Annotated in this window: 107 protein-coding genes, 1 tRNA gene and 1 riboswitch (2 of these 109 only partly in view); of the genes, 63 read left to right on the top strand and 45 right to left on the bottom strand. The window is 66.4% G+C overall.

Translation table 11 applies throughout. The features are described from left to right. Positions 1-676: the 3' portion of an AbrB family protein gene (locus tag IFT67_RS06930; protein WP_192145779.1), read on the top strand. The gene continues 383 nt to the left of window position 1, outside the view; 676 of the gene's 1,059 nt are visible here — the last part of the coding sequence; the start codon falls outside the window, past its left edge; it ends in the stop codon at positions 674-676. A 165-nt stretch (positions 677-841) separates the two neighbouring features. On the opposite strand, the gene IFT67_RS06925 is transcribed toward IFT67_RS06930, so the two are convergent. Together IFT67_RS06925 and IFT67_RS06920 are read right to left on the bottom strand one after the other, a co-directional pair. Continuing rightward, positions 842-2,167 (bottom strand): sigma-54-dependent transcriptional regulator, encoded by a 1,326-nt coding sequence (locus IFT67_RS06925; RefSeq protein WP_192145777.1) that lies wholly within the window; start codon positions 2,165-2,167, stop codon positions 842-844. Continuing rightward, the gene (locus tag IFT67_RS06920; protein ID WP_197982913.1) at positions 2,164-3,948 is read right to left on the bottom strand and encodes a sensor histidine kinase; all 1,785 of its coding nucleotides are present in this window, start codon (positions 3,946-3,948) and stop codon (positions 2,164-2,166) included. The genes IFT67_RS06925 and IFT67_RS06920 overlap by 4 nt, the downstream gene beginning before the upstream one ends. Positions 3,949-4,155: 207 nt before the next feature. On the opposite strand from IFT67_RS06920, the gene IFT67_RS06915 reads away from it, so the two are divergent. From IFT67_RS06915 to IFT67_RS06900, 4 genes are all read left to right on the top strand, one after another. Beyond that, positions 4,156-5,499 (top strand): dicarboxylate/amino acid:cation symporter, encoded by a 1,344-nt coding sequence (locus IFT67_RS06915; RefSeq protein ID WP_274602659.1) that lies wholly within the window; start codon positions 4,156-4,158, stop codon positions 5,497-5,499. Between the two features lie 52 nt (positions 5,500-5,551). After that, entirely contained in the window at positions 5,552-7,090 is a 1,539-nt protein-coding gene (locus IFT67_RS06910; protein ID WP_244647189.1) for an alginate export family protein, read from the top strand. A 267-nt stretch (positions 7,091-7,357) separates the two neighbouring features. Continuing rightward, a complete protein-coding gene (locus IFT67_RS06905) occupies positions 7,358-8,554 on the top strand; it encodes an acyl-CoA dehydrogenase family protein (RefSeq protein WP_192146559.1) in 1,197 nt (398 codons plus the stop codon). A gap of 4 nt (positions 8,555-8,558) precedes the next feature. Further along, positions 8,559-9,641 carry an acyl-CoA dehydrogenase family protein gene (locus IFT67_RS06900; RefSeq protein ID WP_192145773.1) on the top strand — a complete coding sequence of 361 codons (1,083 nt, stop codon included), beginning with the start codon at positions 8,559-8,561 and terminating at the stop codon, positions 9,639-9,641. A gap of 139 nt (positions 9,642-9,780) precedes the next feature. Here the strand turns inward: IFT67_RS06900 and IFT67_RS06895 are convergent, their stop codons facing one another. Together IFT67_RS06895 and IFT67_RS06890 are read right to left on the bottom strand one after the other, a co-directional pair. Continuing rightward, the gene (locus IFT67_RS06895) at positions 9,781-10,098 is read right to left on the bottom strand and encodes a hypothetical protein (protein ID WP_192145771.1); all 318 of its coding nucleotides are present in this window, start codon (positions 10,096-10,098) and stop codon (positions 9,781-9,783) included. 54 nt (positions 10,099-10,152) lie between these two features. Then, positions 10,153-11,058: a LysR family transcriptional regulator gene (locus IFT67_RS06890; RefSeq protein WP_192145769.1), complete on the bottom strand. Its 906-nt coding sequence runs from the start codon at positions 11,056-11,058 to the stop codon at positions 10,153-10,155. A 107-nt stretch (positions 11,059-11,165) separates the two neighbouring features. Between IFT67_RS06890 and IFT67_RS06885 the strand changes: the two genes are divergently transcribed. The 6 genes from IFT67_RS06885 to mmsB all read left to right on the top strand — a co-directional run bounded on the left by IFT67_RS06885 (position 11,166) and on the right by mmsB (position 17,288). Then, positions 11,166-12,692: a CoA-acylating methylmalonate-semialdehyde dehydrogenase gene (locus IFT67_RS06885; protein ID WP_192145767.1), complete on the top strand. Its 1,527-nt coding sequence runs from the start codon at positions 11,166-11,168 to the stop codon at positions 12,690-12,692. A 5-nt stretch (positions 12,693-12,697) separates the two neighbouring features. After that, positions 12,698-13,108, top strand: coding sequence for a VOC family protein (locus IFT67_RS06880; protein ID WP_342450575.1), 411 nt, complete (start codon positions 12,698-12,700; stop codon positions 13,106-13,108). Then, a complete protein-coding gene (locus IFT67_RS06875; RefSeq protein WP_342450574.1) occupies positions 13,105-14,250 on the top strand; it encodes an acyl-CoA dehydrogenase family protein in 1,146 nt (381 codons plus the stop codon). Before IFT67_RS06880 ends, IFT67_RS06875 begins: the two co-directional genes overlap by 4 nt. Positions 14,251-14,365: 115 nt before the next feature. Beyond that, on the top strand, positions 14,366-15,409 hold the full coding sequence (locus IFT67_RS06870) for a 3-hydroxyisobutyryl-CoA hydrolase (protein ID WP_192145761.1): 1,044 nt from the start codon (positions 14,366-14,368) through the stop codon (positions 15,407-15,409). Positions 15,410-15,502: 93 nt separating this feature from the next. Further along, a complete protein-coding gene (locus IFT67_RS06865) occupies positions 15,503-16,279 on the top strand; it encodes an enoyl-CoA hydratase (RefSeq protein WP_192145759.1) in 777 nt (258 codons plus the stop codon). 133 nt (positions 16,280-16,412) lie between these two features. Beyond that, positions 16,413-17,288: a 3-hydroxyisobutyrate dehydrogenase gene (gene mmsB / locus IFT67_RS06860; RefSeq protein ID WP_192145757.1), complete on the top strand. Its 876-nt coding sequence runs from the start codon at positions 16,413-16,415 to the stop codon at positions 17,286-17,288. Between the two features lie 3 nt (positions 17,289-17,291). Here mmsB and IFT67_RS06855 read toward each other — a convergent pair whose 3' ends face one another. From IFT67_RS06855 to IFT67_RS06810, 10 genes are all read right to left on the bottom strand, one after another. Next, positions 17,292-17,687: an MAPEG family protein gene (locus IFT67_RS06855; protein WP_192145755.1), complete on the bottom strand. Its 396-nt coding sequence runs from the start codon at positions 17,685-17,687 to the stop codon at positions 17,292-17,294. A 36-nt stretch (positions 17,688-17,723) separates the two neighbouring features. Continuing rightward, the gene (locus tag IFT67_RS06850) at positions 17,724-17,942 is read right to left on the bottom strand and encodes a hypothetical protein (RefSeq protein ID WP_107954376.1); all 219 of its coding nucleotides are present in this window, start codon (positions 17,940-17,942) and stop codon (positions 17,724-17,726) included. 85 nt (positions 17,943-18,027) lie between these two features. Continuing rightward, on the bottom strand, positions 18,028-19,401 hold the full coding sequence (locus IFT67_RS06845) for an MATE family efflux transporter (RefSeq protein WP_192145753.1): 1,374 nt from the start codon (positions 19,399-19,401) through the stop codon (positions 18,028-18,030). A 340-nt stretch (positions 19,402-19,741) separates the two neighbouring features. Continuing rightward, positions 19,742-20,860, bottom strand: a complete 1,119-nt coding sequence (locus tag IFT67_RS06840; protein ID WP_192145751.1) for an extracellular catalytic domain type 1 short-chain-length polyhydroxyalkanoate depolymerase — start codon at positions 20,858-20,860, stop codon at positions 19,742-19,744. Between the two features lie 98 nt (positions 20,861-20,958). Continuing rightward, on the bottom strand, positions 20,959-22,212 hold the full coding sequence (gene bioA / locus IFT67_RS06835) for an adenosylmethionine--8-amino-7-oxononanoate transaminase (RefSeq protein WP_192145749.1): 1,254 nt from the start codon (positions 22,210-22,212) through the stop codon (positions 20,959-20,961). Next, a complete protein-coding gene (gene bioD / locus IFT67_RS06830) occupies positions 22,209-22,826 on the bottom strand; it encodes a dethiobiotin synthase (protein ID WP_192145747.1) in 618 nt (205 codons plus the stop codon). Before bioD ends, bioA begins: the two co-directional genes overlap by 4 nt. Further along, entirely contained in the window at positions 22,823-23,944 is a 1,122-nt protein-coding gene (locus IFT67_RS06825) for an 8-amino-7-oxononanoate synthase (RefSeq protein WP_192145745.1), read from the bottom strand. Before IFT67_RS06825 ends, bioD begins: the two co-directional genes overlap by 4 nt. A 54-nt stretch (positions 23,945-23,998) precedes the next feature. Further along, a complete protein-coding gene (locus tag IFT67_RS06820) occupies positions 23,999-24,649 on the bottom strand; it encodes a 2-dehydro-3-deoxy-6-phosphogalactonate aldolase (protein WP_192145743.1) in 651 nt (216 codons plus the stop codon). Further along, positions 24,646-25,509, bottom strand: coding sequence for a 2-dehydro-3-deoxygalactonokinase (locus IFT67_RS06815; protein ID WP_244647188.1), 864 nt, complete (start codon positions 25,507-25,509; stop codon positions 24,646-24,648). Before IFT67_RS06815 ends, IFT67_RS06820 begins: the two co-directional genes overlap by 4 nt. A 2-nt stretch (positions 25,510-25,511) precedes the next feature. Next, on the bottom strand, positions 25,512-27,116 hold the full coding sequence (locus tag IFT67_RS06810) for a sodium/sugar symporter (protein WP_192145739.1): 1,605 nt from the start codon (positions 27,114-27,116) through the stop codon (positions 25,512-25,514). Between the two features lie 131 nt (positions 27,117-27,247). On the opposite strand from IFT67_RS06810, the gene IFT67_RS06805 reads away from it, so the two are divergent. After that, positions 27,248-27,973 (top strand): FadR/GntR family transcriptional regulator, encoded by a 726-nt coding sequence (locus IFT67_RS06805; protein ID WP_192145737.1) that lies wholly within the window; start codon positions 27,248-27,250, stop codon positions 27,971-27,973. Between the two features lie 71 nt (positions 27,974-28,044). On the opposite strand, the gene IFT67_RS06800 is transcribed toward IFT67_RS06805, so the two are convergent. After that, the gene (locus IFT67_RS06800; protein WP_274602658.1) at positions 28,045-29,859 is read right to left on the bottom strand and encodes an IlvD/Edd family dehydratase; all 1,815 of its coding nucleotides are present in this window, start codon (positions 29,857-29,859) and stop codon (positions 28,045-28,047) included. A 128-nt stretch (positions 29,860-29,987) separates the two neighbouring features. Here IFT67_RS06800 and IFT67_RS06795 point away from each other — a divergent pair, with 128 nt between their 5' ends. Then, entirely contained in the window at positions 29,988-30,929 is a 942-nt protein-coding gene (locus tag IFT67_RS06795) for a Gfo/Idh/MocA family protein (protein WP_192145735.1), read from the top strand. An 85-nt stretch (positions 30,930-31,014) separates the two neighbouring features. Next, a complete protein-coding gene (locus IFT67_RS06790; protein ID WP_342450573.1) occupies positions 31,015-34,182 on the top strand; it encodes a TRCF domain-containing protein in 3,168 nt (1,055 codons plus the stop codon). A 21-nt stretch (positions 34,183-34,203) separates the two neighbouring features. Here IFT67_RS06790 and IFT67_RS06785 read toward each other — a convergent pair whose 3' ends face one another. After that, on the bottom strand, positions 34,204-35,049 hold the full coding sequence (locus tag IFT67_RS06785) for an N-formylglutamate amidohydrolase (protein ID WP_192145733.1): 846 nt from the start codon (positions 35,047-35,049) through the stop codon (positions 34,204-34,206). 111 nt (positions 35,050-35,160) lie between these two features. Here IFT67_RS06785 and cpdR point away from each other — a divergent pair, with 111 nt between their 5' ends. After that, positions 35,161-35,538 (top strand): cell cycle two-component system response regulator CpdR, encoded by a 378-nt coding sequence (gene cpdR, locus IFT67_RS06780; RefSeq protein ID WP_056065257.1) that lies wholly within the window; start codon positions 35,161-35,163, stop codon positions 35,536-35,538. A gap of 44 nt (positions 35,539-35,582) precedes the next feature. Continuing rightward, positions 35,583-35,657 (top strand) — tRNA-Val (locus IFT67_RS06775). Positions 35,658-35,738: 81 nt separating this feature from the next. On the opposite strand, the gene IFT67_RS06770 is transcribed toward IFT67_RS06775, so the two are convergent. Both IFT67_RS06770 and IFT67_RS06765 read right to left on the bottom strand, forming a co-directional pair. Beyond that, complete coding sequence (locus IFT67_RS06770) at positions 35,739-36,821, bottom strand: catalase family protein (RefSeq protein ID WP_192145725.1); 1,083 nt, start codon at positions 36,819-36,821, stop codon at positions 35,739-35,741. Positions 36,822-36,829: 8 nt separating this feature from the next. Continuing rightward, entirely contained in the window at positions 36,830-38,869 is a 2,040-nt protein-coding gene (locus IFT67_RS06765) for an L-dopachrome tautomerase-related protein (protein WP_192145723.1), read from the bottom strand. Between the two features lie 210 nt (positions 38,870-39,079). Between IFT67_RS06765 and IFT67_RS06760 the strand changes: the two genes are divergently transcribed. Further along, entirely contained in the window at positions 39,080-39,541 is a 462-nt protein-coding gene (locus tag IFT67_RS06760) for a hypothetical protein (protein WP_192145721.1), read from the top strand. A gap of 59 nt (positions 39,542-39,600) precedes the next feature. Here IFT67_RS06760 and msrB read toward each other — a convergent pair whose 3' ends face one another. Beyond that, entirely contained in the window at positions 39,601-40,050 is a 450-nt protein-coding gene (msrB, locus tag IFT67_RS06755) for a peptide-methionine (R)-S-oxide reductase MsrB (protein ID WP_107961427.1), read from the bottom strand. Positions 40,051-40,066: 16 nt separating this feature from the next. Further along, entirely contained in the window at positions 40,067-40,828 is a 762-nt protein-coding gene (gene budC / locus IFT67_RS06750) for a meso-2,3-butanediol dehydrogenase (RefSeq protein WP_192145719.1), read from the bottom strand. 159 nt (positions 40,829-40,987) lie between these two features. On the opposite strand from budC, the gene IFT67_RS06745 reads away from it, so the two are divergent. The 7 genes from IFT67_RS06745 to alr all read left to right on the top strand — a co-directional run bounded on the left by IFT67_RS06745 (position 40,988) and on the right by alr (position 49,864). After that, positions 40,988-41,452 (top strand): DUF4126 domain-containing protein, encoded by a 465-nt coding sequence (locus IFT67_RS06745; RefSeq protein ID WP_244647187.1) that lies wholly within the window; start codon positions 40,988-40,990, stop codon positions 41,450-41,452. 48 nt (positions 41,453-41,500) lie between these two features. Then, complete coding sequence (locus IFT67_RS06740) at positions 41,501-43,561, top strand: TonB-dependent receptor (protein WP_192145717.1); 2,061 nt, start codon at positions 41,501-41,503, stop codon at positions 43,559-43,561. Between the two features lie 317 nt (positions 43,562-43,878). After that, a riboswitch (cobalamin riboswitch) is annotated at positions 43,879-44,078 on the top strand. 116 nt (positions 44,079-44,194) lie between these two features. Then, positions 44,195-46,093 carry a TonB-dependent receptor plug domain-containing protein gene (locus IFT67_RS06735; protein WP_192145715.1) on the top strand — a complete coding sequence of 633 codons (1,899 nt, stop codon included), beginning with the start codon at positions 44,195-44,197 and terminating at the stop codon, positions 46,091-46,093. Positions 46,094-46,146: 53 nt separating this feature from the next. Continuing rightward, positions 46,147-46,887 (top strand): ABC transporter substrate-binding protein, encoded by a 741-nt coding sequence (locus IFT67_RS06730; RefSeq protein ID WP_192145713.1) that lies wholly within the window; start codon positions 46,147-46,149, stop codon positions 46,885-46,887. A gap of 163 nt (positions 46,888-47,050) precedes the next feature. After that, positions 47,051-48,019 (top strand): FecCD family ABC transporter permease, encoded by a 969-nt coding sequence (locus IFT67_RS06725; protein WP_192146551.1) that lies wholly within the window; start codon positions 47,051-47,053, stop codon positions 48,017-48,019. Then, positions 48,010-48,789: an ABC transporter ATP-binding protein gene (locus IFT67_RS06720; RefSeq protein WP_192145711.1), complete on the top strand. Its 780-nt coding sequence runs from the start codon at positions 48,010-48,012 to the stop codon at positions 48,787-48,789. Before IFT67_RS06725 ends, IFT67_RS06720 begins: the two co-directional genes overlap by 10 nt. A 49-nt stretch (positions 48,790-48,838) precedes the next feature. Next, the gene (gene alr, locus IFT67_RS06715; RefSeq protein WP_192146550.1) at positions 48,839-49,864 is read left to right on the top strand and encodes an alanine racemase; all 1,026 of its coding nucleotides are present in this window, start codon (positions 48,839-48,841) and stop codon (positions 49,862-49,864) included. Positions 49,865-49,967: 103 nt separating this feature from the next. On the opposite strand, the gene IFT67_RS06710 is transcribed toward alr, so the two are convergent. From IFT67_RS06710 to IFT67_RS06700, 3 genes are all read right to left on the bottom strand, one after another. Beyond that, positions 49,968-53,039: a TonB-dependent receptor domain-containing protein gene (locus IFT67_RS06710; RefSeq protein WP_342450572.1), complete on the bottom strand. Its 3,072-nt coding sequence runs from the start codon at positions 53,037-53,039 to the stop codon at positions 49,968-49,970. Between the two features lie 256 nt (positions 53,040-53,295). Further along, positions 53,296-54,483: an acetyl-CoA C-acetyltransferase gene (locus tag IFT67_RS06705; protein ID WP_192145707.1), complete on the bottom strand. Its 1,188-nt coding sequence runs from the start codon at positions 54,481-54,483 to the stop codon at positions 53,296-53,298. 33 nt (positions 54,484-54,516) lie between these two features. Then, a complete protein-coding gene (locus IFT67_RS06700; protein WP_244647186.1) occupies positions 54,517-55,464 on the bottom strand; it encodes an alpha/beta fold hydrolase in 948 nt (315 codons plus the stop codon). Positions 55,465-55,601: 137 nt separating this feature from the next. Between IFT67_RS06700 and phaR the strand changes: the two genes are divergently transcribed. Continuing rightward, complete coding sequence (phaR, locus tag IFT67_RS06695) at positions 55,602-56,144, top strand: polyhydroxyalkanoate synthesis repressor PhaR (protein WP_107961437.1); 543 nt, start codon at positions 55,602-55,604, stop codon at positions 56,142-56,144. Positions 56,145-56,156: 12 nt separating this feature from the next. Next, complete coding sequence (locus tag IFT67_RS06690) at positions 56,157-56,345, top strand: hypothetical protein (RefSeq protein ID WP_056065195.1); 189 nt, start codon at positions 56,157-56,159, stop codon at positions 56,343-56,345. A gap of 15 nt (positions 56,346-56,360) precedes the next feature. Here IFT67_RS06690 and IFT67_RS06685 read toward each other — a convergent pair whose 3' ends face one another. The 3 genes from IFT67_RS06685 to IFT67_RS06675 all read right to left on the bottom strand — a co-directional run bounded on the left by IFT67_RS06685 (position 56,361) and on the right by IFT67_RS06675 (position 60,759). Continuing rightward, positions 56,361-57,803: an ArnT family glycosyltransferase gene (locus tag IFT67_RS06685; protein ID WP_192145703.1), complete on the bottom strand. Its 1,443-nt coding sequence runs from the start codon at positions 57,801-57,803 to the stop codon at positions 56,361-56,363. A gap of 8 nt (positions 57,804-57,811) precedes the next feature. Next, on the bottom strand, positions 57,812-59,032 hold the full coding sequence (locus IFT67_RS06680) for a S41 family peptidase (protein WP_197982911.1): 1,221 nt from the start codon (positions 59,030-59,032) through the stop codon (positions 57,812-57,814). A 191-nt stretch (positions 59,033-59,223) separates the two neighbouring features. Beyond that, positions 59,224-60,759, bottom strand: a complete 1,536-nt coding sequence (locus tag IFT67_RS06675; RefSeq protein ID WP_107961440.1) for a TadA family conjugal transfer-associated ATPase — start codon at positions 60,757-60,759, stop codon at positions 59,224-59,226. 135 nt (positions 60,760-60,894) lie between these two features. Here IFT67_RS06675 and IFT67_RS06670 point away from each other — a divergent pair, with 135 nt between their 5' ends. Further along, entirely contained in the window at positions 60,895-62,412 is a 1,518-nt protein-coding gene (locus tag IFT67_RS06670; protein ID WP_192145701.1) for a S1C family serine protease, read from the top strand. Between the two features lie 78 nt (positions 62,413-62,490). Continuing rightward, entirely contained in the window at positions 62,491-64,053 is a 1,563-nt protein-coding gene (locus tag IFT67_RS06665) for a hypothetical protein (protein ID WP_192145699.1), read from the top strand. Positions 64,054-64,056: 3 nt separating this feature from the next. On the opposite strand, the gene ada is transcribed toward IFT67_RS06665, so the two are convergent. Then, complete coding sequence (gene ada, locus IFT67_RS06660; protein WP_192145697.1) at positions 64,057-65,085, bottom strand: bifunctional DNA-binding transcriptional regulator/O6-methylguanine-DNA methyltransferase Ada; 1,029 nt, start codon at positions 65,083-65,085, stop codon at positions 64,057-64,059. A 113-nt stretch (positions 65,086-65,198) separates the two neighbouring features. On the opposite strand from ada, the gene IFT67_RS06655 reads away from it, so the two are divergent. Further along, on the top strand, positions 65,199-66,044 hold the full coding sequence (locus IFT67_RS06655) for an oxidoreductase (protein ID WP_192145695.1): 846 nt from the start codon (positions 65,199-65,201) through the stop codon (positions 66,042-66,044). Positions 66,045-66,306: 262 nt separating this feature from the next. Here the strand turns inward: IFT67_RS06655 and IFT67_RS06650 are convergent, their stop codons facing one another. Then, on the bottom strand, positions 66,307-66,984 hold the full coding sequence (locus tag IFT67_RS06650) for a dienelactone hydrolase family protein (protein ID WP_192145693.1): 678 nt from the start codon (positions 66,982-66,984) through the stop codon (positions 66,307-66,309). 328 nt (positions 66,985-67,312) lie between these two features. On the opposite strand from IFT67_RS06650, the gene IFT67_RS06645 reads away from it, so the two are divergent. The 5 genes from IFT67_RS06645 (at position 67,313) to IFT67_RS06625 (ending at position 72,344) form a co-directional block, all read left to right on the top strand. Further along, entirely contained in the window at positions 67,313-67,867 is a 555-nt protein-coding gene (locus IFT67_RS06645) for a F0F1 ATP synthase subunit delta (RefSeq protein ID WP_121905252.1), read from the top strand. A 4-nt stretch (positions 67,868-67,871) separates the two neighbouring features. After that, positions 67,872-69,401, top strand: a complete 1,530-nt coding sequence (atpA, locus tag IFT67_RS06640; RefSeq protein WP_192145691.1) for a F0F1 ATP synthase subunit alpha — start codon at positions 67,872-67,874, stop codon at positions 69,399-69,401. A gap of 162 nt (positions 69,402-69,563) precedes the next feature. Then, on the top strand, positions 69,564-70,457 hold the full coding sequence (locus tag IFT67_RS06635; RefSeq protein WP_056065178.1) for a F0F1 ATP synthase subunit gamma: 894 nt from the start codon (positions 69,564-69,566) through the stop codon (positions 70,455-70,457). Positions 70,458-70,474: 17 nt separating this feature from the next. Next, complete coding sequence (gene atpD, locus IFT67_RS06630; RefSeq protein WP_056065176.1) at positions 70,475-71,956, top strand: F0F1 ATP synthase subunit beta; 1,482 nt, start codon at positions 70,475-70,477, stop codon at positions 71,954-71,956. 133 nt (positions 71,957-72,089) lie between these two features. Continuing rightward, positions 72,090-72,344, top strand: a complete 255-nt coding sequence (locus IFT67_RS06625; RefSeq protein WP_056488477.1) for an ATP synthase F1 subunit epsilon — start codon at positions 72,090-72,092, stop codon at positions 72,342-72,344. Between the two features lie 228 nt (positions 72,345-72,572). Here the strand turns inward: IFT67_RS06625 and IFT67_RS06620 are convergent, their stop codons facing one another. Together IFT67_RS06620 and IFT67_RS06615 are read right to left on the bottom strand one after the other, a co-directional pair. Then, positions 72,573-74,744, bottom strand: a complete 2,172-nt coding sequence (locus IFT67_RS06620) for a primosomal protein N' (RefSeq protein ID WP_192145689.1) — start codon at positions 74,742-74,744, stop codon at positions 72,573-72,575. A gap of 42 nt (positions 74,745-74,786) precedes the next feature. After that, the gene (locus tag IFT67_RS06615) at positions 74,787-76,247 is read right to left on the bottom strand and encodes a diguanylate cyclase domain-containing protein (protein WP_192145687.1); all 1,461 of its coding nucleotides are present in this window, start codon (positions 76,245-76,247) and stop codon (positions 74,787-74,789) included. Between the two features lie 62 nt (positions 76,248-76,309). Here IFT67_RS06615 and IFT67_RS06610 point away from each other — a divergent pair, with 62 nt between their 5' ends. After that, on the top strand, positions 76,310-77,215 hold the full coding sequence (locus IFT67_RS06610) for a tyrosine recombinase XerC (protein WP_244647184.1): 906 nt from the start codon (positions 76,310-76,312) through the stop codon (positions 77,213-77,215). On the opposite strand, the gene IFT67_RS06605 is transcribed toward IFT67_RS06610, so the two are convergent. The 4 genes from IFT67_RS06605 to rsmI form a co-directional block, all read right to left on the bottom strand. Further along, a complete protein-coding gene (locus IFT67_RS06605) occupies positions 77,212-77,811 on the bottom strand; it encodes a DedA family protein (RefSeq protein ID WP_192145681.1) in 600 nt (199 codons plus the stop codon). The genes IFT67_RS06610 and IFT67_RS06605 overlap by 4 nt on opposite strands. 162 nt (positions 77,812-77,973) lie before the next feature. Then, positions 77,974-78,927 carry a glutathione synthase gene (gene gshB, locus IFT67_RS06600; protein ID WP_192145679.1) on the bottom strand — a complete coding sequence of 318 codons (954 nt, stop codon included), beginning with the start codon at positions 78,925-78,927 and terminating at the stop codon, positions 77,974-77,976. 51 nt (positions 78,928-78,978) lie between these two features. Continuing rightward, on the bottom strand, positions 78,979-79,383 hold the full coding sequence (locus tag IFT67_RS06595) for a YraN family protein (protein WP_192145677.1): 405 nt from the start codon (positions 79,381-79,383) through the stop codon (positions 78,979-78,981). A 42-nt stretch (positions 79,384-79,425) separates the two neighbouring features. Then, positions 79,426-80,271, bottom strand: coding sequence for a 16S rRNA (cytidine(1402)-2'-O)-methyltransferase (rsmI, locus tag IFT67_RS06590; protein WP_192146544.1), 846 nt, complete (start codon positions 80,269-80,271; stop codon positions 79,426-79,428). 10 nt (positions 80,272-80,281) lie between these two features. Between rsmI and IFT67_RS06585 the strand changes: the two genes are divergently transcribed. Beyond that, complete coding sequence (locus tag IFT67_RS06585; protein WP_192145675.1) at positions 80,282-81,496, top strand: penicillin-binding protein activator; 1,215 nt, start codon at positions 80,282-80,284, stop codon at positions 81,494-81,496. Positions 81,497-81,531: 35 nt separating this feature from the next. On the opposite strand, the gene hemW is transcribed toward IFT67_RS06585, so the two are convergent. Further along, positions 81,532-82,704 (bottom strand): radical SAM family heme chaperone HemW, encoded by a 1,173-nt coding sequence (hemW, locus tag IFT67_RS06580; RefSeq protein WP_192145673.1) that lies wholly within the window; start codon positions 82,702-82,704, stop codon positions 81,532-81,534. 43 nt (positions 82,705-82,747) lie between these two features. Here hemW and IFT67_RS06575 point away from each other — a divergent pair, with 43 nt between their 5' ends. Both IFT67_RS06575 and IFT67_RS06570 read left to right on the top strand, forming a co-directional pair. Further along, a complete protein-coding gene (locus IFT67_RS06575) occupies positions 82,748-83,305 on the top strand; it encodes a CAP domain-containing protein (RefSeq protein ID WP_192145671.1) in 558 nt (185 codons plus the stop codon). A gap of 67 nt (positions 83,306-83,372) precedes the next feature. Beyond that, positions 83,373-84,170 carry an EAL domain-containing protein gene (locus tag IFT67_RS06570; protein ID WP_446740796.1) on the top strand — a complete coding sequence of 266 codons (798 nt, stop codon included), beginning with the start codon at positions 83,373-83,375 and terminating at the stop codon, positions 84,168-84,170. A 129-nt stretch (positions 84,171-84,299) separates the two neighbouring features. Here IFT67_RS06570 and rdgB read toward each other — a convergent pair whose 3' ends face one another. Both rdgB and rph read right to left on the bottom strand, forming a co-directional pair. Further along, positions 84,300-84,935 carry an RdgB/HAM1 family non-canonical purine NTP pyrophosphatase gene (gene rdgB / locus IFT67_RS06565; RefSeq protein ID WP_192145669.1) on the bottom strand — a complete coding sequence of 212 codons (636 nt, stop codon included), beginning with the start codon at positions 84,933-84,935 and terminating at the stop codon, positions 84,300-84,302. Then, positions 84,932-85,648: a ribonuclease PH gene (gene rph / locus IFT67_RS06560; protein WP_192145667.1), complete on the bottom strand. Its 717-nt coding sequence runs from the start codon at positions 85,646-85,648 to the stop codon at positions 84,932-84,934. Before rph ends, rdgB begins: the two co-directional genes overlap by 4 nt. 188 nt (positions 85,649-85,836) lie before the next feature. On the opposite strand from rph, the gene hrcA reads away from it, so the two are divergent. The 4 genes from hrcA (at position 85,837) to IFT67_RS06540 (ending at position 89,194) form a co-directional block, all read left to right on the top strand. Next, positions 85,837-86,880, top strand: a complete 1,044-nt coding sequence (gene hrcA, locus IFT67_RS06555) for a heat-inducible transcriptional repressor HrcA (RefSeq protein WP_093399755.1) — start codon at positions 85,837-85,839, stop codon at positions 86,878-86,880. A 25-nt stretch (positions 86,881-86,905) separates the two neighbouring features. After that, entirely contained in the window at positions 86,906-87,445 is a 540-nt protein-coding gene (grpE, locus tag IFT67_RS06550; protein WP_056488509.1) for a nucleotide exchange factor GrpE, read from the top strand. 178 nt (positions 87,446-87,623) lie between these two features. Beyond that, positions 87,624-88,847, top strand: coding sequence for a threonine synthase (locus tag IFT67_RS06545; RefSeq protein ID WP_192145665.1), 1,224 nt, complete (start codon positions 87,624-87,626; stop codon positions 88,845-88,847). 107 nt (positions 88,848-88,954) lie between these two features. Next, positions 88,955-89,194: a hypothetical protein gene (locus IFT67_RS06540; RefSeq protein WP_107961456.1), complete on the top strand. Its 240-nt coding sequence runs from the start codon at positions 88,955-88,957 to the stop codon at positions 89,192-89,194. 113 nt (positions 89,195-89,307) lie between these two features. On the opposite strand, the gene IFT67_RS06535 is transcribed toward IFT67_RS06540, so the two are convergent. Both IFT67_RS06535 and IFT67_RS06530 read right to left on the bottom strand, forming a co-directional pair. Further along, entirely contained in the window at positions 89,308-89,772 is a 465-nt protein-coding gene (locus IFT67_RS06535) for a vgr related protein (protein WP_192145663.1), read from the bottom strand. Continuing rightward, positions 89,769-90,206 carry a copper chaperone PCu(A)C gene (locus tag IFT67_RS06530; RefSeq protein ID WP_192145661.1) on the bottom strand — a complete coding sequence of 146 codons (438 nt, stop codon included), beginning with the start codon at positions 90,204-90,206 and terminating at the stop codon, positions 89,769-89,771. Before IFT67_RS06530 ends, IFT67_RS06535 begins: the two co-directional genes overlap by 4 nt. A 168-nt stretch (positions 90,207-90,374) precedes the next feature. Here IFT67_RS06530 and dnaK point away from each other — a divergent pair, with 168 nt between their 5' ends. The 4 genes from dnaK to IFT67_RS06510 all read left to right on the top strand — a co-directional run bounded on the left by dnaK (position 90,375) and on the right by IFT67_RS06510 (position 94,557). After that, complete coding sequence (gene dnaK / locus IFT67_RS06525; RefSeq protein ID WP_192145659.1) at positions 90,375-92,276, top strand: molecular chaperone DnaK; 1,902 nt, start codon at positions 90,375-90,377, stop codon at positions 92,274-92,276. Between the two features lie 116 nt (positions 92,277-92,392). Further along, positions 92,393-93,526, top strand: coding sequence for a molecular chaperone DnaJ (gene dnaJ, locus IFT67_RS06520; RefSeq protein ID WP_192145653.1), 1,134 nt, complete (start codon positions 92,393-92,395; stop codon positions 93,524-93,526). Positions 93,527-93,558: 32 nt separating this feature from the next. Beyond that, entirely contained in the window at positions 93,559-94,029 is a 471-nt protein-coding gene (locus IFT67_RS06515) for a hypothetical protein (RefSeq protein ID WP_192145651.1), read from the top strand. Positions 94,030-94,104: 75 nt separating this feature from the next. Continuing rightward, positions 94,105-94,557 carry a TM2 domain-containing protein gene (locus IFT67_RS06510; RefSeq protein ID WP_107961461.1) on the top strand — a complete coding sequence of 151 codons (453 nt, stop codon included), beginning with the start codon at positions 94,105-94,107 and terminating at the stop codon, positions 94,555-94,557. 87 nt (positions 94,558-94,644) lie between these two features. On the opposite strand, the gene IFT67_RS06505 is transcribed toward IFT67_RS06510, so the two are convergent. The 3 genes from IFT67_RS06505 to purB all read right to left on the bottom strand — a co-directional run bounded on the left by IFT67_RS06505 (position 94,645) and on the right by purB (position 96,755). After that, complete coding sequence (locus IFT67_RS06505; protein WP_192145649.1) at positions 94,645-94,908, bottom strand: hypothetical protein; 264 nt, start codon at positions 94,906-94,908, stop codon at positions 94,645-94,647. A gap of 228 nt (positions 94,909-95,136) precedes the next feature. Further along, positions 95,137-95,364, bottom strand: coding sequence for a hypothetical protein (locus tag IFT67_RS06500; RefSeq protein WP_192145647.1), 228 nt, complete (start codon positions 95,362-95,364; stop codon positions 95,137-95,139). Positions 95,365-95,456: 92 nt separating this feature from the next. Then, positions 95,457-96,755 carry an adenylosuccinate lyase gene (gene purB, locus IFT67_RS06495; RefSeq protein ID WP_192145645.1) on the bottom strand — a complete coding sequence of 433 codons (1,299 nt, stop codon included), beginning with the start codon at positions 96,753-96,755 and terminating at the stop codon, positions 95,457-95,459. Positions 96,756-96,986: 231 nt separating this feature from the next. Here purB and IFT67_RS06490 point away from each other — a divergent pair, with 231 nt between their 5' ends. Continuing rightward, complete coding sequence (locus IFT67_RS06490; protein WP_192145643.1) at positions 96,987-97,439, top strand: EF-hand domain-containing protein; 453 nt, start codon at positions 96,987-96,989, stop codon at positions 97,437-97,439. Between the two features lie 94 nt (positions 97,440-97,533). Here the strand turns inward: IFT67_RS06490 and IFT67_RS06485 are convergent, their stop codons facing one another. The 3 genes from IFT67_RS06485 to radC all read right to left on the bottom strand — a co-directional run bounded on the left by IFT67_RS06485 (position 97,534) and on the right by radC (position 99,005). Next, on the bottom strand, positions 97,534-97,935 hold the full coding sequence (locus IFT67_RS06485; protein ID WP_192145641.1) for a BLUF domain-containing protein: 402 nt from the start codon (positions 97,933-97,935) through the stop codon (positions 97,534-97,536). Positions 97,936-98,001: 66 nt separating this feature from the next. Beyond that, complete coding sequence (locus IFT67_RS06480) at positions 98,002-98,214, bottom strand: hypothetical protein (RefSeq protein ID WP_192146643.1); 213 nt, start codon at positions 98,212-98,214, stop codon at positions 98,002-98,004. A gap of 86 nt (positions 98,215-98,300) precedes the next feature. Next, positions 98,301-99,005, bottom strand: a complete 705-nt coding sequence (radC, locus tag IFT67_RS06475) for a RadC family protein (RefSeq protein WP_192145639.1) — start codon at positions 99,003-99,005, stop codon at positions 98,301-98,303. Between the two features lie 86 nt (positions 99,006-99,091). On the opposite strand from radC, the gene IFT67_RS06470 reads away from it, so the two are divergent. The 16 genes from IFT67_RS06470 to apaG all read left to right on the top strand — a co-directional run. After that, positions 99,092-102,262 (top strand): intermembrane phospholipid transport YdbH family protein, encoded by a 3,171-nt coding sequence (locus IFT67_RS06470; RefSeq protein ID WP_342450571.1) that lies wholly within the window; start codon positions 99,092-99,094, stop codon positions 102,260-102,262. Next, the gene (locus IFT67_RS06465; protein WP_431358313.1) at positions 102,259-102,486 is read left to right on the top strand and encodes a YnbE family lipoprotein; all 228 of its coding nucleotides are present in this window, start codon (positions 102,259-102,261) and stop codon (positions 102,484-102,486) included. Before IFT67_RS06470 ends, IFT67_RS06465 begins: the two co-directional genes overlap by 4 nt. A 1-nt stretch (position 102,487) precedes the next feature. Beyond that, complete coding sequence (locus IFT67_RS06460) at positions 102,488-102,868, top strand: YdbL family probable chaperone protein (RefSeq protein ID WP_093399745.1); 381 nt, start codon at positions 102,488-102,490, stop codon at positions 102,866-102,868. Between the two features lie 269 nt (positions 102,869-103,137). Further along, complete coding sequence (locus IFT67_RS06455) at positions 103,138-103,458, top strand: AtpZ/AtpI family protein (RefSeq protein WP_192145637.1); 321 nt, start codon at positions 103,138-103,140, stop codon at positions 103,456-103,458. Positions 103,459-103,528: 70 nt separating this feature from the next. Beyond that, positions 103,529-104,287, top strand: a complete 759-nt coding sequence (locus IFT67_RS06450) for a F0F1 ATP synthase subunit A (RefSeq protein WP_056056028.1) — start codon at positions 103,529-103,531, stop codon at positions 104,285-104,287. A gap of 39 nt (positions 104,288-104,326) precedes the next feature. After that, positions 104,327-104,554 (top strand): F0F1 ATP synthase subunit C, encoded by a 228-nt coding sequence (locus tag IFT67_RS06445; protein ID WP_031394300.1) that lies wholly within the window; start codon positions 104,327-104,329, stop codon positions 104,552-104,554. A gap of 57 nt (positions 104,555-104,611) precedes the next feature. After that, complete coding sequence (locus IFT67_RS06440) at positions 104,612-105,106, top strand: F0F1 ATP synthase subunit B family protein (protein ID WP_107961470.1); 495 nt, start codon at positions 104,612-104,614, stop codon at positions 105,104-105,106. Between the two features lie 37 nt (positions 105,107-105,143). Further along, entirely contained in the window at positions 105,144-105,716 is a 573-nt protein-coding gene (locus IFT67_RS06435) for a F0F1 ATP synthase subunit B family protein (protein ID WP_181321102.1), read from the top strand. A gap of 155 nt (positions 105,717-105,871) precedes the next feature. Next, positions 105,872-106,192, top strand: coding sequence for a DMT family transporter (locus IFT67_RS06430; protein ID WP_056488555.1), 321 nt, complete (start codon positions 105,872-105,874; stop codon positions 106,190-106,192). 312 nt (positions 106,193-106,504) lie between these two features. Then, complete coding sequence (gene uvrC, locus IFT67_RS06425) at positions 106,505-108,430, top strand: excinuclease ABC subunit UvrC (protein WP_056055419.1); 1,926 nt, start codon at positions 106,505-106,507, stop codon at positions 108,428-108,430. A 96-nt stretch (positions 108,431-108,526) separates the two neighbouring features. After that, positions 108,527-109,504, top strand: a complete 978-nt coding sequence (locus tag IFT67_RS06420; RefSeq protein WP_192145635.1) for a polysaccharide deacetylase family protein — start codon at positions 108,527-108,529, stop codon at positions 109,502-109,504. A 58-nt stretch (positions 109,505-109,562) separates the two neighbouring features. After that, the gene (recO, locus tag IFT67_RS06415) at positions 109,563-110,294 is read left to right on the top strand and encodes a DNA repair protein RecO (RefSeq protein ID WP_192145633.1); all 732 of its coding nucleotides are present in this window, start codon (positions 109,563-109,565) and stop codon (positions 110,292-110,294) included. Positions 110,295-110,334: 40 nt separating this feature from the next. Next, a complete protein-coding gene (gene leuB / locus IFT67_RS06410; protein ID WP_192145631.1) occupies positions 110,335-111,381 on the top strand; it encodes a 3-isopropylmalate dehydrogenase in 1,047 nt (348 codons plus the stop codon). A gap of 7 nt (positions 111,382-111,388) precedes the next feature. Further along, positions 111,389-112,486 (top strand): glycosyltransferase, encoded by a 1,098-nt coding sequence (locus IFT67_RS06405; protein WP_192146538.1) that lies wholly within the window; start codon positions 111,389-111,391, stop codon positions 112,484-112,486. Between the two features lie 72 nt (positions 112,487-112,558). Further along, entirely contained in the window at positions 112,559-113,764 is a 1,206-nt protein-coding gene (locus IFT67_RS06400) for a trans-sulfuration enzyme family protein (protein WP_192145628.1), read from the top strand. Further along, positions 113,761-113,859 carry the start of a Co2+/Mg2+ efflux facilitator ApaG/CorD gene (apaG, locus tag IFT67_RS06395; RefSeq protein ID WP_056488567.1) on the top strand. It continues 300 nt past the right edge of the window, so only the first 99 of its 399 coding nucleotides appear in the window; the start codon lies at positions 113,761-113,763; its stop codon lies beyond the right edge, outside the window. The genes IFT67_RS06400 and apaG overlap by 4 nt, the downstream gene beginning before the upstream one ends.

The raw sequence follows: 113,859 nt of genomic DNA, 5'->3' as shown, positions 1-113,859 counted from the left end.
GCAGGCGTACGGCGCGGATTCGCGGCTGGTCGCGGTGATGACCTATACTCGGGTTGTGAGCGTGGCGGTGGTTGCTTCGGTGCTGGCGGCGGTAATGGTCGGCGGCGGGAGCGGGCATCATGTTGCGGGCACGTGGTTCGCGTCCGTAGACCCGCTGGTCGTGCTGCGGACGATCGCGATCGCCGGCGTCGGCGCGGGTGTCGGCGTCGTGCTGAAGCTTCCCGCCGGGGCCTTGCTCGGGTCGCTGGTGGCGGGGGCGGCGCTCAATGTCACCGGCGTCGCGCAGCCGGTGTTGCCGCAGTGGCTGCTGGCGATCAGCTATGCGGTGGTCGGGTGGCGGATCGGGCTGTCGTTCACGCGCGACACGCTGCGGGTCGCGGGGAAGGCGATGCCGCGGATCCTGTTGTCGGTGGCGCTGCTGATCGCGTTCTGCGGCGGGATCGCGGCGGCGTTGACGCGGTGGTGGGGGATCGATCCGGTTACCGCGTATCTGGCGACTAGTCCGGGCGGGATGGACTCGGTCGCAATTATTGCGGCGTCCAGTCCGGTCGATGTACCGTTCGTGATGGCATTGCAGGTTTTGCGGTTCCTGGGGGTGCTGTTGATTGGGCCACCGCTGGCGAAGTTCGTGGCTACGCGGCAGGGCGGTGTGCCGCCGCCGGTCATTCCGACTTAGAACCAATCGAGACAACCCGACCTCCGTTCGCCCTGAGCGAAGTCGAAGGGTGGGTATCGTGCGCAGGTGCTTCGACTTCGCTCAGCACGAACGGTTGTGGGGGTGCGACCTCGTTTGGAGCGAACGGGTGGGGCATCGAACCCTGGTTCCATCAGCAGCGGGGCGTCAGCCCTTGGTCGGGCGATACGCCTCGACGTCGATCTCGTGGCGCTTCAGCTTATCGTAGAACGTCTTGCGCGGGATGCCGAGCGCGGCCAGCGCGGAGCGGACGTCGCCACTTACCTGTTGCAGCACGGCGCGGATCGTCGCTTCCTCGAACTTGTCGACGCGGGCGGGGAGAGGGATGTCGCTGTCTTCGTCGACGGGGTCCTCGGCTTCGACGCGCAGCACCAGACGTTTCGCCAGATTGTCGAGTTCGCGGACGTTGCCGGGCCAGTCGTGTTGGCCGAGATACGCTAGCGTCGCGGTGTCGATCGTCGGGACCTCGCGGCCGAACCGCTCTGCCGCCTGATGGAGCAGGTGGCCGAACAACAGCGGAATGTCGTCTCGGCGTTCTCGCAAAGGAGGGATGCGCAGGCGTACCGCGTCGAGGCGGAAGAGGAGGTCGGCGCGGAACCTCCCTCCCTCGACAGCCTGTTCAAGGCCGGGTTTGGCGGCGGCGATCACGCGCAGGTCTAGCGCACGGGGGAGATCTCCGCCGACCGGCATCACCTCGCGCTCCTCCAGGACGCGGAGCAGTTTCGCTTGGAACGCAGGGAGGGTGCTCTCGATCTCGTCGAGGAACAGCGTGCCGCGGTTCGAGGCTTCGATCCGGCCGGTACGCGGCAGGCGGGAGTCGCCGTCATGGCCGAACAGCTCGATCTCCGCGACCGCCTCGGGCAGCGCGGCGCAGTTGACCGCGACGAACGGGCGGGAGCGGCGGTTGCTCCAGCGGTGGAGTAGTACAGCGACAAGTTCCTTGCCGGTGCCGGTCTCGCCTTCGACCAACACGTCGATATCGGCTTGCGCGATCTGCCGCATCGTTTCGCGGAGGCGGACCATCACCGGGGTCTCGCCGATTAGCGGTTCGGCGCCGATCGTTTCCTCCGCCGCGGCGCGGAGACGGCGGTTGTCGAGGACGAGGCGGCGCATTTCGAGCGCACGGCGCGCGCCCGCGATCAGGTGATCGGTGGCGAAGGGTTTCGGGATGAAGTCGAACGCGCCGTTCTTGAGTGCGGCGACCGCCATCGCGACGTCGCCGTGGCCGGTCATCAGCAGCACCGGGATCTCGTGGTCGATCGCGGCGATCCGGCGGAAGAGTTCGAGGCCGTCCATCTTCGGCATGCGGATGTCGGACACCACCGCGCCGTCGAACCCGGCGGTAACGCGGGCGAGCGCGACGGTCGGGTCGCGCTCCGCGATCACCGCGATCCCGGCGAGCTCGAACGATTGCTCCAACGCCCCGCGCAACACGTCGTCGTCGTCGACGAGCAAGACGGCTTGCTCGCTCATGCCTTCACCAGGATCATACGGAAGATGGCGCCTTCTGGAGCGGGGACGAGGTCGAGCGTGCCGCCGAACTCGGTCATGATGTCGCGTGCGATGCCGAGGCCGAGCCCGAGGCCGTCCTTCTTGCTCGTCGCGAACGGGGTGAAGAGGTGGTCGGCGATGTCGGCCTCGATGCCGGGACCGTTGTCGGCGACGGTCAGCACGACATCACGGCCTTTACGCCCGACGGTGACGCTGACGCGGGCATCGCGGCGGTCGGCAACCGCGTCGAGCGCGTTCTGGAGGAGGTTGACCAGCACTTGTTCCAGGCGGACGCGGCCGGCGATTACCGTCAAGCGCGCCTCGGGACCGTTCGGCAGGTCGAGCGTCACGCCCTTGGCGCGGAAGCGGTCGCCGATCAGCAGGCGGACGCCGTCGATCGCCTCGTCGAGCGCGACGGGGCCGATCGATCCTGCGCCACGCCGTGCATAGCGCCTGAGCCCAGCGGTGATCGTGCCGATCCGGCTGGTGAGGTCGACGATCGACTGGAGATTGGTTGCCGCGCGCGCAGGTTCGCCGCGGTCGAGGAAGGCCGCGGCGTTGTCGGCGAAAGTGCGGATTGCGGCGACCGGCTGGTTGATCTCGTGCGCGACGCTGGCGGTGATCGTGCCGATCGAGCCGACGCGGTTGGCGTGCGCCAGCTCCTCGCGGGCCTGGCGGAACCTCTGGTCGGACGCCTCGCGCTGCTCGACCTCGATCTGAAGGCGGTCGGCGGTAGCGCGGAGCTCGGCGGTGCGGCGGGCGACCTCCGCCTCCAGTTCCGCGCGCGCGCCGACGTTGCGCTTGCGCCGCTCATACAGCCACCACGTGCCGAGTATCGCCGCGATCGTCAGCATCGCGGCGATCGCGGTGGCCCAACGCGTGCGTGCCGCGGCGGTCCGCAGGGCAGCGTCGAGCGGCTCCATATGCACCAGCCGCCAGCCCGAGATCGGTACCGGCAACGACACCGTGATCGCAGGCGATCCGTCGGGCAGTCGTGAAACCCCCTCGGCAAGCCTCAGTGGGGCGGGAGCCAGTGGCGACGTCCCGAACTGGCGCGTCTCAACCAGTTCGGCGCGACGCGGAGGCGAGAGCGGGCGGGTGGTCCGAAATTCGAGCTTCGGATCGCTGGAGATCAGGATGACGCCGTCGGGATCGGTGACGAAGGTCGCCATCCGGTCCTGGATCCACGCGCGTGCGATCTTTTCGAACTCGACCTTGACCACGACCACGCCGAGCGGTCGCCCGGCGCGGTCGATCCGTCGCGACAGGTACAGGCCCGGCCGCCCGCTGACGCTGCCGAGCGCGAAGAACTCGGTTGCGCCCGACGCCATCGCCTTGGTGAAATAGTCGCGGAACCGGTAGTCGTGGCCGAGGAAGCTGTCCGGGCGCCCGGCGTTCGAGGCGGCGATCGTCATGCCCTGCGTATCGAGTGCGTAGATGACCGGTGCGCCGGTGCGCTCGGCCAGCAGCGCGAGCTTGGTGTTGAGCGCTTGGTCGACCTTGCCCGACGCCAGCGCCGCGCGGACATCGGGGTATTCGCCGAGCATGATCGGCAACAGGCGATAGGTCTGCAACTCGGCTTCGAGCAGGCGAAGGTTGCTGCGCGTCTGCTGGACCGCGCGCATCCAAACGCCTGCGCGCGCGTCTTCGGCGGCGCGCTGGCCGTAGATCGAGGCGACTCCCGCGACGATCGTGCCAAGCGCCGCGAACGCCATCAGCACCGCCATCGCAGTAACGAACAGGGAGGATCGGAGTCGCGTCATTTTGTGCGGATTATCACACACGCACCGCCCGTACCATTGATGAAATGCGGCGATTTCCACACGTCCGAACAATGGGTATGCTGATAAATGGCTAAAAACCAACGTTCTAAGCGCTGAAGGGACTGGTCTTGTAGTCCTGGGTTCGGCCCGGCATTACCGTCGTACATAACGTCCCGCGTGAGTGGACGAGGATAGCAGGAGGCGATGTTGACCCTACCCACCCAGACATATGGCGTCGCGGAAACGCCCGCGCGGAAGCGCTGGAGCGGCCAGCTCTATATCCAGGTCCTGATCGCGATCGCGCTCGGCGCGGCGCTCGGGCATTTCTATCCGACGTACGGCGCGGCGCTGAAGCCGCTCGGCGATGCGTTCATCAAGCTGGTGAAGATGATCATCGCTCCGGTGATCTTCCTGACGCTCGTCACCGGTATCGCGGGCATGAAGGAGCTCGGCTCGGTCGGCCGCGTCGCGGGCAAGGCGTTCGCCTACTTCCTGTTCTTCTCGACGCTGGCGCTGATCGTCGGGCTCATCGTGGCCAACGTCGTCCAGCCGGGCGCGGGGATGAACATCGACGCCGCTACGCTCGATACCAAGGGCATCGCCGACTACACCGTGAAGGCGCACGAGACGACGATCACCGGGTTCCTGATGAGCATCATCCCGGACACGATGGTCAGCGCGTTCACAGAAGGCAACATCCTCCAGATCCTGCTCGTCGCGATCCTGTTCGGCATCTCGCTGAGCCTGGTCGGCGAGCCTGCCAAGCCCGTGCTGAACTTCCTCGAGCGCCTCAGCCTGATCGTCTTCAAGCTGGTCGGCATCCTGATGCGCGCAGCCCCGCTCGGCGCGTTCGGCGCGATCGCGTTCACGATCGGGAAGTACGGGATCGGCAGCCTTGCCAATCTCGGTGCGCTGGTCGCAACCTTTTATCTCACCGCGGCGCTGTTCGTGATCGTCGTGCTTGGCACGGTCGCACGCCTGACTGGCTTCTCGATCTTCAAGCTGATCAAGTATCTGAAGGCAGAACTGCTGCTGGTGCTCGGAACGTCGTCGTCGGAAGCCGCACTGCCGAACCTGATTCAGAAGATGGAGGCGGCAGGCTGCGAGAAGTCGGTGGTCGGGCTGGTCGTGCCGACCGGCTATTCGTTCAATCTCGACGGCACCAACATCTACATGACGCTGGCGGCGCTGTTCATTGCGCAGGCGACCAACACGCATCTGACGCTTGGCCAGGAACTGTTGCTGCTGGTCGTCGCGATGATCTCTTCGAAGGGTGCGGCGGGCGTTACCGGCGCGGGCTTCATCACGCTCGCTGCGACGTTGTCGATCGTGCCGACGGTGCCGATCGCCGGCATGGCGCTGATCCTCGGCGTCGATCGCTTCATGAGCGAGTGCCGCAGCCTGACCAACTTCATCGGCAACGCGGTCGCGACGATCGTCGTCGCCCGCTGGGAAGGCGCACTCGACCGCGACAAGCTCGATGCTGCGCTGTCGGGCAAGCTTCCCGAGTTCGTGCCGGCGGCAATCCCTGCCGCTGCTACCGCCCATTGATGCCGGCGGGGACGGCCAGTCCGTCCCCGTTCGCCAGTACCGGAACTTGCTTATGACCTCGATGACGATGCGCCGCTTGCGGCACGCGGCTGGCCTTGCCACGTCCGCGCTCTCGATCTTCGCGTTCGCGAATGTCGCCACCGCGCAGGCCGAGGCGCCGCCGTCACGGCAGGCCAATATCGGCGCCAAGGACGTGTCGAGCACTGCCGAAGCCTCGCCGATCGCCGAGAGCTATCCCAATGCCGCGATCGGCGACGGCGTGACGGCGGGTGGTTACAACCAGTCGCGCTGGGCGGAGGACTGGTCGAAGCTGCGCGACCCGAAGAAGCGCAAGGACATCGTCGACCAGCTGAAGTTCATCTCGATCGCGGGTGATGGCGACGTCTATTTGACGCTGTCGGGCGAGGCGCGGTTGCGCGTCAACCAGACGACCAACCCCAATCTGCGCGATGCCGAAGCGCAGCGGCAGGACATCCTTCGCCTGTTCGGTGGCGCTGACCTGCATGTCGGCGAGCATCTTCGCTTCTACGGCGAACTCGCGCATGGCACGCTGGAGGGACAGAATCTCGGGACGGCGCTGCCGAACCTGCGCAACAAGTTGGCGGTGCAGCAGGCGTTCGTCGACCTGACCGGGACGGTCGCCGATGTCGATGTCGGCGTGCGCTATGGCCGCCAGACGTTTGCGGACGGTCCCAACCTGCTGGTCGTGCCGCGCGACAACAACACGTTGTTCTTTGGCTTCAACGGCTTCCGCGCCTGGGCGCGCACCGCCGGCGTCCGTGCCGACGTGTTCGACTTCAAGCCGACCGCCTATGGCAATGGCGGTACTCAGGACGACAATGCGGAGAGCGCGCGGCGCTTCTCGGGTATCTCGACCGGGATCGTCGTGCCGGAAACGCTGTTCGGGGGCTCGAAGCTGTACGTCGATCCGTTCCTCTGGCGGTTGCGCAACCGGGCAGCAGTGTGGGGCACGGACAACGCGCGCGAAGTCCGCAATTTCTACGGGCTCCACGTCTGGGGCGATGCAGGGCCGGTCAATCTCGACTGGACGATCAATTACCAGGGCGGTTCGTACGACAATCGCTCGATCAAGGCGTGGCTGATCCTGTTGGCGCAGACCTATAAGCTCGGCGAGGGCAAGTCCGCACCGCGCGTCGGCTTCCACGCCGACTATGCGAGCGGCGGCGGCGCGTACGGTAACGGCACGCTGCGCAACTCGCTGGCGCCGTTCGGTAATAACATCTATTACAGCTATCAGCTGTTCGCGACGCCGACCAACCTGCTCGCGCTGGCGCCCAACGTGACCTTTACGCCGTTCGGCAAGCTGCGCATGACCGCGGAGTATCAGCGCTCGTGGCGCGATACGACGAGCGATGCGGTGTACCGCGCGAACGGCACCGCGTTTGCCGGCACGCAGAATTTCGGGGGCAAGAAGATCGCCGATACGCTGCGGTTCCAGGCGGTGTACCCGTTCACCTCGCGGCTGTCGTTCACCGGGCGGTACGAGCATCTGATCGCGGGGCCTGCGCTGACGAATGCGGGGTACAAGAACTCCGACTTCCTGGCCGGCTGGATCAGCTATCGGTTCTGACGCTTTACTGATCCTCTCCTGCAAGGGGAAGGTGGCTGGCGCTTGCCAGTCGGAGGGGGAGGAAATGGCAACCGCTGTTCTGTGTCCTCCCCCTCCGTCACCTTCGGTGCCACCCCCCCCTGGCGGGGGAGGATTAGGAGGGCGGCGATACCGTTCGGATTAACCTGGGTCGCACTGCCAACAAATTCCAAGGCATCGACCATACCGGTCCTTCAATTCCCTGATCGACTGTGGCACAGAGGCTCCAACATCAGGAGTCACATGGCCATGGATCTCAGCTTCACGCCCGAGGAAGAAGCGTTCCGCGAGGAAGTCCGCGCGTTCTTCCGCGACAAACTCCCCGCACGCCTCTCGACGCTGGTTCGCGAGGGCAAGCGGCTGCGCAAGTCGGACATGGAGGAATGGCACGCGATCCTCAACGAACGCGGCTGGCTGGCGAACCATTGGCCCGAGGAGTGGGGCGGTCCGGGCTGGAGCGTGATCCAGCGCTTCATCTTCGATAATGAATCCGCGCTCGCCCACGCGCCTCGCGTCGTACCGTTCGGGGTGAACATGCTCGGCCCGGTGCTGATCAAATACGGCTCCGAAGAGCAGAAGAAGCAGTGGCTGCCGCGGATCCTCGATGGCTCCGACTGGTGGTGCCAGGGGTATTCGGAGCCGGGCGCCGGCTCCGATCTGGCCGGTCTCAAGACCACAGCAGTTCGTAACGGCGACGTCTATGTCGTCAACGGCCAGAAGACCTGGACGACACTCGGCCAGCATGCCGACATGATCTTCTGCCTCGTCCGCACCGACGCGACCGCGAAGAAGCAGGAAGGCATCTCGTTCCTGCTGATCGACATGAAGTCGCCCGGCATCGAGGTACGCCCGATCACGCTAATCGACGGCGAGCAGGAGGTGAACGAGGTGTTCTTCACCGATGTCGAGGTGCCGGTGGCGAACCTCGTCGGCGAGGAGAATCTAGGCTGGACCTACGCAAAGTATCTGCTGACCTATGAGCGCACCAACATCGCCGGCGTCGGCTTCTCGATCGCGTCGTTCGAGCGGCTGAAGGAAGTCGCGCAGACGCAGAAGAAGGGCGGGCGCTCGCTGGCGGATGACCCGCTGTTCGCGGCGCGGATGGCACGGGTCGAGATCGACTTGGCCAACATGCAGACGACCAATCTGCGCGTGCTTGCGGCGGTCGCGGGTGGCGGTGCGCCTGGCGCGGAGAGTTCGATGCTCAAGATCAAGGGCACCGAGATTCGCCAGGAGATCACGTCGCTGACCCGTCGTGCGTACGGCTCCTACGCGGCGCCCTACATACCCGAAGCTCTGGAGGCCGGGTGGAACGGCGAGGATGTCGGCCCGGAGGACGCGGCGATGGCGGCGCCGAGCTATTTCAACAACCGCAAACTGTCGATCTTCGGCGGGTCGAACGAGATCCAGAAGAACATCATCTCCAAAGCCATCCTGGGTCTGTGATACCATGAACTTCGAACACACCGACGACCGCCGCATGCTCGCCGACACGCTCGTGCGGGCGTTGCGCGACGGCTATCCGATCGAGACGCGCAACGCGGGTGCGTATGGCGAGACGGGGTATGACGCGGGCGTCTGGCAGCAGTTGACCGAGCTCGGCATTGTCTCGGCGCTGTTCGACGAGGCGGCGGGCGGTTTCGGCGGCAGCGGGTTCGACATCATGGTGGTGTTTGAGGCGCTCGGCCGCGCGCTGGTGGTCGAGCCTTTCCTCGGTGCGCTGATGGCGGGGCGCGCGCTGGCCAAGGCTGGCGGGCATGACGAGACGCTCGCCGGGATCGTCTCGGGCGAGACGATCGCCGCGTTCGCGCACGATGATGGCGCGACGCCGGTGACTGCGACGGAGAGCGGCGATGGTTGGACGCTCAATGGGACGAAGGCTGTCGTTTCGCAGGCCGGTGCGGCATCGGTGTTCGTCGTGACGGCCGAGCAGGATGGCGACCCACTCGTGCTGCTCGTGCCAGCGGGTACGGCGGGCGTATCGGTTCGCAGCTTCAACGTCGTCGAGGGTGGCGCAGCCGGTGACGTGACGTTCGACAACGCCACTTTCGGCGCCGATGCGCGCGTCGGTGGCGAAGGGCAGGGGCAGGCGATCGTCGATGCGGCGGTTGGGGCAGGGCTACTCGCGCTGTCGGCCGAAGCGGTTGGCGCGATGGAGTTCGTCAAGGAAGCGACGCTCGGCTACCTCCGCGACCGGAAGCAGTTCGGCGTGCCGATCGGCAAGTTCCAGGCGCTCCAGCACCGCATGGCGACGGTGTTGCTCGAGATCGAACAGGCGCATTCCGCGGTGATCAACGCGGCGTCGGCGTTCGACGGCGATGATGCGAAGGCGCGTGAGCGGGCTTTGGCGGCGGCGAAATACACGATCGGGCGAACTGGTGCGCTGGTCGCCGAGGAAACGATCCAGCTCCACGGCGGCATAGGCATGACGTGGGAATACGCGGTGTCGCACTACGCCAAGCGGCTGGTGATGATCGACCACCAGCTCGGCGACGAAGACCATCACCTCCAACGCTACATCGCGCTGGGCTGAGACCCGCTTGCTCTACGTCATCCTGACGAAAGTCAGGACCCAGGGTTACAAGCGTTGTCCTCCATGGCTCTGGATCCTGACTTTCGTCAGGATGACGAGGTAGGGGACGGCGGGGTCGAAGGATGGGAGCTGCTGTGACCTACCGCGTGCGCTTCCCGATCATCGGTCGGAGCCGCACGCCGAGGCAGATCACGGTCGGCCACAACAATGTGTTGAGGATATCCAGCGAGGTATCCTCCCAGCGCCACGACCCAAAGCTCAGCCGGTCCATGATCTCGTTGAAGGCTTCACCCGCGACGACGACCCACCACGGGATGAACGTCCCGAACGAACGCCGTGTCACCAGTCGCGCTATCATCAACAACGCCATGCCGGCGTGGATGTGGAGGATGGCATCGGGCAGTCCCGTCCCGTCGCCGATCCAGATGATGGCATCATGGTACAATTTGGGGATCACGCTTCACTCCGGGCGAAAACAGCAGGGCCGTGGCAGTGCGAGCCTATACGAGCCTCAACCGGAAGCGCCAATCGTACCGAGCATCAACGGTTTGAGCTCGCCGATCGTCGCGTCGAGCCAGGCGATGAACCGATCGATCCGCGCGATCCGCCGGACATCGCGGTGGACGACGAGCCAGAACGAGCGCTGGATATCCACCGCTTCGGGCAGCACGCGCACCAGTCCAGGCATTTGGTCGCCGATGAAGCACGGCAGGATCCCACAGCCCGCTCCCGCCGCGATCAGCTCGGCCTGCGCGACGATGCTCGAACTGCGGATCGACGCATCGAGGCGGTTGTCGATCTCCGCCAGATAACGGAGTTCGGGCGCGTAGATCATGTCGGGGACATAGCCGATCAGGCGGTATCGCATCAGATCCGTGGTGGTCGCGATCGGCCCTGTCCGCGCGAGGTGATCCGGATGCGCGTAGAGGCCGAGGTGATAGTCGGTCAGCTTGCGCGCGACCAGCGGCCCGCTTTTCGGCCGCGCGAGCATCACCGCGATATCCGCCTCTCGCCGCGACGGGTTGAGGAAGCCGGTCGACGCGATCAGGTCAACCGCAATCCGCGGATGCTGGTTGGTGAACGACGCGAGGCGTGGCGCGAGGATGCGGCTGCCGAAGCCTTCCGACACGCTCAACCGGATCGGCCCCGCGAGCACGCCCGCGTCGGTGCCGACGACTTCCTGGATGCCGAGCGCGGACGCCTCCATCGTCTCGGCATGATCGAGCAGCGCCGCGCCGCGTTCGGTCAGCGCGTAGCCCGCCACGGTCTGCTCGAACAACGTCGTCTGGAGTCGGCGTTCAAGTCTTTGCAGCCGCCGCGAGACTGTCGTCGCGTCTTGTCCGAGCAGTTTGGCGGCTGGCCCGAGCCTGTGCGTGCGCGCCAAAGCGAGGAAATACCGGACGTCGTCCCAATCCATGAACGCCTCACCCTATGCTGCATATCTGCAGAGCGTATCTGCAAACAGCCCCACTTGGCTGCGAAACGCTTATGGCGGACGATGCGGGCAACAAGAAGAGGATGCCCATGCGGACGATCGAGAATTTCGTGAGCGGTGCGGCCAGCACGGCCGAGCGCTTCGGCGACGTGTTCGACCCGAATTCCGGCGACGTGCAGGCGCGCGTGCGGCTGTCGGGTGCGACCGATCTGGATGCGGCCGTTGCGGCGGCGCAGAAGGCGCAGCCGGGCTGGGCCGCGACTAACCCTCAACGGCGTGCTCGCGTGATGTTCGAGTTCAAGCGGCTCGTCGAGGCGAACATGGACGAACTCGCGCGGCTGCTGTCGTCCGAGCACGGCAAGGTGATCGCGGATTCGAAGGGCGATATCCAGCGCGGGCTCGAGGTCATCGAGTTCTGTTGCGGCATCCCGCACATCCTCAAGGGCGAATACACGCAGGGTGCCGGGCCGGGGATCGACGTCTATTCGATGCGCCAGCCGCTCGGCATCGGTGCCGGCATCACGCCGTTCAATTTCCCGGCGATGATCCCGTTGTGGATGTCGGGCGTTGCGATCGCCACGGGTAATGCGTTCATCCTCAAGCCCAGCGAGCGCGACCCTTCGGTGCCGGTGCGGCTCGGCGAACTGTTCGTCGAGGCGGGGCTGCCCGAGGGCATCTTCCAGGTCGTCCACGGCGACAAGGAGATGGTCGACGCGATCCTCGATCATCCCGCGATCTCGGCGGTGAGCTTCGTCGGGTCGTCCGACATCGCGCATTACGTGTACCGCCGCGGCGTCGAGGCGGGCAAGCGCGTCCAGGCGATGGGCGGCGCGAAGAACCACGGCATCGTCATGCCCGACGCGGACCTCGACCAGGTCGTGGCGGACTTGTCGGGCGCGGCGTTCGGGAGCGCCGGCGAGCGCTGCATGGCGTTGCCGGTGGTGGTGCCCGTCGGCGAGAAGACCGCGATTGCGCTGCGCGAGAAGCTGATCCCGGCGATCGCTGCTTTGCGGGTTGGCGTGTCGACGGACAACGACGCGCATTACGGGCCGGTGGTGAACGCGGCGCATCGCACCCGGATCGAGAACTGGATCCAGACCGGCGTCGACGAGGGCGCGGAACTGGTCGTCGATGGGCGCGGGTTTGCGTTGCAGGGGCATGAGAAGGGCTTCTTCATCGGGCCGTCGCTGTTCGATCACGTGACGACGGAGATGTCTGCGTACAAGGAAGAAATTTTCGGGCCCGTCCTCCAGATCGTCCGCGCGGCCGATTTCGAGGAGGCGGTGCGGCTGCCGAGCGAGCATCAATACGGCAACGGCGTCGCGATCTTCACGCGCAACGGGCACGCGGCGCGCGAGTTCGCGGCGCGGGTGAATGTGGGCATGGTGGGCATCAACGTGCCGATCCCGGTGCCGGTGGCGTATCACACGTTCGGTGGGTGGAAGCGCTCGGCGTTCGGCGACACCAACCAGCACGGCATGGAGGGCGTGAAGTTCTGGACCAAGGTCAAGACGATCACGCAGCGTTGGCCGGACGGGTCTGCGCTGCATGCGATGGCCGAGGATGGCGGTCCGGCGCGCAATAACGACGCGTTCGTTATTCCGACGATGGGGTGAGTGGGGTGCGCCTGGCAACCGTCGCCCTCGTCGTTCGCGATTATGACGAAGCGATTGCGTATTTCGTCGGTACGCTGGGCTTCGTACTGGTCGAGGATAGCGATCTGGGCGGCGGCAAGCGCTGGGTGCGTGTCGCAGCCCCGGGCGGCGGTTCGGCGCTGCTGCTCGCCAAGGCGGTTGGCGATGAGCAGATCGCGGCGATCGGCAAGGCTGGCGGCGGGCGCGTTTCTTATTTCCTGAACACCGACGATTTCTGGGTATCTTACGCGGCGCTGAAAGCCAACGGCGTTGATTTCGTCGAAGCGCCGCGCGACGAGCCCTATGGATGGGTCGTCGTGTTCGCCGACCTGTACGGCAACCAATGGGATCTGGTCGGATTGACCGCAGACGCAAAAGCCAATGGAGCTTCCTCGTGACCAACCAGTTCGACCTCACCGACGACCAGCGCGAAATCCAGGAGCTGGCACGCCGGTTCACCGCCGACCGGATCACGCCGCATGCGGCCGAGTGGGACGAGAAGCACATCTTCCCGCGCGAGACGATCAAGGCGGCGGCCGAGCTCGGGTTTGCGGCGATCTATGTCAGTGAGGACAGCGGCGGGATCGCGCTCGGGCGGCTCGAGGCGGCGCTGATCATGGAGGCGATGTCTTACGGGTGCCCTTCGACGTCCGCTTTCATCAGCATTCATAACATGGCGGCGTGGATGATCGATCGGTTCGGGTCGACCGCGGTGAAGGACAAGTATCTGCCCGATCTAGTGACGATGGACCGGCTGGCGAGCTACTGCCTGACCGAACCGGGGTCGGGTTCCGACGCGGCGGCGCTGAAGACGCGGGCGGTACGGGATGGCGACGACTGGATCGTGACCGGCTCGAAGCAGTTCATCTCGGGCGCAGGCGAGAACGAGGTGTATGTCACCATGGTCCGTACCGGTGAGGATGGGCCGAAGGGCATCTCGTGCCTCGTGATCGAGAAAGACATGCCGGGCGTGTCGTTCGGCGCGAACGAGAAGAAGCTTGGCTGGCATTCGCAGCCGACGCGGCAGGTGATCTTCGACGGCGTCCGGGTGCCAACGGCGAACATGGTCGGGGGTGAGGGCGAGGGTTTTCGGATCGCGATGATGGGGCTCGATGGCGGGCGTCTGAACATCGGTGCGTGCTCGCTTGGCGGGGCGCAGCGGTGTCTCGACGAGGCGATCGCGTATACGAAGGATCGGAAACAGTTCGGGAAGGCGATCGCGGATTTCCAGAACACGCAGTTCATGCTGGCGGACATGGCGACCGAATTGGAGGCGGCGCGGGCGCTGCTGTATATGGCGGCGGCGAAGGTAACGGCGAACGCGCCCGACAAGACCAAGTTCGCGGCGATGGCGAAGCGGCTGGCGACGGATACCGGCTCGTCGGTGGTCGACCGTGCGTTGCAGCTGCATGGTGGCTACGGGTATCTGCAGGACTACCCGATCGAACGTTTCTGGCGTGATCTGCGCGTGCATTCGATCCTCGAAGGCACGAACCAGGTCATGCGCATGATCGTCGGTCGCGAACTGACGCGGCAGTGAGTCCGCGCAGCTTTGCTCTTTTCTTCTGCTCCGCGCCTCCGCGTCTCCGCGTGAACCAAGATTTTTTTCACGCGGAGACGCGGAGGCGCGGAGAGGGTGTTTTGGAGGTGAACGCGTGACCGATGATCTGATCGTCGAGAGTGAAGGGCCTGTCGGCCGTATTCGGTTGAACCGACCGAAGGCATTGCATGCGTTGAACCTGGCGATGTGCGATGGCGTGCTCGAGGCGCTGGAGGCGTGGCGTGGCGATGCGGCGGTCGAGGCGATCGTGGTCGATCATGCTGAGGGACGTGGGTTCTGCGCTGGCGGGGATATCCGCTTGCTTGCAGCCTCGGGCGCGACCGATGGCGTCGAGGCGCGCGCGTTCTTTCATGCCGAGTACCGCATGAACCATCGGCTGTTCACCTATGCCAAGCCGATCGTCGCGTTCATGGACGGGATCACGATGGGTGGCGGCGTCGGCCTTGCACTGCCGTGCCGGTTCCGAGTGGCGACTGAGAACACCAAGTTCGCGATGCCGGAGACGGGGATCGGGCTGTTCCCGGATGTCGGCGGCGGCTGGTATCTGTCGCGGTTGCCGGGGCGGATCGGTCAGTATCTCGCGCTGACCGGGCACCGGCTCGATGGCGCGGAGTGTCTCGCGCTCGGGCTGGCGACGCATTTTCTTGCGAGCGATACGTTCGATACGGCCAAGGCGCGGATCGCGGAGACGCCGCAGGATATTGCGGGCGTGTTGGACGCATTGGCCACGTCGGCACCCGACGCGAAGATCTTGGCTCGCAAGGGCGAGATCGACCGGCTTTTCGCGTCGGACGTGCTGGAGGAGATCTATGCTGCGCTCGACGCCGATGGCGGCGAGTGGGCAACGCAGACGCTCGCGACGCTGAGGACGAAGTCGCCGCAGACCATGAAGGTGTCGCTCCGGTTGCTCCACGAGGGCGCGGGGATGGCGAGTTTTGCGGACGAGATGCGGCAGGAGTACGCCGTTGGTGCGCATGTCGTGCAGCGGCATGACTTTATCGAGGGCGTGCGCGCGGTGATTGTCGACAAGGACAATGCGCCGCGCTGGGATCCGGCGACGCCCGAGGATGTGACCGATCACGTGATCGACCAGATCTTCGCGCCGTTGCCGGAGCATGAGGCGTGGACGCCGGGCTAAAAGAACAGCACGTCACCCCAGCGGAAGCTGGGGTCTCCCGATAATGATGAGACCCCAGCTTCCGCTGGGGTGACGAAATTAGAAGGGTTTGGAATGGCCGAATACGAAACGATCCTGGTCGAGCAGCGCGGTGGCGTCACGCTCGTCACGCTGAACCGGCCGCAGGCGCTGAACGCGCTCAATTCGCAGGTGCTCGCTGACTTGATCGCCGCATTCGCCGCGTTCGATGCGGATGCGTCGCAGGGCTGCGCGGTGCTGACCGGTTCGGCCAAGGCGTTCGCGGCGGGGGCGGACATCAAGGAGATGCAGTCGCAGGGCTTCGCCGAGATGTACGCGAGCAACTTTTTCGCGGGCTGGGAGAATTTCACGCGGACGCGTAAGCCGGTCATCGCGGCGGTGGCGGGCTATGCGCTCGGCGGCGGGTGCGAGCTGGCGATGATGTGCGACTTCATCCTTGCTGCCGATACCGCGAAGTTCGGGCAGCCGGAGATCAAGCTCGCCGTGTCGCCGGGGATGGGCGGGTCGCAGCGCCTCACGCGCGCGGTCGGCAAGGCCAAGGCGATGGAGATGTGCCTGACCGGGCGGATGATGGACGCCACCGAAGCCGAGCGCGCCGGGCTGGTGTCGCGGATCGTGCCGGCGGACGATCTGGTCGAGGAGGCGGTGAAGACGGCGACCACGATCGCGGCGATGGCGCCGCTGGCGGTGCTGGCGAACAAGGAAATGGTCAACGCAGCGTTCGAGACCGGGCTCGCGATGGGCGTGCAGTTCGAGCGGCGACTGTTCCACGGGCTGTTCGGGACTGAGGACCAGAGCGAAGGCATGGCCGCATTTGTCGAGAAGCGCGCCGGGACCTGGACGGGGAAATGATCGTAGTCCCCCTCCCGCTTGCGGGAGGGGCTAGGGGAGGGCGCGACGTACGTACCGGCGTCCGGTTTGTGAGGCACGCCCCTCCCCCATCCCCTCCCGTGAACGGGAGGGGAGCAAGATTAGGAGAGAGAACATGGCACGGATCGGTTTCATCGGGCTCGGCAACATGGGCGGCGGGATGGCGGCGAACCTCGCGAAGAAGGGCCACGACGTTCGCGCGTTCGATCTGAGCGTCGACGCGCTGGACAAGGCGAGGACCGCCGGATGCCTGCCGGTCGCGTCCGCTGCCGAAGCCGCCGACGGTGCCGAGGCGATTGTGACCATGCTCCCCGCTGGCAAGCATGTCGCCGAGGTCTATGACGCGGTGTTCGGCGTCGCGTCGCCGTCCGCGATCCTGATCGACTGTTCGACGATCGACGTCGCCACCGCGAAGCAGGTCGCTGCCGCCGCGCAGGCCAAGGGGCTCGTCGCGGTCGACGCGCCCGTCTCTGGCGGGATCGGCGCGGCGAATGCGGGGACGCTGACCTTCATGGTCGGTGGCTCGGCGGAGGCGTTCGACCGGGCGCAGGTGATCCTCGCCGACATGGGCAAGGCGGTAATCCATGCCGGCGCGAACGGTGCGGGGCAGGCGGCGAAGATCTGCAACAACATGATCCTCGGCGCGACGATGATCGCGACTTGCGAGGCGTTCGTGCTGGCGGAGAAGCTCGGGCTCGATGCGCAGGCGTTCTACGACATCGCCAGCGTGGCGTCGGGGCAGAGCTGGTCGATGACGACGTACGCGCCGCTCCCCGGTATCGGCCCGGATACACCGGCCGATCACGACTATCAGGGCGGTTTCGCGGCGGCGCTGATGCTGAAGGATCTGCGGCTTGCGATGGCGGCCGCGAAGGACACCGGGGCGGATACGCCGATGGGCGCGAAGGCGGCCGAGCGTTACGAAGCGTTTACCGAGGCCGGGCAGGGTGGCCTGGATTTTTCGGCGATCATCCGTACGCTGCGCGGTTAGGCCTTAGAGGAAGCGGATCAGCATCAGCAGCAGGCCGAGGATCGACACCGTCCAGCACAGGCTGCGGACATACTTGATCCCGAACAGATAGAGCGGGATGTAGGCGATCCGGGCGCCGAACCAGAGCAATGCACCGATCGCACCGATACCGCCGGTGCGATCGGTGACTGCCAGCCCCAGCGCGAGCGCGATGAAGACCGGGTAGGTTTCCTGGAAATTCTTGAGCGCGCGTTCGGCGCGACCGGCCATCTCGCCGAGCGGCTTTTGCTCGCCATCGCGGGGCCCTGCGTTCCAGTCGAGTCCGCGGTCGCGTGTCGCGGTCTGTCCCTGGATCATGACGTACGCGAACAGCAGCACCGTCGACCAGCCCAGCAGCAGCATTTCGGTAGGCAGCGTCATGATCGATCTCCGCGGGGCAGCGGGTCTCGAACGCCGCTATGCGAGCGTGGTTGCGCTGCGCTGGATTGGAATGGCGAGCCGCTGGGCATCGCGGGCGCGGTGGAACGCACGGTCGGCGTCGTCGATCGCGCCGAGCAGCGCGCCGAAGCACGGCATCTCATCGATCGGATAGACGCGCGACAGGTCATGGCCGAGCGCGAAAACGTCGCGCTGCGTGAGCAGTCCGATCGCGACGATGCGGTCTTGATCCGGCATATGTCAGGCTCCGTTTGTATAACACATGTTAACACAACGGGACGACTATGTATCAGAAATGTCGGACGAAGAGACCAAGCGAGCCTTAGCCGAGCCCAAGTCGCTCGCGCGCCTGCCATCGGGCGATCATCAGCACCGAGACTACCGCCAACCCGGTCGCGAGCCCGGTCCAGATGCCGACTCCGCCCCAGCCGCGCCCGAACGCTAGGCATGCACCGACGCCGATTCCTATGCCCCAATAGCCGATCGCCGCGAACAGCATCGGTACCTTGGTATCGCCCAGTCCGCGCAACATGCCTGCGCCGATCACCTGCGCGCCGTCGACCACCTGGAACACCGCGGCGACCGCGAGCAGCGAGATCGCCAGCGTGACGACGGGTGCGTTGGCGGGCGCTTCGACGTCGAGGATAATGCCGATCAGCATTTGCGGGGCTAGGATCAGGAGCGTTGCGGTCAGCACCATGAAGCCTTCACCGATCGCGAACGCCGCCCAGCCGGCACGCCCGATCCCGGCGCGGTCGCCGCGACCCGAGGCGAGACCGACGCGGACGGTGGCGGCTTGCGCGATGCCGAGCGGGACCATGAAGGTGACGCTGGCGATCTGGATCGCGATCGCGTGCGCGGCGAGCGGTACGGTGCCCAGCAGCCCCATCAGGAACACCGCGGCTATGAACACGGTCGACTCGAACCCGAGCGTGATCGCGATCGGCAGGCCGAGCTTCCAGACCGCGCGGTATCGCGGCCAGTCGCTGCGCCAGAAGCGGCCGAGCAGGCGATAGCGGCGGAACGGCTTGGCATAGACGATGACCGCCGCCATCGCGACGAAGCTGAGGCCGTTGGCGATGCTGCTCGCCATGCCCGAGCCGAGCAGGCCGAGCGCGGGGAGACCCGCATGGCCGAAGATCAGCAGCCAGTTGAGCCCGGCGTTGACGACCAGCAGCCCGACCATCACGACCAGCGACCAAGCGGGTTTTTCGAGCGCGGCGACGAACGCGCGGAGTACGAGGAAGCAGAGGCTGGGTAGCATTCCCCACATCACTGCGCGGACGAAGCGTGCCGCCTCGTGCGCTAGCAGTGGATCCTGATCAAGCAGGTGGACGAGGATCGTCTCGGCATTCCACAGGATGATCCATGACGGAATGCAGAGCGTCGCGGCGACCCAGATCGTCTGGCGCACGGTCCGCCGGATATCACGCACCGCGTGCGGGCGTGCGCCGCGCTCGCGTGCGATCATCGGGACGGCGGCGGTGGTGAGGCCCATCCCGAAGATCAGGAAGACGAGGTAGAGGTTCAGGCCGAGCGTCGCCGCCGCCAGCGTGTCCGACCCGAGCCGCCCGAGCATCGCGACGTCGGTCGCGCCGACCAGTGCCTGCGCGAGATTCGTCGCTACCAGGGGCCAGGCGAGTTTCAGTGTGGCGGCGAACTCGGTGCGCCAGGGGCGGGGCGGGGTGGACGTCATCCGCTGGCTTTAGCCGGGTTAGGCGGCTTGTCGATTACTCGCGTCGATCCTCCTCCTGGTAGGGAAGGCGACGCATGGGAGGACATGCAACGGATGTCGTCTAATCCTCCCTTCCGTCAGGCTGATGCCTGCCACCTCCCCCTGGCGGGGGAGGATCAGGGCGCGATGCGGTGTGAACGGGTCCTGGTCGCGCGACCCTTCCCAACCACTCCGTCATCCTGACGAAAGTCAGGATCCAGGGTAACGGATGGTAGCCCTTATGGCTCTGGATCCTGACTTTCGTCAGGATGACGGGTGGGGTTTGGCGCGCGTTGACGTCCGACCCCACCCTGGCTCCATTCTACCGCATCAACCCAGCAGCGCGGAGGGCGTTCTCGATCGTCGCCTGGAGACCGGCGGGGGCTTCGGCGCGTGGCTTCGACGCAGGTTTTGGCGGCACGGGGATCGCGATCTTGGCAACGCGTTCGACTGGTGCCGGCTTGACCACAGTCTCCGCCTTCGCCGACGCAACCAGACCCCAGGACTTCGCGATCACCGCGGTACTCGATATCCCGACGTCGAGCATGAACGGTCCCGCGGCCCCCAGTCGCTCGCCGCGTAACGGATCGATCGGCGTGCCGTGGCCCATGCCCGGCACGGTCCAGTCCTCGACGACGTGACGCCCCTCCACATCCGACCAGATCCGGTGGACGGCGGTGCCTATCTGCTCCGTGCGCATCGATTTGACGTCGACGCCATGGACGCCGCGCCACTGCCGCGCGATCGTGTCCGCGTTCGCCACGCTCACCGTCGCGTCCGCGCCGCCGTGCCAGATCGCGAGCGTCGGCCAGCGTCCGTCGTGGCCACGAGCGCCGCTGCGGACCGCGTCGACCAGTGCGGTATCGCTGGTGTCGCCATGCCCGCGCATCCGGTCGAGCGCCTGCGACACGCCGGTCGCGGTGCCGTAGGCTAGCCCGCCGATCACAGCACCACCGGCGAACAGATCCGGCCGTGTGGCGAGCATCGCCATCGTCATCGCGCCGCCCGCCGACAGTCCGGTAACGTACACGCGGCTGCGGTCGAGGTTGTGGCGTGCGATCATCGTCTCGGTCATCTGCGCGATCGATTCGGCCTCGCCGCCGGCTTGTGCGGTGTCCTCCGAGGCGAACCAGTTGAAGCAGCGGTTCGGGTTGTTCGCGCGCGTCTGCTCGGGGAATACTAGCGCGAAGCCCGCGCGATCGGCGAGCTTCGACCAGCCTGAACCGTGATCATAGCCCGCCGCGGTCTGCGTGCAGCCGTGAAGGACAACGACCAGCGGCGCGTTTGCTGGCAGGTCGGCGGGAACATAGCTGAAGCCGAGCAGCGCGCCCGGATTGGTCCCGAACTCAGACAGCGGCGTCAGGCGGCTGGGCGCGGTGTCGCGCGGGATCGGCGCTCCGGCGCGCGCCATGCGGGCGAGGGTATCGGCGATGTTTCTCACGGTAATCGAGCCTTTCGTCGCCAGCGTACTCGGCCGCGATCTTATCTCAACGTCGCACGTACATCATTTGTTGCTGCAGTGCAGCAAGAACGTCAGGATCAATGCCGGATTGCATCGCATGCTTCGGCGATCGCCGCATAGATGTGGTCCAGATCGGCGTCTTCGATGCAATAGGGCGGCATGACGTAGACGGTGTTGCCGAGCGGGCGGAGCAGCAGGTCGCGCTCGGCGAAGAACGCGAGTAGGCGCGGGCCTATCTGCGACAGATAGCCGTCCTCGCCGCGGAGCTCGACAGCGGTGATCGTGCCGATCTGCCGCGCGTTGGCGATGCGGGGGTGCTCGGCAAGCGCGGCCAGCCGCGAGGCTTGGCGTGTGGCGAGGTTGGCGATCCGCTCGCGAACGGGCTCGTCGCGCCAGATCGCGAGGTTCGCATTGGCGGCGGCGCAGGCGATCGGGTTTGCGGTGTAGCTCGACGAGTGGAAGAACATCCGCGCCCGATTGGTGCCGTAATGCGCCTGATAGATCGCCTCGGTCGCCATCGTCACTGCGAGCGGGATCGCGCCGCCGGTCAGGCCCTTCGACAGGCAGAGGATGTCGGGCACGACGCCGGCCTGTTCGCAGGCGAGCAAGGTGCCGGTGCGGCCCCAGCCGGTCATCACCTCGTCGGCGATGAACAGGACGTCGTGGCGCGTGCAGATCCGCCGCATCTCGGCAAGGATGTGCGCGGAATAGATGTGCATCCCGCCGGCGCCGAGCAGCAACGGCTCGACGATGAACGCGGCGGGATGCTCGGCGCAGGCGGCCTCCAGCGCGTCGAGTGTCGCCTGTTCGTGCCCGGCGGCGGGGAAGGGGATCGTGCCGACGTCGAACAGCAACGGCGCGTAGGCGCGGTTGTAGACGCCGCGCGCGCCGACCGACATCGCGCCGATCGTGTCGCCGTGATAGCCGTGCTCCAGCACGAGGATGCGGTGGCGATCTTCGCCGCGATCGAGCCAATAGCCGAGCGCCATCTTCAGCGCGCACTCGACGCTGGTCGAGCCTGAGTCCGAGAAGAACACACGGGTCAGTTCCGGCGGCATGATCGCGGTCAGGCCGCGCGCGAGGTCTTCGGCTGGCTGGTGCGTCCAGCCGGCGAAGATGATCTGGTCGAGCTTACCCACCTGCTCGGCGATCGCCGCCATGATCTTCGGGTTGGCGTGGCCATGTGTGGTCACCCACCAGGACGAGATCGCATCGACGATCCGCCGGCCGTCGGCGGTGTAAAGCGCGGCGCCCTCGGCATGCGTGACCAGCGGGATCGGCTCGCGCAGGCCGTGCTGCGTGAAGGGGTGCCAGACGGGAGAGTCGCTCATCGGAACGCCGCCAGGTCAAAGTTCGCGCTGAATGCTTGCGCCAGTGTTGCGGCGTTGAGCGGATCGAGGCGGGGCAGGCGGCCGAGCCGGCGGACTTTACCGAGCGTGGCGATCGTCGCTTCACTATCCTCGACCGCATCGCCGACGAAGGCGATGCCGAGGATCGGTACGCCGCGGCTGCGCAGCGCTTCGATCGAGAGCAGGCTGTGGTTGATCGTGCCGAGCCCGGTGCGCGCGACGAGTACGACCGGCTTGTTCCATCGCGCGAACAGGTCTGCGAAGATCAGGTCGCGCGTGACGGGGACCATCACGCCGCCCGCGCCCTCGACGACCAGTGGTCCGTCGATTTGAGGTAGCGCGAGGCGGTCAGGGTCGATCGTGACGCTGTCGATCTCGGCTGCGAGATGCGGCGAACATGGGGTCGTCAGCCGGTATGCTTCCGGCAGGACCCGGTCCGCGGGGACGCCGAGCGCTACGACCGAGGCTGCATCGCTGCCATCGGCGAGCCCGGCCTGCACGGGCTTCCAGTAGCGTGCGCCGAGTGCGGCGGTGAGCCCGGCGGCGAACACGGTCTTGCCGATATCGGTGTCCGTTCCGGTAACGACGATCGTCATCGCAATGCCTCTCCCATGACTTCAGCCAAAGCCTCGATATCCGCGATCGTTGCGTTGAGCGTCAGTGATATCCGCAGCCGCGACCCGCCCTCGGGCACGGTCGGCGGCCGTATCCCGCGCACGTCGAACCCCGCCGCCTGGATCGCGCCCGCCACATGCATCGTCCGCGCGGCGTCCCCCAGCACCAGCGGCAGGATCTGCGACCCCGTTGCCGCGACGCCGTAGGGTGCAAGCACGCGCTCCGCCGTCGCGATCAGCTCCCAGAGTCGCTCCCGCCGCGCCGGTTCGTCCGCCACGATCCGCAACGCTTCGCCGACAGCCAGCGCCATCAGCGGTGACGGCGCGGTCGAGAAGATGAACCCGCGCCCGCGATTGACGATGAATTCGCGCATCGTCGTGGGGCCGCACAACAGCGCGCCTTCGCACCCCAGCGCCTTGCCGCAGGTGCGCAAGCTGATGACGTTCTCGCGCCCGTCGAATCCCTCGGCCAGTCCGCGGCCACGGGTGCCGAACACGCCCGTGGCATGTGCTTCGTCGATCAGCAGGATTGCATCGTGTCGATCGGCAATCTCGGCCAAGGCCACCAGCGGCGCGCGGTCGCCGTCCATGCTGTAGAGGCTCTCGACCGCGATCCAGGCGCGGCCGGTACCACCCGATCGGCGCCAATCGACGATCGCATCCTCGAATGCGTTGGCATCGTTATGCGCAGCGGCCACGAAGGTCGCTCGCGTGAGACGCATGCCCTCATGCGCGCTCGCGTGGATCAGCGCGTCGTGGACGATCAGGTCGCCGCGTTGCGGCAGCGTCGCGAACAAGATCGTGTTCGCGACGTAACCGCTGGCGAAGAACAACGCCGTCGCGGTACCGAAGAAGGTGGCCGCGTCCGCTTCGAGCGCCTCGTGCTCGGGTGCATTGCCACGGAGCAACCGCGACCCCCCGGAGCCGACCGGCACGCCGCGTCGCAGGGCATCGACCATGGCGCCGCGCAGTCGGTCCGACCCGGCCAGCCCGAGATAGTCGTTCGATGCGAAGTCGACGCCCTGTCGCGGGCGAAGCGATCGGTACCGGTCCGCTGCGGTCAGCGCGGCGAGGTCTCGTTCCTGAGCGGCGAACATCATCGCGACGCCCTAACCGCAACGCGCGGCGAAGACGATCCCCGCTAGGTGATCGGGCTATTCTGCCTTCAACGCCGCGATGAAACCACGCGCCCGAGCGCCCACGTCGTCTGCGGTCATGCCCGACGCATACAGCGCCGAGCCCAGACCGAAGCCTGCGGCGCCGGCGGTGCGCCATTCCGCCATGCGTTCGGGTGTGATCCCGCCGACCGGCAACACGCGCGTATCCTTGGGGAGAACCGCGCGCATCGCCTTGAGCACAGCAGGACTGGCGGCTTCGGCGGGGAACAGCTTCAGCGCGGCGGCGCCGGCGTCGAGCGCGGCGAACGCCTCGGTCGGCGTGGCGATGCCGGGGAGCGCGACGTAGCCGCGCTCCGCCGCCGCCGCGATCACGCGCACATTGGCGTTGGGGGCGATGATCAACGTGCCGCCAGCCGCGCCGACGGCCTCGACGTCCTCGACCCGCAAGACCGTGCCTGCACCGACGACCGCACGTCCCTCGAGCCGGCGCGCCAATCGGGCGATGCTGTCGAGCGGATCGGGCGAGTTCATCGGGACTTCGAGGATCGTGAAGCCGGCCTCGACCAGCGCCTCGCCGATCGCTTCGACTTCGTTGGGCTTCACGCCGCGCAGGATCGCGATCAGCGGGCATTTCGCGAAGGCGTCGTCGAAGGCTTGGCGGTGAGGGGACAAGCGGGGCGTGGTCATGCGGCGAGATCCTGGATGCGGGTGATGCCGGCCACGAACGCGGCCTGACTGTCTATATGGTGCGAGTGGCCGCCGAGCGCATCGATCGCGCTGACATAGAGTGCGCCGAGTGACGGGTCGGCGAGGATGTGGACGGTCGCGCCGGGTTCGATCCGCGCGGCGGTATCCGCGCCGATCAGCAGGCCGCTGGCGAACGAGGCGGCGTGGGCGTCGTCGGCGATCCCGAGTACACCGCGCGCGCGGATCGCGAACAGGCTGGCGGCGAGATCGCGCCGAGCCCCCTCCACGACGCCTTCGAGGAAAGCGGCGCCCGGCTCGACCGAATGGCCGAGCTGGCGCGAGAGCACGCCGTGTGCACGGAGCAGCGCGAAGAGTTCGCCGGTCATCGCGGTGGTGAACCGGGCGATCCTGCCGCCCTCGACGGACGCCCATTTGCAATGCGTGCCGGGCTGGCAGAGCAGCGCGTCCATTGGCACGAGTTCCGCCGCAACCGCGCCGAGCAACTGGACCTCCTCGCCGCGCATCACGTCGGCGTGGAGCCCGTCGCGGTAGGAAAGCCCCGGCACGATCGCAGTCCGGTCGTCGATCCGGTCGAGCGCAGCCGCGACTTCGGCAAGTCCTGCGGGCGCGGCGACATAGGGAACGCTTCGCCAGCCGATGTTCGACCCGACCATCCCCGCGAGCAGCATCGGCAGATCGCCGAGCCGATCGCGGATGCCTGCAACCTCCGCCTCATACTCGCCCGCTGCGACATTGGCCGCGCCGCGATCGTCGCGTTCGGTCGCGACGACCTCGCCGTCCTCGATCCGGAACGCGCGGCGGTTGGTCGTGCCCCAGTCGACGGCGATAAACGAACCCATACTCACCACCATGTTGCATACAGCGCGACGAGGATCATCACCACGCCGACCGCCGCGATATTGAACCCCCGCGTCGTCGTATAGTCGACGTCGCGCGTGACGATCCGGTTGGCCTCGCTCGATTGCGGGCGGACCAGCGAGGCGACCACCGCCAGTATCAGCGCGATCACGAACGCGATCAGCATCCGGTTCATGAACGGAATTTCGGGCGCGGCGTATTTCAGCAGCAGCGAGATCGCGAACGATGCGACCGCGGCGATCAACGCGCCTGCCTCGGTCGCGCGCTTCCAGAACAGTCCGAGCATGAAGATGACGACGATGCCGGGCGTGAAGAAACCGGTATATTCCTGGATATACTGGAACGCCTGGTCCGACTTGCCGAGCAACGGCCGCGCGGTGATCATCGCCAGCAGAATCGCGACCGCGGCGGCGATCCGCCCGACCTTGACGAGATTGCGCTCGACCGCGGGATCCGAGACCTTGGTCGAACCATCCTCGGCGATCGACGTCGCACCGCGGCGCTTGGCGTAGAGATCGAGCGTGAAGATCGTCGCGATCGAATTGATCTTCGATGCGGTCGACGCGACGATCGCGGCGATCAAGGCGGCGAACACCAGCCCGAGCAGGCCGGGGGGCAGCAGCCGCATCATCGTCGGATACGCCTGATCCGGCTTGGCGAGATCGGGCGCGAGGATCACCGCGGCGATCCCCGGCAGGACGATCACAAGCGGCATCAGCAGCTTCAGGAAGGCCGCGAACACGATGCCCTTCTGCGCCTCGCCGAGCGACTTGGCGGCGAGCGCGCGCTGGATGATGTACTGGTTGAAGCCCCAGTAGCTGAGATTCGCGATCCACATGCCGCCGACCAGCACCGAGATGCCCGGCAGGTCCTTGTAGAACGCATTGTCCTTCGACAGGATCATGTGGAAATGCTCGGGCGCCTGGCTGGTCAGGCGATAGAAGCCGCCGATCATGCCGGTGTCGCCGCCGAGTTCGCGCAGCGCCAGCGCGGAGACGATCAGCCCGCCGACGACCAGCAGAGTCACCTGGACGATGTCGGTGAGCGCGACCGCCTTAAGCCCGCCCTTCAACTGATACAGGAGCGCGAACAGGCCGAGCCCGATCAGCGCGACGTCCTGGTTGATCCCGGCGACTTGGTTGACCGCGATCGAGCCGAGCCAGATGATCGAGGTGAGGTTCACGAACACGTACAGGCCGAGCCAGAACACCGCCATCAGCGTGCGGATCGACGGGCCGTAGCGCTGTTCGAGGAACTGCGGCATCGTGTAGATCTCGTTGCGCAGGAAGATCGGCAGGAAGAACTTGCCGACGATCAGCAACGTCAGCGCCGCCATCCATTCGTACGAGGCGATCGCGAGGCCGATCGCATAACCCGAGCCGGCCATGCCGACGATCTGCTCGGCGGAGATGTTGGCCGCGATCAGCGACGCACCGATCGCCCACCACGGCAGCGATTTCGAGGCGAGGAAATAGTCCGAACTGTCCTTGGCCTTGCCGCCCTTGTCGCGCGACACCCATTGCGCGAGGCCGAATATGCCGATCGCGTAGACGATGACGACGACCAGATCGATGCCGGACAGGCTCATGCGCGTTCCTCTTCCACCCGGTTCGCGTGCGGTTCGCCCGGTGCGAGGATATTTATACGACAATTGTGCATTGTCTAGCGTAACGCTTGGATACGTGACAGCAAGGCGATGTTGCGCCAGAACTCGTGCAGATGGCTACCGAAATCACAGATACCGAAATCAATCCGGTCGGCGCGGTTGCAGGACGCAACCTGACGCACGGCATGCTCGATACGCTGGGTCGTGCGATCGTGACGGGGCGGTATGAAAGCCGGCCGTTCCCGACCGAGGCGGAGATCGCCAAGACGCATGGCGTGAGCAGGTCGGTGACGCGCGAGGCGGTCAAGATGCTGACCGCGAAGGGCCTCGTCAGCGCGCGGCCGCGGCAGGGGACGGTGGTGCAGCCCGCGAGCGCCTGGAACCTGTTCGACACCGACGTGCTGCGCTGGACGCTGGAGCGGAAATTCTCGGTCGAACTGTTGCGGCATTTCAACCAGTTGCGCGTGGCGATCGAGCCCGAGGCGGCGGCGTTGGCGGCGCGCTACGGCGATGCGGCCGATATCCAGGCGATCCGCAGCGGGCTGGAGCAGATGGAGGCGGGCGAGTCGGGGCTGACCGATCCGCTGGAGGCCGATATCGCGTTCCATGTCGCGATCATGCGCGCGTCGAAGAACCCGTTCTACGCGCAGTTCCAGTCGGTGGTGTCGACGGCGCTGCGGACCTCGATCCGCTTCACCAACCGGATCAAGGGACGCTCGGCCAACATCGCCGATCACGCCGCGGTGGCGGACGCGATCATCGCGCGCGATCCCGCGGCCGCGAAGGTGGCGATGACGCGGATCATCGGCGACGTGCTGACGATGATCGGGGAGGAATAAGGGGCGGCAGCGTTTGAACCTCCCCCTTGCGGGGGAGGATTGAGAGCCCGTGGACCGCGCACGAGGTGCCATCAATGGCTATCGCGTGGCAGGCCCTTCTCGGCGATGCGCTGATACTTCACCGCGCTCTCGATCACTGCGCCGCCGTCGAACTGGCCGACGATGTTGCGGTGGATCTCCTGCCACGGGGTCTGCGACACCGGGAAGAAATAGCCGTCCGCGTCCACTGCCGCGCGGCGTCGCGCGAGTTCGGCGTCGTCGACCAGCATGTCGGCGCGGTTGGCGCGCAGGTCGATGCGGATGCGGTCGCCCGTCTGGAGCAGCGCGAGGTTGCCGCCCGCCGCCGCCTCGGGCGAGGCGTTGAGGATCGACGGACTGCCACTCGTCCCCGACTGACGCCCGTCGCCAAGGCACGGCAGCGCGTGGATGCCCGCGCGGATCAGCGCCGCGGGTGGGCGCATGTTGACCACTTCCGCGCCGCCCGGATAGCCGATCGGCCCGGTGCCGCGCATCACCAGGATGCAGCTCTCGTCGATGCCCAGCGCGGGGTCGTCGATCCGCTTGTGATAATCCTCCGGCCCGTCGAACACGACCGCGGTCGCCTCGAACGCCTCGGGATCGTCGGGATTGCTGAGGTACATCTCGCGGAACTGGTCCGAGACGACGCTGAGCTTCATCACCGCCGCGTCGAACATGTTGCCGCGCAACACGGTCAGCCCCGCATTGGCGAGCAGCGGCGCATCGAGCAGGCGGATGACGTCGACGTCGCGGGTCGTCTGGCCGCCGATATTCTCCTCGACGGTCTTGCCGTTCACGGTCAGCGCGGAGCCGTCGATCATGCCCTTCGCGAGCAACTGCCCCATCACCGCGGGGACGCCGCCGGCACGGTAGAAATCCTCGCCGAGATACTCGCCGGCCGGCTGGAGATTGACGATGAACGGCACGTCGGCGCCGTGGTTCTCCCAATCCTCCAGCGTCAGCTCGACGCCGACATGGCGCGCTATCGCGTTCAGGTGGATCGGCGCGTTGGTCGATCCGCCGATCGCCGAATTGACGCGGATCGCGTTGAGGAACGCCTGGCGCGTGAGCACGTCGGAGGGGCGGCGGTTGGCAGCGACCATCTCGACGATCCGGCGGCCCGTTTCCCACGAACATTCCTGGCGATCGCGGTGCGGCGCGGGAATCGCGGCCGAGCCCGGCAACGACATGCCGAGCGCCTCGCATAGCGAGTTCATCGTCGTCGCGGTGCCCATCGTGTTGCAGAAACCGGTCGACGGCGCGGACGACGCGACCAGCGCGATGAAGCCCTTATAGTCGATCTCGCCCGCCGCGAGCAGCTCGCGCGCCTTCCAGACGATCGTGCCCGATCCGGTGCGCTGGCCGTTGTAGTTGCCGTTGAGCATCGGGCCGACGGAGAGCGCGATCGCCGGGATGTTGACCGTCGCCGCGGCCATCAGGCAGGCCGGCGTCGTCTTGTCGCAGCCGATCGTCAGCACGACGCCGTCGATCGGATAGCCGTGCAGCACCTCGACCAGGCTCAGATAGGCGAGGTTGCGGTCGAGCCCCGCGGTCGGGCGCTTGCCGGTTTCCTGAATCGGGTGGATCGGGAACTCGATCGGGATGCCGCCCGCGTCGCGGATGCCGTCACGAACGCGCTGCGCGAGGACGAGGTGATGGCGGTTGCACGGCGCAAGGTCGCTGCCGGTCTGCGCGATGCCGATGATCGGCCGGTCCGACTGGAGTTCCTCAAGGCTGAGCCCGTAGTTCAGATAGCGCTCGATATAGAGCGCGGTCATGTCGGGGTTGCTCGGATCGTCGAACCACGCGCGCGACCGCAATCTGCCCTGAGCAGGGTTGGCCGGTCCGTTGTCGATCATATCCGTCATGTCATGCACTCCGATGCAAACCATTGACGCAGCAAGATTTAAAGACTCGCGCGACATGGTCGTCGCCCTGTTGATAGCGTAGCTGCGAAACGTTACAACGAATAAGTAAGATAAATCTAGGATTCCGAATGGTCGATAAGACAGCGTCTGCGCAGCCGATCCGATTGGCGATCATCGGCGTCGGCAAGATCGCGCGCGACCAGCATCTGCCGGCGATCGCGGCCGATCCGCGGTTCGAGCTGGTTGCGGCGGCCAGCCGGAACGCGGTCGTCGACGGCGTGCCCAATTATCACGATATCAATGCGTTGCTTGCTGCGGGCCATGCGCTGGATGCGGTATCGATCTGCACGCCCCCGGTCGGCCGTGCAGCCATTGCGATGGCGGCGATCGATGCCGGGCTCAACGTGATGCTGGAGAAGCCGCCCGCCGCGACGCTGTCGGAAATCGCCCGGATCGAGGCACATGCCGCCGCCGCCGGACGGACACTGTTCGCGACCTGGCATTCGCGCGAAGCCGCGGGCGTTGCGGCGGCGCGCGCGTGGCTCGCGGATCGCACCGTCGAGCGCGTGACGATCGACTGGCGCGAGGACATTCGCCGTTGGCATCCAGGGCAGGACTGGATCCTCGAAGCGGGCGGCTTCGGCGTGTTCGATCCGGGCATCAACGCGCTGTCGATCGCGACCGAGATTTTGCCGGGCGCATGGAGCGTCCAGAGCGCCGACATGCGCGTGCCGGAAGGGCGAATGTCGCCGCTTGCCGCCGACATTCTCCTGTCCTGCGACGACGTCCCCGTCACCGCGGCGTTCGACTTCCTGCACGAGGGACTCCAGCAGTGGGATATCGTCGTCGACACCGACGGAGGCCAATTGACGTTGCGGATGGGGGGCTCCGTGCTCGAGATCGACGGGAGGGTCACCGAGGCACCCGACGCGGAATATCCGCGCCTGTATGCCAAATTCGAGCGGTTGGTGCGCACGCGGGCGAGCGATGTAGACGTGACGCCGCTGCGATTGGTGGCCGATGCGTTCCTGGTCGGGCGGCGCGAAACCGTGACGGCGTTCGCGTGGTGATCCGGCGAACTAGCTGATCGAGGATAGGATCGCCGGAACGGGCGCACCGAGACCACGTTCATCCTAAAAATAAGGATGCGTATCGGTGCTTCAGGTAGGTCGACAGATAGAGAGTGACAGCACGACGCCGGTCGCGGCGACGGCACCGATCGCGGTTGCGATCGCCGAGGCGACGTCCCGAGGCAGTCTGATCTACGTCGCCGCCGACGACCAGCGCGCGACCGAAATTGCGGCGATCGTAACCGCGCTGGCACCCGATGCGCTGGTGGTTCATCTGCCGTCGAGCGATGCGCTGCCGGGGGACGATGCGCCGGCATCGCCGGCCAATGTCGGGCGCAGGGTCGCGGCGTTGCGCCGGTTGCGCGCGGGGTCCGAGGACAAGACCAGTCCGATCCTGCTGGTGACCACGGCCGAGGCGACGGCGGTACGCTATCCGCCACCGGCGATGTTCGACGCCGCGCCGCCGCGATTGGCGGTCGGCGATACGATCGACGTCGACGCGTTTGCGGTCGTCGCCACGGATATCGGGTATCAGAACGACGACCGTGTCGACGAGCCGGGCGAGATCGCGGTTCGGGGCGGCGTCATCGACGTATTTCCCGCCGATCGCGAAAACCCCGTCCGGATCGAGTTCGCCGAAGACCGTATCACCGCCCTGCGCGAATACGATCCGGTCTCGCAACTCGGCTGCGACGATGTCGACGTGATCGAGATCGGCCGCGCGACCGAGCCGCTCGTCGAGAAGGGCGTGTCGATCCTGGCGCATCTGCCCGAAGCCGCGATCGCCTTCGATCGCGATGCCGAGAAGCGGCGCAATCGTTTCCTCGCCATCGCCGCGGATGGCCTGCCGCGTCGCAAGGCTGCTGCCGATCTGGTCGAGGAGAAGGCCTGGAACGGCGAAACGGCGAAACGGGAAACGCTTGCGTTCGCGGTCGCCGACGACATGCCGCCGCGGTTTGTCGAGCGCCGCGATCCCGCCCGCGCCTTTGCTCGCTTCGCCAAGGATGCTCTGGCCGACGGACGCCTGCTGATCGTCGGATCGCCGCGCGACCTGCGGTTCCTGCAACCGCGGCTGGAGCACGCTGCCAAGATCGCGTTCACGGTCGTCGATCGCTGGGCGGCGGTGATCGCGGCGAAACCGGGCACGGCGCTGCTTCTCGCCGCGCCTGTCGATCGCGGGTTCGTCGCGAGCGGTACGACCGTCGTCGCGGGGGCGGACCTGCTCGGCGGCCGTGCACGAGGCGACGAAATCGCCGGCAGCGGGGCGAATGCCCTGTCGGGTCTGGCGAGCGAACTGCAATGCGGCGACGTGATCGTCCATGAAGAGTTCGGGATCGGCGTGGTTCGCGGGCTGGAGGCGTTGCCCAATGCGGGCGGCGATGCGATCGTCCTCGAATATGCCAAGGACGGTCGTCGCCTCGTCCCGGTCCTCGAAGCCGATCGTATCTGGCGCTATGGGGCGGACGCCGACGCGGTGACCCTCGATGCGCTCGATGGCTCCTCGTGGCAGAAACGTCGCGGTGCGATCGATGCCGCGATTGCCGAGAGCGCGCGGGACCTTGCCGCGATCGCGGCCGAACGCGACGCACGCAAAACCGACCCGATCGAACCGGACCGCGCGCGCTACGAGCGCTTTGCCGCCGGTTTCGCCTTCACCGAGACGCCCGATCAGGCGCGGGCGATCGCGACGACGCTGGCGGATCTTGCCAGTGGCAAGCCGATGGACCGGCTCGTGATCGGCGACGTCGGATACGGGAAGACCGAGGTCGCCTTGCGCGCCGCCGCTGCCGTGGCACTGGCTGGCCGGCAGGTGGCGATCGCCGCACCGACCACGGTGCTCGTCCGCCAGCATATCGAGACGTTCGCCAAGCGGTTCGAAGGCACCGGGATCGTCGTTGCCGGGCTCTCGCGCCTGTCGAGCGCGGCTGAGAAGACGCGCGTCAAGGCGGGCCTTGCGGATGGCTCGATCGGGGTCGTGATCGGCACCGGCGCGATCGCCGGGAAGGGCGTCGCGTACAAGGACCTCGCGCTGGTCGTGATCGACGAGGAGCAACGCTTCGGTGCGGCCGACAAGGCGAAGCTGCATGCGCTCGGCGTGGGACACGTGCTGACGCTGAGCGCGACGCCCATTCCGCGCACGCTGCAATCCGCGATGATCGGGTTGCAGGGGCTGTCGGTGATCGCGACACCACCGGCCCGGCGGCAGCCGATACGGACGTCGGTGGCGCTGTTCGACGACGCGACCGTGCGTGCGGCGTTGCGGCGTGAGCGGGCGCGTGGTGGGCAGAGCTTCGTGGTGGTGCCGCGGATCGACGACATGGCGCCGCTCGCCGCCAAGCTTGCCAAGCTGGTGCCCGAACTCGGCTTGGTCCAGGCGCACGGCAAGATGCCCGCGGCCGATATCGACGAGGCGATGGTCGCGTTTGCCGCAGGTGACGGCGACCTGTTGCTCGCCACCAACATCATCGAAGCGGGGCTCGACGTGCCGCGCGCGAACACGATGATCGTCCACCACGCGGATCGATTCGGCCTGTCGCAGCTCCACCAGTTGCGCGGCCGCGTGGGGCGCAGCGGGCGGCGCGGGCAGGTGATGCTGCTGACAGACGGTGAGGCGACGATCGCCGAGGCCACGCTGAAGCGGCTGCGGACGCTCCAGGCGTTCGACCGACTGGGAGCGGGGTTTGCGATCAGTGCGCGCGATCTCGACCTGCGCGGGGCGGGCGATCTGGTCGGCGAGGCGCAGGCCGGGCACATGAAGCTGATCGGCATCGACCTGTACCAGCATCTGTTCGGTCGCGCGCTGCGCCTCGCGCGCGTTGAACGCGACGGCGGCGCAATCGTCGACGATTGGGTGCCCGAACTGCATCTCGAAATGGGCGGGATATTGCCCGAGGCGTGGATTCCCGAAATGGAGATGCGGCTGTCGCTCTACGGACGGCTCGCCCGGCTGGAGGATGTCGCGGCGCTCGATCTGTTCGAGGCCGAGCTCGACGATCGGTTCGGCAGGACCCCCGACGCGGCACGCAACCTGTTGCAGGTCGCGCGGATACGCATGCTGGCGCGCTCGGCGGGCATCCGGCGGATCGATGCCGGCCCTGCGGCGATCGCCTTCACGCCACAGGTTCGCGGGGCGGCGAAACCGATCGATGACTTGGTCGAGAAGAACGGTCGATGGATCGCGGCGGAGGGCATCGCCGACCCGATCGAACGCGCGAGCCGGATCGAGGAACTGCTGGATGCGGTGATCGGGTAGGCGGCGGCTAGTCCGCTCTGACTACTCGGCCGCTGCCGCGAGTGGGATCGAAAGCGCCTCGTCGGCTAGCGCGGCGAGGATCGAGCGCACGAGATCGACGACCCGCGGAAAGCCTGCGCCGGGCGCATGCAGCTTGCGGTCGAGGTAGAGCGTACGATCGAGTTCGAGCTGGATCGCGTGGATACCCGCAGCAGGGCGCGCATGGCGTTCGAGGATATGGCCGCCTGCATAGGGCGCGTTGATCGCGGTCGAAAAGCCTCGCGCGACGCATTCGTCCTCGACCCGCGAGACGAACCGCGCGGCGGCGGCATGGCCGAACCGGTCGCCGAGCACGATTCGGGTGCCGCCGGGGCCGAGTTGCGGCATCGAATGGACGTCGAGCAGTACCGCCACGCCGAATCGCGCCTGCGCCGCCGCCAGCGCCGCGGCGAGGGCGGCGTGATAGGGGCGATGATCGTTGGCGATCCGTGCGGTGACCTCGGCATCGGTGAACCGCCGCGCCCAGAGATCGCCTGCACCGGAGGCTCGCCGCGGCACGAGCCCGAGACCGCTCCGCAGCTTGGCGGATTGTTGCATGGGCGGAAGCGACCGCGCGCCCTCGTCGAGCAGAGGGTCACGCTCGTCCTCACTGCGGTTGAGATCGATCCAGGCCCGTGCGCGCGTCTGCACGATCGTCGTCTGGTCGGTACGCGCGGCGCGCGCGACGGCATCGACCAGCCGATCCTCGAGCGGCAGCAACCCCGACAGCGGCACGCGCAACGCGGTCTTCAGCGCGAGCGGATAGTCTCGCCCCGCATGCGGCACGGACATCACCACCGGGCTCACGGGCGGCATTGCGCCCAGGCGCTCGAACGGGGATGCATGCATGGCAATACGCTAGAGCGCTCACACGGTGCGGGCAATCGACCTGGAAATGTTAACCACTTTGTGGCTAGGAACGGGACCAGCATATGCGTGGAAAAACGGGACTTTAGATCGATGTTGCGAATTCTGCTGGCCGAGGACGATCAGGTCATGCGCGAGTATCTGACTCGGGCGCTCGAACGCTCGGGCTATGCCGTGACCGCGGTCGACCGCGGGACGGCGGCGATTCCGTTGCTCGAAACCGAGACGTTCGATCTGCTGCTGACCGATATCGTCATGCCCGAGATGGACGGCATCGAGCTGGCGCAGAAGGCCGGCGAGATGTGTGCGGACCTGCGCGTGATGTTCATCACCGGCTTTGCGGCGGTCACGTTGAAGGCCGGGCGGGCGATGCCGCAGGCCCGCGTGCTGTCCAAGCCGTTCCACCTGCGCGACCTGGTCGCCGAGGTCGACCGGCTGTTCGAGATGGATAATGTGACGGGCATGCATTGAGGGCTTGCACGCCGCGAAGAGCGCGGCTAGTGGAGCCCTCCGGCGGGCGTGTAGCTCAGTGGTAGAGCACTGTGTTGACATCGCAGGGGTCGCAAGTTCAATCCTTGCCACGCCCACCATTGAAAACCCCGCTAGTCCCATGGACTAGCGGGGTTTTTATTTGCCTGGATCGCAAACGGGTCCCCGAAGGGATCCTCGTCTCAGGCGGGTATCTGGTCGATTTTCGCGGTGTTTTCGGCCTTGATGCCGTTCTCGCCGTGCCGCAGCTTCGACAGCGCCTGATATACCTGCAAGCGGGCGCGCATCACCGAACCCAGTGGGCGATGCGCCACGAGTGCGTGCGCGGGACGGAACGTCATCACATTGTCGAAATACCGGACGCGGGCGGCGCTATAGGCTTCCTGCCGGGGGATGCGGATCGTTCCGACGGTCAGGTAGCGGCTGTCCTCCTCGGGCCAGTCGACCGAGGTGTCCTCGATCGGCTGCGTCTCGGCGTTCGCCCAGAGCTGTACGCGCAGTTCGAAGACCGCGTCGTGTTCGCCGAAATAGCGGACGGCGGCGTGGCGGAAACCGTTTTCGTCCTGCTTTGCGTCGAGTTCCCAGTCCTTCAGTGCGGCCTGTTCGGGAGAGGCGGGGAAGGCGCCGAGCTTGGCGACGTAATCGCCGTAACGGATCGGACATTGGCTGAAATACGGTTCGGCGAGCGGATGGCTGAACGGGTGGCCGAAAAAGTCCGCCTTGGGGCTTTCGGTGCCAACCGCGTGCAGCGCCTTGTTCACGTTGCGCGCGAGGCTCGAGACGGCGCTCTTGAAGCCCTCCGGCAAGGGCACGGCAGCACCGATCTTCTTGGCGTCGCTCAGGAAGCCCTGCGCGGTGCCGGACGGAAAGGTCGTGCCCGTCGCGAACACGAAGTCCTGCGTGTCGGCATCATGGCCCGACAGCTTGTTGCCGGGAACGTCGAAGATCTTCATCGCCATGCCGCGGTGCGTCGAGACGCGGTCGCCGAGCGTCTCGCCCGGCCCTTGCGCGAAGCGGATCGCGACGGGGTGCGTGCCGGGCGTCGCGAACACGCCCTGCGCGAGTTCGGGTGGCAGGCCGGGCGCGATCGTGAGTTCGCCGATCACGCACGCCGAACTCTTCGCGTGGCTCGCGCGGACCGCATGGCCCTCGCGCTTTCCGACGGTTTGCGTCTGCTGCGACATGCCCTGGATGATGCCGTCGATCGACTCCTGCTCGTCGGGCTGGATCGTCTCGATGTCGTCGCTGTAGCGGAGATAGGTCATGTCGGGCCTCAATTTGCGGGTGCGAACGAGAACAGCTCGGTCTTGAGCGACGCGGGCGCACCGGGCTTGAACCAGTTGGTGTCCTGGATGTGGCTGGCTGTGACGTAGATGCGGCCGTCCGGACCTTCCGAGAACGTGTCGGGCCAGCGCAGGCGGGCGTCGGTCAGCACCGGCTCGACATGATCGCCGACCAGACGCGTGATGCCGTTGTTCACCGGCGACGTCAGGTAGAGCGTGCCCGCCTTGCTCATCCACAGGCCGTCGGCGACGTGCGTCTGCGCGACGGTCTTCACGCCCGCGGCCCGCGTCGCCTCGCTGACGCCGTCACGCAGCAGCGTGGTGTCGATCGAGTAGAGCGTCTTGCCGGTGAGCGCCTGGTAATAGAGCGTCTTGCCGTCGTTGGAGATTGCGATGCCATCCGCGGCGAAGGCGGGCTGGCGACCGTCGGGGCGGACGAGCGGCTTGCCGTCGGTCATCACCTTCACGGTCTTGTCGATCTGCGTCGAGCCGTGGCCGTCGAGCGCGCGGAAGCCCTTGCCGGTTTCGAGATCGATGACGATGATCGCGCCACGCGTCCCGGAATCGGTGATGTAGCCGGTCTTGCCGTCGGGCGAAAAGCGGATGTCGTTGAGGTAGGTGCCCTGCAACGCGACGTCGAGCGGCACCTTGATGACCTTGGTCACGCGGTTGGTGGCGAGGTCGATCTTGACCAGCTTGGGTGCGCCCTCGAGGATCTTCTCGTTACCCGGCGCGCCGGGATCGAGCACCCACAGGTTGCCGTGGCCGTCGGGCACGATCGACTGCACACAGACGAAGTAATCGCCGACCGGCATTTCCGCCGACTTCGCGTTGCGCCAGCTGTTCCACTTGGCGTCCGGATAGGCCTTGAGCGAGCCGTCCTTCATCACTTCGGCGACCGAGATCGGCGCGTCGTCGGTCCAGCGGGGGAAGTTGACGAAGCGACGGCCGTCGGCGGTGACGGCGACGCCGGTCGCTTGGTGATCGAACTGCGCGACCTGGGTGAGCGGGCGACCGCTGGTCTGCGATGCGGTCTGCGCGCTGGCGACGCCGATCGCCGCGGCGGCGACGACGGCGATCGCGGCAGCGCCCGCGAGAAAGGGCTTGGTCTTGGACATGATAAGGCTCCGGTCGGTGGTGTCGGACAGGTCGGCGGGATTGCCGGTGAAAAGCTGGATGAGATGGCGCGCGACCGCGTCGGGGGCTTCGCGCTGGATGAAATGGCCAACGCCGTTGAGCGTCACGAACGCGAACGGGCCGGTGAACTTGGCCGGTACCGTTGTGCTCGCCGATGGCGGGTTCACGCCGTCGACCGCGCCCTGGAAATACATTGTCGGCAGCGGGAGCGTCTTGGTCGCCTTCACCTTGTCCTCGAGCCACTGGCTGCGTGGATCGGGTTCGGCTTCGTTCCAGCGCGCGCGGTAGCTGTGCAGCGTGACGTCGGCCCAGTCGGGGTTCTCGAACGATTGTGCAACGCGGGCGAAGGTCGCCTCATCGAACCAGTCGGGGGGCGACCAGTTGACCCAGTGGATGTGCGCGAAGCCCTTGTGATCGTCGCGAACGGCCTGCGCACCGCGCGCGGTGGCCATGAACCAGTGATACCATTGGCGCTGCGCCTGCTCGAACGGCGGCGTCGGCATGCCGCCGAGACGGGGCGGGGTCGCGAGCATCGCCATCCGCTCGACGCGGTCGGGCCAGCCGACTGCTAGCGCCTCCGCGGTGTTCGAGCCCCAGTCGTGCCCGGCGACCATGAACGTCTCGATCCCGAGCGCGTCCATCAACGCGATCATGTCCATCGCCAGGATCGCGCTGTTGCCCGTGCGCGGTGCATCGCGCACGAACCGCGTTTCGCCGAAGCCGCGCAAGGTTGGCACGATGGTCCGCAATCCGGCCACATTGAGCGCGGGGGCGACCTCGTCCCAGGTCGATGCGTCGTCGGGCCAGCCGTGGATCAGCAGGACTGGCTGGCCATCGCGCGGCCCGGTATCGGCATAGGTGATTGCGAGATCGTCGGTGGTCTGGATCGGCATGATGGTCCTTGTCGGATCGGGGCGTCGGGCTCGTGGTGGAAGCTCACGGTGGAGCGGGCCGACGCGAAGGGTCCTGGTATCGAAACAGTCTCGAGAGGCTGCTGTTCCAGCGGCTAACCCAATGATTCGCAAAGATGATCGGGCGGCGCGACGTGGTGGGCCGATTTGCCATCCGCGCGTTGTGGATCGCAGAACTTCAGGAGCGAAACGATGGATTCACGACGTATGGCCGGTGCGGTCGCAGGTGGCCTGGTGGCCGGGCTGGGCATTACTGCGCTGCTTATGGCGGGCGAGCGCAAGAGCGGCGAACCGTCCGAGATCGTGACGCTGGAACGCAAGACCGCGGAGAAGATGGGCATCGACATGCCCGCCGCGGATGCCCTGCCGTCGTCGCGCGAGCAGGCGATCACGCAGGGCGGTCACCTGTTGCTGTCTGCGGCGGCGGGTGCGGTCTATGCCGCGACCGTCGACGAGGAAGCGTCGGTCGTCGGCTCGGGCTTGGTGTTCGGCGCGGCGTTCTATGCGGCGATGCACTGGATCACGGGGCCGTTGCTCGGCGTGAAGCCGCCGGAGTGGCAGGCCGATGCGAAGACGATCGGCATGCACAGCGTGAACCATGCGGTGTTCGGGCTGGTCACGGCGCTGGGCGCGAAGCTCGCGACCCGGCGCTGAAATCGAGTATCAGTAAAACGTGATGGTGTGCCCGTGCGGCACACCATCGCGTGCTATCGTCAGCCTGCCGCGTCGACCTGCGGCAGATAGGCGGCATACCCATTGGCCTCCATCTCGGCGCGCGGGACGAACCGCAGCGACGCCGAGTTGATGCAGTAGCGCAGGCCGCCCTTGTCCTGCGGGCCATCCTCGAACACGTGGCCGAGATGGCTGTCGGCACCCGCCGAACGGATCTCGGTGCGGACCATGCCGTGGCTGCGATCGTGGAGTTCGGCAACGTGCTCGGGCGTGATCGGCTTGGTGAAGCTCGGCCAACCGCAATGCGAATCGAACTTGTCTGCGGACGCGAACAGCGGCTCTCCCGAGACGATGTCGACGTAGAGACCGGGCTCGCGCGTGTTGAGATACTCGCCAGTGCCCGGCCGCTCGGTGCCGCTCTGCTGCGTGACGTGGAACTGCTCGGGGGTGAGCTTGGCGATCGCCTCGTCGGTCTTCTTATAGTCGGTCATGGTGATCCTCTCGCGCTCAGGAGAGCGCCGGTTGGCCGTTCGAGGCGGACAGGCCGCCGTCGACCGGCAGGTTGACCCCGGTTATATAGTGCGCGTCGGCGCTAGCCAAAAACGCGATGGCGCCGGCGATGTCTTCGGGCTGTGCGCCGCGTGCTATCGGGATGCGCTCCTCGAACTTCGCGATCAGGTCGGGCTGGTCCTTCATGCCCGCGGTCAGCGCGGTGTAGGTCAGCGACGGGTTGACCGCGTTGACACGGACGCCGTGCTTCGCCTCGTCCATCGCGAGCGCGCGGGTGAAGTTGGTCACCGCGCCCTTGGCGGCGCAGTAGAAGCTGTGGTTCCAGTCGCCGCCGAGGCCGGACACCGACGAGACGTTGACGATGCAGCCCTTGTTCGCGCGCAACGTGGCGATCGCGGCGCGGCTCATGTGGACGACGCCGTAGAGGTCGGTTTCGATGACCTTGGTGAATTCGGAGAGGTCGCCCTCGTCGAGCTTGCCGAGATGGTCGACGCCGGCATCGTTGACGAGCACGTCGATGCGGCCGAACTTGTCGATCGCGTGTGCCACCAGCGCCTCGCAGGCGGTCATGTCGGAGACGTCGGTTTCGAGCGTTCCGACGGTCGTGCCGTCGAGGCTGGCGGCGACCTTCGCGAGGCCGTCCGTGTCCTTGTCGCCGAGTACGAGCGTCGCGCCTTCCGCGGCGAAACGACGCGCGGCGCCTTCGCCGATGCCGGAGGCGGCGCCGGTGATCACTATGACCTTACCATCGAATCTCATCGATCTGTGTCCTGAAGCTTTGGGGAGATACCGCGATGAACGACCGACATGCGTCCAGGTTTCCGTGCTGAATCAAAGGGATCGCTCGTCGGTCCTAACGGCGGACCCCGGTTGAGCTTGCACGCGTTGATGCGCTCGAACCTGTTTTCGGAGATCATCATGCTCGCATCCTTCCTGATGGGCCTCGTCGGTGGCCAGCGCGCGATGACGCCGCTCGCCGCGGTCGCCATCGCCGCCGCTCGCGACGAACTGCCTGCCGACAATGGTGCGCCGAAGCTGCTGTCGCATCCCATCGTCGCGGCGGGTGCGCTGGCGCTCGCGATCGGCGAGATGGCGGGGGACAAGCAGAAGACCGCGCCCGACCGGATCGTCGCGATCGGGCTGGCCGCGCGGTTCGTCACGTCGGCGATCGCGGGGGCTTCGCTCGTCCCGCGGCGGCAACGGTGGATCGGTGCAGCGGTTGGCGGGCTCACCGCGGTCGCGGCGTCCTATCCCGGCTGGCGCGCGCGGATGGCGGCAATGTCGCAGTACGGCCAGACGCCGACGGGGTTCGTCGAGGATGCAGCGGTTCTGGCGGGTGCGGCGGCGATTGCGCGCAACGCGGCGAAGCTTCGCGCGGCCTGACGTCGGAGGTGTATTCCGGGCGGGCGGAAAAGCTGCCATGCGGTGGTAATGATCCGTATCTCATTCTCTACGCTCGCCTTCGTGTTGATCTCGTCCGGGAGCGCGGTTGCGCAGACAAGTGTCGCGACTGACCAGCCGGCCGAGATCGTCGTTACCGGGCGCGGGCTTGGGGATGCGCCCGGCGATCGCGCCTATTCGGTCGTCACGATCGATCGCGCCCGGATCCAGGCGAATGCGAGCAATCGGCTGGAGAGCGTGCTGGCCGATGTCGCCGGGCTCCAGCAGTTCCGCCGGTCGGACTCGCGCAGCGCCAACCCGACGAGCCAGGGCATTTCGCTGCGCGGGATCGGCGGCAATGCCTCCAGTCGCGCGCTGCTGATCTTCGACGGCGTGCCGCAGGCGGATCCGTTCGGCGGCTGGGTCGCATTTCCGGCCTATGCGACGGGACGGCTCGGGCGCATCCGCGTGACGCGCGGCGGCGGTAGCGGGTATCAGGGGCCGGGCGCGCTGGCCGGGACGGTCGAGCTCGAAAGCGCGACGCCGGACCAAGCGGCGCCTTTCCAGGGCAACGTTGCGTATGGCAGCCGGGATTCGGTCGATGCCCAGGGGTCTGCGGCACTGGTGCGCGGGTCTGGGTTTGCGACCTTGTCCGGAGCTTACGCGCGGGGGGACGGCTTCACGCCGACCGTCGAGGAGAGCCGGGGAATCGTCGATCGCGCCGCGCCGTACGAGCAGGCGTCGGGCTCGCTGCGGACCGTCATCGGGATCGGTGCGAAGACCGAATTGCAGATGAACGCGAGCGCGTTCACCGATCGGCGCGACCGGGGGAGCAACTTTACCGACAACAAGAGCGAAGGCGCGGATGCGAGTGTCCGGCTGGTCGGGCGCGGTCGCTGGGGGTATTCGGCGCTGGTGTATCTGCAGACGCGGGCGTTCGCGAGCAGCTTCAACAGCATCAATGCCGCGCGGACGACCGCGATCCAGTCGCTGAACCAGTATAATACGCCGGCGACGGGGCTTGGCGGACGGATCGAGATCGCGCCGCCGCTGGGCGAGAGCATCACGCTGCGGCTGGGCGCGGACGTTCGCGACGTCAGCGGGAAGACTCAGGAGCTCTATACGTTCGTCAATACCGTGCCGACGCGGCGGCGCGAGGCCGGCGGGAGCACGACGACGACGGGCGTGTTCGCGGATGGGAGCCTTGTCGCGGGCGACTTCACGTTCAGCCTGGGTGGCCGGGTCGACTGGTGGTCGATCGACGGTGGCTATCTGTCCGAACGGCCGCTGGCAGGCGGCGCGGCATTGACCAACCTGCGCTATGCGGATCGCGATGGCAGCGAGACGACCGGCCGGGCGGGCGTAGCGTATCAGCCGGTCGAGGCGATCACGTTGCGGGCGGCCGGGTATCGCGGGTGGCGATTGCCGACGCTCAACGAACTGTATCGACCATTCCGCGTCGGGAACGATGCCACTGCGGCGAACGCGCTGTTGTCGCCGGAGCGGCTGACCGGGGTCGAGGGCGGGGTCACGCTGACGCCAGCGCCGGGCGTGAGCATCGCCGCGACCTATTTCTACAACCGGCTGAAGGATGCGGTGGCCAACGTCACGACGACCAACCCGCCGCAGGTGTTGCCGGGGGTGACGACCTACCGCGTTCGCCAGAACCTCGACGCGATCCGCGCGCATGGGTTCGAGCTGGATGCGTCGTATCGCCCGGGTCCGTTGGGCCTGCAGGCATCGTGGTCGCACACGAATTCGAAGGTCGAGGGGTCGGGGATTACGGCTGCTCTGGACGGTTTGCGTCCGGCGCAGACCCCGCGCGACCAGGTGTCGGGGACGATCGACTGGCGACACGACGCGGCGGCGCTGTCGCTGACGGTGCGGCATATTGGCCGGCAGTTCGATGACGACCAGAACACGCGGGTGCTCGATCCGGCGACGACGCTGGACGCGTATGCGGCGTTGCCGATCCTGCGCTCGCTGGTCGCCGAGGTGCGCGGGGAGAATTTGTTCAACGAGCGCGTCGAGGCAGGGATCAGCGGCGCGAACATCGTCGAGCGCGCCACGCCGCGAACGATCTGGGTGGGGCTGCGCTACGGGCTTCGGTGATATGCTCCCTGCCAAGGAAAACGAAGACAGCATGTTTCCCCGCGAAGGCGGGGACCCAGACTGGGATCCCGCCTTCGCGAGAGAGCAATGTCGGGGAGCGTTTCGTTTGGTAAGAACCACCACCCCGGCGGAGGCCGGGGCCCAATTGGAAAGGTGGCAATAACGACCCACCGCGCTCCGTTATCGCCGCTCCCCAATTGGGCCCCGGCCTCCGCCGGGGTGGTGCGATAGCCGGTCAGCGCGCCTACCCTAGCAATGCGACTTCTCTTGGCGGGGTCGGGATAGGCCCCGCGTTGACCCGTGTCTGGCGCACGACTAATGCCGCACTCGTGAAGGGTTCCCGGCGACGGGATCAAAAGGGAAGTCGGTGCGCGGATATGTCCGCAAGACCGGCGCTGTACCCGCAACTGTGACCGGATAGCGGCCACCCCGATATGCCACTGGGTTTCGACTTGGGAAGGCGGGGTGGGCGCGGCGACCCGGAAGCCAGGAGACCTGCCTGTCACGGTCGATCCACTGCGCGGGCGGGTGTCCGGTGCGGACGAGTGCTCCGGTATAGCCGGGTTTCCTCGAGCGAGAGACGTCTGGCCGCCCGGCGAATGGTCGCTGGCGGTTCCGTTTAGGACGCAGCCGATGACGAAATTCTTCCTTCTCCTGAGTGCCGCGGCGATCGCCGCGCCCGCCTACGCACAGGACATTCCCGACCCCGATGCCCCCGAGCTCGTCGTCACCGCGACCCGCGCTGCGCAACCGCTGAGCGAGATCGGCCAAGCCGTGACCGTGATCGACCGCGCAGAGATCGAGCGCCGCCAGACCACCGTCGTATCCGACCTGCTCGCGACCACGCCGGGCGTTACGGTCACGCGCAACGGCACGGTCGGCGCGCTGACCAGCGTCCGCATCCGCGGTGCCGAGGCGGACCAGACGCTCGTTGTGATCGACGGCGTGCGCGTCAACGATCCGTCGTCGACCGGCGGCGGCTTCAACTTCGGCAATCTCCTGTCGAGCTCGGTCGAGCGGATCGAGATTCTGCGCGGCCCGAACTCGGTGCCTTGGGGCAGCCAGGCGATCGGCGGCGTCGTCAACATCATTACCGCCGCGCCGACCGAAGGCGTCCAAGCGCGCGCCAACGCCGAGTACGGCTATGCCGACAGCGTGTTCGCGAGCGCGGGCGTGTCGGGCAAGTCGGGGCCGGTGTCCGGATCGCTGACCGGCGGATATCTGCGCACCGACGGTATCTCGTCCGCAGCCAGCGGCACCGAGCGCGACGGCTATCGCCAATATGGCGCAACCGGGCGGGTCAGCGTCGAGTTCGCGCCGGGCATCGGCCTCGACCTGCGCGGCTATTTCGCGGACAGCCGTGTCGAGATCGACGACGGTTTCGACCCGAAGACGTTCGTGGTCGCGGACAGCCTTGCCTACGGCACCACGCAGGAGCTGTACGGCTATGCTGGCCTACATGCGAACCTCGCCGACGGTCGGTTCAACAACCGCGTGGCGTTCACGATCGCCGACATCAACCGCGACAATTTCACCAAGCCCGGTGGCGACATATCGTTCATTGGCCGTGGCCGTAGCGAGCGCTACGAGTATCAGGGCGACTTCCGTCCGATTGATCAGGTCCGCGTCGTCGCAGGCGTCGAACGCGAGAACAGCCGCTTCAACGACGGCTTCACCTTCGCGGACACCGGCATCACCAGCGTCTACGGCCAGGTGATCGTCAAGCCGCTCGACATCCTCACGATCACCGGCGGCATCCGCAACGACGATCACGACGATTTCGGCAGCCACACGACGTTTGGCGCGAACGCCGCGCTGGCGTTGCGGACCGGCACGACGATCCGCGCGAGCTATGGCGAGGGCTTCAAGGCGCCAACCTTGTACCAGCTCTTCTCCGAATACGGGAACGGCTTCCTCGCTCCAGAGACCGCGCGCAACTTCGATGTCGGCGTCGAGCAAGCCTTCCTCGGCAACCGTGCCCGGGTCGGCGTCACCTATTTCAATCGCCGCACGCGCAACCAGATCGACTTCCGCGATTGCAGCCCGACCGAGTTGGAAACGGCCAATTCGATCTGCGCCAATCGCCCGTTTGGCGTCTACGACAACGTCGCGCGTGCCGAAGCTGATGGCGTCGAATTTACGCTCGCACTGCGTCCGGTGGATGCGCTGACGCTGACCGCGAACTACAGCTATATCGACACCGAGAACCGCTCGATCGGGGAGAATTTCGGCAATGATCTCGCACGCCGCCCCAAGCAGACCGCGAGCGTCGATGCCGATTACCGGTTCGCGTTCGGACTGTCCGTCGGTGGCACCGTGACGATGGTCGGCGACAGTTTCGACGACGCCGCCAACACGACACGCCTCGACGGGTATGCGCTGGCCGGCGTGCGAGCGGAACTGCCGATCGGCGAGCGGTTCGCGGTCTATGGCCGCGTCGATAACCTGACCGACGCGCGGTACGAGACGATCGCCGGCTACGGCAATTACGGCCGCGCGGCCTATGGCGGCGTGCGGTTGCGCCTGAAGTGAGGCGCGGGGCGATCCTCCTCGCGCTCCTGCTCGGGGGCTGTGCCCAGCCTCCGATGCGCGGAGGCGGGGGGATCGTCTCGACCAATCCGTGCGTGGATTCGGTGCTGGTCCGCATCCTGCCGCCCGCAAAGATCGCCGCGATCAGCCATTATTCGCAGGACCCGTCCGCGACCTCGATCCCGATCGCCGTCGCGCGCCGGTTTCGCGGCATCGCCGGGACCGCGGAGGAGGTGATCGCGCTCCACCCCGATCTGGTCATCGCCAGCACCTACACGCCGCCCGCGACTCAGGCGGCGTACGCGCGCGCCGGGCTGAAGACGCTGCTGGTCGGCATTCCCGACTCGATCGTGGAGAGCCAGGCGCAGGTCACGCAGATTGCCGAAGCCGCCGGAGCACCGATGGGCGGCGCGCGGATCAATGCCGAGACCGACCGCGCGGTGGCGCGCTGGAGCAGCAAGGATGGACGGTCGCCGAGCGCGTTGCTCTATATCAGCGGCGATCTCGCGACCGGGGGGAGCACGTTGCTGAACGACATGATGACGCGCGTCGGCTTCCGCAACGCCGCCGCGACCTACGGCTTGACGCATACCGGCACGCTCTCTGCTGAGACGATCGTGACGGAGCCGCCAGCCGTCGTGATCGCCTCCGAACGCGTCAGCCGTGGCACGACACTGCGCCGCCGCCTGCTGCCGAACACGCCGCAAGCCGTCTTCCCGCGCGTGCTGATCAACTGCGGTGGGCCGACGATCCCGCCCGCGCTCGAACGCCTCGCCGCGATCCGGGCGGGGCTGTGATGCTGCACCTATACCACCCCGGCGGAGGCCGGGGCCCAATTGGAATGGCCGAAGTAACGGATTGCCGCGCGCCGTCACGACCGTCCCCCAATTGGGCCCCGGCCTCCGCCGGGGTGGTGGCAGTGGCGGTGGCGGTGGTCGGTATGGGCAAGGAGGCGCTATGATGACTCGCACGGTCAAACTCATCGCGCTCGGCGTACTTGTGATCCTCCTGTTCGGCCTTTCGCTCGGTTGCGGGAAAGTCTGGGTGCCGGCCTCCGCCTGGTTCTCGGGCGACCCGCGCTGGTGGATCATCATCGAGTTACGCCTGCCACGTGCGGTGCTGGGCCTCGCGCTCGGCGCCACGCTCGGCCTGTCGGGGGCAGTGCTGCAAGGCTATCTCCGCAACCCGCTCGCCGACCCCGCCGTCGTCGGCGTGTCGTCGGTCGCAGCGCTGGCCGCGGTCGCGGCGATCGTGTTCGGGCTCGGCTCGGGCCCGGCGATCTTCGCCGCCGCGATGCTGGGCGCAGGCGGCGCGGTCGCGCTGCTCGCGGCGCTGACTTGGCGGTCGCCGAGCGCGATCACCTTCATCCTCGCGGGCACGGTGCTGTCGAGCCTTGCGGGCGCGCTGACCGCGTTCCTGATCTCGATCGCCCCGAACCCCTATACGGTCGCCGAGGTGATCGACTGGATCATGGGCGCGCTGACCGATCGCGGCTGGGACGACGTGACGCTCGCGCTGCCGCCGATGGCGGTCGGTGCGGTGTTGCTGCTGCTCACCGGCCGATCGCTCGATGCGCTGGCGCTGGGCGAGGCGGCGGCGCGGTCGCTCGGGACACGCATGGGCCGCGTTCGGTTGCTGGTGGTGCTGGGCACGGGCTTAGTCGTCGGCGCAGGCGTTGCGGTGACCGGTGTGATCGGCTTCATCGGGCTGGTCGTACCGCACCTCCTGCGGCCGATCTTCGGCCACCGCCCGAGCGCCTTGCTACTCCCCTCCGCGCTCGGTGGAGCGGCGCTGGTGCTCGCTGCCGACAGCCTCGTCCGCCTCGCTCCGGGCGCGGGCGAAGTCCGGCTCGGCGTGGCGATGGCAATGATCGGCGCGCCGTTTTTCCTCGGGTTGCTGGTCAAGGAACGAGGTCGCGCATGGATCTGATCATCGACGCGCTGGGCGTGAAGCTCGGCAAGCGCACCGTCCTCAGCGACGTGTCCGCTCACCTGCGTCCCGGCCGCGTCACCGCGATCCTCGGCCCCAACGGCGCCGGGAAGAGCACGCTGGTCAAGGCCGCCGCCGCGCTCGTCGACCGCAGCACCGGCAGCGTCCGGCTCGATGCGCAGGACGTCGCGCATATGGAACCGCGCGCCCGCGCCCGCGCGATCGGCTATCTCCCGCAGGACGCGACGGTCCACTGGAACATCGTCGCGCGCGATGTCGTCGCGCTCGGCCGCTTGCCGCATCTCGGCGCGCATGCCGCCCCGTCGCCCGCCGATCGCGCGGCAGTCGAGCGCGCGATGCACGACACCGAGACGATTCATCTCGCGGAGCGCCCGGTCGGCGAACTCTCCGGCGGCGAGCGCGCCCGCGTCCTGCTCGCACGAGTATTGGCCGGCGAACCGCGTTGGCTGCTCGCCGACGAACCGCTCGCGAGTCTCGATCCGTCGCACCAGATCGACCTGCTCGCTCGCCTGCGTGGCTATGCGCTCGGCGGGGCAGGGGTGGCAATCGTCCTCCACGACCTCGTCCAGGCGCAGCGCGCGGTAGACGATGCGTTGCTGCTCGCCGACGGCCGGGTCGTCGCCTTCGGGCCCGTCGCCGAGGTGATGACCGCGGAGACGCTCGGCCGCGTATTCGGCGTCCGTGTAGCGCCGCTCGACGACGGAGATCGCCGCCTGCTGGTGCCGGTCGGACGCATCAAGGCGGCATAGACGGTCGACGCGCCGCGCCTGTGGCACTATCCCGCGCCGGGTGATCGACATTCCCGCTCCCCTTCGCCTGCGCCTAGACGGCGACGCTCTCGTCCAGAACTGGCGCACGCTCGACCGCATGAGCGGCACCGCCGCATGTGGTGCCGCGGTCAAGGCGAACGGCTACGGCCTCGGCGCGATCGAGGTTGCGCGCCGCCTGGCCGACGCCGGCTGCCGCGACTTCTTCGTGTCGAACTGGCAGGAAGCCGCCGAACTCGCCCCGCTGGGCCTGACGGTTTCCGTCCTCCACGGCGTCCGCGAAGAGGACATGCCCGCCGCGGCCGCCGGCTTTGCCCGCCCGGTTCTCAACACCCCACGCCAAGTCGCGCGCTGGAAAGCGGCGGGCGGCGGCGTGTGCGACGTCATGGTCGACACCGGCATGAACCGCCTTGGCGTCTCGGCGGACGACATCGCCGCCGGCTTGCTCGACGGCCTCCAGATCGAAACGCTGATGAGCCACCTAGCGTGCGCCGACGAGGATTCTCCAATGAACGCCGTGCAGCGCGACCGGTTCGCTGCACTGGCAGGCGCGACGACTGCAAAGCGCCTGAGTCTCGCCAATTCTGCGGGGATTGCGCTCGACGGCTATGCGTTCGATCTCACGCGGCCTGGGCTGGCGGTATATGGTGGGGTCCCCCGCGCCGGCCTGGCGGGTGCGGTCAAGTTCGTGGCCACGATCGAAACGCAAGTCCTTCAGTGCCGTCGCGTACGCGTGGGGCAAACGGTAGGCTATAACGCGACCTGGACGGCGCCCGCCGACACCGAGGTGGCGATCCTCAACTTGGGCTATGCCGACGGCTATTTTCGCGGATTTTCGAACTGTGGAACCGCATCGGCGGGCGGCATCCCGATGCCCGTTATCGGTCGTGTATCGATGGATCTCGTGGCCATCGACGTGACGAGTGTACCAGCAGTGCACGAAGGGACATGGCTGGCGCTCGATTTCGCGCTGCCCGAAGCGGCCGCGGTATCGGGGATGTCGCAATACGAACTGTTGACCAGTCTTGGCAGACGCTATTCGCGAGTTTGGCGTTAACAAGCGCATCATGCGGCACCGCAGGCCGGCATCAGGACTTGCTTCAAGCAAAAAAAAAGGCCGCCCCGTAAGGAGCGGCCTTTTCAGTTGGTAGATCGGCGGATCAGAACTTGGCTTCGAAGCCTGCGTACATGAAGCGGCCGACGTTCTCGTAGATGCCCTGCGCGCCGGTCGTGCCGGTGATGTCGTAGGGGGGCTGGCGGTCGAACACGTTGTCCATGCCGGCATAGAAGCGGAACTTGTCCGTGACGTCCGCACCGACGCGGATGTTGTGGTAGGTCACATCCGGGTAGAAGGTGAACGGGAACGCGTCGGGATCGCGAGCCGGGCGACCCTGGACCGAGTTCTGCGTCTCATACTCAGCGGCGACCGTCTGCTTGCCGACGTAACGGAAGTTGTAGTTAAGGTCGAACACACCGAAGTCGACATTGGCCGTGAACGAACCCGACCATTCCGGATCTCCGACTTCGAACTTCTGCTGGTCGATGAAGCTTGGGGTGTTGATGTCGGTATAGTTGTCGCGGTTGATCAAGTAGCTGACGATGCCACGCAACGTTACCTTCGCACCGCCAACATTATGGCTATAGCTCAAATCGGCATCGACACCGGATGTCTTCTGCTTGGCAAAGTTGAATGGACCCGACAGGAACGACTGCCCGGTCGCCGGGAAGGAGATCTGCGCGCCACCGTTGGTGACGCCGGTCTGACCGGCGAAGGTGCCGTTGGGATTACGCGTCAATGCTGCGCAATACTGATTGTTGATGCCGCTCGGGCTGTCGTAGCACTGGTTGATGATCGTCTGTGGCGCCAGCGCGAAGATCACGTTGGTGATCTTGATGTTGTAGTAGTCGACCGACAGCGTAAGGCCAGGGATCATGCTGGGCTGGAGGATGAAACCGCCAGTAAAGCTGTCTGCGGTTTCCTCGCGCAGATTGGGATTGCTGCCGTTCAGACCGCTGATGCCGGAGGTCGGAACGTTGGTGAAAGGCTCCGTGATACCGTTGAACGTCTGGGTCGTCGGAACGCCTGCGGCTGCGCAGTTAGCCGCACGGTTCGGGCCGTTGCGGATATTGTTCTGGCTGCAGGGGTCGACCAGGCCGTTGAGGAAGGTCTGGCTCGGTGCCGAGAACAGATCCCCCTGGGTCGGTGCACGAACCGAACGGGCATAGCTGCCACGAAGACGGATATCGCGTACCGGCGACCATGTCAGGCCGGCATTGTAGGAATACACGGTGCCGGTTGCGCCGATGTTATAGTCTGAAACGCGACCTGCGCCATCGATCGTCAGTTCCTGAAAGAATGGAACGTCCTTCAGCAGCGGAATACGGATTTCACCGTACGCTTCCTTCACGACTTGCGCCGGCGGGTCGAAGATCGGAATGGCGTTGAGGAAGGTCGCACCGCTCCGCGTGACGTCGTCGAATGCCGAATAGGCTGTCTCCCGGCGATATTCGCCGCCGATCGAGAATGCGACCGGGCCGCCCGGCAGTTCGAACAGCTGCGAAAGGTCGCCCGACACGAACGCGGTCGCATCATACTGGTCGGCCTTCTGGCGGCGGGTCGAGTTCACGACGAAATAGTTCAATGCCGAGGCGCTGGGTGCACCCTGGCCGAACAGGTTGACGGGAACGCAGCTCGCGTCGTCATTGGCTGTACTCGCATCGGCGTTGATGCCGCAGACGATATTGCCACCGGCGTTGCGGACCGCATCCTGCGAGTTCTTGAACTTCTGGACGTTTACGTTGCCCTGGGTCGCATAGAACGTGTCCAGATGGCCGTAGTTGAAGGCGACCTCGTAGCGCCAATCGGTGTTGAACGTGCCCTCGACGCCGGCAACGATACGATAGGTTTCGCGACGATGGTTCTCGCCACGGGCGCCGAAATCGACGTTGATGCGCTGCGCCTGGAACGTGGTGGCGCCTGGCGCTAGCGTCTGAGCGAGCACCGAGCGTGCCTGAGCCGTGAGAAACGGATTGTTGACGTTGTAGATCGCGGGCAGCGTGCCCTGCAGGAACGTCGGCTGGCCTTCCTGGATTGCGTCGACGCGGACATATTTTGCCTCAACGAACGGACGGAACGCGTCCGAGACGTCGTAATGCGCTAGGACGTTCGCCGAATAGCGCTTGATGCCGGGCTGCAACTGGCCGGTCAGGCGCTGCGACGAACCCAGGCCGCCGATCGCATTGCCCGAACCAAACGGACGGAAGTCCTTGATGACGTTGTTCGGTACGAGGTTGCCCGAATTGTCGAACACGAACACCCGACCGAGTGCCGCGCCCGTGTTGCTGTTTTCGCCGGTGCAGTTGAAAGCGCGGCGGGCAGCAACGGCCGCGTTGCCGGCCACTGCGGCAGGGCAGGCCGACGTGATCGCGCCACCTTCGGAGATGGCGATGTTGCGGACGTTGGTCAGGAAGGTGGTGTCGGGAACGCCATTGCCGCTACCCGGCTCGTTCAAGACGTTTTCAGTCAGATTGAATTGGCGACGGCCGGTCGTGCTGTACCGAGCGCGATCGGTAAAATAGAGCGCGTCGGACTCGCTGTATTCGGCCGAGACTGCGATGTTGCCACGACCATCGGCAAAGTTCTTGCCGGCCGTCAGGCTGCCGAAATACGATGGGCGATCGCCGCGCGACGTCACACCGCTCTGGCCGCGAAGGCGGAAGCCTTCATAGTCGCGCTTCAAGACAAAGTTCACGGCGCCAGCGACCGCATCGGACCCGTAGACCGCCGAATTGCCGCCGGTTACGACATCGACGCGTTCGATCAGATCGACGGGAATGGTGTTGATGTCGACGCGGCTTTCGCCGGGGGTCGAGGTGACGTGACGGCGGCCATTCACCAAGACTAGAGTCCGGTTCGTGCCTAGACCGCGCAGATCGAGCGCATTGATACCGGCCGTGCCGATGAAGCGAGTCGAATTCGAGCCACTGAACGTCGCGCGCAGCGACGGCAACTTGTTCAGCGTATCGCCGAGCGAGACTTCGCCGGTCTGGGTCAGTTCCTGGATGCTGAGCGACGTGATCGGCGACGGCGAATCGAGATTGGGACGGGCAATGCGCGATCCCGTGACGACGATCGTTTCATTTTCTGGCGCGGCAGCGGCTTCGGCCGCGACTTGAGTGCCGGTTTCCATGGCGGTGCCATCCGTGGCGGACGGCGCGGTCTGCGCAGCCACGGAATTCGGTAGCATCATCGCGCCCGTTGCCAGGATCGTCGCGAATAGAAAGTGATGCGCTCTTTTCAACTAAAGTCCCCCGTTTACCGGCACTTTGGCCGTTATGAGACCTTACAACCGCGAATAGCGACGACTGGCAAGCCAGCGTTCAGGTTCAGGCCAGCCAACCGTTCGGTTTGTAACCAATTGTGACAAAATCGTCACAATATGGTCATGGAGCGTATCAACCCGACATAAAGTTACTTTAGAAAGTACGTCAGCGTTCCAGGCACATAGCGATGCCCATGCCGCCGCCTATGCACAGCGTCGCCAGCCCGCGCTTCGAATCGCGCTTCTGCATTTCGTAGATCAGCGTCGTCAGGACGCGGGCGCCGCTGGCGCCGATCGGGTGGCCGATCGCGATCGCGCCGCCGTTGACGTTGACCTTCGATGCGTCCCAGCCGAGTTCCTTGCCGACCGACAGGGCTTGCGCGGCGAAGGCTTCGTTGGCTTCGATCAGGTCGAGGTCGGCTAGCGTCCAGCCGGCTTTCTCGAGGGCGCGCTTGGTGGCGGGAACGGGGCCGATGCCCATGATCGAGGGGTCGACGCCGGCCGAGGCCCAGCTCTTGATCGTCGCGAGGATGGGCGAGCCGCGGCGTTCGGCTTCGTCGCGGCGCATCATGACGAGGGCGGCGGCGCCGTCGTTTAGGCCGCTGGCGTTGGCGGCGGTGACCGTGCCGTCCTTCTTGAACGCGGGCTTCACGCCCGAGACGCTCTCGATCGTCGCGCCGGCGCGGATGTATTCGTCGTCGGCCACCACCGTGTCGCCCTTGCGGCCCTTGATCGTGACGGGTGCGATCTCGTCCTTGAAGCGGCCCGAGCCGCGGGCGGCCTCCGCCTTGTTCTGCGAGGCGACCGAGAAGGCGTCCTGCTCGCCGCGCGTGACCTGGTATTGCTCGGCGAGGTTCTCGGCGGTGATGCCCATGTGATAGCCGTTGAAGACGTCGGTCAGGCCGTCGCTGACCATCGTGTCGACGAGGCTGAGGTTGCCCATCTTCTGGCCGCCGCGGATCGACTGCGCGTGCGCGGAAAGCGACATCGATTCCTGGCCTCCCGCAACGACGATGGTCGCGTCGCCGGTCTGGATCGCCTGTGCGGCGAGCGCGACCGAGCGGAGCCCTGAGCCGCAGACCTGGTTGACGCCCCAGGCGGGGATTTCCTTGGGAACGCCGGCGGCCATCGAGGCCTGACGCGCGGGGTTCTGGCCTTGGGCCGCGGTGAGGACTTGGCCGAGGATCACTTCGGAGACGTCTTCGCCGGCGACGCCTGCCTGTTCAAGCGCGGCTTCGATCGCGATGCGGCCGAGTTCGTGCGCCGGTGTGGTGGCGAACGCGCCGAGGAAGCTGCCGACGGGGGTGCGCTTTGCGGCGGTGATGACGACGTCGTTCGGGTTCAGGTCGGTCATGTCAGGGTCCTCTTTGTTTGGACCCCATGTAGGTCAGGCGAGCGCGGCGATCCAGTTGGCGAGCGGTTCCCAGAGGCGCAGGCGCGCGGAACGGCCGACGATCATGCCGACATGGCCTGCGCCGAGATCGCGGCGGTCGGCGAGGCCGATCGCGGTGGCGGCGGGGACGATGCGGTCGCTCAGCGAGACGAACTCGACCGTGGGGCAGGCGAGCGCGCGCGGATCGACTGGGATGCCGGCGATGACCCAGGCGCCTTTGCCGGGCAGGTCGTTGGCGATGCAGTCCTCGAACAGCGAAGCGGCGGCGGCGTAGGGGAGGGGGGCGCCGGCGTTGGCCCAATCTTCGAGCCGGACGAATGCGCGTGCTGCGTTGCTGTCGGGGGCGAGGTCGGCGAACGCTTCGTATTTGGCGATCGTGCGCGCGGGGTCGAGTTGCCAGAAGCCCGCTTGCAGGACTTCCATCGGCAGGACGCCGAGCATCGCTGCGGCGGGTTGGACCGCGGCCCAGGTCGCGGCGAGCGTGGGACGGCCTTCGTTATAACCCGCGAAGTGCCACGGCGCGGCGATCGTCGCGACTCCGGCGGTCGGCGTGATCGCAGCGGCACCGAGCGCGAGCGTCCCGCCTAGGCAATAGCCGACCAGAACTGGCGGCTCGGGGAGAGCCTGGAGCAGCGGCACCAGCAAGCGTTCGACATGCGCCGCCAGATCGAGATCGCGGTCTTCGCTGCTGGGCGATCCCCAGTCGACCAACCAGACGTGGGATCCTTGCGCGGCGGTCCATTGCACCAGCGAAGACTCGGGCGAATGATCGAGGATATCGGGCGGGTTTATCAGCGATGGGACGAACACGACTGGACGGCCTTCGCCGCCGTAATCGCGCAACGCGACCCGACCTTCGCGGTGGATTGCAGGCTTCGGATCGGCGCGTTTCTCTCGCGGCGCGTTCTGATAGGCGCGCAATCCCGCCAAGGCTCGAGCCATCCGTTCCGGCGATGCTGCGGTCTCGCTGCGCAGCACATTGAGGAACAAGGGTAAGGGCCGGGGACCATGCTGCGCACCGTGTTGCGGTGCGTCATCAAAGACTGTAGCCTCCGTTTCAAACATAAGACGGGGGATCCATGAAGAAGCAACCGGCTGCCGACGGAATCGTCATCATCAAGAAGTACGCCAACCGGCGGCTCTATAACACCGAGTCGTCATCCTACATCACGCTGGATCATCTCGCGACGATGACCCGCGAGGGGCGCGACTTCAAGGTGGTCGATGCGAAGACCGACGAGGACATCACGCACAACGTCCTCACGCAGATCATCATGGAGGAGGAGAGCCGCGGCGAGACGATGATGCCGGTGAACTTCCTGCGTCAGTTGATCTCGATGTACGGCGATTCGATGCAGACGATGGTGCCGGGCTATCTGGAGGCGTCGATGGACAGCTTCCGCCGCAACCACGACCAGTTCAAGTCCGCGGTCGAAGGCGCGTTCGCGAATTCGCCGTTCGCCGATATCGCGAAGCGTAATCTGGCAATGTTCGATGTGGCCGCTCAGGCGATGACGCCGGCCGCGACGACACCAGCCCCCGCGGCCAGCAAGGATGACGAGATCGCGGCGTTGCGCAGCGAACTCGCCAAGTTGCAGGAAAAGGTCGAGAAGCTCGGCTGATCGGTCGGACTGATGGGGGCGCCGGTGTTGTGGAGTGCGAGCGGCGGACTGGCCGTACTGGCCGTCGTCGCTGGCCTCGGCGAACGCAGGCGGCGACGTCGGCGCGATCCCGACTCGGTCGGCTGGGTCGACTGGCCGACCGTCCAGATGCTGGCGCTGATCGGACTCGCGGTAACGATCGGCCTCGCGTTCAAGACCTGAGCTGACGACGCCTCGTCAACGGGGAGCGTCGGTACGCAGGCGATAGACGCTCTGTGGCAACCCGCCGATCTTCACCGAGCCGACCAGTCGATACCGCGCGGCGATCGCGCGCAGCACGAGCGCCTGGGTCGCGAGGTTCGTGCTGGGCTTTGGTGCGCGTACGACGATCACGCCGGGACGGGCCGCTAGCAGACGCGCGACTTCCACGACCGGATCGACCCCCGTGCCGTGCGACTCGGTCGTCTGGCCCAGATGACTGCGGAATATATACGGCGTCGGCAGGCAGGACCGGGTCAGGAAGTAGAGGATCGGCTCGCTGCCATAGGCGAACATGCAGCCGCCGGGTTGCTGGCCGATCATCTGGACGAGTTGCGCGATCTGGCGCGCATTGCCGCGTCGTCCGATGCGGACGCTTGTCATGATGGTCGCCGCCAGCGCGCCGAACACCAGCACGGCGGCAAGGCGGACCATGGTCGTGCGGACGGTCGGGCCGCTCAGCCCGGTACCTGCGGCGACCGACAGCGGCAGCGCGAGGGGCAGCAGATAGAGCAGCTCGAACGTGTGCATGATGAGGATCGCGATCACCGCAGCCGCGAGCCATCCGAGGGCGAAGCTTCCCGTTCGACGGCCCCGCCACGCAAGCCAGGCGAGCGGCAGGCTCATGCCCACGCCGCCCAGCAGCTTCAGCAGGTTGGAGCTGAGCGTGTCGTCGTCCTGCTGCCCGAAGATTGACAGGAAATTGGCGAAGAGGAAGGCGTCGCCGTGGCCGGCCGCGGCATAGACGATCCAGGCGAGCGCGGTCGGGAACAGCGCTGCACCGACCCACAAGGCGGCATCGGCTGCGAGGCGACCAATCGACCGCCCATCACGATGCGCCGCCCATACCAGCGTCATACCGAAGAATATGCCTTCGAACATCGCGGTGTACTTGATCTGCATCGCCAGGCCGATCAGCAGCATCGCACCGGCACCGCGCAGGCTGATGTGTCGGTGGCCGCGGGTCGTATCGAGCACGAGCAGCGCGGCGGCGGCCATCAAGGCGTTGCCCCATACCGCGGACTGGCCGCCCGCACCGTCGAACACGATAAGCCAGACCAGATAGATCAACGCGGCGCCGAGGCTCGCCACCGGGCTGGCGTCATCGGAGGACAGGCGGCTGACGATCCGCGCGACCAGGAATGCCGTTCCGGTGGCGACGAGCGTCGCGGCAAGCTGGTACATCAGCACGCCATCGCCGCCGACGCTGCGGATGGCGGCGAAGATCAGGAACAGGCCGACCGGCTTGCGATCGAAGATGTCGACGAACGGCCAGGCGCCGTGCAGCAGGCGATCGCCGACGAGCAGGTAGAACTGCTCGTCGCTATGGATCACCGGATTGCCGAAGAACGGGCTGCGGAGGGCAAAGGCGACGAGGAGCAGGATGATGACCTGCCCCGATCGGTGACGCAGGCTAAACATGGGCAATCCTAATAAAAATGCGTCAATTCGAGCTTGCGTATGGTGCCGTCGCAAAGACCGAGGGCAACGATGCGGCCGGGAGCTCCAGCCGACCAGGATGCGACCGGACTCGTCGCATAGTCGGGGGGTATGGGCGTGCCGTCGATCGTGCAGATCGTGTCGCCGTCCTTCCAGCCCGACGCGGCAGCCGGGCCACCGCGCATGACGTGGAGGATCTTCAGCCGGTTCTTCTCGACGCCGACGAGCAATCCGCTGGTCGAACGGAGTGGGGGCGTACCGGCCTTGGGGCCAGGGCTCAGCACCATGCGGCGGGCACCGGGATCGAGCAGGACGCGGTAATTCTGCAGGAAGCCCGAGCCGATCCGGCCCGCAACGCCGATCGACTGCGAAAAGCCGCCCGCGGGTTCGATCCGGACTTCGACGGCATGCGCGGTCAATTCGCCAAGGCGGAGATCTGGCGCGATCGCGAGACCGCTGACCGCCGGTCCCGCGAGCCCGAACGAGATCGCGGTCGTCGAAGGCACGTTCAGCGCCGCGGCCTTCCAGCCGTCCTTCGTCACGGTGATCGACGACCCGTCGCCGGTATCGACGATCACCGGCGCCAATCGACGGCTGCCGAGCGTTGCTGCGCTTTCGTAGACGCTGCGCTCGGGGGACACGCGCAAGGGGGCGGTCTCGCCCTTGAACGGGAGACGGCCCGACGGGAGCAGGCGGAAACGGTGCGCGGCGTAATCGATGTCGAGCGCGTGCCCGGCGAGCAGGTCCGCGCCGACCAGCAGGTCTACCGCTGACAGGCTGCCGGTGGCGATCGCGGGAAGATCGGTGACGGTGACGCCGCCACCGGTGCGCGCGAGGCCGCCGATGGCGAGCGTGCGGGTCGGCATCCACCCCAGTTCGACCGATCCGCCGATCGCACGTGCGCTGCCGCCCGCGACGAGCTTGGCGGTGTCGACTGCGGGGGACGCCTTTGCGAGCAGGGTGTAGCTGACCCCGGTATCGAGGATCGCGGTGACGTCGCGACCTTCGAGCTGCATCGTGAAACGAATCTGGTTGCCGGGGGTGAGATCGAAGGGCACCCAGCGTGCTTCGGTATCGTCCGCGAGATGGTAGACGCCGCGGTCTCGTGCCGCGGGCGAGATGCTGGCGGCGGGGACGGGTTTCGCCGGTTCGCGCGCGGAGACGATGAGCACCGCCAGCAGCGGGACGAGAGTGAAGAGGGCGCGGCGCATGTCGGCCTGTCCCTAGCGGGTCGGGGGACGGGTACAAGCGGGGTCGAACGTCTGGCCGCTATAGTCGCTCGAACTGCCGCCGTTCTCCGGCGATGGCGGGAGTCCAGGGTTGCCGGCGGTGGCGTTCGTGTCTCCTGGGGCCCTGCGATCGCGGGGGCGGTAGCGTTAGAGGGGCGCGTGAGCGGCACCTCTTACAGGCACGCCTCCAGATACGCCTGGTCGAATCCGAACTGCTTGGCTTTTTCCAGCGTGTACGGCCGCAGCCCCATCGACCGGTATTCGCCCAGGATCTTCCCGTCCGCCGACTCGTCGAGATACTCGAACTTGAACAGTTCCTGCGTGACGATCACGGGGCCTTCCATGCCGATCACCTCGGTGATGTTGGTGACGCGGCGCGAACCGTCGCGCAGGCGCTTCACCTGGATGATCAGCTCGACCGAGTCGGCGATCTGGCGCGAGATGGCTTCCTTCGGCACCTTGATGTCGGACATCATCACCATGTTCTCCATACGCGCGAGCGCCTCGCGCGGGGAGTTGGCGTGGAGCGTGCACATCGACCCGTCGTGACCCGTGTTCATCGCGGCGAGCATGTCGAAACACTCGCTGCCACGAATTTCGCCCAGGATGATCCGGTCAGGACGCATACGCAGCGCGTTCTTGACGAGATCGCGGATCGAGATCTCGCCCTGGCCCTCCAGGTTGGCCGGACGCGTTTCGAGCGGGAGCCAGTGCGGCTGTTGCAGGCGAAGCTCGGCGGCGTCCTCGATCGTCAGCACGCGCTCGCCGGGGTCGATCATCTTTGACAGCGCATTGAGCATCGTCGTCTTGCCCGAGCCGGTACCGCCCGAGATCACGACGTTGAACCGCGAGGCCCCGGCGATCTTCAGCGCAGTGGCCATCTTCGGCGACATGCTGCCGAACCCGGCCATCATGTCGAGCGTGATCGGTTTCGCGGAGAATTTACGAATCGAGATCGCGGTACCGCGCAAGGAGAGCGGCGGAACGATCACGTTGACGCGCGAGCCGTCCTTCAAGCGCGCATCGGCGAGCGGTGAGGTCTGGTCGACGCGACGGCCGACCGAGTTCACGATCCGCTGCGCGATCTGGAACAGATGCTCTTCGTCGCGGAACTGGATCGGCGCGAGTTCGAGTTTGCCCTTCCGCTCGACATAGGTCTGGTCGGGGCCGTTCACCATGATGTCGGTGATGTTCGGATCGGCCAGCAACTCCTCCAAGGGCCCGAGCCCGAGCAGTTCGTCGACCAGCACCTTTTCCAGCGCGAACTGTTCGCGGCGGTTGAGGGTCAGCTTCAGCTCGGCGAGGACTTCGCCGATGATCGGGCGGAATTCCTCGGCGAGTTCGTCCTTGCCGAGCGTTGCCGCAGCCTCCGGATCGACGCGTTCGAGCAGGCGCGGGAGCACCTGTTCCTTGATCTTGTGGATCGACTGTTCGAAGCCCTCGACACGGCTGTTGCCCGCTTCGCCGCTCGCGTTCTGGCGGTCGGACAGGCGCTGCATCGCGTCCATGTGCGTGCCGGGCATCGTGCCGGGGCCAAAGCCGTCGGTCTCGCCGGGCATCGGCATCGACTCGATCGGCGGGAACTGCGAACCGCCCTCCGGTTCGGGACGCGGCGCGGGGCTACCGCCCTGCATAGGTCGGGCGACGCCGAATGCGGGCCGGGCCGCTTGCCCCCCGCTGATGCCGTTACGACGCCCGAATGCGCTCATGCCCAAATCCCCGGATGATTGCCCAAGGGGTTAGGGGCCAAGGCTTGATAATTCGCTAACCAAACCGGATGCGTGGGGCGCGTCCTGTGAGAGGCGAGGGTTGATCGCGGTCAAGAACTCCCCGAAGGCAGACGCATGATCCGCCTGCTGCTTCTTCTCGCGCTCACCTTCGGGTTGGCCAGCTCGGCATCGGCCGACGACATCGCCGCCACCGGGCGCGGCGTGGTGCGCGTCGTGACGATCGCGGTGGTCGACGACCAGGTGGTCGGCTTCGGCCATGGCAGCGGTTTCGCGATCGCGCCCAACCGGATCGTCACCAACGCGCACGTCGTCGATCTCGCCGAGCGCTATCCCGACAACGTCGTCGTCGGCATCGTCCCGACCGAGGGCAGCAAATCCTACCAGGGCAAGGTGATCGCGTATGATTCGCAGCGCGACCTGGCGCTGATCGAGTTCACCGGCGCCCGCTTGCCGCCGAGCGCGCTGTATACCGGGCCGATGAGCGAGGGCGATCCGGTGGTGTCGCTCGGCTTCCCAGGCAATGTCGACTTGGCGACGGCGCGGTCGGCGGCGGATTACATCCGGCCGATGACGCCGGTGCGGTCGGAGGGCGTGCTCTCGGGGCGCCGCGTGTTGAGCAGCGTCGAGGTGCTTCTTCACACGGCGAGCATCGCACGCGGCAATTCGGGTGGACCGCTGCTCGACCGGTGCGGGCGGGTGATCGGGGTGAATTCGGCGATCACGCGCGGCGAGGAGGGCGATTCGACGTTCGGGTTCGCGATCGCCGATACCGAACTCGCGGCCTTCCTCCACGAGGCGAAACAGCCTTATGCGTCGATCGGGACGGGGTGCACGTCGATCGAGGATCGCTTGCGACAGGACGCCGACGCGGATGCGCGGGCGACCGCCGATGCTGCTTCCGCCAGGCGCGACGCCGCGACGCAGGATGCGATGACTCGCGAGGTTACACTGGAAAAGGCGCGGACCGAGGCCGGGCGCGCGCGCGAGAACGTCATGGCGCTCGCCGGGCTGCTGCTGGTCGCCGGGGCACTGGTGATCGGGAGCGCGGGGTTGCTCGAATCGCGCGGGCAGCGGCGGCAGGCGGTGTGGGCGCTCGGTATCGGCGGGCTGAGCGTGCTGGTCGCGATCATCGTGTTCGTGCTGCGGCCTTCGGGCGAGGTCGACGTGCCGCTGTCTGCGCTGCCCAAGACGCGGATATCGACGCCCGATGCGGCGCTGGGCAAGTTGATGTGCACGCTGATCCCGGAGCGCAGCCGGATCACGATCTCGTCCAGCGAGGACGTGCCGATCGACTGGGGCGCGAAGGGCTGCGTGAACGGCAAGACGCAATATGTCGGCACGCAGAATGGCAATGGGGCTGGCCGATGGGACCGCGTGCTGGTGCCAGACGCCGAGCAGACCGTCTCCGTGCTGTCGTTCGATCCGGCAACGCGCGTCTATTCGAACACGCGCTATCTGATGTCGGCGGCGGGGATGGAGGCGGCGCGGACGGCGCGGGGTGTCGTGCCGAACGTGTGCAACATGGACGATGCCGCGTTGGCTCGTTTGGCGGGGCAGCAGGCGGCGGTCCGGGCGGTATTGCCGCCGTTGCCGAACGAAAAGCTCGTCTATTCGTGCAAGTCGGCAAAATGAGCGACTTCCGACGGATCGGCTAGAATCTACCGGGGAAACCTGCTCGGTTGCGCCATGACGCTTGGCAAAGGGGGCGAAATGACCAGTGGCGTGGGATGGGTTCGCTGTATCTCGGTAGTGGTCGCGGCGAGTGCGTCATGCGCATCGGCCGCATCGGAAGCGAAGTGGTTGCGGGCGACGTCCGACCATTTCATCGTCTATTCCAGCGTCGGTGAGAAGGAATTGCGCAAGACCGCGACGCAACTCGAGCAGTTCGATGGCGTCATGCGTATCCTGCACAATATCGGCGCCCCGACCGCCGAAGCGGGCACCAACCGGGTTACCGTCTACGTCGTCGACGACGCGAGCGACGTCCGCAAACTGATGGGTAAGGGGAGCGCCAACGTCGCCGGGTTCTACGTGCCGCGCGTGAACGGATCGATCGCCTTCACGCCCCGCTCGGGCGGTGCGGATGGCAATCTGCGCCCGCAGATCGTGCTGTTCCACGAATACGCGCATCACTTCCTGCTCGGTACGTTTGCCGCCGCCTATCCCGCCTGGTTTTCCGAAGGTTATGCCGAGTTCGTCTCGACCGCGCGGTTCGAGAAGGACGGCGTGATGGTCGGGGTCGCGGCCCAGCACCGCGCGTATAGTCTGTTGAGGACGCGCGGACTGTCGGCGGAACGCTTGTTCGATACCGGATCGCGCCGATTGTCGGACGAGGACCGTGCCTCGCTATATGCGCGAGGCTGGCTGCTGACCCATTACATCATGTTCGACGCGGCACGTGGCGCGACGTTCGGGCGCTATCTCGATGCGTTGAACAAGGGCGTTCCCAGCGTCGCGGCGGCACAGGCTGCGTTCGGCGATCTGCGCGCGCTCGATCGGGCGCTCGACGCCTATCTCGCGCGGTCGACCATCCCCGGCATCAAGATCGCCTATTCGCGCCTGCCCGATACGAAGGTAACGGTCGAACCGCTCAGCACGGGCGCCGAAGCGTTGATGAACCTTCGCATGGAGTCCGAACGCGGCGTCAACCGCCAGACCGCGCAGCCGATCTACGGGCGGGCCAAGGCGATCGCCGCAGCCTATCCGAACGATGCCGTGGCGCAGGGCTGGTTCGCTGAGATGGCCTATGACGCGGTGCAGGACGACGATGCCGAGGCCGCCGCGGACCGTGCCCTCGCGGCTGACCCGAAGATGGCGCAGGCGTTGCTGTACAAGGCGAGGATCCACCTGCGCCGCGCGAGCGCCGGCTCCGTCAAGGATCCTGAAGCGTGGAAGGAAGCGCGGAGCTGGATCGTCAAGGCCAACCGCCTCGCGCTCGACGATGCCGAGGCGTTGTCGCTGTATTACGACAGCTTCCGCGCGCAGCGAGCGCCGCCGACCAAGGCGGCGATCATCGGCGTAAAGCGCGCGCTCGAACTTGTGCCGCAGGATCCAGGCCTGCGTTTCCGGGTTGCGACGCAGGAGATACGCGATGGCGATGCGGACGATGCCAAACGGACCTTGCGGCCACTCGCCTTCAATCCGCATCTGCCGGCGGACAATCCCGCAGCGCGTCTGATCACCATCCTGGAATCGGGCAAGATCGGTCCCGACGCGTTGCGGTCGCTCGGACAGGGGCAGGGCGAGACGGCCGATCCGCCTCCGCCCGGTTGAGGCTCAATTGCGTTCGCGGGCTAGCAGCGCGCGCTTGCGGTCTAGCCCGTACGCGTAGCCACCGAGCGCGCCACCGATGCGTTGCGCGCGGTGGCAGGGGATGACGATCGAGACCGGGTTCTGCCCGCACGCGGTGCCGGCGGCGCGGACGGCGGCGGGACGGCCGGCTAGGGCTGCGAGTTCACTGTAAGTGCGGGTTTCGCCGATCGGGATGGTGCGTAGGGCTTGCCAGATCGCCTCCTGGAAGGCGGTGCCGCGGACGTCGAGCGGGAGGTCTTGGTCGCGGTCGGGGGATTCGACGGCAGCAACGACTTGCGCCGCTAGGTCCGCGAGGGCTTCGCCGCCCGGCTCGATCGTGGCGTTGGGGAAGCGGCGGTGGAGTTCGTCCGCGTCTTCGTCGAACGATACGCGGCAGAGGCCCTTGTCGGTGGCGGCGACGAACAGCGCGCCGAGGCTCGTGTCGGCGGTGGTCCAGCGGATCGTGACGCCTTCGCCGCCGCGTGCCCAGGCGCTGGGGGCCATGCCTAGCCGCTTGGCGTCGGCCTCATAGAAGCGGCTGGGGGCGGAATAGCCGGCGTCGTAGATCGCTGCGGTCACGGTCGAGTCCTCCGATAAGGCGTTTGCCGCGCGGCCGGTGCGGAGCGCCCGCGCGTAGGCGGCGGGGGTTACGCCGGTGGCGCGCTTGAACAGGCGGTGGAAATGATGGGGGGCGTAGCCGACTTTTGTGGCGACCTCGTCTAGCGAGAGGCGGTCTTCGGCGGCTTCGAGCAGCGCGACGGCCGCAGCGACGGCGATGCGGTCGCGGCCTACCTCGTCGGGTGTGCAGCGCAGGCACGCGCGGAAGCCGGCGGTGCGGGCGCTGGCTGCGTCGGGGTGGAAAGTGACGTTCTCGCGCTTCGGGTGGCGCGCGGGACAGCTTGGCTTGCAGTAGATGCCGGTGGTCTTCACGCCAATCACGAACCGGCCGTCCCACGCGCGATCGCGGGCTTCGAACGCGGCCCAGGCGGTTTCGGTGTCGGGGGCGGTGGTCATTGGATCGGTATAGCCGGTCGCGACGCGCGCGCATCCCGTGGCTTGCGCTCAAAGCGGAGCCAATCGGCCGTCCGGCCGTTCTTCCGTGCATACCTCATAACGAAAGATGTCTCATGGCCTCCGACACGCCCGTCTGGTTCATTTCCGGCTGCTCGACCGGTTTCGGTCGCGAACTCGCCAAGCTCGTGCTTGCGCGCGGATGGCGCGCGGTGGTGACCGCGCGGGATGGTGATCGTGTCGCCGATCTGGCCGAGGGTGCCGAGGATCGTGCACTCGCGCTATCGCTCGACGTGACGGAGCAGGCGCAGATCGACGATGCGGTAGCGCAGGCCAAGGCCAAGTTCGGCCGGATCGACGTGCTAGTGAACAATGCGGGCTACGGCTATCAGGCGTCGGTCGAGGAGGGCGTCGAGTCCGAGATCCGCGCGCAGTTCGATGCGAACGTATTCGGGTTGTTCGCGCTGACTCGCGCGGTGCTGCCGATCATGCGGGGGCAGAAGAGCGGCCATATCATCAACATTACGTCGGTCGCGGGCCAGGTCGGGTTCCCGGGCTCGGGCTATTATGCCGCGTCGAAGCATGCGGTCGAGGGTTGGTCCGATGCGCTGCTCGCCGAGGTGAAGCCGCTTGAGATCGACGTGACGTGCGTCGAGCCGGGGCCGTTCCGGACGGACTGGGCTGGGCGGTCGCTGAAGCAGACTCCGGTGAAGATCGCCGACTATGCGGATACGGCGGGGAAGCGGCTGGACGGTACGCGGGAGGTTAGCGGGACGCAGGCGGGTGATCCGGTGCGGGCCGGTGAGGCGATGATCGCGCTGACCGAGGATGCGAACCCGCCGCGGCATCTGGTGCTGGGAGCGTGGGGGTATGAGGCGGTGACGAAGAAACTGGCCGAGCGGCTGAAGGAGATCGAGGCGCACAAGGCTGACAGCCTGGGGGCGGATTTCCCGGGCGAGTGATCTGGGAGGGGTTAGGCATTGTTTCCCCGCGAAGGCGGGGACCCAGACTGGGCTCCCGCCTTCGCGGGAGAACAAGGAAACAGAGGCTGGCTTCACATCTGTAGCGCAAGCCTGCGCCGAGGCCCTCTACCATAGCCACCACCCCGGCGAAGGCCGGGGCCCAGTTGGAAAGGTGGCAATCACGAAGGGCCGTCCTCCGTTAGCAACGTCCCGCAATTGGGCCCCGGCCTTCGCCGGGGTGGTGCAAAAGGGAAGAGGCCACTCAGCCGCCATTTGCCCGGAACAGTTCCAACGTCCGCTGCTTCGCCAGATCCGCACTCGGCTCGTGATAATCCTTCCGCCGGTCCGAGTTGAACCCGTGGCCGGCCTCGTAGACGTACACCGTCGCGTTGGGCCAATCCTTGGCGATGACCTGCTCGACGCCCTCCATCGGGATGCCGTGGTCGTGGCGACCGAAGTGCAGGATCACCGGCACCTTCGGTTCCTCGTCCGCCGCTGCCGGGATCATGCTGCCGTAATAACCGCTCGCCGCCGCGACGCCGGTGAGCTTGGTCGCGGCGAACCACGCGACCGAGCCGCCATAACAATAGCCGACCACGAACACCGGCCCGGCGGGGGCGAGCGTGTCGATGCAGGTCTGGACGTCCTTCAACGACAGCTCGAACGGGTGGAGTTGCCGTGCGAGCTCGACGCCGCGCGCGAGTCCGTCGCCCGAATAGTCCGCCTCGAAGCCTGGGTGCTCGCGGTCGAACAGCGCCGGTGCCAGGACTTCATACCCATCGGCGGCGTACTCGTCGCAAAGGTCGCGGATGTGGTCGGTCACGCCGAAGATCTCCTGCACCAGCACGAGGCCGCCGCGACGCTCGCCGGTCGGCTGCGCGTGATAGACCGCGACGGTTGCGCCGTCGGACATCGTCATCGTTTCCATCGTGCCGGTCATTCTCTCGTCCTCGTCGATTGGTCGTAACGCCTGCCCAATACCGTCATCCCCGCGGAGGCGGGACCCCATAGTGGTAGGCCGTGCGGGGAAAGCGCCGGGTCCGGAGGATATGGATCCCCGCCTGCGCGGGGATGACGGGGAGGGGCGTAATCGTAACCTTCCAACCTTCGATCAATGACAAAACAGTCACAAACCCGTTCCCCCGACCCTCCCGCCGGGTTGCCAATCCGACAACCCGATGCTAACCGCGCCGCGTCCCAGGAGAGGTGCTTTCGCGCCCTCTCTTCCTTTGGGTCGGTTATTCGTTGCAGGCGAGGATAGAGGTTCCGTGGAGACATCCGGCGGTATTCAGGCGAGCTTAGGCGGGCGTTATGCGCTGGCCCTGTTCGAACTCGCGCGTGACGCGAAGACGATCGACGCGGTCGAGTCGAGCCTGGCGAACGTGCGCGACGCGCTCGCGCAGTCGGAGGACTTCCGCACGCTGACGTCCAGCCCGATGGTGTCGCGTGGTGCCGCCGTGAAGGCGGTCTCCGCGGTCGCCGACGAGCTCGGTGTCGATGCGACCACCAAGAGCTTTCTCGGCGTCCTTGCCGAGAACCACCGGCTGGGCGCGCTGCCGAAGATCATCAAGGCATTCCGGACACTTGCCGCGCAGCATCGCGGCGAGATTGCCGCCGAGGTGACGTCCGCGCATCCGCTGACCGACGAGCAGGTGATCGAGCTGAAGCATCAGCTCCGCCAGCGCGTCGGCCGTGAAGTTTCCGTCGACCTCAGCGTCGACCCATCGTTGCTGGGTGGACTCGTCGTCCGCGTCGGCAGCCAGATGATCGATTCGTCGATCAAGACGCGTCTCAACACTCTCGCGCACGCGATGAAGGGCTAAGCTAATGGATATCCGCGCCGCAGAAATCTCGAAGATCATCAAGGATCAGATCGCCAATTTCGGCACCGATGCCCAGGTCAGCGAGACCGGTCAGGTGCTGAGCGTCGGTGACGGCATCGCGCGCATCTTCGGCCTCGACAACGTCCAGGCCGGCGAGATGGTCGAATTCTCGAACGGCGTGCAGGGCATGGCGCTCAACCTCGAGGCCGATAACGTCGGCGTCGTGATCTTCGGGAGCGATTCCGAAATCAAGGAAGGCGACATCGTCAAGCGCACCGGCACGATCGTCGACGTGCCGATCGGCAAGGAGCTGCTCGGCCGCGTGGTCGATGGTCTCGGCAACCCGATCGACGGCAAGGGCCCGATCCACACCACCGAGCGCAGCCGCGTCGAAGTGAAGGCGCCGGGCATCATCCCGCGCCAGTCGGTCAGCGAGCCGGTCCAGACTGGCCTCAAGGCGATCGACGCGCTCGTCCCCGTCGGCCGTGGCCAGCGCGAGCTGATCATCGGCGATCGCCAGACCGGCAAGTCCGCCGTCGCGATCGACGCGTTCATCAACCAGAAGATCGCCAACGCCGGCGACGACGAGTCGAAGAAGCTGTATTGCGTCTATGTCGCGATCGGCCAGAAGCGCTCGACCGTCGCACAGCTGGTCAAGACGCTCGAAGAGAACGGCGCGATGGAGTACACCATCGTCATCGCCGCGACCGCGTCGGACCCTGCACCGCTCCAGTATCTCGCACCCTATACCGGCGTCGCGATGGGCGAGTATTTCCGCGATCGCGGCATGCACGCGCTGATCTGCTACGACGATCTGTCGAAGCAGGCGGTCGCCTACCGCCAGATGTCGCTGCTGCTGCGTCGTCCTCCGGGCCGTGAGGCGTATCCGGGCGACGTGTTCTATCTGCACAGCCGCCTGCTGGAGCGTGCGGCGAAGATGTCGGACGCGAACGGCGGCGGATCGCTGACCGCGCTGCCGATCATCGAGACGCAGGCGGGCGACGTTTCGGCGTACATCCCGACCAACGTGATCTCGATCACCGACGGCCAGATCTTCCTCGAGACCGACCTGTTTTTCTCGGGCGTGCGTCCGGCGATCAACGTCGGCCTGTCGGTGAGCCGCGTCGGTTCGGCCGCACAGACCAAGGCGATGAAGAAGGTGTCGGGCTCGATCAAGCTCGAGCTGGCGCAGTACCGCGAGATGGCGGCATTCGCGCAGTTCGGGTCGGACCTCGATGCGTCGACGCAGAAGCTGCTGAATCGTGGTGCTCGTTTGACCGAGCTGCTGAAGCAGGCCCAGTTCTCGCCGCTGCCGTTCGAGGAGCAGACCGTGTCGATCTTTGCCGGCACCAGCGGCTATCTCGACAAGGTGCCGGTCGCCGACGTGACCCGCTACGAGCAGGCGCTGCTGGCCGACATGCGCGCGAACCATGCCGACGTGCTGAAGCTGATCCGCGATACCCGCGACCTGGGTAACGAGGCGAAGGACAAGCTGAAGGCAGCGCTCGAAGCGTTCGCGAAGACTTTCGCCTGATTAACTCCCTCTCCCCTGCGGGGAGAGGGTTGGGGTGAGGGGTTGTACCGGGCGTTGCGCTTTGCAACTGCCCCTCACCCCGACCCTCTCCCCGACGGGGAGAGGGAGCAGAGCGTGTAATCCGACCCTCCTCTGTGAGGAGCGAGGGAGCAGGAAGAGAAGATGGCATCACTTAAGGCCCTCAAGATCCGCATCGGCTCGGTGAAGTCGACGCAGAAGATCACCAAGGCGATGAAGATGGTCGCCGCTGCGAAACTGCGCCGTGCGCAGGACGCGGCGGTCGCCGGGCGTCCGTATGCCGAGCGTCTCGAAGCGGTGATGGCGAGCCTCGCGGGGCGCGTCGGCATCGCGCCGGGCGCGTCGCCGCTGCTCGCGGGCACCGGCAAGGATCAGGTCCACCTGATCGTCATCGCGACGTCGGAGCGCGGCCTCGCGGGTGCGTTCAACACCAACATCGTCCGTGCGGCTCGTCGCAAGGCCGAGGAACTTATCGCGGCCGGCAAGACCGTGAAGTTCTACGTCGCCGGCAAGAAGGGGCGCGTGATCAAGCGCTTCTTCCCGAACGACATCCTCGCCGATCACGAGATGGGCCAGATCAAGCGGCTCGCGTTCAGCGATGCGCAGGAGATCTCCGAAGACCTGATCAAGCGCTTCGGCGAAGGCCAGTTCGATGTCGCGCATCTGTTCTACGCGAAGTTCGTCTCGGCGCTGGTGCAGGTCCCGACCGGCATCCAGATCATCCCGATTCCCCTGTCGGCTATCCCCGGCGCGGAGGCCAAGCCGGGCGCGCCAGCAGAGGCGGTGGTCGAGTATGAGCCCGACGAGGAAGCGATCCTTGCCGACCTGTTGCCACGCAACGTCGCGATCCAGATTTTTCGCGCGCTGCTCGAAAACGCAGCGTCGGAGCAGGGCTCGCGGATGAACGCGATGGACAACGCCACGCGCAATGCCGGCGACATGATCACGCGTCTCTCGATCCAGTATAACCGTACCCGCCAAGCCGCGATCACGACCGAGCTGGTCGAAATCATCTCGGGCGCCGAAGCGCTCAAGTAAGTCCAAGGAAGCAGACAATGGCAACCGCCCCAGAGACCCTCGGAACCACGCTCGCCCCCAAGGCCACCAACAACACCGGCCGCATCTCGCAGGTCATCGGTGCGGTCGTCGACGTGCATTTCCCCGACAATTTGCCCGCCATTCTGTCGGCGCTCGAAACCGATAATAACGGCAACCGGCTCGTCCTCGAAGTCGCGCAGCATCTCGGCGAGAACACCGTTCGCACGATCGCGATGGACGCCACCGAGGGGCTGACCCGCGGCCAGACCGTCACCGACACCGGCTCGCAGATTCGCGTGCCGGTCGGCCCGAAGACGCTCGGCCGCATCCTCAACGTCATCGGCGAGCCGATCGACGAGCGTGGTCCGGTCGGCGCAGAGACGACCGCCCCGATCCATGCCTCGGCACCGCTGTTCGTCGACCAGTCGACCGAGAGCGCGATCCTGGTCACCGGCATCAAGGTCATCGACCTGCTCGCACCCTATGCGAAGGGCGGCAAGATCGGCCTGTTCGGCGGCGCCGGCGTCGGCAAGACCGTGCTGATCCAGGAGCTGATCAACAACATCGCCAAGGGCCACGGCGGCACCTCGGTGTTCGCCGGCGTCGGCGAGCGTACCCGCGAGGGTAACGATCTGTACCACGAGTTCCTCGACGCGGGCGTTATCGCCAAGGATGCCGACGGCAATCCGCAGTCGGAGGGCTCGAAGGTCGCGCTGGTGTTCGGCCAGATGAACGAGCCGCCAGGCGCACGCGCACGCGTCGCACTGTCGGGCTTGACGATCGCCGAGTATTTCCGCGACGTCGAAGGCCAGGACGTGCTGTTCTTCGTCGACAACATCTTCCGCTTCACGCAGGCGGGAGCAGAGGTTTCGGCACTGCTCGGCCGTATCCCGTCGGCCGTGGGCTATCAGCCGACGCTGTCGACCGACATGGGCGCGCTGCAGGAGCGCATCACGTCGACCAACAAGGGGTCGATCACTTCGGTGCAGGCCGTGTACGTGCCGGCCGACGATCTTACCGATCCGGCACCGGCGACGTCGTTCGCGCATCTCGATGCGACGACCAACCTCAACCGTGCGATCTCGGAGCTCGGCATCTACCCGGCGGTCGATCCGCTCGATTCGACCTCGCGTCTTCTCGAGCCACGGGTCGTTGGTCAGGAGCATTACGATACGGCTCGTGCGGTCCAGTCGACGCTGCAGAAGTACAAGTCGCTGCAGGACATCATCGCGATTCTCGGCATGGACGAGCTGTCCGAAGAGGATAAGCTCACGGTTCAGCGTGCGCGGAAGATCCAGAAGTTCCTGAGCCAGCCGTTCCACGTCGCCGAGGTCTTCACCGGCATCAGCGGCAAGTTCGTCCAGCTCGAGGATACGGTCCGGTCGTTCAAGGCGGTGGTCGAGGGCGAGTATGATCACTTGCCAGAGGCCGCGTTCTACATGGTCGGCGGCATCGACGAAGCCGTCGCCAAGGCCGAAAAGATGGCCGCCGAGGCTTAAGCTACTACTGCTCCCCCTCCCGCAAGCGGGAGGGGGCTGGGGGGTGGGCACCCGCCCTCCACGTCGCGCGACGCTGATGGCGCGAGCCCACCCCCGGCCCCTCCCGCATGCGGGAGGGGAGTGAGACCCAGACATGCTGCATTTCGAACTCGTCACGCCAGAAAAGCTCGTCCGCTCGGAGGAGGTCTACATGGTCGTCGTCCCCGGCACCGAAGGCGATTTCGGCGTCCTCGAAGGCCACGCGCCCTTCATGTCGACGGTCCGCGACGGAGGCGTCCAGATCTTCCGCACGCAGAACGGCACCCCCGAGATCATCGCGATCAAGGGTGGTTTCGCCGAGGTCAACGCCAAGGGCCTGACGGTCCTCGCCGAACATGCAGGCGAGTAAGCATACCTAAAAAACGTGTTTCCCCGCGAAGGCGGGGATCCAGACTGGGCACCCGCCTTCGCGGGTGAACACACTTTCTTCTCACTAATTTGCTTCCACCCCGGCGAAGGCCGGGGCCCAATTGGAACGGCCGAAGTAGCGAAGCGCGGCGCGTATCACCTGCGTCCCCCAATTGGGCCCCTGCCTCCGCCGGGGTGGAAGCGCACTCCGCTGTAAGAGCCCTCGCCGCTACAGGAAATTATACGGGTCGACGTCTACCGTAACCCGCACCTTCGACGGCCAGTCCAGCTTTCCTAGCCATTCCCGGATCACATCCTGCACGTCCAGTGCCCGCCGTGCGTGGACGAGTAGCCGATAGCGATGGCGTCCGCGCAACATCGCCAGCGGCGCTGGGGCCGGTCCGTAGACGTGCATCCCTTCGACTTCCGGGGCGCTGCGGCCGACGAGCTTGGCCGTATCGTGCGCGCACGTCTGGTCCTCCGACGATACCACGATCGCGGCATAGCGCCCGAATGGCGGCGCCCCCGCATCCTTCCGCGCGTCCGTCTCCGCCGCGTAGAACGCATCTGCGTCGCCGGTGATGAGCGCCTGCATGACCTGCGCGCCGGGGCTGTGCGTCTGGATGAACACATGGCCCGGTTTCTCGCCGCGCCCGGCACGCCCCGACACCTGCCGGATCTGCTGGAACGTGCGCTCCGCCGCGCGGAGGTCGCCGCCGTCTAGACCGAGGTCTGCGTCGACCACGCCTACCAAGGTGAGGTTCGGGAAGTGATAGCCCTTCGTCACCAACTGGGTGCCGACGACGATGTCGATGTCACCCGCCTCCATCCGCCCGACGAACTCCGCGGCCTTGGCAGGCGACCAGATCGTGTCCGACGTGACGACCGCCGTCTTCGCCTCGGGGAACAGCGCGGTCACCTCGTCGGCGATCCGTTCGACCCCCGGCCCGCAGGCGACCAGGGTGTCCTCGCCCTTGCACTCGGGGCAGACGCGCGGCGTCGGCTCCGCATGGCCGCAGTGATGACACGCCAACCGTCGCGTCAGGCGATGCTCGACCATCCACGCGGTGCAGTTGGGGCATTGGAACCGGTGGCCGCAGGTCCTGCACAACGTGAGCGGGGCGTAGCCGCGACGGTTGAGGAACAGCAGCGACTGCTCGCGTCGCTCCAGCGTTGCCTGCATCGCCTTGACCAGGCGCGGGGCGAGCCAGCGGCCGCGTTCGGGCGGCTCCTTGATCAGGTCGATCGGCTCGATCGTCGGCATCTCCGCCGCGCCGAACCGGCCGGGCAGCTTCAGCTCGGCATAGCGCCCGGTCACGACCTGTTGCCGCGTCTCGATCGCGGGCGTGGCGGAGGCGAGGATGACCGGACACCCCTCGAACTTGCCGCGCATCACCGCGACGTCGCGCGCGTGATAATGCACGCCCTCTTCCTGTTTGAAGCTGGTCTCGTGCGCCTCGTCGACGACGATCAGCCCGAGATCGCGGTACGGCAGGAACAACGCCGACCGCGCGCCCACCGTCACCAATGCCTCGCCACTGGCAATCGCCCGCCACGCGCGCCGCCGCTGGGTGGATCGCAGCCCCGAATGCCAGGCGATCGGCTCGCACCCGAACCGGTCGTGGAAGCGCTTGAGGAACGGCTCGGTCAGCGCGATCTCGGGGAGCAGCACCAAAGTCTGGCGCCCATCGCGGATCGCCTGCGCGACCGCCTCGAAATACACCTCGGTCTTGCCCGAGCCCGTGACGCCGTCGAGCAGGGTCGGGTGGAACGCGTGTTCGGCAACGCCTGCGACGAGAGCATCGGCCGCCGCGCGCTGGTCGTCCGACAACACCGGCTCGTGATGTTGTGGATCGGGCAGGGGGTAGGGGACGTCGATGCTCACCTCGACCGCCTCGATCGCACCGACCTTCACCAAGCCGCGGATCACCGCGTCGCTGACCTCCGCCAGCGTCGCCAGTTCGCGGATCAGGCCCTGGCGATCACCGATCCGCTCCAAGGCCTGCTCCCGCTGTGGTGTCAGGCGAGGGGGCACTACCCCGGTAGAACGATACTCGACAGCGGTCCGCGCGCCCTCCAGCGCCGAGGTCGACGCCAGCGTCATCCGCAACACCGAAGCCGCGGGCGCGAGGTAATAATCCGCGGTCCACTCGACCAGACGTCGCAGCGGGGCACCCAAGGGCGGCACATCCGAGACCGCGAGCAGATTGCGCAACCGGTTGTCGCCGACCTCCGCATCGGACGGCATCCGTTCCGCCTCCCACACCACGCCGAGCAACTGCCGCGGCCCGAGCGGCGCGACCACGATCGAGCCCGGCCCGACCTCCATGCCGGCGGGCACGCGGTAGTCGAGCGGCCCTAGGGCGGCGTTGAGGATCAGGACACGGGCGCGGGACGACATCGTGTCGGTATATGGGGGCGGATCGACTCCGCGTGAACCGTCTTAAGCCGCGTTGCGCCTGTCGGTTCGCCGGCGTTCGCCGATCCGCGCGCGTTTCGCCTTGTAGAGGATCGTATCGGCGCGGTGGACGAAATCGCGGATCGCATGGCAATCCGGCTCCAGCGGAGCGATCCCCACGGTGCCGGCGCTGACCATCGCAAGCCCGTTGAGCGCGATCGGGAAGCGCAACGCCTCCTCCAGCCGCGCGCAGACATGGCTCGGTTGTGCGACGAGGCCCGGATTGTCGATCAGCACCGCGAACTCGTCGCCGCCCAGTCGCGCGGCAAAGCTGCCCTTCAGCCACGGCGCCTGCAGGACCCGGCCGACATCGCGCAAGACGTCGTCGCCCGCGGTATGGCCGAGCGTGTCGTTGATCGCCTTGAACCCATCGAGATCGACCAGCGCGAGCAACAGTGGCGTGCCATCGGCATGCGCGCGCGTCATCGCCGAATCGAGCGCACGATCGAACGCGGCGCGATTGGAGATGCCGGTCAGCGAATCGGTATCCGCGCTCCGCCGCAAGATCGTTTCGAGGGCATGGCGTTCGGTCACGTCCTGGAACACGCCGACGAACCCGATCGTGGTGCCGCCGTCGGTCTCCAGTTCGCCGAGCACGCGCACCCGGCGTGGCTCACCCTGCGCGGTCGTGAAGTCGACCTCGATATCGAACGGCACCCCTGTTTCCAGCGTGTGGGCCATCGACGCGTTGAGCTTCTCCCCCGCGTGCGGCGGGTAGAAGCTCATTGCTGCGTCCATATCGGGCACGGGGCCGACCGGCAGCCCATAGATGTGAAACACGCCGTCGGACCAACCCATGTCCTGGTGATCGAGCGAGGTCCGCCACGATCCCATCGCCGCCATCCGTTCCGCCTGGCGAAAGATGCGATCCTGGCGGGCGAGGGCCGCGGCCTGTTTGTCGGCAGTGGTGGCGATCGCGATCGCCTGATGAGCGGCGGAGCGCGCGGCGATCGTCGCCTCGGCCAGCGTCGCGAGATGGGTCAGCGCACGACGGCCGGCGTTGTTCAGGCTGCGGGGCACCGTATCGATCACGCATATCGTGCCGATCGCGTGACGTTCGCCGGTGCCGTCGACCGCGTGGATCGCGGCGCCAGCGTAAAACCGGGCGCCTCTTTCCGCCATGACGAGCGGGTTCTTCGCGAATCGCGAGTCGGCGTCGAGGTCTTCGATGACGAGCGGATCCTCGTTCTGGATCGTGTAGGCGCACATGCCGATGTCGCGGCTGATCTCGCCGCGCTCGCCACCGGCCGCTGCCTTGATCCAGAGCCTGTCGCTGTCGACCAGGGTCATCAGCGCGGTCGGGCAGTCCAGCATTTCGGCCGCGAGTGCGACGAGCGCGTCGAATTCGCGTTCCGGCTCGCTGTCCAGCAACGCGAGCGCGTGAAGCGCCGCCACGCGCCGCGCTTCATCTGCAAAGATATCGAACGGGAGATCGGCGGGGGACATGGCACTCGATATCGCAAGGGGGGTTAATTTTCTTTGCAGGCGGAACGCGTTACTGTCCAACGATGGACTATGAGGATCCCCTGCCGCCGTCGATGCTCTGGGCGGATCATCTTGCGCGCGATCGTCGGCGATCGGTGCACACGGTGCGGGCCTACCAGGCATCGGCGGAGCGGCTGACGGCGTTCCTGGTCGGGCATTGGGGGGAGCGGATCACGCGCGGGGCGCTGGCGCGGGTGACGGCGACGGACCTGCGGGCGTATCTGACGCAGCGTCGCGAGGCGGGGTTGGGCAATTCATCCGCGGCGCGCGAATTGTCGGCGGTGCGCGGGTTTCTCGCCTGGGCGAACGAAGGCGCGGAGCAGCCGCGAATGCGGGGGCCGCGCGTGAAGGCGGGCGTGCCGCGGCCGATCTCGCCGGCCGAAGCGGTCGCGTTGGCCGAAGAGGTGGCCGACGATGCAGCCGAGCCATGGATCGGCGCGCGCGACTGGGCGGTGTTGATGCTGTTGTACGGCGCAGGCTTGCGAATCGGCGAGGCGTTGACGTTGCGGGGCGATATCCTGCCGCTCGGTGATACGATCCGGGTGACAGGCAAGCGCGCCAAGACGCGCGTGGTGCCCTTGTTACCGCAGGTGCGTACGGCGATCGAAGCATATGTCGCGCAGACGCCGTGGCCGGTTACGCGCGGCGAACCGCTGTTCCGTGGGGCGAAGGGCGGGGCGTTGTCGCCGGTGATGATCCGCCGGGCGGTTCAGGGCGCGAGAGCGCGACTCGGGCTGGGCGATCGGACGACGCCGCATGCTCTGCGCCACAGCTTCGCAACGCATCTGCTGGGGCGGGGGGCGGATTTGCGCGCGCTACAGGAGTTGCTCGGTCATGCGAGCCTGAGTTCGACGCAGGTCTATACGCAGGTCGATGCGGCGCATCTGATGGACGTGTACCGCAACGCTCACCCGCATGGCGGCGTCTAGCCCTTCGGCTTCCAGGTCAGCACGCGCCAGCCATAGCCGATGATGATGACCACGAAGGTGGCGACCGCGACCGGGCCGACGTAGCGGTCGAGTTCCTCGAAATGCGAGCCGAGCAGGATGCCCGCATAGGTCAGCACGGTGTTCCAGATCGCGCTGCCCGCCGCGGTCCAGATCACGAACTGCCAGATCGGCATCCGCGTCATCCCCGCGGGAAGCGAGATGACGGTGCGGAAGGTCGGCATGAACCGGAATACGAAGATCACCCAGCCGCCGCGCTTCATGAAGAAGCGGTGAATCTGCTCGACGTCGGACCATTCCATCGTCAGCCAGCGCCCGTTGCGCTCGATGAACGGGCGGAAGCGTTCGTAGCCGATGTTGCGGCCGATATAATACCAGAAGTAATTGCCGACGACCGAGCCCGCGGTGCCCCAGGCGATCAACGGTACGACGCTCATGTCGCCGCGCGCGACGGCCATGCCGCCGAGCCCCATGATGACTTCCGACGGCACCGGCGGCACAATATTCTCGAGCGCCATCAACAGGAAGATACCGAAATATCCGCCCCAGGCGATGAGATCGAGGATGAATTCGGTCATGGGTATCACATACTGCCGGGACGCCGGATGTGTTCCACCGCCTCCCACCACCCCGGCGAAGGCCGGGGCCCAATTGGGGGACGGTTATGACGGAGGACGGTGCGCCGTTACTGCAACCTTTCCAATTGGGCCCCGGCTTCCGCCGGGGGGGATCCTGTCCGCCTACCGCACGGCGACCTTCGCCTCGATCGCATCCCAGATCATGCCCGCGACATCGGTTCCATCGAACTTCTCGATCGCGACGATTCCGGTCGGCGAGGTCACGTTGATCTCGGTCAGCCACGTCCCGCCGATCACGTCGATGCCGACGAACAGCAGCCCGCGCTTCTTCAGTTCCGGTCCGAGCACCGCGCAGATCTCGCGCTCCTTGTCGGTCAGCACCGACTTCTCCGCCGAGCCGCCGACCGCAAGGTTCGAACGGATCTCGCCTTCGCCGGGCAGGCGGTTGATCGCCCCCGCGACCTCGCCGTCGATCAGCACGATGCGCTTGTCGCCCTTCGCCACGTCGGGGAGGAACGCCTGCACCATGTGCGGCTCGCGCCACGTCATGTTGAAGACCTCCATCAGCGCCGACAGGTTCGCGCCGTCCGACTCGACCTTGAAGATCGCCTTGCCGCCATTGCCGTGCAGCGGCTTGATGACGATCGCGCCATGCTCGGCGAGAAACTTCCGCGCCTCGTCGAGCGAGCGCGTGACGAGCGTCGGCGGCATGAACTGCGGGTAATCGAGCACGAACACCTTCTCGGGCGCGTTCCGTACCTGCGCGGGATCGTTCACGACCAGCGTCTTGTCGGCGATCCGCTCGAGCAGATGCGTCGCGGTGATATAGCCGAGATCGAACGGGGGATCCTGCCGCATCAGAACCACGTCGGCCTCGTCGCCGAGGTCGAGGTTGACGGGCTCGCCGACGCTGAAGTGATCGCCGACGACGCGCTGTACGGTGACCGGATGCGCCTTCGCCCAGACCTTGCCGTCGCGGTAGTTCAGGTCCTCGGCCGAGTAATGGAAGAGCGTGTGCCCGCGGTCCTGCGCGGACAACATCAGCGCGAAGGTCGAATCGCCGGCGATGTTGATGCTGTCGAGCGGGTCCATCTGGACGGCGACGGTGAGGCTCATGCGTCTTCCTTCTGTTCGGTCGAGCGCATGTAGGCGCGGGCGGGCGCGAAGTCACCCGATCCAGGCATTCTCGATATGGCGTGGTCGCGTGCCGGGGGCGAGCAGGATGACGTCGACGCGGATATCGTCGCCGGGGCCGGCATAGCGCGGCATCAGAAACTCCGCCGCTGCTGCCACGCGCGCGAGGCGACGTTCGTCGATCGCGAAGTCGAGTTCGGCAGCGGTCACGCGGGTTTTTACCTCGACGAATGCGACGAGGTTGCCCTTTCGCGCGACGAGGTCGACCTCGCCGGCGGGCGTGCGGACTCTGCGATCGAGAATGCTCCAGCCCTTGAGGCGCAGCCACCACCCCGCCAGCCGCTCACCGCGACGTCCGGTCGCCTCCGCAGCCTTTCGGTCGTGCGTCCCCTTCCGCTTGCGGGAGGGGCTAGGGGAGGGCGGGGGCGGCACGTCCATGGCATGCCCTCCCCCGACCCCTCCCGCAAGCGGGAGGGGAGATCAGGGCTTGGGCTTCAACTCCAGCGCCCGCGCATACAGCGCCTTGCGATCGAGCCCGAGCTTCTTCGCCACCTCGCTCGCCGCCTGTCCCGTTGACAGTCGCGTCAAAGCCTCGACCAGCGCAGCATCGCCGTCCTCCGCACTCGCAGGCGGTGCCTCGCCCGGCGGTGCGACGACGATCACGATCTCCCCGCGCGGCGGTGCATCCGCATAGCGCGCGGCGAGCGTCGAGAGGGTTCCCGTCACTGCCTCCTCGAACTTCTTGCTTATCTCGCGCGTCACCGCCGCCTCGCGGTCGCCAAGTCCTTCCGCCAACGCCGCAAGGCACGCGCCGAGCCGCGGCCCCGACTCATACATCACCAGAGTCGCGCGGATCGTCGCCACCTCCGCGATCGCCTCGGCCCGCGCGTGCATCTTCGACGGCAGGAAGCCCACGAACAGGAACCGATCGGTCGGCAACCCCGCCAGTGTCAGCGCTGCCACCGCCGCGCATGGCCCCGGAATCGTCACCACCAGATGCCCCGCCGCGCGCGCATCACGCACCAGCTTGAATCCCGGATCGGAAATCAGCGGCGTCCCCGCATCCGATACCAGCGCCACCGCCTGCGTCGCCATCCGCGCGATCAGCGCCGGGCGCACACCTTCCGCGCTGTGGTCATGATACGGCACCATCGGCGTCTTGGTGCCGATGTGGCGGAGCAGACCGGCGGTTACGCGGCTGTCCTCGACCGCGATCACGTCGGCGCGGCGGAGGATGTCGGCGGCGCGCGGCGACAGATCGCCAAGATTGCCGATCGGGGTCGCGACGATGTAGAGGCCGGGATCGAGAAGAGTTTCAGGGTTCATGGGGACGGTCATGGCAGACGCGACGACGATAGGGCAATCCGGCCCGCTTTCGATGGGCACATTCGGGCGATGGGCGACGCTTGCCGCGGCGTGCCTGCTCGGCGCGTGCCAGACGATCGTCCCGCGTGGTCCCGTCGAGCCATCGCAGCAGCGCCCGACCACGCGCCCCGTCGATCGCCCCGACATCGGCGTCGAGACCGGCATCCCGCGCGATGCCGAGCGTAACCGCGTCGCGCTGCTCGTGCCGCTGTCGGGTAGCAACGCCGGTGTCGGCACCTCGATCGCCAACGCGACGATGCTCGCGCTGCTCGACACGCAGAACCAGCGCGTCCGCATCACCAACTACGACACCGCGACCGGTGCCGCCGCCGCCGCCCAGCGCGCGATCGCCGAGGGCGCGCAGCTGATCCTCGGGCCTCTGCTCGCCGACGACGTCCGCGCGGTCGCACCGATCGCGCGCGCCGCGAATATCCCGGTGCTGAGCTTCTCCAACGATCTCGGCGTGGCGGGCAACGGCGCGTACCTGATGGGCTATGTCCCGACCCAGTCGATCGCGCGCGTCGTCGATTTCGCGAAAGAGCGCGGCGTCAGCAACTTCGCCGGCCTCGTCCCCAACGGCCTGTACGGCGAGCGCGCCTCCACCGCTTTCCTCCGCGCGGTAGAGGGCGCGGGCGGCCAGGTCGTTTCGCTCCAGACCTACGCGCGGGGTCCCGGTGGCATCTCAGGCGCGGTCACGCGGCTTGCGGCGAAAGCCCCCTATGATGCGGTCCTGATCGCCGATGGCGGCGCCACCGCAGCCTCCGCGGCTGCGATGGTCAAGCGCGGCGGCGGCGCCTCGACGCGGATCCTCGGCACCGAACTCTGGAACTCCGACACCGCGATTGCCGCGAAGCCTGCACTGTCGGGCGCGTGGTACGCCAGCGTTTCGGACACGCTGTACCGTCAATACGCCGCAAAATATCGCGCGCGGTTCGGGGCAGGGCCATACCGCTTGTCGAGCCTCGGCTACGACTCGGTCCTGCTGACGGTCCGCATCGCGCGCGACTGGAAGCCCGGCACCCCGTTCCCGGTGAACCGCCTGCGCGACGGCGACGGCTTCGCAGGCATCGACGGCGCTTTCCGCTTCGGCAAGGACAACGTCGCCGAGCGCGCGCTAGAGGTGAAGGAAATCCGCAGCGGCACGACCACGGTGGTCTCGCCCGCACCGGCCGGCTTCGCGAAGTAAGGTCTATGTTCACCCGCCTTCGCGGGTGAACACCTCTAGGCGGTGACGATCTCGGGCAGGATCGCGTCGAGCAGAAGCGCACCCGCCTCGGTAACGCGCAATCGACCCGGTGAGTGCACGATCAGCCCGAGCGCCTCCAACCGCGCCACCGCCGCCAGATCGACCGGCACCACGCCCGCGTTCAGCGCTGTGATCCGGTCCAGATCCACGCCTTCCGCCAACCGCAACCCCATCAGCAAAGCCTCGGTCGCCCGCGTCGACGGGGAAAGCGGATCCTCCACCTCCATGCCGTGGCCGTTGCGCTCGATCGCGGCCAGCCAGTTCTCCGGCTTTTTCCGCCGCACCGTCGCCAGCCCGCCGCGACGCCCATGCGCTCCCGGCCCGATCCCGGCATAATCCTGGTACCGCCAGTAAGCGAGGTTGTGGCGGCTCTCCGACCCCGGCCGCGCATGGTTCGACGTCTCGTACGCCGGCAACCCCGCCGCCGCGGTATCCGCACGCGTCGCCTCGAACAGGTCGGCCGCCGAGTCGCCGTCGGGTATCACGATCCGCCCCGCCAAAGCCTCGGTCGCGAACCGCGTGCCGGCCTCGATCGTCAGCTGATACAGCGAGAGATGTTCCGTCCCCAGGCTCAGCGCGCGCGCCAGTTCGGCCCGCCAGTCGTCGAGCCGCTGACCGGGAAGCGCATAGATCAGGTCGAAACTCACGCGTGGAAACACGCTCTGCGCAGTCGCCAGCGCAGCCTGCCCCTCGTTCACGTCATGCGCGCGCCCCAAAAACTTCAGCGCCTGATCGTCGAGCGACTGCAACCCCAGCGACACCCGGTTTACCCCAGCACGCGCCAAATCCGCAAACCGTGCCGCCTCGACCGAAGACGGATTCGCCTCGAGCGTGATCTCGATTCCATCGGCGAACCCCCAGGCCTTCTCCGCCGCATCCAGCACAGCGGCGACCGTCGACGGCGGCATCAGCGACGGCGTGCCACCCCCGAAGAAGATCGACTGCAACTTCCGCCCCGGCAACACCCGCGCCTCATGCGCGAGGTCGGTCAGCAGCGCATCACGCCAAGCCGCCTGGTCCACCTCTTCCCGAACATGGCTGTTGAAGTCGCAATACGGACATTTCGACACGCAGAACGGCCAGTGGACGTACAGCGCGAGGTCGCCCGGGGAATCGGAGCGGGGGCTTGGTGTTTCGAAGACGTGCATTATCTCGCGCATATGGTCGCACGGTGCGGCCGAAGGAAGCGCAATGACGGCACGGATGGGTTTGGCGATCGCCGGGGCGCTGTTGCTGGCGGGCTGCGCGCAGGGCCCCGAGCGTGTCGTCGAGCCGCGCGATACCATGGCGCCGGCACCGCGCGGCGCGAGCCTGCTCAAGACGGCGATGATGGACGGCCACAATGCCGCCCGCGCTGCCGTCGGCGTGGCACCGCTCGCCTGGAGCGATACGCTGGCGACCACCGCGCGCGCCTATGCCGAGGAACTGGCCCGCACACGGAAATTCGCGCACGCCCCGCAACCCCAGGGCATGTCGCGCGAAGGCGAAAACCTCTGGACCGGCACGCGCTACGCCTATGCGTATACCGAGATGATGGGCCACTGGGTCGCCGAGAAACGCGATTTCATCAACCAGCCGACGCCCGGGTTCAGCCGCACCGGCAAGTTCGAGGACGTCGGTCACTACACGCAGATCATCTGGCGCAATTCGACACAGGTCGGCTGCGCGATGGCGAGCAACAAGACGGACGACTATCTGGTGTGCCGCTACTCGCCCCCCGGCAACGTCTTCGGCGAACGCGCCTATTGATCTAGGATAAGCAGGTAGTGCTACCTCGGTGGTACTTTCTTAAGCGATCGTCGGCTAACCTGCTTTAATGATACCAGTATCCAAACCCGATGGCGCTCGGCCCGGTGGCTGCGTCGGATGCCGAGACGGCGCCGGCCTGTCGTTTGCCTTCTCGATGGCGTTCCAGCCGATCGTCGACGTCGAGACCGAGACCGTCTTCGCCTACGAAGCGCTTGTACGTGGTCCCGAAGGGCAGTCGGCGGCGAGCGTCTTGTCACAAGTCGATGGCGCAAATCTGTATGCGTTCGACCAGCAATGCCGGGTGCGCGCGATCGAGGCGTCGGTGAAGGCCGGGCTGCTCGATACGCCCGCGCGACTGTCGATCAACTTCCTCCCGAACGCGGTCTATTCGCCGGCAGCGTGCATCCAGTTGACGCTCAAGACGGCGGCGGCAGTCGGCATGCCGACCGATCGCCTCATCTTCGAGTTCACCGAGAACGAGGAGATGCTGGATCCTGCGCATGTCGCGAACATTATCGCGACGTATCAGAAGATGGGTTTCGGCACCGCGCTCGATGATTTCGGCGCGGGGCATGCCGGATTGAACCTGCTCGCGCGGTTCCAGCCGGATATCATCAAGCTCGACATGGAGCTGATTCGCGACATCGACACCAGCCTGCCGCGGCGGATGATCGTCGAGGGGATGCTGCGGATGTGCACCGCGCTGGGGATCACGGTGATCGCCGAGGGGCTCGAGACGCTTGGCGAGTTCGAGGCACTGCGGGGGCTCGGCGTGCGGTACATCCAGGGGTATCTGCTCGCCAAGCCTGCATTCGAGGCGCTGCCCGCGGTGACGTGGCCGGTGAAGCAGGCGATCGCAGTCTGAACTACACCTGCTCCGTCATCCTGACGAAAGTCAGGATCCAGAGCCATCAAGGGCACCGCCCGTTATCCTGGATCCTGACTTTCGTCAGGATGACGAGAAGCTGGCGGCAGGTTCCCCGCCGCCAGATTTTCAGAATACCGCCGCTTCCAGCAACTTGAACGCCTCGTTCCGATGGCTGATCGCGTTCTTCGTCTCGTGTGGCAGCTCGGCATAGGTCTGGTCGTAGCCGAGCGGCACGAATACCGGGTCATACCCGAACCCGACATTGCCACGCGGCGGCCAGGTCAACGTCCCCTCGGCGCGACCTTCGAACCATTCGACATGACCATCGGGCCACGCCAGCGCGAGCACGCTGACGAAATGCGCACCGCGCGTTGCGTCCGGACCCTTGGCGACGACTGCGTCCTCGACCTTCTGCATCGCCATCATCCAATCGCGACCGTTCGGCGTTTCCGCCCAATCCGCCGTGTAGACGCCCGGATCGCCGTTCAGCGCATCGACGCACAGCCCGCTATCGTCCGCGAGCGCGGGATAGCCCGACAGGTCCGCCGCCGAGCGCGCCTTCAGTTCGGCATTGGCGAAGAACGTCGTGCCCGTCTCGACGGGCTCCGGCAGATCGAGCTCGGCGGCGGAAACGACTTCCAGCCCGCGCCCTTCGAGTAACGCGGCGATCTCGCGCACCTTGCCCTTGTTGTGGCTGGCGATGACCAGCTTGCCCGGCTGGAGCTTGCGGATCGCCTGCGGTTCCTTGCCCTCGCCGCTCACTTGGCCACGGCTTTCGCCTGCGCCGCGAAGATGTCGGTGCAGCCGATCCGCGCGAGCCGCAGCAGGCGGAGCAGCGCCTCCTCGTCATAGGTCGCGCCCTCGGCGGTCGCCTGCGCCTCGGCGATATTGCCGTTCTCCAGCAGCACGAAGTTCGCATCCGCATCTGCGCCCGAATCCTCGATATAGTCGAGGTCCAGCACCGGATTGCCCTGGTAGATGCCGCAGCTGATCGCCGCGACCTTCTGCGTCAGCGGGTCGGCGGACAGCTTGCCGCTCGCCAGCAAGCCGTCGATCGCGAGCCGCAGCGCGACCCAGCCGCCCGAGATCGACGCGGTGCGCGTGCCGCCATCCGCCTGGATCACGTCGCAGTCGATCACGATCTGGCGCTCGCCGAGCAGCTTGAGGTCGACGACCGCGCGAAGGCTACGGCCGATCAACCGCTGGATTTCCTGCGTGCGACCCGACTGCTTGCCCTTGGCGGCCTCGCGGTTGTTGCGCGTGTTGGTGGCGCGCGGGAGCATGCCGTATTCGGCGGTCACCCAGCCTTCGCCCTTGCCGCGCATGAACGGCGGCACCTTCTCCTCGACGCTGGCGGTGACGAGCACTTTCGTGTCGCCGAAGCCGATCAGGACGGAGCCCTCGGCATGCTTGGTGAAGCGCGGCTCGATCGTGATCGCACGCATCTGGTCTGGGGCTCGGCCGGATGGGCGCATAGTCTTATCCTAATCAAATTGCCGTTCGTCCCGAGTAGCCATCGAGCTTGTCGAGAGGGCGTATCGAAGGACATGTACCTCGATACGGGTTCTCGACTTCGCTCGACCCCTACTTGGCACGAACGGGGTGTGAGTAATTGCCGCTGCCTAGCCTTTCGTTTGGTCGCTCGCCAGCCTAGATCAAAGCGATGGCCACGCCCCCCGTCACCGAACTGACCGATCGCGCGCGCGACATTTTTCGTGCGGTGGTAGACAGCTATCTCGCCAGCGGTACGCCTGTCGGGTCGAAGACGATCGCGCAGCTGACCGGTCTCAGCCTCTCACCCGCGTCGATTCGCGGCGTGATGGGCGAACTCGAAGGCCTTGGCCTGCTCGCCAGCCCGCATACCAGCGCCGGCCGCATGCCGACCGACCGGGGCCTGCGACTGTTCGTCGACGGCATGATGCAGGCGATGGAGCCGTCCTTCGAGGAACGCCAGACGATCGAGGCACGCGCCGGTGTTGGCGGCCCGGTCGAGGAGGCGCTGGCCGCCACCACGCTCGCGCTGTCGGGGCTGTCGGCCTGCGCGGGACTGGTGATGGTCCCCAAGCGCGAGTTGAAGCTCCGCCAGATCGCCTTCGTCGCGCTGTCGCCCGAACAGGCACTGGCGGTGCTGGTCAGCGAGGACGGCTCGGTCGAGAATCGCGTGATCGCGCTGCCCAAGGGCATGTCGCCGTCTGCGCTGATCGAGGCGGGCAACTACATGTCGGCGACGCTCGGCGGCCTGACGCTGGCAGATGCGCGGACCCGGATCGAGCGCGAGTTGGCGGACGGGCAGGCGGCGCTCGACGGTGCGGCGCGGACGTTGGTCGAGCGCGGCATCGCGGTGTGGAGCGAGGATGCGGATCGTCGCCCGGTGCTGATCGTCCGCGGGCAGGGGCGCCTGATCGATGCCGCCGCCGCCGCCGATCTCGACCGGGTCCGTGACCTGCTCGACGATCTCGAGGGAAAGCAGGAAGTCGCATCGCTTCTGGACAGTGCGCGGGCCGGTGATTCGACGCGGATTTTCATCGGCGCGGAGACCAAATTGTTCGCGTTGTCGGGGTCTTCGGTGATCGCCAGGCCCTTCCGCGGATTGGACGGCCGGGTGGTCGGCGTGGTCGGCGTGATCGGCCCCACGCGGTTGAACTATGCGCGCGTCGTGCCCATGGTGGATTTCACGGCTGCAACGCTCGCCCGGTTGATGGGTTGAGCCGGCCCAATTTATAGGGAAAACCATGTCCGACATCGACCAGAACACGCCTGCAGACCTGCGCGAAGAGACCGCCGAAGCCGCGCCTGAGGTGGCCTCGAACGACCGCGTCGCGGAACTGGAGAACCAGCTGGCGGAAGCCAAGCAGAACGTCCTCTACGCGCAGGCGGAGATCCAGAACGTCCGCCGCCGCGCCGAGAAAGAAGCGCAGGACGCCCGCGCCTATGCCGCGACGGCGTTTGCGCGCGACGTGTTGTCGGTCGCCGACAACCTGTCGCGGGGCCTGTCGGCTATCCCGGCCGATTTGCGCGCGGACGACAAGATGAAGGGGCTCGTCACAGGACTCGAGGCGACCGGTCGCGAGCTGGAGAGCGTGTTCCAGCGCCACGGCATCACCAAGATCGCCGCGGAAGGCCAGATGCTCGATCCGAACAAGCACCAGGCGATGCTGGAGGTTCCGAGCGACCAGCCTGCCGGGACCATCGTCCAGGAAATGCAGGCGGGCTACATGATCAAGGACCGCCTGCTGCGTCCCGCGATGGTTGGCGTCGCCAAGGCTGGCTGAATCCTCCCCGGGACGGGGAGGGGGACCGCCACGCGCTTGCGTGGTGGTGGAGGGGGCTCCCCTCCCGCGTACCATCTGCGGCCGGGGGCTTACGTCGAGCGTTACGAACGCGGCACGCCCCCTCCACCAGCTGCGCTGGTCCCCCTCCCCTTGCAGGGGAGGATTTGAAAGTCAGTTCATGAACCAGAACCTCACCGCCGATCGCCAGACCTTCGTCACGCATCTCGAATGCTCGATCACCGGCGAGCGGTATGAGGCGGATCAGCTTCACGGGCTGTCCCGCGCCGGGCGGCCTTTGCTCGTCCGCTACGATCTCAACGCGGTGCGGTCCGCGGTTTCGCGGGAGACGATCGAGGCGCGGTCGACCGATCTGTGGCGGTGGCGCGAACTTCTCCCCGTCCGCCACACGTCCAACATCGTCAGCCTCGGCGAGATCGAGACGCCGTTGGTGCCGCTGACCAAGTCCGGCGGCCCCAACGTGCTCGTCAAGGACGAAGGCCGCCTCCCGACCGGTAGCTTCAAGGCCCGAGGCCTCGTCATGGCCGTGGCGATGGCGAAGGAGCTTGGGGTCAAGAAAATCGCGATGCCGACCAACGGCAATGCGGGCGCAGCGCTCGCGGCTTATGCCACCCGCTGCGGGATCGAGACGATCGTGTTCTGCCCGGACGACACGCCCGAGATCAACGTCCGCGAGATCGCGATGCAGGGCGCGCGGGTCTGGCGGGTCAACGGCCTGATCGACGATTGCGGCGCGATCGTCGGCAAGGGCGCCGCGGAGGGCCGCTGGTTCGACTTCTCGACGCTGAAGGAGCCCTATCGGATCGAGGGCAAGAAGACGATGGGGCTCGAACTCGCCACGCAATTCGGTTGGAAACTGCCGGATGCGATCTTCTACCCTACCGGTGGCGGCACCGGGCTGATCGGAATGTGGAAGGCGTTCGACGAACTCGAGAAGCTTGGCTGGATCGGCTCGGAGCGCCCGAAGATGTTCGCGGTGCAGGCGAGCGGCTGCGCGCCGATCGTCCGCGCGTTCGAAGCGGGCGAGGAGCATGCCGAGCGTTGGGAAGACGCCAGCACCGTCGCGGCCGGCATCCGTGTGCCGAAGGCGGTCGGCGACTTTCTGATCCTGCGCGCGGTGCGCGAAAGTGGCGGACAGGCAATGGCGGTCGGCGATCCGGCGATCTTGAAGGCGGTCGATGCGGCGGCAAAGCAGGACGGGTTGCTGCTATGCCCCGAGGGTGGCGCGACGTTAGCCGCCTATCATCAGGCGCTGAACACTGGGTTGGTCGACGAGGACGACAAGGTCGTTCTTTTCAACTGCGCGACGGGACTGAAGTATCCGATGCCCGAAGCGCCGCAAGCGCTTGGTAGAACACGACCTATCGATTTCGACGCGCTGTAAACGGCGGATTTCTGCCGATCGGGTGGGTCTCGATCTACCAGATCGGTGGTTGAAATTGATCCATGTTGGCTGCAACGGGGCGCCCTTGTTTACAAAAGGGGTCTTCAATGCAGAAAATCATCCAGGTCGTTTGTGTCGTGCTCATCGCCGCGGCGGTGATGTTCGGCGGACGTTGGTACATGTACGTTGCGCAGGGTTCGAGCCCGTATGACGAGGTCGGCATCGCGTTGAACGGCTACGCGCCGGGACCGATGCGCGCCTGGGGCTGCCACAAGATGCAGGCGCGGTTCCCTGGCCAGTTGCCGCCTTACGGATGTGCCGGGCCGGATGGTCGTAGCTGGCTGTAACAAACGTCCGTCACCCCAGCGAAAGCTGGGATCTCCCCGTGATAGCGCGCGCCCTTGCCGCTTGAGATCCCAGCTTTCGCTGGGATGACGGTGGGGGGACGGGGTGGCTGACGTCAGGCCGACACTAATGGCGTGAACGGCAGCACCGTCTCATACTGCGCGAGCGGCGGGGCGCCCGCCACCTTTGCGCCCGCGCGCAGCAGGAAGGCGTGCCGCACGATTTCGCCCTGTTGCTCAATCCCGTAGCGATGCAGCGCCACCCCCGGCCGGAACGCATAGTCGTACCGACACCAGGGATGCCGCGCCAAGGGCAGGAACACGCCGCGCTGGTGCTGCCAGATGTGTGTCATCTCGTGAATGAACAGCCCCTGCAACGTCAGGTTGGCGTGCGCAAAGTCGTCGCACCAAAGATCGCCCTTGGGGTGGAAGTGGATGCAGCCGCGCGGCGCCATCACCGTATCGCGCGGCTGGAAGAACGCCCATTTGCTCCGAGCCAAACTCACCGAAGAGTAATCGATCGCGCCCCCGAACACCGATGCCGCGAGCGCCGTCTCCGCCTCGGTAAGTCCGCGCTTCACTTACCCGCCGGGGTCCCCGCCGCGACCACGGTCGCGTTGTTTATGATGCGCGTCCCATCTGCGAACGCGAACGTGAGCGTCACGCGATCAGCGGGTTTGATCCCCGAGTTCATGTTGAACAGCATCACATGCCGCCCACCCGGCGCGAACGCTACGTCCGTATTCGCGGGAATGTCGACGCGTGTCAGCGGTGCCATCGTCGACATGCCGCCCTTGTCCATCGTCTCGTGCATCTCGGCCTTGATCGCGACGTCGGTGGTGACCGAGATCAGCGTCGCCGGCGTAGGACCCCCGTGCACCGTGAAATACGCCGCCGCCGGGCGTCCGGTGACCGCGCCGAGCCGCACCCAGGCCCCGTCCACCGACAGTTCCTTCGGCGGCGAGCACGACGCCAGTGTCATCGCCGCAACACCCAGTCCGAAAACGATACGCATAGGTTAACTTTCCCCGGGGGTTGCCTCTTGTGCATCCTATGACCGGTACAATCTTGCGGCAAGCGCGAGGCCACCTATATCGCGCCCATCATCAGAAAGGTTCCGCCTCCGAAACGGGGTGGAGCGGATTTCGTATTTTCGTTTCAAGTGAGGGGCTAATCAGAACTCATGGCTAAAGTAATCGGTATCGATCTCGGCACGACCAACAGCTGCGTTTCCGTCATGGAAGGCGGCAAGCCCAAGGTCATCGAGAATTCCGAGGGCGCGCGCACCACGCCGTCGATCGTCGCCTTCGCCAAGGACGGCGAGCGACTGGTCGGCCAGCCGGCCAAGCGCCAGGCAGTGACGAACGGCGACAACACCATCTTCGCGGTGAAGCGCCTGATCGGCCGTCGCTTCGACGATCCGATCACCAAGAAGGACACCGAGCTGGTCCCGTACAAGATCTCGCGTGGCCCGAACGGCGACGCATGGGTCTCGGCAGGCGGCAAGGATTACTCGCCGTCGCAGATCTCGGCGTTCACGCTGCAGAAGATGAAGGAAACCGCTGAGTCGTATCTCGGCGAGACGGTCACGCAGGCGGTCATCACGGTTCCTGCGTACTTTAACGACGCCCAGCGCCAGGCGACCAAGGATGCCGGCCAGATCGCGGGCCTCGAAGTGCTGCGCATCATCAACGAGCCGACTGCGGCGGCGCTAGCCTACGGCCTCGACAAGCAGGACGGCAAGACGATCGCGGTCTACGATCTCGGCGGCGGCACGTTCGACATCTCGGTGCTGGAAATCGGCGACGGCGTGTTCGAGGTGAAGGCCACGAACGGTGACACCTTCCTCGGCGGTGAGGATTTCGACAACAAGATCGTCCAGTACCTCGCCGACGAGTTCAAGAAAGCCGAGGGCATCGACCTTGCCAAGGACAAGCTGGCGCTCCAGCGTCTGAAGGAAGCGGCCGAGAAGGCGAAGATCGAGCTCAGCTCGGCGCAGTCGACCGAGGTCAACCTGCCCTTCATCACCGCGGACCAGAACGGCCCGAAGCATCTGGTGAAGTCGATCACCCGCGCCGACCTGGAGCGGATGGTCGAGGACCTGGTCAAGCGTACGCTCGAGCCTTGCCGCAAGGCGCTCGCAGACGGCGGCCTGAAGCCCGAGGACATCTCGGAGGTCGTGTTGGTCGGCGGCATGACGCGCATGCCGCGCGTCCGTGAAGTCGTGAAGCAGTTCTTCGGCAAGGAGCCGCACACCGGCGTCAACCCGGACGAGGTCGTCGCGATGGGCGCCGCGATCCAGGCCGGCGTGCTGCAGGGCGACGTCAAGGACGTGCTGCTGCTCGACGTGACGCCGCTGTCGCTCGGCATCGAGACGCTGGGTGGCGTGTTCACCCGGATGATCGATCGCAACACGACGATCCCGACCAAGAAGTCGCAGACCTACTCGACCGCCGACGACAACCAGGGCGCGGTGACGATCCGCGTGTTCCAGGGCGAGCGCGAGATGGCGGCCGACAACAAGATGCTCGGCAATTTCGATCTCGTCGGCATTCCGCCCGCACCGCGCGGCGTGCCGCAGATCGAAGTCACGTTCGACATCGATGCCAACGGCCTCGTCAGCGTCTCGGCGAAGGACAAGGGCACCGGCAAGGAGCAGCAGATCCGCATCCAGGCATCGGGTGGCCTGTCGGACAACGACATCGACCAGATGGTCCGCGACGCCGAGACCTTCGCCGAGGAGGACAAGAAGCGTCGTGCGGGCGCCGAGGCGAAGAACAACGCCGAGTCGCTGGTCCACACCACCGAGCGTCAGCTTGCCGACAATGGCGACAAGGTCGACGAGTCGCTGAAGACCGAGATCCAGGCTGCGATCGACGCGACCAAGGCTGCGGTCGAAAGCGGCGATGCGGACGCGATGACCGAGAAGAGCACCGCGCTCGCCCAGGTCGCGATGAAGCTCGGCCAGGCGATCTACGAGAAGCAGGCCCAGGCGGACGCATCGCCGTCGGCCGACGGCGCGAAGAAGGACGACGACGTCGTCGACGCCGAGTTCTCGGAAGTCGACGACAACCCGAAGGCGTAACCGACGTCCCCCTCTCCCCGTCGGGGAGAGGGTCGGGGTGAGGGGCAGTACCGAGAGGGGCCGCGTGTGGCGCCCCTCTCCCAACCCTCTCCCCGGAGGGGAGAGGGCTTGAGATCATGAGTACCCAGACAGATTATTACGAACTGCTCGAATGCGAGCGGACCGCGGATGCGGGGACGATCAAGTCGTCCTACCGCAAGCTCGCGATGAAGTATCACCCGGACAAGAATTCGGGCTGCAAGGATTCCGAAGCGCAGTTCAAGGCGGTCAGCGAGGCGTACGAGTGCCTCAAGGACCCGCAGAAGCGTGCGGCCTATGATCGCTTCGGCCACGCCGCATTCCAGAACGGCGGCGGTGGTGGTCATGGCGGCGGCGCGCAGGATTTCGGCGGCTTCAGCGACATCTTCGAAAGCGTCTTTGGCGAGTTCATGGGCGGCGCACAGCGCGGCGGCGGTCGCTCGGCGGCACGACGCGGCGCGGACCTGCGCTACGACATGGAAGTCAGCTTGGAAGAAGCGTTTCACGGCAAGACGACCGAGATCACGATCGACGTCTCCGCGCTATGCGACACCTGCGACGGCTCGGGCGCCAAGGTCGGTACGCGCGCGAAGACCTGCCAGCATTGTGGCGGGCACGGCAAGGTGCGGGCACAGCAGGGCTTCTTCGTGGTCGAGCGCGCCTGCCCGGTCTGCAACGGTGCGGGCGAAGTCATCGCCGACCCGTGCCCGGATTGCCGCGGCGAAGGTCGCGTCGAGAAGACCAAGACGCTGTCGATCAACGTCCCTCCCGGTGTCGACGAAGGCACGAGGATCCGCATGTCGGGCGAGGGCGAGGCGGGCGCCCGCGGCGCACCGTCCGGCGACCTCTACATCTTCCTCCACGTCACCAAGCACAATCTGTTCGAGCGCGAAGGCACGACCTTGTTCGCGCGCGCGCCGATCAGCTTCACGGTTGCGTCGCTCGGCGGTTCGCTGTCGATCCCCGGCCTCGACGGCCGCACGCACGAGGTGAAGATTCCCGCCGGCATCCAGTCGGGCAAGCAACTCCGCCAGCGCGGCGCCGGCATGCCGGTATTGCAGGGCCGCGGCCACGGCGACCTCGTCGTCCAGATCGACGTCGAAACCCCCACGCGTCTCAGCAACCGCCAGAAGGAACTGCTCGAGATGTTCCGCGAGACGGAGACGGGCGATGAGTGCCCGGCGAGCCAGGGCTTCTTCGCCAAGTTGAAGGGCGTGTTCGCCGGGGAATAAACTGGCTACATACTGAACCAAAGGGGGGCGCAATGCTGGCATGTCTTTTCACCGCGGTCGCATGTTGGCTGGTCATGGCCACCGCCCCCCAAACCCCGATCGGCCGGGCCATGCGTCACGTGCTGATCGATAAACCAGCGGCACGGTTGCTACGGTTCACCCGAGGCGATGCTGCGGTGATGTTCCTGCTGATGATCGCGGCTGCGATGGTTACGCTCGTCGGCGAAGGCGACGGTATCAGGCTGCTCACTTTGGCGGCGCCCGATGTCGCGATCTGGATCACGACGTTCGAGATTTCAGCCTATTTCGACATTCTCATGGCGCTGGCCGCTGCAGCATCCAGCCTGCGCGTCCGGGGTTTCATGACGCGCTGGCTCAGCGTCTTCACGCGTCGCCCGGCTGCAAAAGCCCACAAGCGCGCGATCCGCTCGCGGAAAACACGATCGACGAATGCCGACAACGACGACGACAGACATTGGCGTCAAACCGCGCTCGCCGCCTGATCTGGCAAAGCATGAGTTCAAGCTTGCCTGATCCGCATCATCCGCCAGAATGCGAAACGAACACTGAGGAATGACATGCGCGGACAGGTTTTAGGCGTCGATCCCCGCACGGGCGAAGGGCTCGTCGCGGGGCAGGACGGACAACGTTACCGGTTCGCTCGCGAGGATTGGGCGCACCGCGGCGAACCCGCGATCGGTATCGAGGTCGATTTCGAGGCCGCCAACGACCGCGCGCTCAGCGTCTTTCCGATGCCCACCGCGCCGGGCCCGCGTCGCGCCGTACCGCCCGAGGCACTCCCAACCAACGATCGCAACAAATACGTCGCGGCAGTGATGGCGTTCGTGATCGGCACGCTCGGCATCCACCGCTTCTACCTCGGCCGGACCGGCTCCGGGATCGTCATGCTGGTGCTTACGCTCACGGTCGTCGGCCTGGTCATCAGCGCGCCCTGGGCGTTGATCGATATGATCCGCTACCTGATGATGTCCGACGAGGAGTTCGCCGCGCGCTATCCGCGCAAGCGGTGATTGGCTGGCGCTAGCGCCAATGGCTTGACGTACATCGAGCGTCGCCAGCCCCGGCAGCAAACTATGCTCCCGGGGCGGGTGTCGGGCTCATTTCGTGACGATGGTAACCCCGCGCGTGCTCCATTCGGACCGCGTTTCGCAAATCGTCTCTGGCAACGTCTTGTCGACCTTACGACCCAGAACCGTACGCGGCATGCAGACGCGGCTAGTGTCGTCCTTGAAGACGCTTGCCGGCATCTTGATCAGGATGGGCTTTTCGCCTGCCGCGTATGCGGGTGCGGATACGCCGGTCAGTGCGGCGATGCTTGCAGAGAGTATGAAAACCGAGCGGAGCGAGGGCGAGTTGAACATGCAATGCCTTTCACGGAATAGCGCTCAAGTGCGCCATATCCCGGTCACTGCATTAATGATGCCAAACACCTAAGTTGTTGTGATGCTTGTATATGTTCTAGAGCCAGGCATTCGAGAACGCCGGGCTTCGACCATGTTGCGGGAGTTTTCGCCAGATATCGGCACATCGTCCGCGTAAACCTGGGCCCTAGCCGCGCCCCCTCGGGAGGGGGCGGGCGGGCCGATGGCTCAGAAGGCGGTGATGACCACCCCGACCACCAGCGCTTGAGCCGCGATCGCCAGCATGGTGCTGGTCACGGTTTCGAACATGCGCATGGGTAGGTCTCCGATGCCGGAACAATATCCGGCAAGCGGCATATGGTCATAGTTGCGCGTTGTCGCAATTTTGTAACACGTAATCGCAATTGCGTTGCGTGCAATCGGCGCGATCCCGGGGCGGCCTGCCGTCCAGCTCAACCCGTCATCCTGACGAAAGTCAGGATCCAGAGCCAAGCAGGACGGCGTTTAATTACTCTGGATCCCGACTTTCGTCAGGAGGCCCAGGGGAGTCAGGCCGCGCCGAATACCCGTGCGAAGATCGTGTCGACGTGCTTCAAATGATAGCCGAGGTCAAACTTGTCCTCGAGCTCCGCATCCGACAGCGTCACTTCCGGATCCGCCTTCAGCAGCTCAAGCAGCGACAGCGCGCCGTCCGAGTCCCACACCTTCATCGCGTTGCGCTGGACCAGCCGGTACGCGTCCTCGCGGCTCACGCCCGCCTGCGTCAGTGCCAGCAGCACGCGCTGCGAATGGACGAGGCCGCCCATCTTGTTGAGGTTCTTCAACATCCGCTCGGGGTACACGACCAGCTTGTCCATCACCCCGGTCAGCCGCGCCAGCGCGAAGTCGAGCGTGATCGTTGCATCGGGTCCGATGTACCGCTCGACCGACGAGTGCGAGATATCGCGCTCATGCCAGAGCGCGACGTTCTCCATTGCCGGCGTGACGTACCCGCGCACCATCCGCGCGAGACCCGTGAGGTTCTCGGTCAGCACGGGGTTGCGCTTGTGCGGCATCGCCGACGAACCCTTCTGGCCCGGCGAAAAGAACTCTTCGACTTCGAGCACTTCGGTCCGCTGCAAATGCCGAACCTCCGTCGCGAGCCGCTCGATCGAGCTGGCGATCACGCCCAAGGTCGCAAAGAACATCGCGTGACGATCGCGCGGTATGACCTGCGTCGAGACCGGCTCGACCGACAGTCCGAGCTTGCCGGCGACATACTCTTCCACGAACGGATCGATGTTCGCGAACGTCCCCACCGCACCCGAGATCGCGCAGGTCGCGACGTCCTCGCGCGCCGCCACCAGCCGCGCGCGGTTGCGCGCGAACTCGGCATGCGCCTGCGCGAGCTTCAGCCCGAACGTCACCGGCTCGGCGTGGATACCGTGGCTGCGGCCGATCGTCGGCGTCATCTTGTGCTCGCGCGCGCGGCGTTCGAGCACCACGAGCAACGCATCGAGATCGGCAATCAGGATGTCACTCGCCTTGGCCAGCTGCACCGCGAGGCAGGTGTCGAGCACGTCCGACGAGGTCATGCCCTGATGCATGAAGCGTGCTTCGGGGCCGACATGCTCGGCGACGTTGGTCAGGAAGGCGATGACGTCGTGCTTGGTCTCGCGCTCGATCTCGTCGATCCGGTCGACCTCGAACGCGCCCTTTTCCCAGATCGCGGCGGCGGCTTCCTTGGGGACCACGCCGAGTTCGGCGAGCGCGTCGGTGGCGTGCGCCTCGATCTCGAACCAGATCTTGAAGCGCGCTTCGGGCGTCCAGATCGCGACCATGTCGGGGCGGGAATAGCGGGGGACCATCGGGTTTCCTCGGGAGCGTGAAGGGTAGGGCGCATCGCGTGCCATCCGGCCCGCGGTTGCCCGCGAAACGCGGTAGCAGGACGCAGGGGAAGGTTCAAATCACCGCCAAGGGGTTATGTATCGAAGTACGTCGGCGTATACCGATAATAGATTGATCGCGGTATCGAGACTATAATCGGATCGATAGCACGAGCCTTCAGTACAAGCGTAGAACTGCATTGGAGATATGCAATGTTGAAATTTGCTATGATTGCAGGTGTGGCGATGATCGCTGCGCCGGTATTGGCGCAAACCACGACCGGGCCGGTGCAGGGCTCGCCATCCGGTACGGCTGCTGTTCCATCCAGTACGCCCGGCGATGCTGCTGTATCCGGACAACAGGGCACGCCGACCGACGCGGTGCCGATGCAGTCCGCCGCACGCGAACAGCCGGCGACGGGCAGTCAGGTGGCACAGGTCGTCGACACCGAATTTCCGACCTATGACAAGAACGGCGACGGCAAGCTCAGCGCGACGGAGTTCGGCGGCTGGATGGTCGCGCTGAAGAGCAAGACCGATCCGACGACCAAGCCGGATGCGCCCGAGACGAAGAAGTGGGTCTCCACGGCGTTTGCGCAGGCCGATACCGACAAGAACAAGTCGCTGACGAAGACCGAGTTGACCAGCTTCCTGTCGCAGGGCTGATCTGCCCCGGCCGGGTTACGCCGCCGTCGCACGACACGTCGCACGACATGCCGCAGGATACAGGGCCGCCGCATGCGTTCGGCGGCCTTTTCGATCAGGTACCAAGCGTTCCCGTCGCCATCAGGGACAGGAACGGGCTGCGGACGGCGTCCGAGGCGCTGGCGAGCAGCCGCCGTATACGCGCGTCATACGCGTCCACCGGATCCGTCGCGCGGCGGTGTGCCATCGTCCACCCGCCGAACTGACGGTCGCGGATCGAGATATTGTGCTGCAACGACAGGCCGTGGTGGCGATGATCGTTCAAGATCCTCTCGAACGTCGAGTCGATGCTTGCAGTCGGACCCTCGATCACTTGTAGAAACCGCGTACCGTCGGACCACAGTAAACCGGTGATGCCGTCTATCGCGTTGTTATGGCGCGACTGTTCCAATATTCCCACGAGGTCGGCCTTGTCGCCCGTAACCGTGCTCGAGCTGACGTAGAGAATTTGGCGCATCGGGTCTCCGGTCTGTCTTGGTGACAGATGGATACTCGGGAATGCGGCGCAGCGTCTTGCCGTGGATCAACCGGTCTTGCGGGCGGCTCGTTCTTCGGCTGCGCGGGTTTCGGCAAGGATCTGGCCTTGCGCCTCGGCGGCACCATCGAGCAGTCGATCCGACGTCTCGGCCGCGGCTTCGGGGGTCAGCGACACCGCGACGCCGTCGGGTCCATCGACCATGACCTGTCCGTGTTCGGCGGTCACCGTCGAGGGTTCGTCGTGCAATCTGTTGTCCACCACCGGGTACTCCTTCGTCAGGTCAACGAAGGTCGCCGTCAAAAGACACGGCGATATCCCGGCTCGGCCGCCTATTTCTCACTGCGTTAGATCAATCCCTGCGCGCGTAAACTGACATGGCCGCCGGTGCCCATCACGATATGGTCGTGCACGGTGATGCCGAGCCGCTTGCCTGCCTCGGCAATGGTCCGCGTGATGTCGATGTCGGCGCGGCTGGGGGAGGGGTCGCCGCTCGGGTGATTGTGGACGAGGATGATCGACGCGGAGCCGAGGTCGATCGCGCGGCGGATGACTTCGCGGACGTACACCGCGGCCTGGTCGATCGAGCCCTTGCTCATCACCTCGTCGCGAATCAGCATATTCTTGGTGTTGAGGTGCAGCACGCGGAAGCGCTCGATCGCGTGGTGCGCCATGTCCGCGCGAAGATAATCGAGCAGCGCTTGCCAGTTGGCGAGCACCGGGCGGTCGCTGACGTGCGACTGGAGCAGGCGGATCGCGGCGGCGTGCGCGATCTTGATCGCGGCGGTCGAGATTTCGCCCATGCCCTTCACCCGGCCGAGCGCCTCGGCATCCGCGGTCAGCACACCGCCGATCCCGCCGAATTCGCGCATCAGCGCCTTGGCGAGCGCCTTGGTATCGCCGCGCGGGATGGCGATCGCGAGCAGGTATTCGATGAGTTCGTGATCGAGCAGCGCGTTGCTGCCGCCTTCGAACAGGCGTTTGCGGAGGCGGCCGCGATGGCCCTTCAGATCGTCCCCCCGGACGTCATCGTCTTCGTCCGGATCGGCCATTTTGCGATGCTAGCACATCCCTGGGCAATTGCATGACGGCCTTGCTCCCGACTATGCAGGCCTTGAAAGCGTGGCGGAGTGAGTTGGTGACCGAGACGAGCGAGACGGGGGCCGACCCCGGGGCCGATCCTCGCCGTCCTGCGACTGCCCGCCGCGTTGCGCTGGGGATCGCGCTGCTCCTGATCGCCGCGCTGGTCGTGCTGTGGCTGGTACGAAAGCCGATCGCCGAGCGGTTCATCGACCGAGAACTCGCCAAGGCCGGCGTACCTGCGCGGTACGATATTGCCGACCTCGCGCTGGGCGGCCAGCGACTGACCAACGTCGTGATCGGCGATCCGGCGCATCCCGACTTGGTCGCCGACTGGGTCGAAACGCGGACCGGCGTCGGGCTGTCCGGGCCGTATCTGGAGGGCGTGCGCGCGGGAAAGGTCCGGCTGCGCGGGCGACTGGTGGACGGGAAAGTGTCGCTCGGCGCGATCGATAGGTTGTTATCCGCGCCGTCGGGGAAGCCGTTCGCATTACCGGCGCTCGACGTGTCGGTGGCCGATGGGCGGATGCGGCTGGAGACTCCGCAGGGGATCGTCGGGTTGAAGCTGGCGGGCTCCGGCAAGCTCGACGACGGGTTCCGCGGGTCGTTGGCAGCGATCAGCGAGCGGCTCGATCTCGGCGGGTGCGTGATCGACCGGCTCGCGGCGGCGGTGAAGTTGCAGATCGACGCGGCCAAACCGACGATCACGGGGCCGGTGCGCGTATCGCGGCTCGCCTGCGGGACGACGCAGGCGGAGCGGATCGTGGCCGATCTGGACGTCGGACTCTCGGCCGCGCTCGATCGCTGGCAGGGTAAGGCGACGCTCAAGACGGGCGCTGCACGGACGCCGGGCGCGACTTTGGCAAGTGTCGGGGGCACCATCGACTTCACCGGCACCGCGGCGGCGACCGGCGGCAAGGCGGTCATCGCCGCCGACACGGTTCGCACCACCGAGGGCGGCGCGCGGCGGGTTGCGCTCGCGGGCACGTACCGGATCGGCCAGCAGATCGCGTTCGATGGGCGTGTTCAGGCGAGCGGCGCCGCGGTGGCGCGGAAGCGACTCGCGGGGCTGGCGGGTATCGGCGGTGCGGCCGCGGGGACGCCCGTAGCGCCGTTGGCGAGTGCGGTGACACAGGCGATCCAGAAGGCCGGCCGCGGATTTGCCGCTGACGCCGACCTTCGCGTGCGGATCGGCGGCGGGCGCGGCAAGGCCGTGCTGTCGCGTCTGGCGCTCGCCTCCGCCAGTGGTGCGCGCGTGGCGCTTGGCGGCGGGAGCGGGGTCGCATTCGGCTGGCCGAACGGTGGCGTGCGGCTCCACACGGTGCTTGCGATGCGCGGCGGCGGCTTGCCCGAGGCGCGCGTGTCGCTGGCGCAGGCGAAACCCGGGGCGGCGATCCGCGGTGTTGCCACCATCGCGCCTTATGCAGCGGGTGGCGCGCGACTGGCGCTGACGCCCGTCACCTTCAACGCAACGCCGGGCGGGGCAACCTCGATCGCGACGCGCGTCACGCTCGCGGGGCCAATAGGAGTGGGCGGTTCCGGCAACCGGGTCGACGGCCTGTCGATCCCAGTCGCGGCGCTTTGGGACGGTCGCGGGCGGCTGGTTGTCAACACCGGTTGCGTGCCTTTGGCAGTCCAGCGCTTTGCGATCTCCGGCCTCGTGCTCGATCCGTCACGGCTGACCTTGTGCCCGATTGATGGCGCGCTGGTGCAGATCAACGGCGCGCAAGTCAGCGGCGGCGCGAAGATCGCCGCGGCAAAGCTGAGTGGGCGACTCGGCACGACCCCGATCACGCTCGCGACCGCGGGAGCGACCGTGCGGCTGGCGGATCGCGGCTTTGCGATCGACGGCGTGCAGATCCGCATCGGTGCGCCCGAACGTGTCACGCGACTCGACTTCGCCACCGTCACGGGCCGCATGACCGAGCAGGGCGTGGCGGGCGCGTTCACGGGTGGCTCGGGACAGATTGCCAACGTGCCGCTGCTGCTCGGCGAAGCCGCCGGCGACTGGACGCTCGTCAAGGGCGCGCTCAACCTCACCGGCGCGATGGGGGTATCCGATGCCGCGCCGACCCCGCGCTTCAAGCCGCTTGCTGCCCGCAGCGTTACGCTCGCGCTCGTCAACGGCACGATTACCGCGGCGGCCACGCTGTTCGAACCGACCACCAACACCAAGGTCGCCGACGTCAAGCTGACTCACGCGCTGGGTGCCGGTGCAGGCAAGGCGGACCTCAACGTCCCCGCGATCGCGTTCGCCAAGGACAAGCTGCAACCCGACGCGCTGACCCCGCTGACCTTCGGCGTGATCGCCGACGTCAACGGATCGGTCAGCGGCGAGGGGCATATCGCCTGGAACCCCGACGGCGTGACCAGCACCGGCGTATTCCGCACCGCCGGCACCGATCTTGCCGCCGCATTTGGCCCCGTCACGGGAATCGCCACCGAGATTCGCTTCACCGACCTGCTCAACCTCCAGAGCGCGCCGGGGCAGGTCGCGACGATCCGCACGCTCAACCCCGGCATCCCGGTCAGCGACGGCACGATCCGTTACCAGACGCTGCCGGGCGCGCGCGTGCAGGTCGAGGGAGGCTCGTGGCCGTTCGCGGGCGGATCGCTAACGCTCGACCCGACGTTGCTCGATTTCTCCGCGCAGTCCGAGCGGCGGATGACGTTCCACGTCGCCAACATGGCGGCCGACCAGTTCTTGCAACAGTTCGATTTCAAGAATCTCGACGCGACCGGCATCTTCGACGGCGTGCTGCCGATGATCTTCGACGAAACGGGCGGCCGGATCGAAGGCGGCGACCTGCGCGTCCGGCCGGGTGGCGGGACGCTCGCCTATGTCGGCGATCTTAGCCAGAAGGATCTTGGCGTCTGGGCGAACATCGCATTCGGCGCGCTGAAGTCGCTGCGCTACCAGTCGCTGCGCGTCGGCCTGAACGGGCCGCTTGCCGGCGAGATGGTGACGGACGTGCGTTTCGCCGGGATCAGCCAGGGCGAGGGGGCGAAGTCGAACTTCATCGTCCGCCGCCTGCAGAAACTGCCGTTCGTGTTCAATATCCGTATCAAGGCGCCGTTCCGCGGGCTGCTCGATTCGGCGCAGAGCTTCTACGATCCGAAGCGGCTGATCCAGCGCAACCTGCCAGCGCTGCTGCAACAGCAGGCCGCACCGCCTCCTCCTCCCAAGCCCCCAACCATTCAGCCTCCCGCAAGCAGGATCGTGCCATGACCGAAACAGGATTGAAGAAGCTGGAGCAAAGGCCGATCTTGCGCATGATGACGAGGACGATCGCGATTATCGGGCTGTTGGCCGCCCTGCCGGGCTGCATCAACGTGTCGGCGCCCGACAAGCCGATCGAGATCAACCTCAACATCAACGTCACGCAGGAAGTGGTCTATCGTCTCGATGGCGAGGCGAAATCGTTGATCCAGCAGAATCCGGGGATATTTTAAGATGAAGACCAAGGTCCTTATGATGGTTGCCGCAGCGGCGGCTCTCGGTGGCCTGTCTGTCGCGGCAACCGCGCAGCGCGATCCGGCCTATGCCGCGGCGCGTGCCGGGGGCGAGGTCGGTGAGCAGCCCGACGGCTATCTCGGCCTAGTCGGCGCGGCGAGCGGTGATCTGCGTGCGCTGGTCAACAACATCAATATCCAGCGCAAGTCGGCGTACACGGCAAAGGCGCAGGCGAGCGGCGCGACGGTCGAGCAACTCGCCTTCACGAGCGGCTGCAACCTGATCATGCAGACCAACCCCGGCGAGAAGTACAAGACGCCGAACGGTGTCTGGAAGACCCGCACCGCCGGTGCGCCCGAACGCGATTCGCGCTGCGTTTGATTTGAAGGCCGTCGCGTAGCCTCAACCGTCACCCCAGCGAAAGCTGGGGTCTCGTGCGGGAGGGGGGGCGCTCCGTTACCGGGAGACCCCAGCTTCCGCTGGGGTGACGATTGGGGGGTGGCGGGTTCCTGTGAACCAAGCCACATCATGACACGCAATTCACACCGGTTGACTTGCACCACCCCCTTTTCTAAACGGACCGCGCCTTGGCGGGATCGCTCGTCGCTGCTTGCTTCCTCCCCGATGCGAAATCAGGTGGAGGAACGTGCGTGGCGGAGATCGAACCCGGACAGGACCCCCAGGGTGTTGAAGATCCGCGACTTTCCGCGCTCGATGAGCGATTGCGAGAGGCGCAGCATCGGGAAACGCTGGCAAAGGGGCAGAAGGGGGCGGATTCCGAGCGAGGGTACTCGCAAGGCAATCGCGTCATTTCCGCTCTGATCGGGAGTCTCGTCGGCAGTGCGCTGATCGGGTGGTTGATAGACCATTGGTTCGGCACTGGCCCTTGGGGACTGATCGTGCTGCTGTTCCTCGGGATAGCGGTCGCGTTCAGGCAGATCATTCGAATTTCAGGCGAACGCCCGGAGTAACCGGGCGTTTGTCGTATCAAGACGGCAGGGATTCCACGTGGCGGCAGAACAGGGCGGCAAGATCGATCCGATGCACCAGTTCCTGATCGAGCCGGCGTTCGGCTCGCACTGGATCGTTGGTGGCTATGACCTGTCGTTCACCAATTCCGCATTGTGGATGGTGGTGACGCTGGTCGCGCTTTGGGCGTTCATGATCGGTGGCATGAAGCGTGAGCTCGTGCCCGGTCGTTGGCAGATGGCGGTCGAGGGCTTCACCGGCTTCATTTCGGGCATGCTCGAGCAGAATGTCGGCCCCGGCGGCAAGCGCTTCGTGCCCTATGTCTTCTCGCTGTTCATGTTCATCCTGTTCGCGAACATCATCGGCTTGCTCCCGTTCGGCATCGTCCCCGGCGTGCATCCGTTCACCGTGACCAGCCACATGACCGTCACCGGCGTGCTGGCGCTGATCAGCTTCGCGATCGTCCTGCTCGTCGGTTTCGGCAAGCACGGCTTCCACTTCTTCTCGCTGTTCGTGCCGAGCGGTACGCCCGCACTGATGATCCCGCTGATCTTCGTGGTCGAGCTGATGTCGTTCCTAGTGCGTCCGTTCTCGCTCGGTCTGCGACTGTTCGTGGCGATGACCGCGGGGCATATCCTGCTCAAGGTGCTGGCCGCGTTCGTGATCAACGGCCTGAACCTTGGCGGGATGTATATCGGCCTGGTGAGCGCGCCGAGCATGCTGCTGATGATCGGCATCACGCTGCTCGAGCTGCTGGTCGCCGCGATTCAGGCCTATGTGTTCGCGTTGCTGACGTCGGTCTATCTGAACGACGCCGTAAACCTTCACTAAGTTTTCCATTACCTAACTGATTTTCAAAGGGAATTTATCATGGACGTCAACGCAGCAAAGATGATCGGCGCCGGCCTCGCAGCGATCGGCATGGGCCTCGCAGCACTCGGCGTGGGCAACGTGTTCGCTCAGTTCCTCGCCGGCGCTCTGCGCAACCCGGGCGCAGCCGACAGCCAGCAGGGCCGTCTGTTCATCGGTTTCGCAGCAGCCGAGCTTCTCGGCCTGCTCGCCTTCGTCACCATGATCATCCTGGTGTTCGTCGCCTAACCACTCGCTGATTTGGCCGGGCAACCGCGCCCGGCCGGATTAACGCAGGACAGACCAATGCCCCAGATTGCCCAGATAGCCGCTACCTACGCCTCGCAGATCTTCTGGCTGCTCCTCACCTTCGGCATCCTGTATTTCGGGATCGGCAAGGGAATGGTGCCAAAGATCGTGTCCAACGTGGACTCGCGCGAAGGCAAGATCGCAGGCGATCTGGCGGCAGCGGTCGCTGCCCGTGCGCAGGCCGATACGGTCCAGGCGAACTGGCAGGCCGAAATGGACGCGGCCCGCGTTGCGGCGCAGGCCGAGACCGCGGCAGCGGCGAAGCGTGCGGCGACCGCGTTCGAGCAGCAGGTCCATGCGGCCGACGCCGAACTCGCCGAGCGTCTGGGTCATCACGATCTGGCGGTCGCGAACGCGAAGGCCGAGGCGCTCTCGAACTTGCAGGGCGTCGCCGCCGAAGCAGCACAGCAATTGGCCGCCAAGGTCGCTGGTCTCCAGGTCAGCCTGGACGCGGCGACCGACGCGGTACGCAGGACGACGGCGCATGGCTAATCCAGATTCGGCCGCAAAGGTCATCCACGAAGAGGGCATGGCGCCCGAAGGTGCGATCGACAACCAGGGCATCCAGGGTCACACGACCGCGCCCGGCGGCGTCGAGCATGTCGCCGATCCGACCGCGCTCGGCCTGACCTCGACCGGCTGGGTCGCGGTGGCGATGATCGTCGTCATCCTGCTGATGATCTGGAAGAAGGTTCCAGGGATGATCGGCAAGATGCTCGACACGCGCATCGCCGGCATCCGCACGCAGCTCGACGAAGCCAAGGCGCTCCGTGCCGAAGCCGAGGCGATCCGCACCGAGTACGAGGCGAAGGCCAAGACCGCCCATGTCGAGGCCGAAGCCATGAAGGCCCACGCACACCACGAAGCCGCGGCGATCATCGCCAAGGCCAAGGCCGGTGCCGAAGACCTCATGACCCGTCGCGCGAAGATGGCCGAGGACAAGATCGCCGCCGCCGAGCGCGCCGCGATCGCCGAAGTCCGCGCGCGGGCGGCGGATGCTGCGGCCAAGGCTGCCGGCATCCTGATCGCCGAGCACCACGACGCCGCCGCCGACCGGATGATGGTCGACCGCTCGATCTCCGGCCTCAGCCGCCTGAACTGATTCTGCTCCTCTCCCCTCGGGGAGAGGAATGGGCCCGCCGCAAAGCAGTGGGAAGGTGAGGGCACGTCCCTCCCACGACCCATCATTATTGACGGCCGTCTCTTCCCGGGTTTCCGGCGGCCGAGTCTCCAATCTGAGCCCGTTGGAGAAGAACTATGTCCTGGCTCATCCTCGCCGTCGCGGTCGTCACCGAAATCTGCTGGGCGCTCAGCCTGAAATGGGCGGCCACCGTCGCCACGTGGCAGGCCTCCAGCGTCCCGATCATCCTCAGCTTCGTCAACATGGGCCTGCTCGCGCTCGCCATGCGCGGTCTCCCCGCGGGCACCGCCTACGCAATCTGGACCGGCGCCGGCGCGATCGGCGTCATCATCGGCGGCGTCATCCTGTTCGGCGACAAGGTCAGCGGCATCCAGGCCTGCTTCATGGCGCTGACCGTCGTCGGCATCGTCGGCACCAAGGTCTTCGCCCAAACCTGAATCTCGTTGCCCGTAGGGCATGGAAGAGGTTGATTCACGCGAAGGCGCAAAGGCGCGAAGAGAAGGTGGGTTCAAGCGGAGACGCGGAGACGCGGAGGTGTTGGATACGGGGCTGACGGACCGGCTAGCTTCAAGCCGATACAAGCCTTCGGCAGTTTGAGGGCGACCGCTGCACTGCTCGAATCTTCTCTCCGCGGCTCCGCGTCTCCGCGTGAACCAACTCCTCCCTTCTCTTCGCGCCTTCGCGCCTTCGCGTGAACATCACTGCCTTAAGCTGGCATAACCCCCTCGCACTCCCTAGATTCCGCAATAATGTCCTCCCCCAATTCCCCCGACCGGTTCAACGAAGACAAATCCACGTTCGCCGTCCGCGGCGGCGGTGAAGCGCCCGACCTCGCGGCAGGCGTAGCGGCGATTCGCAACGTGCTCGACACGCTGCCGATCCGCCCCGGCGTCTACCGCATGCAGGATGCGCGCGGCGACGTGCTCTATGTCGGCAAGGCGCGTGCGCTGCGGAACCGCGTCGCGAACTATGTTCAGGTCGAGCGGCTGACGAAGCGCCTCCAGCGGATGGTGTCGCAGACCCGGTCGATGACGATCGTCACGACCAACAACGAAGCCGAGGCGCTGCTGCTCGAATCGCAGCTGATCAAGCGGTACCGCCCCGCCTACAACGTGCTGCTGCGCGACGATAAGAGCTTCCCGTTCATACTCCTGCGCGACGACCACGCCTTTCCGCGCGTGCAGAAGCACCGTGGCGCGCGCCGCGCGAAGGGGAATTATTACGGGCCGTTCGCCAGCGCCGGGTCGGTCAACAACACGCTCAACGCGCTCCAGAAGCTGTTCCTCCTGCGCAGTTGCACCGACAGCTTCTTCAAGACCCGCGACCGGCCCTGCCTGTTGTACCAGATCAAGCGCTGCTCCGCGCCGTGCGTCGGCCGGATCGACGAAGCCGCGTACCGGGAACTGACCGAGGACGCGAAGGCGTTCCTCGGCGGCAAGTCCACCGGCGTGCAGGCTAAGCTCGGCGCGCAGATGCAGGCCGCCGCGGAGAACATGGACTTCGAACTCGCGGCTTTGCTCCGCGACCGTCTCCGCGCGCTCACCTTCATCCAGGGCACGCAGGCGATCAACGCGGAAGGGGTGGGCGACGCCGACATCTTCGCGATGGCGTGCAAGGACGGCCTCATCGGCATCCAGGCGTTCTTCATCCGCGGCGGTCAGAACTGGGGGCATCGCAGCTTCTTCCCGCAGCACACCAACGACGTCCCCGAGGACGAGGTGCTGACCAGCTTCCTCGGCCAGTTCTACGAGGAGGTCCCGCCGCCCAAGCAGATCCTGCTCGACCGCGAACTCACGGAAGGCGCGCTGCTGGCCGAAGCACTAGGCGAACGCGCCGGCTACAAGATCGCGTTGCAGGTTCCGCAGCGCGGCGATCGGCGTCGTCTGATGGACCAGGCGAAGCGCAACGCGATCGAGGCGATCGAACGGCGCCAGGCGGAATCTACGACGCAGGCCAAGCTGCTGCGCGAAGTCGCCGACCTGTTCGACCTCGCCGAGCCGCCAGAACGCATCGAGATCTACGACAACAGCCACATCCAGGGCACCGCCGCGACCGGCGCGATGGTCGTCGCGGGGCCGGAGGGCTTCCGCAAAGGCCAGTATCGAAAGTTCAATATCAAGAACAAGGATACCGCGCCGGGCGACGATTTCGCGATGATGCGCGAGGTCTTCACCCGGCGCTTCTCACGCGCGCAGGCCGAGGACCCCGATCGCGATTCGGGCGACTGGCCGGATCTGGTGCTGATTGACGGTGGCAAAGGCCAGCTCAACACGGTGAAGGCCGCGCTGGAGGAGATCGGCGTCGAGGACGTGTGCCTCGTTGGGATCGCCAAGGGCCCCGAGCATGGCCGCGATGGGCGAGAGGTGTTCCACATGCTCGACGGTCGCGAGTTCCAGCTCCCCGTCAACGCGCCGGTGCTATTCTATCTCCAGCGCCTGCGCGACGAGGTCCACCGGTTTGCGATCGGCGTCCACCGCGACAAGCGCAGCAAGGCGATCGGCGCCAGCCCGCTCGACGAAGTGCCCGGCATCGGCCCAGCGCGCAAGAAGGCGCTGCTAATGCACTTCGGCACCGGCCGCGCGGTCCGCAACGCGAGCTTGCAGGACCTGCAACAGGCGCCTGGAGTCTCGGCGGGGGTCGCGCAACAGGTGTATGATTTCTATCATTCACGTTAAATTGTCGTGGCTTGTTTGGGTATTCCTCGACCGGAAACGAGGGGAGCAGAGGGCAGTGCAACGCAATCTTCATGACCGTTTGTTACGAATGGTTACGTGACCACGCCCGTGTTTCTTACCGTCGACACGGAGTTCGCGTGGCGGCACCATGTCGCGGGGCTCGACGTCGACGCGATCTACGCGCGCTCGCTGGAGCCCGCCGGCGTCGGGCTCGGCTACCAGCTTGCGGAGTTGGCGCGGCATGATCTGAAGGCGTGTTTCTTCGTCGATCCGATGCCGGCGATCACCTTTGGACTGGCGCCGGTGCGCCGCATGATCGAGACGATTCTCGAAGCCGGGCAGGAGGTGCAGCTTCACCTTCATCCCAACTGGACGACCGCACGGATTGGCGACCGCGGGGCCGCGCATGACCGGTTCGCGCTGTTCGACTACAGCCTCGCCGAACAGACCGACCTGCTGGTGCGCGCCATCGACCTGCTGGTCGAGGGCGGTGCACCCGCGCCGATCGCGTTCCGCGCGGGTAGTTATGCCGCCAACGACGACACGCTTGCCGCACTCGGATCGCTGGGCTTCCGCTACGACAGCAGCCATAACGGCTCCGAAGCGCCGGGATCGAGCCGGATCTCGTTATCCCCACGCCAGATCGCACCGGTCCGATCGTCGCCTGATGGCGATCTCATTGAGGTACCCGTCACGGTCATCGAGGACCTACGCGGCCGGATTCGCACATTCCAGCTTTGCGCTCTGTCCGCGGGCGAAAGCTACGACGCGCTCGAACACGCCGCGGTGTCGCACCATGCGGCGGTGACGATCGTCTCGCATGGTTTCGAACTCGCCAACCGCCGCGGCACGCGTGCGAATGGCGTCCACGTCCGCCGCTTCCAGGCGTTGTGCGCGATGCTCGCGGAGATGCGCGACGTGCTGCCGACCACGCATTTCGCCGATCGCCCGGTACTGGCGCTCGATCACGCAGACGTGCCGCTCGGTCCCGATCCGCTGCGCACCCGCTGGCGTCAGGCCGAGCAACTCTGGTCCAACTGGATTTCGGAACGCCCTCGATCGCGGCGCCGCTGACGTCCGCCGGTAATCGCTGGGCCCTCCCGCTAGCCATCGCGGAGCGCTAAGGGACCCCATGCACCTCCGCGCAACCGCTATCGTCGTCGCCGTTCGCCAGCACGGCGAGCATGGCGCGATCGTGCGTGCGCTCACCCGCAACGACGGCGTCCAGCCAGGGTACGTTCGCGGCGGGCGGTCGCGCGCCATGCGCCCGGTGCTGCTCCAGGCCAACGTCATCCAGGGCGAATGGCGCGCACGCACCGGCGAGCAACTCGCTTCGCTGACCGCCGAACTGGTCCACAGCCGTGCGACGCTCCACGGCGAGCCGCTCGCCGCCGGTGCGCTCGAATGGGCCACCGCGCTGGCCGCTGCCGCGCTCCCCGAAGCGCAGCCCTATCCGCAGATCCACGATGCGCTCGACGGCGTGCTCGGTGCGATCGAAAGCGCGCCATCCGCCCGCGGTTGGGCCGCGGCGCTGGTCCGGTACGAATTACTAGTGTTGGCGGAACTGGGGTTCGGGCTCGATCTGGACCGCTGCGTCGCGACCGGAGCGGACGACGATCTCGGCTTCGTGTCGCCCAAGAGTGGCGCGGCGGTCTCGCGCGGGGCGGCGTTCGGGTATGAGGGCAAGCTGCTGCGATTGCCGCAGTTTCTGATGACCGGCGGAGAAGCCGACTGGCCGGATATCTTCGATGGCCTGCGTCTCACGGGACATTTCCTCGCCCGCGACATCCTCGTCGATCGCCGCGCCGATCCGTTGGCGGCGCGCGACCGGCTGGTCGATCGCCTGAAAAGGGCGGTTGCGTGAGCGCGCACCGCCCGGCAAGGGGCCGCCAGGAGAAACGCACATGCCCTTGATCGCGATACTGGCCGGCGACGGCATCGGACCCGAAGTCACTGCAGAAGCGCGCCGGGTGCTCGATACGCTCGGTCTCGACCTCAGCTACGAAGAGGGCCTCGTCGGCGGTGCCGCGTACAAGGCCGCGGGCCATCCGCTTCCGCCCGAGACGCTCGAACTCGCCAAGCGCGCCGACGCGATCCTGTTCGGTGCGGTCGGCGATCCCGACTGCGATGCGCTCGAACGCCAGTTCCGCCCCGAACAGGCCATCCTTGGCCTGCGCAAGGAACTCGGCCTGTTCGCCAACCTTCGCCCCGCCAAGTTGTTCGCGGGCCTCGAGGATGCGTCCGCGCTCCGTCCAGAGATCGCCCGCTCGATCGACATGGTCATCGTCCGCGAACTGACCGGCGACGTGTATTTCGGCGCCAAGGGCATCCGCACGACGGCCGAGGGCCTGCGCGAAGGCCATGACGAGATGCGCTACGACGAGACCGAGATCGCGCGCATCGCCCGCGTCGGCTTCGAGACCGCGCGCACCCGGAAGGGGAAGCTGCTCTCGGTCGACAAGGCCAACGTGCTGGAGACCTCGCAGCTGTGGCGCGACGTCGTGATCGAGGTGTCGGCCGACTATCCCGACGTCGCGCTCAGCCACATGTACGTCGACAACGCGGCGATGCAGCTGGTGCGCAACCCGGGCCAGTTCGACGTGATCGTCACCGGCAATTTGTTCGGCGACATCCTCTCCGACGAGGCATCGATGTGCGCCGGCTCGATCGGCATGCTGCCGTCCGCCGCGCTCAACGACTCGAACAAGGGCATGTACGAGCCGATCCACGGCAGTGCGCCTGACATCGCAGGGCAGGGCAAGGCCAACCCCTGCGCGGCGATCCTGTCCGCGGCGATGATGCTGCGCCACTCGCTCGACCTGCCCGACTCCGCCGACCGGATCGAGGCAGCGGTCGCCGCCGCGATCCTGAAGGGCGCGCGCACGCCCGATCTCGGCGGCACGCTCTCGACCTCGGCGATGGGCGACGCCGTTCTCGCCGAACTCGGCTGACCCGGTGATCGCCGACCTTCTCGAACTTGCGATCGTCATCCCGACGTTCAACGAGAAGGCCAACGTCCCGACGTTGATCGCCAAGCTCGACCAGGCGCTGACCGGGCGCAACTGGGAGGCGATCTTCGTCGATGACGACAGTCCCGACGGTACCGCCGATGCTGCGCGCGAGATTGCTCGGCTCGACAAGCGGGTCCGCGTGATCCAGCGGATCGGCCGGCGCGGGCTGTCGTCGGCCTGCATCGAGGGGATGTGCGCGACGGCTGCCCCGATCGTCGCGGTGATCGACGGCGATCTCCAGCACGACGAGACACTGTTGCCGAAGATGCTCGATCTGCTCAAGGACGGCGAGACCGACGTGGCGATCGGCTCGCGCTTCGTCAGCGGTGGCTGCACCGGGGAGTGGGACAGCGACCGCGTCGCTAAGTCTGCGCTCGCCACCAAGCTGTCGCGCCGCGTGCTGAAGTGCGACCTCAACGATCCGATGAGCGGCTTCTTCATGATCCGCACCGACATCGTCCGCCGCCTCGCGCCGTCGCTGTCGGCGATCGGCTTCAAGATCCTGCTCGACCTGCTCACCGCCTCGCCGACGCCGCTGCGTTTCGTCGAGGTGCCCTATACCTTCCGCTGTCGCACCGAGGGCGAGAGCAAGCTCGATCACGTCGTCGCGATGGAATATCTGATTGCGATCTACGACCGGATGTTCGGGCGCGTCGTGCCGGTGCGGTTCGCGATGTTCTCGGCGATCGGCGTGCTCGGCGTCGGCATCCACATGGCGGTGCTGACCGCGCTGTTCGTCGGGCTGGGCACGAATTTCGTGATCGGCGAGATCGGGGCGACGCTTGCCGCGCTCACCTTCAACTTCTTCCTCAACAACGCGCTGACCTATCGCGATCGGCGTCTGAAGGGCTGGCGGCAACTGGTCGACGGCTGGGTATCGTTCGCGGTGATCTGCTCGGTCGGCGCGGTCGCCAATGTCGGCATCGCCGCGTTCCTGTACGAGATGCGCGACGGAGCGTGGGCCGCCTCCGCGCTGATCGGCGTGCTGGTCGGTGCGGTGTGGAACTACGCGCTGTCCTCGAAATTCACCTGGGGACGGTACTAGGGGCGTCCTTCGGGGATGCTCTGCCGCCCGTAAGGGTTGTCATCGCGGCTCCCCCCCGGCAAAGCGGCGCGCATGAAGCGCAAGACCGGCCAGGATCGTTCGATCACTCAGCATTGGCGTCCCGCGACGCGCGCCATCCGCGGCGGCACCGCCCGCAGCGAATATGGCGAGACGTCGGAGGCGTTGTTCCTCACCTCGGGCTATTGCTACGACAAGGCGGGCGACGCCGCGGCGCGCTTTGCCGGCGAACAGGAGGGGATGACCTATTCCCGCCTGCAGAACCCGACCGTGCAGATGCTCGAGGAGCGGATTGCGCTGCTGGAAGGCGCCGAGGCGTGCCGGACGATGGCGACGGGCATGGCGGCGATGACCGCGTCGCTGCTGTGCCAGCTCCAGACCGGCGATCACCTCGTCGGCGGGCGTGCGGCGTTCGGCTCGTGCCGCTGGCTGACCGACACGCTGCTGCCGAAGTTCGGGATCGCCACGACGATCGTCGATGCGCGCGACCCGCAGGCGTTTCTCGATGCGGTCCGTCCCGAGACGAAGGTGTTCTTCTTCGAGACGCCTGCCAACCCGACGATGGACATCGCCGACCTCAAGGCGATCTGCGATATCGCGCGCGAACGCGGCATCACGACGGTGGTCGACAACGCGTTCGCGACGCCGGCCTTGCAGCGGCCGATGGAGTTCGGCGCGGACGTCACCGCGTACAGCGCGACCAAGATGATGGACGGGCAGGGCCGCGTGCTCGCCGGCGCGGTTTGCGGAACCGAGGATTTCATCACCAACACGCTGCTGCCGTTCACGCGCAACACCGGGCCGACGCTGTCGCCATTCAACGCGTGGGTGGTGCTCAAGGGCCTCGAGACGCTCGACCTGCGTATCCACCGGCAGTCCGAGAACGCGATGAAGGTCGGTGAATTCCTCGAAGGCCGCGTGCCCCGCGTGCTGCACCCCTTCCTGCCGAGCCATCCGCAGCACGAACTGGCCAAGCGCCAGATGGACGCATGCGGGCCGATCTTCGCGTTCGAGGTCGAGGGGCGCGAACAGGCGCACGCGTTGCTCGACGCGCTGGAATTGGTCGACATCTCGAACAACATCGGCGACTCACGCTCGCTGATGACTCATCCGGCCTCGACCACGCACGCGAGCGTGTCGCCCGACAAGCAGATCGAGATGGGCGTGACCGAGGGTCTGTTGCGGATCAACGTCGGGCTCGAGGATGTGCAGGACGTGATCGACGACCTCGACCAGGCGCTGCGCCAGGCTGGCCTGTGAAGGCGCTGTTCCCCAACGCGGCGACGACCGATGGCGTGACGGTGCGCGTGTCGGTCAGCTATTTGCCCGAACAGTCCGAGCCCGAGCGTGGCCGC

This window comes from Sphingomonas sp. CFBP 13728, assembly GCF_014841895.1.
Lineage (GTDB): Bacteria > Pseudomonadota > Alphaproteobacteria > Sphingomonadales > Sphingomonadaceae > Sphingomonas.
The sequence above is the reverse complement of the archived record's forward strand: the minus strand, read 5'-3'. Positions and strand labels throughout refer to the sequence as shown.

Excerpts from the sequence above, each read along its gene's own strand:
- IFT67_RS06925 (WP_192145777.1), bottom strand. The coding sequence starts at position 2,167 with ATGAGCGAGCAAGCCGTCTTGCTCGTCGACGACGACGACGTGTTGCGC.
- IFT67_RS06920 (WP_197982913.1), bottom strand. The coding sequence starts at position 3,948 with ATGACGCGACTCCGATCCTCCCTGTTCGTTACTGCGATGGCGGTGCTG.
- IFT67_RS06910 (WP_244647189.1), top strand. The coding sequence starts at position 5,552 with ATGACCTCGATGACGATGCGCCGCTTGCGGCACGCGGCTGGCCTTGCC.
- IFT67_RS06905 (WP_192146559.1), top strand. The coding sequence starts at position 7,358 with ATGGATCTCAGCTTCACGCCCGAGGAAGAAGCGTTCCGCGAGGAAGTC.
- IFT67_RS06900 (WP_192145773.1), top strand. The coding sequence starts at position 8,559 with ATGAACTTCGAACACACCGACGACCGCCGCATGCTCGCCGACACGCTC.
- IFT67_RS06890 (WP_192145769.1), bottom strand. The coding sequence starts at position 11,058 with ATGGATTGGGACGACGTCCGGTATTTCCTCGCTTTGGCGCGCACGCAC.
- IFT67_RS06885 (WP_192145767.1), top strand. The coding sequence starts at position 11,166 with ATGCGGACGATCGAGAATTTCGTGAGCGGTGCGGCCAGCACGGCCGAG.
- IFT67_RS06865 (WP_192145759.1), top strand. The coding sequence starts at position 15,503 with ATGGCCGAATACGAAACGATCCTGGTCGAGCAGCGCGGTGGCGTCACG.
- mmsB (WP_192145757.1), top strand. The coding sequence starts at position 16,413 with ATGGCACGGATCGGTTTCATCGGGCTCGGCAACATGGGCGGCGGGATG.
- IFT67_RS06855 (WP_192145755.1), bottom strand. The coding sequence starts at position 17,687 with ATGACGCTGCCTACCGAAATGCTGCTGCTGGGCTGGTCGACGGTGCTG.
- IFT67_RS06850 (WP_107954376.1), bottom strand. The coding sequence starts at position 17,942 with ATGCCGGATCAAGACCGCATCGTCGCGATCGGACTGCTCACGCAGCGC.
- IFT67_RS06845 (WP_192145753.1), bottom strand. The coding sequence starts at position 19,401 with ATGACGTCCACCCCGCCCCGCCCCTGGCGCACCGAGTTCGCCGCCACA.
- bioA (WP_192145749.1), bottom strand. The coding sequence starts at position 22,212 with ATGAGCGACTCTCCCGTCTGGCACCCCTTCACGCAGCACGGCCTGCGC.
- bioD (WP_192145747.1), bottom strand. The coding sequence starts at position 22,826 with ATGACGATCGTCGTTACCGGAACGGACACCGATATCGGCAAGACCGTG.
- IFT67_RS06825 (WP_192145745.1), bottom strand. The coding sequence starts at position 23,944 with ATGATGTTCGCCGCTCAGGAACGAGACCTCGCCGCGCTGACCGCAGCG.
- IFT67_RS06820 (WP_192145743.1), bottom strand. The coding sequence starts at position 24,649 with ATGACCACGCCCCGCTTGTCCCCTCACCGCCAAGCCTTCGACGACGCC.
- IFT67_RS06815 (WP_244647188.1), bottom strand. The coding sequence starts at position 25,509 with ATGGGTTCGTTTATCGCCGTCGACTGGGGCACGACCAACCGCCGCGCG.
- IFT67_RS06810 (WP_192145739.1), bottom strand. The coding sequence starts at position 27,116 with ATGAGCCTGTCCGGCATCGATCTGGTCGTCGTCATCGTCTACGCGATC.
- IFT67_RS06805 (WP_192145737.1), top strand. The coding sequence starts at position 27,248 with ATGGCTACCGAAATCACAGATACCGAAATCAATCCGGTCGGCGCGGTT.
- IFT67_RS06800 (WP_274602658.1), bottom strand. The coding sequence starts at position 29,859 with ATGACGGATATGATCGACAACGGACCGGCCAACCCTGCTCAGGGCAGA.
- IFT67_RS06795 (WP_192145735.1), top strand. The coding sequence starts at position 29,988 with ATGGTCGATAAGACAGCGTCTGCGCAGCCGATCCGATTGGCGATCATC.
- IFT67_RS06785 (WP_192145733.1), bottom strand. The coding sequence starts at position 35,049 with ATGCATGCATCCCCGTTCGAGCGCCTGGGCGCAATGCCGCCCGTGAGC.
- cpdR (WP_056065257.1), top strand. The coding sequence starts at position 35,161 with ATGTTGCGAATTCTGCTGGCCGAGGACGATCAGGTCATGCGCGAGTAT.
- IFT67_RS06770 (WP_192145725.1), bottom strand. The coding sequence starts at position 36,821 with ATGACCTATCTCCGCTACAGCGACGACATCGAGACGATCCAGCCCGAC.
- IFT67_RS06765 (WP_192145723.1), bottom strand. The coding sequence starts at position 38,869 with ATGCCGATCCAGACCACCGACGATCTCGCAATCACCTATGCCGATACC.
- IFT67_RS06760 (WP_192145721.1), top strand. The coding sequence starts at position 39,080 with ATGGATTCACGACGTATGGCCGGTGCGGTCGCAGGTGGCCTGGTGGCC.
- msrB (WP_107961427.1), bottom strand. The coding sequence starts at position 40,050 with ATGACCGACTATAAGAAGACCGACGAGGCGATCGCCAAGCTCACCCCC.
- budC (WP_192145719.1), bottom strand. The coding sequence starts at position 40,828 with ATGAGATTCGATGGTAAGGTCATAGTGATCACCGGCGCCGCCTCCGGC.
- IFT67_RS06745 (WP_244647187.1), top strand. The coding sequence starts at position 40,988 with ATGCTCGCATCCTTCCTGATGGGCCTCGTCGGTGGCCAGCGCGCGATG.
- IFT67_RS06740 (WP_192145717.1), top strand. The coding sequence starts at position 41,501 with ATGATCCGTATCTCATTCTCTACGCTCGCCTTCGTGTTGATCTCGTCC.
- IFT67_RS06735 (WP_192145715.1), top strand. The coding sequence starts at position 44,195 with ATGACGAAATTCTTCCTTCTCCTGAGTGCCGCGGCGATCGCCGCGCCC.
- IFT67_RS06730 (WP_192145713.1), top strand. The coding sequence starts at position 46,147 with ATGCGCGGAGGCGGGGGGATCGTCTCGACCAATCCGTGCGTGGATTCG.
- IFT67_RS06725 (WP_192146551.1), top strand. The coding sequence starts at position 47,051 with ATGACTCGCACGGTCAAACTCATCGCGCTCGGCGTACTTGTGATCCTC.
- IFT67_RS06720 (WP_192145711.1), top strand. The coding sequence starts at position 48,010 with ATGGATCTGATCATCGACGCGCTGGGCGTGAAGCTCGGCAAGCGCACC.
- IFT67_RS06705 (WP_192145707.1), bottom strand. The coding sequence starts at position 54,483 with ATGACCGACCTGAACCCGAACGACGTCGTCATCACCGCCGCAAAGCGC.
- IFT67_RS06700 (WP_244647186.1), bottom strand. The coding sequence starts at position 55,464 with ATGGCTCGAGCCTTGGCGGGATTGCGCGCCTATCAGAACGCGCCGCGA.
- phaR (WP_107961437.1), top strand. The coding sequence starts at position 55,602 with ATGAAGAAGCAACCGGCTGCCGACGGAATCGTCATCATCAAGAAGTAC.
- IFT67_RS06690 (WP_056065195.1), top strand. The coding sequence starts at position 56,157 with ATGGGGGCGCCGGTGTTGTGGAGTGCGAGCGGCGGACTGGCCGTACTG.
- IFT67_RS06685 (WP_192145703.1), bottom strand. The coding sequence starts at position 57,803 with ATGTTTAGCCTGCGTCACCGATCGGGGCAGGTCATCATCCTGCTCCTC.
- IFT67_RS06680 (WP_197982911.1), bottom strand. The coding sequence starts at position 59,032 with ATGCGCCGCGCCCTCTTCACTCTCGTCCCGCTGCTGGCGGTGCTCATC.
- IFT67_RS06675 (WP_107961440.1), bottom strand. The coding sequence starts at position 60,759 with ATGAGCGCATTCGGGCGTCGTAACGGCATCAGCGGGGGGCAAGCGGCC.
- IFT67_RS06670 (WP_192145701.1), top strand. The coding sequence starts at position 60,895 with ATGATCCGCCTGCTGCTTCTTCTCGCGCTCACCTTCGGGTTGGCCAGC.
- IFT67_RS06665 (WP_192145699.1), top strand. The coding sequence starts at position 62,491 with ATGACCAGTGGCGTGGGATGGGTTCGCTGTATCTCGGTAGTGGTCGCG.
- ada (WP_192145697.1), bottom strand. The coding sequence starts at position 65,085 with ATGACCACCGCCCCCGACACCGAAACCGCCTGGGCCGCGTTCGAAGCC.
- IFT67_RS06655 (WP_192145695.1), top strand. The coding sequence starts at position 65,199 with ATGGCCTCCGACACGCCCGTCTGGTTCATTTCCGGCTGCTCGACCGGT.
- IFT67_RS06650 (WP_192145693.1), bottom strand. The coding sequence starts at position 66,984 with ATGACCGGCACGATGGAAACGATGACGATGTCCGACGGCGCAACCGTC.
- atpA (WP_192145691.1), top strand. The coding sequence starts at position 67,872 with ATGGATATCCGCGCCGCAGAAATCTCGAAGATCATCAAGGATCAGATC.
- IFT67_RS06635 (WP_056065178.1), top strand. The coding sequence starts at position 69,564 with ATGGCATCACTTAAGGCCCTCAAGATCCGCATCGGCTCGGTGAAGTCG.
- atpD (WP_056065176.1), top strand. The coding sequence starts at position 70,475 with ATGGCAACCGCCCCAGAGACCCTCGGAACCACGCTCGCCCCCAAGGCC.
- IFT67_RS06625 (WP_056488477.1), top strand. The coding sequence starts at position 72,090 with ATGCTGCATTTCGAACTCGTCACGCCAGAAAAGCTCGTCCGCTCGGAG.
- IFT67_RS06620 (WP_192145689.1), bottom strand. The coding sequence starts at position 74,744 with ATGTCGTCCCGCGCCCGTGTCCTGATCCTCAACGCCGCCCTAGGGCCG.
- IFT67_RS06615 (WP_192145687.1), bottom strand. The coding sequence starts at position 76,247 with ATGTCCCCCGCCGATCTCCCGTTCGATATCTTTGCAGATGAAGCGCGG.
- IFT67_RS06610 (WP_244647184.1), top strand. The coding sequence starts at position 76,310 with ATGGACTATGAGGATCCCCTGCCGCCGTCGATGCTCTGGGCGGATCAT.
- IFT67_RS06605 (WP_192145681.1), bottom strand. The coding sequence starts at position 77,811 with ATGACCGAATTCATCCTCGATCTCATCGCCTGGGGCGGATATTTCGGT.
- gshB (WP_192145679.1), bottom strand. The coding sequence starts at position 78,927 with ATGAGCCTCACCGTCGCCGTCCAGATGGACCCGCTCGACAGCATCAAC.
- IFT67_RS06595 (WP_192145677.1), bottom strand. The coding sequence starts at position 79,383 with ATGGACGTGCCGCCCCCGCCCTCCCCTAGCCCCTCCCGCAAGCGGAAG.
- rsmI (WP_192146544.1), bottom strand. The coding sequence starts at position 80,271 with ATGAACCCTGAAACTCTTCTCGATCCCGGCCTCTACATCGTCGCGACC.
- IFT67_RS06585 (WP_192145675.1), top strand. The coding sequence starts at position 80,282 with ATGGCAGACGCGACGACGATAGGGCAATCCGGCCCGCTTTCGATGGGC.
- hemW (WP_192145673.1), bottom strand. The coding sequence starts at position 82,704 with ATGCACGTCTTCGAAACACCAAGCCCCCGCTCCGATTCCCCGGGCGAC.
- IFT67_RS06575 (WP_192145671.1), top strand. The coding sequence starts at position 82,748 with ATGACGGCACGGATGGGTTTGGCGATCGCCGGGGCGCTGTTGCTGGCG.
- IFT67_RS06570 (WP_446740796.1), top strand. The coding sequence starts at position 83,373 with ATGATACCAGTATCCAAACCCGATGGCGCTCGGCCCGGTGGCTGCGTC.
- rph (WP_192145667.1), bottom strand. The coding sequence starts at position 85,648 with ATGCGCCCATCCGGCCGAGCCCCAGACCAGATGCGTGCGATCACGATC.
- hrcA (WP_093399755.1), top strand. The coding sequence starts at position 85,837 with ATGGCCACGCCCCCCGTCACCGAACTGACCGATCGCGCGCGCGACATT.
- grpE (WP_056488509.1), top strand. The coding sequence starts at position 86,906 with ATGTCCGACATCGACCAGAACACGCCTGCAGACCTGCGCGAAGAGACC.
- IFT67_RS06545 (WP_192145665.1), top strand. The coding sequence starts at position 87,624 with ATGAACCAGAACCTCACCGCCGATCGCCAGACCTTCGTCACGCATCTC.
- IFT67_RS06540 (WP_107961456.1), top strand. The coding sequence starts at position 88,955 with ATGCAGAAAATCATCCAGGTCGTTTGTGTCGTGCTCATCGCCGCGGCG.
- IFT67_RS06530 (WP_192145661.1), bottom strand. The coding sequence starts at position 90,206 with ATGCGTATCGTTTTCGGACTGGGTGTTGCGGCGATGACACTGGCGTCG.
- dnaK (WP_192145659.1), top strand. The coding sequence starts at position 90,375 with ATGGCTAAAGTAATCGGTATCGATCTCGGCACGACCAACAGCTGCGTT.
- dnaJ (WP_192145653.1), top strand. The coding sequence starts at position 92,393 with ATGAGTACCCAGACAGATTATTACGAACTGCTCGAATGCGAGCGGACC.
- IFT67_RS06515 (WP_192145651.1), top strand. The coding sequence starts at position 93,559 with ATGCTGGCATGTCTTTTCACCGCGGTCGCATGTTGGCTGGTCATGGCC.
- IFT67_RS06510 (WP_107961461.1), top strand. The coding sequence starts at position 94,105 with ATGCGCGGACAGGTTTTAGGCGTCGATCCCCGCACGGGCGAAGGGCTC.
- IFT67_RS06505 (WP_192145649.1), bottom strand. The coding sequence starts at position 94,908 with ATGTTCAACTCGCCCTCGCTCCGCTCGGTTTTCATACTCTCTGCAAGC.
- purB (WP_192145645.1), bottom strand. The coding sequence starts at position 96,755 with ATGGTCCCCCGCTATTCCCGCCCCGACATGGTCGCGATCTGGACGCCC.
- IFT67_RS06490 (WP_192145643.1), top strand. The coding sequence starts at position 96,987 with ATGTTGAAATTTGCTATGATTGCAGGTGTGGCGATGATCGCTGCGCCG.
- IFT67_RS06485 (WP_192145641.1), bottom strand. The coding sequence starts at position 97,935 with ATGCGCCAAATTCTCTACGTCAGCTCGAGCACGGTTACGGGCGACAAG.
- radC (WP_192145639.1), bottom strand. The coding sequence starts at position 99,005 with ATGGCCGATCCGGACGAAGACGATGACGTCCGGGGGGACGATCTGAAG.
- IFT67_RS06465 (WP_431358313.1), top strand. The coding sequence starts at position 102,259 with ATGACCGAAACAGGATTGAAGAAGCTGGAGCAAAGGCCGATCTTGCGC.
- IFT67_RS06460 (WP_093399745.1), top strand. The coding sequence starts at position 102,488 with ATGAAGACCAAGGTCCTTATGATGGTTGCCGCAGCGGCGGCTCTCGGT.
- IFT67_RS06450 (WP_056056028.1), top strand. The coding sequence starts at position 103,529 with ATGCACCAGTTCCTGATCGAGCCGGCGTTCGGCTCGCACTGGATCGTT.
- IFT67_RS06445 (WP_031394300.1), top strand. The coding sequence starts at position 104,327 with ATGGACGTCAACGCAGCAAAGATGATCGGCGCCGGCCTCGCAGCGATC.
- IFT67_RS06440 (WP_107961470.1), top strand. The coding sequence starts at position 104,612 with ATGCCCCAGATTGCCCAGATAGCCGCTACCTACGCCTCGCAGATCTTC.
- IFT67_RS06435 (WP_181321102.1), top strand. The coding sequence starts at position 105,144 with ATGGCGCCCGAAGGTGCGATCGACAACCAGGGCATCCAGGGTCACACG.
- IFT67_RS06430 (WP_056488555.1), top strand. The coding sequence starts at position 105,872 with ATGTCCTGGCTCATCCTCGCCGTCGCGGTCGTCACCGAAATCTGCTGG.
- uvrC (WP_056055419.1), top strand. The coding sequence starts at position 106,505 with ATGTCCTCCCCCAATTCCCCCGACCGGTTCAACGAAGACAAATCCACG.
- recO (WP_192145633.1), top strand. The coding sequence starts at position 109,563 with ATGCACCTCCGCGCAACCGCTATCGTCGTCGCCGTTCGCCAGCACGGC.
- leuB (WP_192145631.1), top strand. The coding sequence starts at position 110,335 with ATGCCCTTGATCGCGATACTGGCCGGCGACGGCATCGGACCCGAAGTC.
- IFT67_RS06400 (WP_192145628.1), top strand. The coding sequence starts at position 112,559 with ATGAAGCGCAAGACCGGCCAGGATCGTTCGATCACTCAGCATTGGCGT.